Consider the following 114,469-nt stretch of genomic DNA (forward strand, 5'->3'; position numbering starts at 1 on the left):
GGACAATGTCTTTCGACAAAATTGGTGAGGTAGCTCCCATAAGTTTATTTTTGCGCGATTGCGGCGTTAAGTCAATTGCACGGCCGCCATTCAAACGCTTGCTTTTAGACGTCTTTTTTACAAAAAGGACACATGACGAAAGATAATACCCCTACTCAAACTGATTGGAAGGCCCGTCTTATTGAGGGGTATCAACAATTTCGCGCGGGAGACTATGTCGAGCAGAAAGCGCTTTACGAGGAATTGGGCAAGCATGGCCAGAGCCCCAAGGTCATGCTCATTGGGTGTGCGAAAGGCCGTCGATTCGGGACAATTAAAATTGCAAAGCGCTTATATTTCAATTATCAAGGCGCGTTTGTTAATGTTTGGCGATGAGGTTAAATTCAACGAAGTTCCAGTTTCTTAATCCTCAGATTTCTAAGGCTTAAGCCGCCGCAATGAGAGCGTAAGGGTCAATATTATTTGATCTAAGCGCGTCGTGGACTTCAAAATAACGCGTCGGCGTACCCACGTTCAGACGCTTGCGGGCAGCCTCCAAATCTTCTTCCATCAAAGCCATGATGTCTTGTGTGTAGATTTTGACTGCGGCTTTGCCAAGGGCTTCGCCCTGTTTGATAGCCGCAAAAACGGGCGCGCCTTTCGGGACGGATTTTTTGATTTCAAGTCCGGCCATGTAAGCAATGAAACGGGCGCCAATATTTTTATCCTGTGAATAGGTAAATCCTAGAACGCAGGCTTCGCCCAAAGCGTCGCGGCTATATCCGGTAAACACATGAAGTAAATCATGAGTGTCGCGCAGACGGTTTGCGAACCACATAAAGTCTTCGGACGCCTCAAATTTATTTGAGGATTCAAATTTAGCGTATTCATCCACCAAGCCCTGAGCCGTCAGCCCCTGACTTTGCATGAAATGAAGATAGGCGCGTCCCACTGTGTTTTCAGGGAGTTTTGCCAGGTCTTCATGATTGTCGAGTAGAGGGGGAAGGTAGCGCCTTTCTTGAAAACGAGCTTGTCCTTCGGGCGTTTCTAAAAACCTTTCAAACACTTTGAAAGGACGCGCCCCGTTCAACGCCTTGATAATGTGAAAAACCTGAGTTGTGTCTTCCTTATTCGCCATTAGATTTCGAAAATGCCGAAACGCCTTTATGGGTTTCATACGGTATTTAAATCGATTTTTGAGCGATAGGTTTTTCATATTAACAAATTTATCAATAAGAGACGCAAAATGCAAGCTTTCTTATTGCATAGTCCTTATTCCTATCCAGTTGGTTTAGCTTTATCATTAAGCCTGAGCGGAAGGGCGCTTCGAGACTTTGTTATGCCAGCTGTGTAAGGCTTTAAGGTTTTCAGCAGGAGATGCCTTCACCCAACGGGCAAAATCGACACAGACCAAGGCCGTTATATCCGCGAGAGTGAAATTATCACCCGCCACAAATGGCGTTTGCTGCAATCGGTTATCCAAATCCTCCCAGAAGGTTTCAATTCTCATACGCCCGCGCTCCGCCAATTCCTGAATTTGGGGGATGTTTTGTCTGCCAGTCATGGCGCGGTTTTTCATATGTGGAGACGTGTTTCGTAGGATTTCAGCAATGGCATGGAGCCCTTCAAACTCAACCCGTGCATTCCATTCCAACACATTGGCTCGGGAGAATGGATCCGTTCCCATCAATGGCGGCTCCGGATGGAGCTGATCAACATAATAGGCAATAGCGAGGTTTTCCGATAGCGATTTTCCGTCTTCCGTGACGAGGACGGGAACCGTGCGGCGAGGATTAATTGCCGCAAATTCGTCTTTCATCTGCTCGCCTTTGGCCAGATCAACTTGCAAGCATTCATATTTGATGCCTTTCTCTGCGAGAAAAATGCGCGTTCGGCGTGGACTTGGCGCAGTTGAACAATCATACAATGTCAGCATATCTTTTCCTTTGTCTTTAGGCTTTTATGGCAGTGACTCGTTCAATCCTCAAATCAATTTCTCCCCACGAGAAAGATTTGGGCGGGTTTTCAGTTCGGCGGTCTGTTCCTCAGGTCGGAACGAAGTCGATTGGCCCTTGGGTCTTTTTTGATCATTTTGGCCCGGCGGAGTTTTCTCCAGGTGACGGCATCAATGTACGCCCGCATCCCCATATTGGACTTGCGACAGTGTCATATTTGTTTGAGGGCGAAATTCATCACCGCGACAGTTTGGGGAGCGATACTCTGATACACCCCGGCGCAATTAACCTGATGGTGGCGGGCCGCGGCATTACGCATTCTGAACGCACTCGCAAAGAATTAAGAGAACAAGGCTATCGACTTCACGGACTTCAACTCTGGCATGCTTTGCCTGAACAGGACGAGGAAATAGAGCCCGCTTTTTACCATACGCCGGCGAAAGATATTCCAGAGGTTCAAATAGATAATGTTAAAATTCGCGTGATGATGGGCGAAGCGTATGGCGTGACCTCACCGGTAAAAACCTTTTCCCCAATACTATATGTGGAAGCGGAAATGCCCGCAGGTGCAGAATTAGAAATTCCGAAGGCGGACGAAATTGGCGTCTATGTTGTGAAAGGAGATGCCAAAATTAACGGAGAAGAAAGCCCATTATTTACAATGAGTGTCCTGAACCCCGGTGCGAATAAAATCACCGCTGAATCGGACGTCCGTTTAGCCATCATCGGCGGTTCTCCCCTGGGTAATCGCTATATCGATTGGAACTTTGTCTCCTCTCGAAGAGAACGCATCGAACAGGCGAAGCAAGATTGGAAGTCAGGACGGTATGATACCGTGCCTGGTGACAGCGAAGAATTCATCCCGCTTCCAGATGAAACCAACCCCCATAAACCGAGAGAGACAAATCTATGACGACCTATAAGCAAATGCTTTCAACCATTACCGAAGATGCGAAGCTCACAATGGAGCTTGTCGAGAAGGACATGCCTAAGCCAGAAAGTGATGAGATTGTTGTTCGTGTCGACGCGACGCCTATCAACCCATCTGACCACGGCGTGATGTTTGGCGCGGCGGATGTGACTGCATCTGAAACAAAAGACGGCAAATTGATCGCGCCAATTCCGGAACAAGCTATGGGCCGTATGAAAGGCCGTTTAGGACAGGCGCTTCCCGTTGGAAATGAAGGCGCCGGAGAGGTCGTGGCGGCCGGGGATAGTGATTATGCTCAATCCCTGATTGGCAAGACCGTCGCCGTGATGGGCGGCGGCATGTACACGCAATATCGCTGCGTAAAAGCGGCCATGGCTCTACCACTAAACCCTGGCAATACAGCCAAACAGGGCGCTTCGAGCTTTGTGAATCCGTTAACGGCGCTTAGCATGGTTGAGACCATGCGCATGGAAGGGCATTCGGCCCTCGTCCATACGGCCGCGGCGTCGAATTTAGGGCAAATGTTAAACCGTATCTGCAAGGCAGATGGCGTTGATGTGGTGAACATAGTGAGGCGGGACGAACAAGCGAAGTTATTAAAGGATATGGGCGCAAAATATGTCGTTAACAGTAGCACTGATAGCTTCATGACGGATTTGACTGATGCGGTGGACGAGACCGGCGCGACCCTGGCGTTTGATGCCACAGGAGGGGGAACTCTAGCGTCCGATATCTTGACGGCGATGGAAATGGCCGCCGCCCGCACGCCCGGCACTTATAGTATTTATGGCTCTACCCATCATAAACAGGTTTATCTTTATGGCAGTCTGGATATGAGCGTCACAACCTTGACTCGGGGCTATGGCATGGCTTGGGGTGTCGGCGGTTGGCTCTTACCAAATTTTCTCGCCAAGGCCGGAAAAGAGGCGGGGGCGCGTTTGCGAAAACGTGTGGCTGATGAGTTAACAACGACCTTTGCGAGCCATTATAATCATGAAATTTCTCTGGAAGAGGCCTTGAAGCCCGAAACCGCAAAAGCCTATAACGCGAAAAAGACTGGAGAAAAATATCTGATCCTTCCACAGAAATAGGTCGTATTTTTATAAAATCAGGACTGCAAGGTACATCTTTGATCGCCACTTTGCAGTCTTTTTTTTAAGTCTATATATTTCGAAAATCTTCTTACTCCATTGAAAAATATATATAATATCAAAGCCGCTTCCTCATAGAAACTGTTAAGGTTAAAATTTAGCAATGATAAGTGGGAACTAAATAGCTCTTCTAAACGTCTATCCTCTAGTTGGATTATTCAACGGGAGCTGAAGATGAAAGAATATGCAAATAATTCTGTAGGAAATGCTGCGAAAGTTAATCAATTCGCGGTTGCCGCAAATGATGTCGAGCCTGTTTTTAACAAAACGGCGAAGATCAATAAATCTTCTGATGGCGTAAAGAAGCGCGTCGCTGACCTAGAGTGGCAAATTCGATTCACACAAATTCACTTGAATCGTTGGCGCGCACTTGAAAATAGCGGTTGGACTTCTCTAGAGACCTTACAAAAGTCGGCTAAACAGGAACTTAATTCTTTGATGCTTCAATAAGTTCAACTCGCAAAGATTTGTGAGGGGTCCTTGAAACTTTTAAACTCCAGCGCATTTCCGCTGGGGTCCAAGAAAAACATAGTCGCTTGCTCGCCCGTTTTGCCTTTGAAACGAATATAAGGATCAATAACAAAGCGAGTTCTGGCCTCTACCAGTCTATCACGTAGATTATGCCACTCAGACCATTCCAAAACCGCGCCAAAATGCCTGACCGGCACATCTTTGCCGTCCACCTTATTTACAGGCTCCGATCCATCGAAAGCGTCTTGACGAACATGAAATGAGACCTGATGGCCGAAAAAATCAAAATCAATCCAGCTCTCAGCTTCACGCCCCTGCTTGCATCGTAAGACATCACGATAAAAGGCTCTCGTTGTCTCCTTGTCTTTGACGGGATACGCGAGGTGAAAAACGCTCGTCATACTAAATTCCCTTTGGGCCGTAAGCGTAATCACCGCCCTTTTCCAAAGCTCTTAGATAGGCAGGGCGCTTGTGAATTTTATCGACATAGTCATTACAGGCTTCATATTCGATAAGCCGTCCTCGAGCCTTTGCGGCTTCAAGAGGAAAAATCATTTGAATATCCGCTCCCGTCAGATGGTCCCCGGCAAAATATTCATTTCGGGTGAGGGCGTATTCACAATAATCCAGTATTCCTTTGATCTCGCCGACGATTAATGGCTGCAGAGGAGCGGCGGCTTCGCCCAAATAACTTGTGTAAAGCGCCAGCAGGAAAGGCAGCATAGCTGAACCTTCGGCAAAATGTAGAAAATGAACATAGTCTACATATTCCGGCGACTCTTTATCCGGGCGTAAAGACCCATCGCTATATTTATCCAATAGATAAACAATGATAGCGCCAGTTTCGGCTATAATCTGATCGCCATCTTCTATGACGGGGCTTTTGCCAAGTTGATGGACGGATTTGAGTTCCGCCGGAGCGCGGTTGGTCTCCGGATCACGTTCATAATGCTTGATTTGATACTCAACTTCCAACTCCTCCAGGAGCCAGAGAATACGCATGGAGCGGGAATGGTTGAGATGGTGTAAAACGATCATAACCCCTGTATGGGCAATGATATGGGGTTTAGGCAAGTACCTTTTTTAGGTCATCTGAGCCTCGAAACTGCAAAGACGTGACTTTGCCGTCTATGATCACATCAACATTGTTAATCTGATCAGGAACAAATTTCCTCATCATTTCAGCCCGAACCGATAATTCTCCGACGGGAAGATCGATCTTCCCTTGCTGATAAACTAGAACGCTACCTCGAACGAGTTCTGCACCGACAATGTTGAGCGGCACGGAAGAGCCGTTCTGATAAAGTGCGAAGGCTTTTTCAGTATAAAGCGCAAGCTGGGCTCTTTCCTTGAGGGCGGCGAGATTGGGAGAATCCAGAATTCCCTCCGCTGCGAGAGCAGTGCCCGTATCGTGGACGTGGAAATCATGAATGACGTCAATCTCTCCGGTTACGGAGTTAATCTCGATTTGTGTCGTTGTGGTTGTCAGTCGGTGCGCCCAAACTGGTGTGTAAGATGCGCAGATGACTATACCAGCCGCGCCCAGAAGGGCGCGTCTGCGGTTGAGTTTGATGTTCATAAGTGTGTTTTACTCTCCGCCCAACATTCTTTCGAGTGTTTTACGCAGAGTGGATTTTTTCTTTTCAGAGCGATCGGTTTCGGGCTCTTCGATGTCAGATCCCTGACGGTTTTCAGCAGAGGTCTTGTCTTCCGCTGCATCCGTAGGTTCAACCGTTTTCATCGGAACGTCTTTGGCGTCACCATCTTCGGACTTCATTTCGTCCGGATTGCCTTTTAACTCGACCAGCATATCAGCCATCATGGAGGAGGCTTTGTAGTCTGACTTATACATTTCGATACGGCTCTGAGTCAGTTTCTGAGGGAAGCTGTTATTTCCATAATCAGCGTCGGCAGTCATATGCTGTGCGTCCAGCTCTATGGAAAGAATTTTCCGGTCACGAACGATAAGCTTGGTAACGCTTTCTGTGTCCCGTCTCCAGATTTCAGCCGGTACCATGATTTCTTCTGTATCGCCGTTTTCATAGGTTAGAGTCAGAGGAAGGGGAGAGATCAAACCCCCAATATTTTCGAAATCAACAAAGTAGTAGTAATCATTGTCTTCAAGTGCCCGCTCATAAACCTCTTTTTCCCAATCTTTTAGATTTTTGAGGAAAGACTGGAAGGAATTGCGGTCTTTATTCGTTACAGTGAAACGATCATTTTCATTGTAGAAATCTTCGAGTTCCTGATAACGGCTGACGCGCGTTTCAATACCCTCTTGACGATTGCGTTTCTGCGTTATCGTTTCAGGTGTGTTCTGGTTATATTCGTCACGGTCTTTGTCCTTCTCGACGTCGGGATCTTGAGAAGAAATCTGATATTGGCGGACATCTGTCAGAGCAATATCAACATGATCGGTGCCAAAGAACCAGCCCCGCCAGAACCAATCCAGATCGACTGCCGAGGCATCTTCCATGGTGCGGAAAAAATCGGCAGGTGTCGGGCGTTTGAATTTCCAGCGGTTTGAATATTCACGGAAAGCGAAGTCAAAGAGCTCACGACCCATTACCGTTTCGCGTAAGACCATAAGGGCGGTGGCGGGTTTGGAATAGGCATTCGGACCGAATTGCAAAACCGAGTCTGACTGCGTCATGATCGGCACCTGATTGGAACTGGTCATATAGCGCGATATGTCGTCCATCGGATTATTGGAGCCATAACGGCTGATAGGGAAGTTTTCCTCCCATTCATATTCCGCCTGATATTCCAGGAATGTATTGATGCCTTCATCCATCCAGGTCCAGCGGCGCTCATCCGAGTTGACCGTCATTGGGAAGTAGATATGGCCGATCTCGTGAATAATGACGCCGATCAATCCGTATTTTATACGGCGTGAATAGGTGACTTCACCCGTTTTTTCATCTTCGCTGGGGCGATATCCGTTAAAGGTAATCATGGGATATTCCATGCCGCCGCGTTCCCAAGAGTTTACGGATTGCGCGACAGGGTAGGGATAGTTGAAGGCAAACTTGTTATAAACGTCCATTGTGTGGACAACTGATTGCGTCGAATATTTTGACCAGACCGGATCCGCTTCTTTGGGGAAAAAACTCATGGCCGTTACGGTCGGATTGTTCTCATCATCCTGTTCGAACAACATGGCATCCCAGATATATTTGCGGGAGCTCGACCAGGCAAAATCGCGAACGTTCTCGGCGCGGAACTTCCAGGTGCTGGTTCCGTCTGCCTTTGTCTTTTCGTTTTCCTCTGCCTCTTCTGGCGTCACGATATAACGCGTCTCTTCTGTCGAGAGATTGGAAAGACGGCGGCGCTGCTCACCCGTCAAAACCTCTCTCGGATTTTGCAAAACACCTGACGCGGATACGATATGATCGGAAGGAACCGTCAGGCTGACGTCGTAATCGCCGAATTCCAGGGTAAACTCCCCCCGGCCCAAAAATTGTTTATTCTGCCAGCCCGTATAGTCTGTATATGCGGCCAGCCGCGGAAACCATTGAGCCATTCCGAAAATATAATTATCTTCTTCTTCAAAATATTCATATCCGCCGCGGCCCCCAACGGCTTCTTCGTCGATAATGTTATGATCCCAATCAATGTTAATGACTGTTCGTTCTTCAGGGGCAAGGGGCTCCTCCAGATCAATTCTCATCATTGAGTCATTGATGGTATAATTCAGATCATTACCGTCTGCATCTGTAACAGCTTTAAATTCGAATCCGTATTCACGATCTTCATTGGCTTGGCTGTATCGCAGGCTGCCAAAGCTAACGCGATCCTGTTTGGAAGATCCGTCGCCACGTGCTGAGCCGGTGGCCGCAGCGGTCGCACTTTCTCGGGCAAGGCTGCCGTCTTTGAAACGGTTCTGGTCCAGAGCAACCCATATGTAGTTTAGAGGATCGGGAGAGTTATTGACGTAATCAATTGTCGATTCGGCACTGATCCGGCGTTCTTCTTCGTCCAAGACGACGTCAATTTTGTAATTTGCCTGTTGTTGCCAATAGGCCGGACCGGGCGCACCTGCGGCATTTCGGAAAATATTGGGCGTTGGAAGTTCTGTGCCAAGTTGACGAAACTTACAAACTTGATCACCCGGAGTACAAGCCGGACCGTCCGCGAGCGCTTCGGTTCCAAGAACAAGGGCTCCCATCGCCCCGCTGACAGAAATGAGGCTAAAGCGAATGGCATGACTGAGTTTTGGCATAGAATACGTCCATTATTGAAATGTTTTGGGAATGTTAGACTATAACTTTAGGGAAGTCCTACCAAATTCCCGTATATAGGGAAAAGTAGTTTCCGAATTAAAGTGAAAAAAGCCTCAATTTGCGCGGCTAATACCTGATTTTTTAATTCTGAGACTGTGAAATGCATCCGACATTGCAAGCAAGGGGTGTCTGCGGCGGAAGAGGTGACGCCCTAATATTTCGCCGCCAATAGGTAAGTTTTTGGGAAGATCGGATTCCAGCCTTTCAACGATTTTGGATATCACCGCGATGAGATTATGCTTTTCAAGAATAAGCCGCCGGGCCTCCAAAATAGCTGGAAGTCGTTTTTCATATTCATTTCCCGCAATCGCTTTCCGAATGATCTTTTCAGCTTGGTCGATATTAAAGATATCTATAGAGATGGCGGCTTCTTCTGGAAAATCTTTGGCATAATCCGGTGCGCCGTAATAAAAGGGTAAGCAGTTTGCCAGCCACGCATCGGCAAGCTTTTCCGTCCAATGACCCTCGGCGCGATGATTTTCAATCGTTAGGTGATAGCGATAGGTATCCATCGCCTCGTCTTTGCGGGCAATCGGATTTATGCCTCGTCCGAACACGTCAAAAAGATCGCCAAGTCGCTCCTTCATATCCATTGTAAATTTATAGCGCTGGGAATGCACTGTATGGGACATTTGCTTGTTACTGCAGACTGTCGAAAGGGTTTTGGTTTTTTCTAGTGGCGCGCGAGTGGTAAATGCATCAAAGGATATATAATGTCCTGGCTGCCCCCCTAAAGGCCGGCCATAAAACCAGCGTAAGGGCGGCGTTTCAGAAATTTGATTTGGGTGATGGATAACGGAAGTCGGCTTCGCGCTTAATATATGTCCATATTGCCCCAGATAATGCGGCCCCTCAACGCGAATTGATGCCGGTTCAGTTGTGATAAAAAGTGACTTTTGTTTGGGGCAGGCCAGGGGTTCAACCCGGTTGACCTGTCTTTCCCCAGGCAGCATGGGGAGGCCTTCATAAACGACAAGCCAGTCATATTGACGGTCGTCCATATCAAAGGTGAAAACGCAATCTCCCCAACGCTGTTCAGTGCCGGGGAGAATGGAGGTCCAAAGCTGCGGATCCTGTTCCGCATGGGTTTTGGCCATGAATTTTACTTTAATCGTCATAGGGGTGGCGTGACGAAACTTTGAACTTATAGATTACCGAGCTTAGTTCTCTCTCATTTCGTCACGCAGTCCGCGAAACTCGGTGCCTTCATACCAATTCGGCCAATCCTCTGAATTCGCCATATCCAAGCCTAATTCATAGAAAATTTCTGTGGCTTGCGTAATACCGGAAAGGTCCCAGCTATTATCATATTCATCGCCGGGTTTGTGGTAGCGGACGTCATTATACTCTTTGGCAAAGTCCTCGCCATAGGTCAGGCCTTTGGTCACGTGGTCATTCCCTGTATCAGCGTAAAGCATCGGCACGCCTTTTTTCGCGAGGCTGATATGGTCCGAACGATAATAAGATCCGGCTTCAGGTTTATCATCCGGCACAATATACATTTCGCGTGTGTCCAGTTCGGCTTTCAACAAATCTTCCAGTTCAGACGCGCCGTAACCTTTGACCATAATATCTTTGGTTGGGCCTGTCGGAAGCATGGCGTCGATATTAATGCCGGCGACGGTTTGTTTCAGAGGCACTAAAGGTTTTTCTGCGTAGTAAGCAGACCCTAAAAGACCGGATTCTTCTGCTGTGACAGCGACGAAAATAACAGATCTTTCAGGGGTGGGGCCTTGCGCCATCGCCTCACCAATTTCGAGAATGGCAGCTGTGCCGGTCGCATTGTCCACGGCGCCGTTATAGATTTTATCGTCGCCTTCAAGGTCTTCATTTTTGCCCAAATGATCCCAGTGCGCCATATATAGGACGTATTCGTCAGGGTGGGTTGAGCCTACTACACCTCCTGCCACATTACGTGACGTTGTCGTAACAGCTTGTTGTTTGATTTCAGCGTTCAAAGTCAAATCGCCCATAGCGACGGCTTGGAAATCCTTGGTGGAAGCCTGATTTTTCAAGGCCTGATAATCCAGTTCTGCTGCCTCGAACACTTTCTTGGCCGCGTCCAAATGAAGCCAGCCTTCCAAGGCCGTACGCGAAGCGCCTCTATCCGGACGGACAAGGTCATATTGTGCCCCCGTCCAGGAACCTGATACTACATCCCAGCCATAGCTGGCCGGGGCTGTCTCATGGATTATTAGCGCCGCCGCGGCGCCCTGACGGGCCGCTTCTTCAAATTTGTAAGTCCAGCGACCGTAATAGGTCATCGCATTTCCGTTGAAGAGCGCTTCATCTTTGGTCGCAAATCCAGGGTCATTGACCAACATCACAACGGTTTTGCCTTCGACATCTACTCCGGCGTAATCATCCCATCCATATTCAGGGGCAGTAACGCCGTAGCCAACAAAGACCAATTCGGAATCTTCGACAGAAACGGTTTCATCCAGTCGCTTTGTCCAAAAGACAGAGTTGGTTTTCAGATCCGAGTCCACAACAGGCTGCTCATCGCCCCTTGCGCCAATTGTCATAGAAGATTCATTTGCGATAACCGACGCTTCGGTCAATTCCACATTTTGAAAGTAAGTGCCGTTATCCCCCATAGGCGAGAGGCCAGCGCGCTCCATTTCATCTGCGATATATTGTGACGCTTTTTGTCCGCCAGGCGTACCGGGGGCGCGGCCTTCAAAGTCATCCGAAGCCAATGTTTCAATTCGACGGCCCATATCGGCTGCGGAGATGGAAGCTTTGGCCTCTTTGGGAGGCGGGGTTTCAGAGCTACACCCTGTGAAAATAACAGCCGAAATTGTGGCTGCCGCAATTGATTTGGATAACATAACTTTTCACTCCCGACGTGCCGCTATTCAAAAATAATTGAGTCAGCCGCTTGAAAAAATCCTAAAACTGTTCAACCACATCCTACGCGTCAATTAAAGATGATATTTATCCCTTTGAAAAGGAATGTTCAAATGCCCTTTACAAAAACTCGTTTCCGTAAACCAGCTTATGTTCTTACTCTCGCTACGCTTCTATCCGGCGCTGCGATGAATGTGGTCAGCTATGCGCAGGTGCAGGAAGCCCCTATTATGCAAAGCGGTGAGCAGACGACGTCTGATACAGTGCAAAGCCTGATAGATGCAGCGATGAAGGGGGAGCAGGGCTATGAGATTACACGCGAGCTGACGACTGAAGTCGGGGCGCGTCTGGCCGGATCAGAGGCCGAAGCGAGAGCCCGGGATTGGACGGTCGAGAAATTCAATGAAATTGGATTGCAGAATGTACGTATCGAGCCATTCACAGTCCCGGGATGGGAGCGCGGCGTAGAAACGGCAGAGATTGTCTCTCCCTATCCGCAACAATTATACATTACGGCCCTTGGCGGATCGGTGGCGACGCCAGAGGAAGGAATTTCAGCAGACGTCGCTTACTTTCCTACATTTGAAAATTTAGAAGCCGCCCCCGAAGGCGGATTGGACGGCAAGATTGTATTCATCTCTGGACGGATGGAGAAAGCCCCGGACGGAGCAGGCTATGGCCCGGCCAATCGCAAGCGCCGCTCGGGCGCAACCGAAGCCGGCAAGCGCGGCGCGGCTGCGGTTGTCATACGCTCTGTTGGCACAGACAGTCATCGCTTTCCCCATACAGGCCAGATGCGTTATTCGCCTGATGTAGAGCCTATTCCAATTGGCGCGCTCTCCGGCCCCGATGCGGATCAGCTTGAGCGGATGCTTAAAAACGGTGAGGAGGTAAATTTAAAGCTTACACTTACCCCCAAATCTGTTGGGGATCTCCCCTCCGGCAATGTCATCGGCGAAATTGTCGGGACGGAGCGTCCGGAAGAGATTGTTCTGATTGGCGGACATCTGGATAGCTGGGATCTGGGAACGGGCGCGATTGATGACGGCGCCGGCATCGGTATCTCTGCCGGGGCGGCCCAAGTTATACTGGAGGCCGGTCTCAAGCCGAAACGCACCATTCGAGTCGTGGCTTTCGGGGCTGAAGAAATTGGCCTCAAAGGCGGTTTTGCTTATGTGGAAGAGCATAGAGATGACCTTGCCAATCATGTCTTGGCCACGGAGTCAGATTTTGGCGCCGGGCCTGTCTATGAGGTTCACTCCGGCGTGACAGAAGGCGAAAATGTCTTGAGGGCAATGGCTGAAGCCATGGATATCCCTTTTGCAGAGGAAAAGACGACCAATGGCGGTCCTGATATTGGCCCTATGGCTAATGAAGGCGTTCCGACAATGCGGTTCCAGCAAGATGGCACGGACTATTTTGATTTGCACCACACGCCAGATGACACATTCGACAAGATTGATCCAAAAGAAATGGCTCAGAATGTAGCGGCTTTTGCGACCATGGCCTGGATGGCCTCCGAAGCAGAGACTGATTTCCGCGCGGATGAAACAGATAAAGAAAAAACAGATAAATAAGACCTATTGGAGCCCCTCATGGCCTTACCCCCAATTCTTGAAAACCTAGACTTTCCGGTTATCGCCGCGCCGATGTTTATTGTCAGTGGCCCGGAACTGGTCATAGCCCAATGCAAGGCCGGAATTGTCGGCTCTTTTCCGGCACTAAATGCGCGCCCTGCGGAGATGCTGGAAAAATGGATTGTCCAGATCAAATTAGAGTTGGAGAAATACCAAAAAGATAATCCCGACAAAAAGGTTGCGCCGTTTGCGGTCAATCAGATTTGCCACAAGTCGAATAATCGTCTTGAGCAGGATATGGAGATTTGCCGCAAACATGAAGTGCCAATTATTATCACAAGCCTGCAAGCTTCGAAAATGGTCTATGATGCTACGCACAGTTACGGCGGAATTATTCTTCATGACGTGGTCAATATCCGGCACTCCAAAAAAGCCCTGGAAATGGGAGCCGATGGATTAATCGCTGTGTGCGCAGGGGCTGGGGGACATGCAGGTCTTTTATCTCCTTTTGCACTTATTCCCGAAATTAGGCAATTCCATGATGGTCCGCTTTTATTGTCAGGATCCATTGCAACAGGTGGTTCGGTGGCAGGGGCCCAAGCCATAGGGGCAGATTTTGCCTATATAGGAACGCGGTTTATCGCTTCGGAAGAGGCCAATGCGGAGCAGGCTTACAAACAGGAAATTATCGATTCGGCCGGCGGGGATATAGTTTATTCCTCTCTTTTTACCGGTGTGCACGGAAACTACCTGAAAGGGTCAATAGAGAAGGCCGGCCTTGACCCGGACAATTTGCCATCGGCAGATAAAAAATCCATGAATTTTGGTTCCGGAGGAAATACGGACGCCAAAGCCTGGAAAGATATCTGGGGCGCGGGACAAGGAGTGGGGAGTGTTTCTTCTGCGCCGCCAGTCGCCGAGATCGTGGCCCAGATGAAAGAAGAATATGCGATAGCGAAAAAGCGTCTTTCTTACTGAGCTACTTCCTAATTAATTCCTGTAGCCGACTTCTAAAACTTTGAAATTCCTCTTGGGTTTTTAGAGGGGCACAATAAGCGTCGCAATTCCTTCATCCTTATTGCAACGGCTATGGCCATGCTCTAAGAGATATTTAATTGGATTCTGGAAACGGTTTGTAGCCAGGATATTTGGAGGAGCTTATGGGGAAGTGGCTATTAGGGATATTGTTTATAATTATCGGTTCGGCAGCCTATGCGTTAATCATGGGGCCAAAAATTTCCGAGAATATGAGAGATGATATCCGTACCGCCCTTCAAAGCCAAAACTATGACTGGGCCGGTGTTGATATGGACGGCCATATAGCAACCATAATTGGTGAGGCCCCCTCGAATGATATAGCTCGCGCCGCAGTCGAAACGGCTCAGCGTACTGTTTGTTCTGATTGTCAGGCGAACAAACCTTGGCACCGCGTTTTAAGTGATATTGATATTAGATCGGTTGAGCAGGCTCAAACTGTTGAAACGGAACAGACTTCGGCGCCGTTACAATCTCCGTACACATTTAGCATTACAAAGTCTGAGAACGGAAATGTAACTCTCGGCGGTTTTGTGAGTAATGCCCAAGAGCGCGAGAGTGTTCTGGCAAAAGCCAATGCTGCTTTTTCGGAGACTGTACAGAACAGCGGAATTGAAATTGCCAGCGGAGCTCCCGATGAAAATTGGGCAAGCCTTATTGAAGGCGGAATTGAAGAGTTGGCTCTTATGGAAAACGGACGATTTCAAATTGAAAATAATAATTTTCTAATTCATGGCCAGGCAAATTCGGCAGATATTCGCGAACGTGTAAATAGTTTCGCATCCGGCGTGCCCGCTATTTATAATGGCGCCTCCAATATCAATGTTCCCAATCTGGCTTCTGATACAGTGGGCCAAGTCGAGTCGCAGGCGATTTGCCAAACTCTTTTTGATGATTTGAATGAAGGGACCAAGATCGAATTTCCGTCCGGACAGTCTGAAATCACTGGAAATTCAAGTTTTGATCTGCTCGCGGAAATTGCCGCCGCCGCCAATCAGTGCCAAAGCTTTCGTATACAGATTGATGGCTATACGGATAATACTGGCGATGATGATAAGAATCAGCAATTATCAGAACGTCGGGCCAACCGCGTTCTTGCGTTTTTGACCCAACAGGGTGTTGACCGCAACCGTATGTCGGCAACAGGACATGGGTCGTCAGATCCGATTGGCGATAATGCCACAGCGGAAGGCCAAGAAATGAACCGCCGTACTACCTTTACGCTAACACAGGCTGAATAGACCCGCCTGATCCACTCATACAGGAGACATTTAAATGAACCTTACATACATAATCGGATATCTAATCGTGCCCATGGTTTTTGCGGCGCTGTTTGGGCTATTTCTCGGATGGCTCTTTTTTCGTGGAAAAAAACAGGAAGGCGACCTTTCAGTTGAAGGTGAAAAAGCTCTCCGGGCCGAAGCCGATAAATTGCGAACTGAAAACCAGGCTCTAAAAGGCCGGTTGTCAGCTCACGAAACAGAAGTCAGTGACCTGAAAGGAAAACTGGCAGCCAGAGAAACAGGTGCGGCGGCGTCTAGTTCGTTAGACAAAAGCGGTGATGATGATGAGAATTACGCACTAGAGTGGCGCAATCGCTATTTGGCCGCGCGGGTGAAGTACCTGGAAGGTCGTTTGTCTGAAGCACCTAAGTCTTCTGCAAAGAAAGCACCAGCTAAGAAAGCCAAAGCCAAGACAAGCGCGAGTAAAAAACCCGCAACCAAGAAAGCTGCAGCTAAAAAAACGACAGCTAAAAAAAGCACGGCGAAAAAGTCTACTTCAAAAGCGGTAGCCTCTACAGCCTCAAAAACCAAATCTGCGCCTGCTACGAAAGCCAAGCGCAAGCCTGGCCCTAAGCCTGGTACAAAGCGGGGCGAGCTGACTGCGTCCGGTAAGCCTCGTAAAAAGCCTGGGCCAAAGCCGGGGTCAACTCGCGCTAAGAAACCAAAGGTCAGCAAAGAGGAGGAGGCTTTTGAAAAATACTACACCAATGTGAAAAAGTATGACGCGAAAGCAAAGCGTAAAACTGTCGAAAATATTGTGAAATATTGTGGTGTTGCTTTGCAGTCACGCGATAGCTCACTTGTTGCGTGTTCGGATGAAGCAGAGTTGAAGCGCGTCGCAGATGGATTCGTTACCAAGAAATTGGAAAAGGATTCCGGGCAAATGGAGCTGGTCAAAGACGTCTGTCAGGAAATGAAAGGCGAGCGATTCAAATCACGCGTGACTTTCTATTACCTTGCGGCAAAGAAAGCCCGGAAAATAAGCCTGTTTAACTAAGGTCGAACAACGCCCGGATTTAAATCCGCGTTTATTTTACGCTAAAGGCCCGCTTTTTAAGCGGGTTTTTTTATTCCGTCTCTGCTTGATGAAACAGGCCTATATTGTGTTCATGAAAACACAGGCTGAAACTATACGGGTGCAAGACAAGGATCGATTTTCACATCAATTGTGGAATACGGATCGTTGGCCAAATTTCTCGCCCGCTGAATTATCATGTCGCCATTGCGGGGAAAGCTATCATTGGCCGGAATTTGTTGATCGCCTGCAATGTCTTCGCGATGAAATAAAGAAACCCCTCTACATATTATCTGGCCATCGTTGTGCGCTGCATAATGCTCGAGTCGGGGGCGCGCCGCTGTCTCAACACCTCAAACTCGCAGCCGATATAAGTCTCCGGGATATTAATCGGGTTCAATTGCGGGACGCGGCAAAGCGCATAGGGTTTTCCGGCTTTGGATATTATTCTACTTTTCTTCATCTTGATTTAGGACGGCCCCGCCATTGGGTAGGTTCTGAGAAAGCGAGGCAATTATGGCAAATGCACTAACCCTTGGACTGGACGCTGCAGCGGGAGGATTATTCGGAATAGTTGGGACAGCTTTGGGCCGACTAGCGGGTTATTTTGAACGTAAGCAACAAAATACTCAGGAACGTGCGCGGTGGGGGCATGAATATAAGCTTCATGAACTCAATATGGCTGCGAGGCACCAGGAAACGGAACTTGAATTGGCGCTGACGGCTCAGCAAGGATCCTGGGCGGGGTTGGAGGCTTCGATCAAGGCGGAGGCCGCATTGGGAAAAGCTAGTCAATGGGTGGTGAATATTTTGCGCCTTGTCAGACCCCTCATCACGCTCTCGCTCTGGTGCATTACAGTTATCATATTTCTCAAGACTGAGGATGATGCGATAATTGAAGCCGCCGTTTTTGCGGCGACGGCGGCGACTCTCTGGTGGTTCGGGGACCGAGCTCCGAAAACCTCTTCTCGCTTTTCCTAAGGAATAGAGAAATTACTCTGCGATGAGATAATTCTGCATGCCCATCGCCGAGAGAAAGATTAGAATTGAAATCATAACCGTCAGGTAAATTCCCGCAATAGAATAGGTGGCCCACACCGTTTTAATAGGGCCTCTTTTGAACATATGTTTCAAACTAAGAGGCAAGTAGAAAAAGAGATAGGTCGTGAAAATGAGAAATATCAGACCGCCAGCGAGAAATGGTAACCGGCCTAAGATCAATCCCATCAATAAGAGGAAAAAGATAACTGCATGGATATAGGCTGTGTGGACAAGGTGATCGTAGAGAAACGCATTCCCCCGGCCTCTGATGAAGAGGGCGCCGAGGAACATTATGAAGGGCATCATGACAAACATGATCCGAGGGATGTATTTTGAGAAGGTCTCGTTGAAATCGGAGGGATCGCGCATAAATTGAATAACGCCGTCTCGAAATGAGTTTCCAGTGAGATCAACTTCCTGATTGTTCAGTATTATGCGGTTTGGTCTATTTATCTCCGTAACCGTTACATCCTCTATGAATTCATCGTTTTCTCTTGATGTTTGTACAGTTTCTGAGTCGACATTTTCCCGGTTGGCGGTTGGTGTCGACTTTGCCGATTTCTCGGCGCCTATTCTTTCAAAAACCAATCCGCCATTGGAGAACTTCATACTATGGTCTTCATTGTCAAAGACCATCTGGATGTATTCAAAGTTTCTTTCTGAATTTCGTTTGTCAATTTGAGCCTTGGTTTCAAACATTGTCATAGCAAGAGTCATTTTCAAATCTTCAAGGGCTATGTCGTCAGCTGACTTTTCGATGGAGTCTTTGGGTCTGACATTCATATCCAGACTAACAATTTGGGTTTGCGTAATGGCCAGATAACCAAAGAGCAGCAAGCTCATTGCCAGATAGATTCTGACGGGGCTGCTCCACTTTGTGCGCTTGCCATTAGCATATTCTCGTGCAACCCGGCCGGGTCTGAAAAGAAGCGCAAACCAGGTCTGCCACATCCGGGAATCGAGAGAGAAAACAGAGGCGATCCCTTCTTTGGCCAAGGCAAAAATGGAGCGTCGATAGTCATCATTTTTTTGACCACAGTCCTTGCAATACAATCCTTTGATTGGCGAGCCACAAGAAAAACATGTCTCGCTTTGATTTTTGTTGGGAACTTTATCTCGGTCGAGCACACTAGTGGCTAGTAAGGCTTCAACTTCTATCGATTCTGATGAGGTGCTATTCACAGTTATTTCCCCGCTCTCCGTCTGCGCAGTATAAGGTGTTTTTCAAAAGCGTGAACCCGTAAACAGGGAAGAAACGTTACTGGGAAATCACTTGCTCGTCCTCATCTGTTCCGTAAGGTAAAATTATGTTCAAAAATCAGATTATTGCCATCACCGGAGCTAAAGGCGGCATCGGCCGTGCGATAGCTGAAATGTATATTGCCAATGGCGCAAAAGTCGCCATCAGCGATTATGTCGAGTGCTCTGAAACCGCAAAGGAGATTGGGGCAAAGGGTTATGTGTGCGACGTCAGTAACGAAGACTCGGTTAAAAAATTTATTGCGTCTGTAGAAGCCGACCTCGGTCCAATTGACACCTATGTTTCAAATGCGGGAGTGGGTTCCGGTAATGGACGCTATGTGGCTAAGGCCAGCAATGAGAGTTGGGAGCAGGCGTGGCAAATTAATGTCATGGGGTCAGTTTATGCGGCGCGGGCCCTTATGCCGTCTTGGGTCGAACGGGGCTCCGGACGCTTCATTGTGACAGCTTCTGCGGCAGGTCTTTTAAATCAGATTGGCAGCGCCTCTTATACGACCACAAAACACGCCGCAGTCGCGTTTGCGGAATCGGTCGCGATTGAACACGGCGCTGACGGCATTAAAGCAAATTGTATTTGCCCCCAATATGTTCGTTCGGACATGACCAAAGGCATGCCGATGGCAGAGAATAGCCAAGACGGATATCTTGAGCCGTCAGACGTCGCCAACGCTTTGAAAGCGGCTATCGAAAAAGACCAATTCTATGTTTTCCCGCATGAGGTCGTTCAGGAATATTTCGTAAACCGAGCCAGATTCCCCGATGCTTATCTGGAGGGTATGGGAAAGCTGAAACAAAAAGTCGGCGACGCTTTCGCTGCGGCAAAAACTAAATAGCACACTTCCACTTAACGGGAAAAATTATGACGAAGAGATTTGATTTATCCGGCAAAGTTGCTTTGATCGCGGGCGCGTCCCGCGGCATTGGAGAGGCTGTCGCGCACGGCTTGGCAGAGCACGGCGCAACAGTTATTTGTTCGAGCCGGAAACAAGCTGACTGCGAGAAAGTTGCGGAGGCTATTCGGGAGAAGGGCGGGCAAGCTGTCTCCGCGGAGCTTCATCTGGGGGAGCTCGATCATCACGACAAAGTCCTCGCCATGATTGAAAAAGACTATGGACGGCTTGATGTCCTGGTCAATAACGGCGCCACCAGCCCGCATTTTGGCCCCGCCCATGAAGCCAGTGAAGGCGCGTTTGATAAGACGATAGAAGTGAATACGCGGGGCCCGTATTTCCTGACAACCAAAGCTTATAAGCTGCTTAAGGCAGATGGCGGCGGTTCCGTGATCAATGTTGCCTCTATTGACGGGCTGCAACCGGCTGAGTTCCGTGTGATCTACGGGATGAGCAAAGCGGCCCTGATTGCCATGACCAAGGGCTTGGCGAAAGAATATTCTCAACACGGCGTTCGCGTAAACGCGCTTCTGCCTGGCTTTACCGATACGAAACTCGCCAGTGCCTTGAAAGACAATCCGGCCATGGATGTTTACGTCAAAATGAATTTGGCAATTAAACGCATGGCCCAGCCTGAAGAAATGGTGGGCGCGGTGCTTTATATGGCGTCGGATGAATCAAGTTACTACACAGGTCAATCCATGATCGTCGATGGGGGCGCCGTCATTTAATGGCTGAGATTAATCCAACAGTAGAGGTTCGCAAAGGCGAAGAGCTGGATATCGACGCGATAGATACGGTTTTGAAAAAAGCGCTGCCTGATTTGAAAGGGAAGCCTGAGGTTACACAATATCCTTCTGGCGCATCCAATCTGACCTATGCGCTGGATTATCCGGAGCGGCGAATGGTTTTACGGCGTCCGCCTTTCGGGGATAAACCTAAATCCGGCCATGACATGAGCCGCGAATATAAAGTGATGAGCGGTTTGAAAGGAGAAGTTCCTGTTCCTGACACGCTTTATTATACGGATGATCCCTCCATTATCGGAGCCGAATTTTATGTCATGGATCGATCCGAAGGCCCGCTGATCCACAATATGATTCCAAAAGAATGGGGCTGGTCGGAAAAAGAAACACGCCAGCTTTGCGAGAATTTTTTCCAGACCCTAGTCGACCTTCACAGCGTGGACTATGAGGCCGTCGGCCTTGGAGATTTCGGAAAACCTCAAGGCTATGTGAACCGACAAATTACCGGGTGGAATCGCCGATTTGAAGCCGCTTGGACGGACGACATTGAAAAGTTTGAAGATGTTCAGAGCTGGCTCGTGGATAACATGCCCGCAAAGGAACGCGGCGCGGCAATTATTCACGGTGATTACCGTATTGATAATTGCATTTTGAAAGCCAGTGACCCGACTCAGATTGAGGCGATATTGGATTGGGAAATTTCTGCGCTTGGCGATCCAATGATGGATTTGGGCAATACGCTTGCGTACTGGATTCATGCGGACGATCCGCCCTTTATGCAAATGATGGTGCGGCAGCCCTCCGGCGCGCCGGGTATGATGACGCGACAGGAAATTCTGGATTTTTATGCAGAAAAAACCGGAGCGGATGTTTCGGGCTTCCAATTCTATTACGTATACGGAATTTGGCGTTTGGCGGTTATCATCCAGCAAATTTATGCGAGATTTTATCGCGGGCAAAACGACAATCCAAGATTCAAAGACTACGGACAAATGACAAGTGCTCTCGGGCAACTTGCCAGACTGAAAATTAAAACAGGCGAATTGTAAGGGAAAGATTATGGCAGTCATGGATTTGGGCATGAGCGAGCGCGTAAAGCCGCTCGTCGAAAAAGTACGCGATATGGTTCAGAATGAAATTCTGGACGCTGATGCAGAGTATCATGCAGAGGTCGGAAAAGCCGGTGACCGTTTCAAATTCACAGATCGGCAAAATGAAATTCGTGAGGGTTTGAAAGCCAAAGCGAAAGAGCAGGGGCTATGGAATTTCTGGCTTACTGATTCAAAACGCGGGTATGGTCTCTCGACGGTTGAATATGCGTATCTAGCTGAGCAGATGGGCTGGTGCACATTGGCCCCGGAAGTGTTTAATTGCTCTGCCCCGGACACAGGGAATATGGAAGTCCTGGAGCGCTACGGTACGGATGAACATAAGGAAAAGTGGCTTAAGCCGCTTCTGGAAGGAGAAATCCGTTCCGCCTTTTTGATGACAGAGCCTGATGTGGCGTCCTCTGATGCGACCAACCTCGACTTCAAGGCCGAGAAAGATGGAGATGAGTGGGTCTTTAACGGCGAAAAATACTGGTCTTCCGGCGCCGGCGATCCGCGGTGCGAGGTCTATATTTTAATGGCCCGGACTGCGGCGCGCGATAGTGGTGTCCCGCGTCATGGCCAGCATTCCATGTTCGCGATTGAAGCTGACTTGCCTGGCGTAGAAATTCTTCGTCCCATGACGGTTTTTGGCCATGATGATGCCCCGCACGGTCACATGCATATTAAATTTACGAATGTACGCGTCCCAGCCAGCGCTCTTCTGATTGGAGAAGGCCGTGGGTTTGAGGTCAGCCAAGGCCGCCTCGGGCCGGGTCGTATCCATCACTGCATGCGTGCCGTGGGACAGGCAGAACGCGCCCTGAAACTGATGTGCGAGCGATCTTTGAGCCGAACGGCCTTTGGTCGTCCTCTGGCGAAACTTGGCGCGAATTATGATATTATTGCGGAGTGCCGGATTGCGATTGAACAGGCTAGGTTACTTTGTCTGAAAGCGGCTTGGATGATGGACCAGGGCGATTCCCGGGCGGCGGCGCCTTATATTTCCCAGATCAAAGTGGCCGCGCCAAACATGGCGCTCAAGGTGATAGATGAGGCTATGCAGATGTTTGGCGGAACTGGCGTCTCGCAAGATACGCCGCTTGCGGATATGTATGCCGGGATGCGAACGCTTCGTTTTGCTGACGGCCCTGATGCGGTTCACCGTATGCAGGTCGCGCGAAAAGAGCTAAAGCCTTATACAAACACAAAGGTCTAATAAAATGCCAAGTTTCGATATCGTTTCAGAAGCTGATATGTCGGAAGTCGATAACGCCATTCAGAATGTGATGCGCGAAATCGGCGTTCGCTATGATTTCAAAGGTTCGAAATCGACCGTGGAAAGTTCGGATGGGGCCATAAAAGTTTTTGCTGATGATGAGTTGAAGCTCAATCAAATGCACGAAATTTTACGCGGTAATCTACATAAGCGCGGGATAGAGCCTGGACAGCTTGACTACCAAAAAGTTGAGCCAGCCGCCGGGCAATCCGTGCGTCAGAATATTGTTGTGAAAGAGGGCATTGATAAAGAGATGGCGAAGAAAATCGTCAAAGATATCAAGAGCTCAAAAATGAAAGTTCAGGTCTCCATTCAAGGCGATACTTTGCGGGTGACTGGAAAGAAACGAGATGACCTTCAAGCCGCCATTCAGTTCGTGAAGGATATGGGGCTAGAACAACCCGTTCAGTTTAAAAACTTTAGAGACTGAACCGGATATTGAAGGGCGGGATTATTTATCTCGCCCGTCAAAAGCCATTTTGCCATTCACCATGGTGAAAAGAGGCTCGCTAGTCAGAATTTCCGGGCCAGGGGCCGTCATTAAATCGGTCTTAAAAGCGCTGAAGTCAGCTCGTTTGCCAACTTCAATCGTCCCGAGCTTGTTTTCTTCAAAAGCAGCGTAAGCCGGCCAGATTGTAAACATTTTCAAAGCTTCTTGGCGCGTCACCTTTTCCTCAGGATACCAATTTTCATTGCTGTAGCCTTCCGTGTCTTTACGTTGAGTCGCCGCATAAAATTCAATACGTGGATCCCCGACTTCAACAGGCGCGTCAGATCCGCCGACGATTATTGAGCCTGCGTCAATCAGACTTCGCCAAGCATACCCGCCTTCAAGACGTTTTTTGCCTAATCTGTCGACGGCAAAGTGAAGGTCGCCAATGGCATGGCTCGGCTGCATTGAGGGAATAATGTCATATTCAGCGAAGAGGGGAATATCTGAGACATCTACAATTTGGGCATGTTCAATGCGCCAACGTGGGTCTTCGACTTTCCAACTCGACTGAGGAACCGTTTCAAAGGCATCTTTATACCATTGAAGGACATAACGGTTGGCCCGATCGCCGATGGCATGGGTATTCACTTGAATGCCATTCCGTAAGGCGGTTTGCAAAAAGGCTTCAACTTGAACCTCCTTAAGCGTCATCAGGCCTTCATTGTCAGGATCATCAGAGTAGGGGGCGAGGAGGGCGGCTCCGCGTGAGCCCAATGCGCCATCGGCGTAGAGTTTGATGGCGCGGGTTGTGATAAGGTCGCTCTCAGCTGTTTCCGTATCCATAGTAGGCATGGCGCGGTTATTTTGCAGGTCAATAGAGTTATAGACCCGAATTTTTATATCCTCGCTATTGGCAAGCTCTTGCATCAAAGGAACATCATTCGGATCGACCGACATGGAATGGATATTGGCCCAGCCTCTGGAGGCATAAAGCTCAGAGCCTTTTTTATAAGCTTCCTGGCGGCGCTCATAAGTCAAAGTTGGCATCAACTCAGAGACTAGATTTTGAGCTTTGTCTATCAGCATGCCTGTGGGGACACCGTCAGAGTTTTTATTAATCGCGCCTCCAAAAGGAGCATCCGTATTCCTGTCAATTCCAGATTTTTCTAACGTAACAGAATTGACTATGGCCGCATGACCGTCTGCCCGGGTCAGAATGACCGGATTGTTCGGAGCCACTTCGTCCAAATCTTGCCGGGTTGGAAAGCGGCCTTCTGGCCAATGAGTCTCTATCCAGCCCCGTCCGTAAATGGTTTCACCGTCAGAGGTTTGTTCAACTTCTTTGGCGAGACGTGACTTCAAATCTTCTATGGAGGCGGTTCCTTCAAGATTGAGCGTCATCTCCCTGAGCCCTATACCGATGAGATGCGCGTGTCCGTCAGTCAGTCCTGGATATAGGGCGGCGCCGTCCAGATTTATCCGATCGGCGGTGTCGTCTTGGCACCAGTTATCTGATGCGGGGCCAGCGTAAGTGATTTCGCCGGATGAAACGGCAACCGCCTCGACGGTGGGCTGAGCGTCCAAGGCCGTATAAATCGGCCCTCCTGAAATGCACCAGCTCTGCTCAACCGCCTCGTCAGAAGCCGTTTGTAACAGATTGTCCTTTTCTTGACCGCAGGCCGCCAGGCTCAGGGCTATTCCGGATAAAAGGAGAGATTTATATAAAGTCATATCTTGCTCGGTCTTGAATTACCTTCACAAGATAAGGATTTTAAAGTACGAAACTAGCCCGTTTGCTTAATATTATTTTGCGCTTCGGAATTTCCGTTCAATTTTGGCATAATTGTCTCAAAAGCATGCACAAGTTCCGTGAGCTTTACGGGTTTCGCCAACGCTTCATCCATACCGATATTCCGGCAGAGCCTTTTCTGCTGATATTGAGGGTCCGCTGTGAGAGCGATGATAGGGATATCGGAGTAAGGTTTGCGGCTCCCCCTTATTGACAAGGTGGCTTCGATCCCGTCCATCACAGGCATATGAATATCCATTAGAACAACGTCGAAGGCTTGGCTTTCAAGCTGATCAATAGCCTCCTGACCATCGCTGGCGGTCACAATTGACCCAACGACATTGCTGAGTAGAGAACTGACGACCATGTGGTTGGTGGCATTGTCATCGACCACGAGAAGACGAAGGTTTGAATAAGGTGATACATCTTTTTTCTGGGAAACAGATGTCTCCAAAATATCGCTTACCAAGCTTTCCGAAGTCGCGGGTGAAGCTGTCTTTGCGGGCTTTTGCGAAATTTCATTCTGAGGTGCCGGCTTTTCAGGTGCCGATGTTACGATCTCTACAGGTGCCTGCGGCGGAGTTTCAGCTTTTGATTCCGGACTCCTCACAGGGTCAGTTTTCTGCAGTTCAGTTGACCCCGGAACAGGGCTACTCTCAGGAGCTAATTTTAAACTTTCCTCTTCAGCCTGAATAGCATTTTGAGGCGTCGAAATTTCTTCATCTGATACCTCCTGATACGGAATTGCGATGACAAAGACTGTGCCTTCGCCCTTGGCAGATTTCACCTTGATGGAGCCTCCCATCAATTCAGAAATCTGCTTGGTAATTGTCATTCCGAGACCTGTGCCGCCAAATCGACTGGAAATTGAGTCGTCGGCCTGGGTGTAAGGTTCAAAGATTTGTGACTGTTGTTCAGTCGTCATACCAATCCCGTTATCTTTGACGGCAAGGACAAGCCGGCTAGGGCCCCCTGACTTCGCAACGGTTGTCAGAACAACATGGACATTGCCGCCCTGTGTGAACTTAATCGCATTTGAAAGGAGGTTGTTTAAGCACTGCTCATAACGGAAACCATCCAGCATAATTTGCGGGGGTAGGGAGGGATCGAAACTATAGGTCAGTTTTGTCTGGTTCTTTTTGGCCTGCTCTTCCCAAAGTCTGCAGACCATCTCAACACAGGCTTTAGGGTCAGTTGGCGTCGCAGCGAGGGTGAGCTTACGTTCCTCCATCTTGCTGTGATCCAAGGTGCCATCCACAATACGAATGATTTTCTCGGCAGAGTTTTGAATAAGTTCCAGCTTGGGCTTTGTGACAGGATCAGGATGATGATGCAGGAGGGCATCGGAAATGCCGATGACAGCATTCATGGGGGTCCGGACGTCATGACTTAAGCGGGCCAATATATCATTTTTGACCTTTAAAGCCTTTCGCGCTTTTTCAAGAGAAAGACCCTGTTCTTTCTGTTCTTTTGCCTCTTGTGTAATATCGACGTAGTAGCAAAACATGCTCGTCACACGCCCTGTCTGGGAGAGTTGCGGAACGCCGTTTACTTTTAGGTGAATGGAATTTCCGTCTACGTCCAGAATGCGGACCTTTTCAGCCCAGGGCTGCCGGGATTTAATTGAGGTCTTCCAGGCCTCTTCGCAAAAGGCTTTATCTTCCGGGTGTAGAAGACAGATAAAACCTTCATTTTCTGCTTGGCGAATCCTCTCGGCTCCAAAAAGTCTTAAAAAGCTCTTAGAGGAGGTCTTCCAGCTATTTGTTTCGAAATTTAAAACCCAATATCCAGCATCACCGACATCCATAGCAATGTCGAGCGCGCGTTGTGTTTCGACTCTATCTGTCACATCTCTGATAGTCACAAGCATGCGGCCATCACGCCCATATCCCTGAGAAAAGGACAGATGCTTTCCCGCAGGAGTCGAAATTTGCCAATCGGCTTTTTTTTCACGCGACTGAATTCGGGCGTTCGTAATGAGGTCTTCTGTTAAAGCTCTCAAAGTCGTTTCTGACCCTTGGCCGAAATCTCCCCTGGCGACACAATACTGTATCAGGTCATCATAACAGGTGAGTTTTTCAAAGTCCGACTCGCTCAGGCCAAAGAGCTGAACAGTCAGTATGTTGGAATATTCAAGATTCAGGTCTTTGTCGAACACCATTAGGGCCTGTCCAGACAACTCACCAAGGCGCTCAAGCCAGAAATAATCTTCTGTTCTACGATTTGTTTCGCGTCGATCCAGCATGGTTTCTACCGTACCGTCATCCCGGTGGCCGGTTACAAATACCTCATCTCTTGCCGAATTAGTCGGAGTTTGTTCTGCACTCAAATGTGTGCGAATCATCTCAAAATTCCCATTTTCTTTCTACTTGCCTGACAATGCAGGCAAAAAGACAAAATGGAGTTAACAAATGTTATGCATCACACTTATGATGAACAGAGCTATAATCTTAGGGTATTATACCCAAATTCCAGTCAAATTCAGTGGATATTAAAGAAAAGACAATGGTGCGGCTGGAAGGAAATTCCTTAAACACCAGAGCCGAATTTAATCGTACTGCCGAACATTTTGAAAGCTATGATTTTGACGAGCTGGTTCGCGTCTTTGAAGATTGGGAGTCCATCCTTCAAGACTGTGATCTAGAATGGGAGTCATTTGAGCTATGATCCCGCCTGCATCTGCCAATATCTCCGCTAACTACAATCAAGCCTCACAACCGAAAGGGCCTGCCTCAAAGACTAAAGAAACACTACACCCCGTTTCGTTTCGCGTTACTTCTTCCGAGAAGGCTAAGCTTAAATTGCTAGCGGGTAAGGATAGTGTAAGCACTTATGTGCGCCATGCAGCCTTACAGGGCGACACAAACAAAAATTCTAGTCTTTCCATCAAGACGGATATGGCCGCTCGCATTCTGGGCGCTTTGGGCCAGTCCGGTATTGCCGCTAATCTCAATAAGATTGCTGATGCGGCTATGGACGGGGCTTTGCCTTTATCAGAGGATTTGGAAGAGGAATTGCGGGCAACCTGCGCACTCGTTCTAGCCATTCGCAAAGATTTGATTGAGGCGTTGGGCATTAAGGCGAAAGGCTAAGATGGCAATCATAGTCGGTAATCAACGCGGCGGGGCGCGCGATCTCGCTGTGCATCTCATGAAAGATGAGAATGAACATATCGAGTTGCATGAAGTGCGGGGATTCGTATCAGATACCGTGATGGGCGCATTGAATGAGGCTTATGCCACGTCATGCGCCACCCGTTGTAAGAAGTTCCTCTACAGCATGTCGGTTAATCCTCCGCTTGATAAACAGGTAAGCACTTCCGATTTTATTGAGATAATAGATGAGGCCGAGTCGCGGCTTGGCCTAACTGGCCAACCGCGTGTGATTGTTTTTCATGAGAAATACGGTCGCCGCCATGCGCATTGCGTGTTTAGCCGTATTGATACGCAAGAGCTTAAAGCTGTTCACATTCCCTTTGATCATCAAAAGCTGATGGAATTGTCGCGGGATATATTCATCGAACGCGGCTGGAAAATGCCCGAAGGGCTGGCCTATCGCGCTGGCGGTCAACCGCGCCGCTTTACGCTGGCTCAATGGCAACAGGCTAAGCGGGCCGGAAAAGACGCCAAAGCCATAAGTGCAAGCCTGCAAGATGCATGGGCTATTTCTGATTCTAAAACTTCGTTTGAGTATGCTTTGGATGAACGGGGGTATCGCCTCGCCCGTGGTGACCGGCGGGGCTTCGTTGTGATTGACCATGATCTTGAGGTCTATTCGCTCTCGCGCATGGCCAAGAAAAAGAAAAAAGAGCTTACTGCGCGACTGGGCAAGCCAGAAACCTTGCCCAGCGTGACGGAAACACAAAATCAAATCCGAAAAACCATGGGCGCGATGCTGGGCCGCCTGACGACTGGCGTGGATGCCCGCGCCGCTGAGGCGCAAGAGACCTTTGAAAACAAGCGCAAGACACTTGTGGAGGCGCAACGCCGCGAACGTGATGCCTTTTCTAAGCACCAAGAGACAAAGCGTATTGCGTCCAATAAAGACCGGCAAGCGCGGTTCCGGCGCGGTTTATCGGGCTTGTGGGATCATCTGCGCGGTGAGCATAGGCGGATTAAACGCAAGAATGAGCGTGAAGCCTATCAAGAGGCTAAGGCGCTTCAGAAGGCCAAAGATGAAATGGTTTGGCGACACCTTCGCGAGCGTAGGCGCATTGAGGTTTTCAAACTACGACATGCGGAGCGGGCGCAGTCCATACAAAGGCAACTCGAACAAGACAGGCAAAATTATTGCATTTCACACGGGCCGGAGCCGTAGAAATTTCTTTCCGCGCAAGACTTTCATTTTCTATATCTGCGAGAACAAATCACCTTGTTCGGAAAGAAATTTCTCACATATCATAAGCTGGGCATAATCATTATAGATATGATTATGTTTCAGGCTCATTGCCGTGTAGACACATGATGCAATCGGCTGATCTTCGGGGGATGGGTCTAAGCGCCTTGCTTTCAGTTCGCGCAATCGCTCAAGATATATCGCAAGATCGCGCCGCAGTTCTGCACGAATTTTACAGCGAATACTTCGTAAACGTTCGGAGCGTTGCGGCTCTGCCATGGCGGTAGCGGCAAGAATATCTTCAATCATAAAATCGGGATAATGTTCTACGTCCACGCTCGCCTTGATTTGCGATGGAAACAATGGCGGAGCACCCAAACGATAATACCATGGGTGGCTTGGCTGATATGTGTTTGGAATTGCTTCTGGAGATGTCATTATTAAAACCTCCAGAAGACATGGACGCTTTGACCGACTTCGATAGTCATCACATCATTGATGGCCAAGTCTCGCGCCATTTTCTCATAGTTGATATAATAGCGGAGATTTTCAGGAATCTGCGTGGTCTCTTCGGTGAGTTCCGCCGCGTAATCCTCTAGGCGGTCATACTCGCCTGCGTAATGTTCACTGATTGCGTTTTCTGCATCTTCAATGTTCCCAAAGAAAGCGACCAGTTTAGAGCCAATTTCACCATGCTTTTCGATAAAGGCCGCATTCTCGGCAACCGTGTCAAAGCTGGCATATTCAGACAGGCAAATATCGCCAAAGCCTACATAGTCATGAATAGCCCATTCTTCGGCATACTCAGCAGGTGATTTCAAAAGCATCTGGCTCACATCGCGCCAAATGCCTTCTTCTCCCTGCGTAGCGTCTATCCATGAACCGTGCAGAATGCCGTTATTGTAACTGGCCAGACAGGCCACATAGATTCTGATTTCATCTGACATAAAAACCTCCGTCAGGTTAAGGGTTCGCAATGAACCCTTGCCCCTTGGCGAAAGCGGGGGTGTGCAAACGGAGCAAAAAATTGACGGCGGGCGCAGGCGCTAGCGCCGAGCCTCGGGAGACCGATCCATTTTTTGTGAAGTGCGCTGAGGGGATGCCACCCCTAAGGCGTCAGGGATTGAAGCCGAATGGCCGAGACTACAGGCTCGGTTCACGAAAGCCCGCCCGGACGCCAATATTTTATCTTTGTGAAAGAGATCGATACCAACGTCTAACGGGAGAAGTTGAAGATACATCGTCGTACCGAAAACACTCAGACATATTATCTATAGAATTGATTATCCCGTTGAGGGCAGGTGCAGAAAAACTGCTACTACCGCCTGTCGCGTAATGACTGACCCAGTTGCCCACGATTGCGGGAACGTGTGAATTCTGAATATCCTGAACTTGCTGTGCGTCCAGAACCAGAGTGCCTGCTCTTTGGTGAAGAATAATCGCCTTCTCTATGGCGTCGAGGCAATTTTGAACCATCTTATTTGTGTCCTTAATTGCGAAATCAAGCGGCACTGGAATGTCCACCTTACGGATAATTTGTTGGAGCTTGTATTCAAGGTACTGTCTAACTAGGGGCTCAGCTTCACTTATCTGCCCAGCGGACAGTAGGGTGGTAACGCGTGCTTTAAGTCGATCCGCCCCCTGTGACTGGTGAAGAATATCGCCCATGGGCGGCGAGCCTTGCAATTTTGTGTGGTGCCAATCGGCAGTGCTTCCTAACCTGTCAAAATACTTTTCTAGCAAACCATCATGACTCAAAATAATAAACTGCAGGCCACTAGAATTTTGCGGTTGCTGTAGCTTCGTCCGGATAAGCTCCATCAAGAAATATTGGTGACCTGCGTCGAAGCTTGATGTCACATCGTCAAGAACAACGAAACGCGGAACACCGGAATGCTTCATAGCGGCCGCAAGAAATACTGAGACCGCAAGAGCATTTCGGTAACTTTCGGAAAGCAAAGCCCGTGCTGATAGGTTATGTTGGCCATGGAAGTCGCTGAGTTCGACATTGAGATCTTCTTTGTCGTCGGCGCGCTGAAGATCAGGAACTACGTCACCAACTTGCATGATGTCCTTATACATTGATTTGTATTCGGCATCGATGCCGCTAATTTTGGTCTTGGACAGCACCGCCTCCGCAGTCGCATATCCAGACGCGACCTTTGAAATGAATGTTTTCCAACGTTCACGAATATCTAATTGTGACTGTAATTTGGCTTCTTCCAATTGACCTGCTGTATATTCTGCGAGTGCGTCTTTATACTGTCGCCCATACTCCACTTGCTCAGTGAGCTGAACGAGAGACGACGGCAGCTCCGCTTCTAGCTGCGACTTACGTTCCTCCGCCTTACTAAGCGATTCATGTGCGAGCTGGCCAAGCGCTGAAGTTCGGGCAATTGCGGAGTTAACGCTGGTCTCGCTAATTTCGCCCGATTGAATCTTGGAATCTAGACTGGCAAGAATGTATTCTTTGGTATTGACGCCGAGCACTTTTGCACTTTCGTGTTCGGATAGGCACCGTCGCCAAAAGGAACCTTCCCAGAGCTCGGCAAGTTCTTTTGTCTTAGCCGCTGTCTCGGCATATTGGGCAAGTTGATCGTTGATATGAGTGCTTATGGAGCTTTGAAGATCACTGTCACAGAGCGGACACAGCGCTTCATTAGTCCATACATCACTTTCTACGACTTCTTGAGCCGCTGAATAGAGTTTTTCAAAGAGGTCTCCCCGGGTTGCTTCTAGTAACTCGTCCCGTTCACTGATAAGTTTTTTGATATTCTTCTGTTCTACACCAATCACAGCTGCATCATGCGTTTTCAGAGCTTCCAACGCAGCAATGTCGGTAATGACTTTCTCAAGGTCTTTGCGTTTTTCTCCACCTTCAGCCGTTTTTATCGCTGCCTTGATCTCATCGAAATCGATTTCTCCCAGATTCTTGCCGACGAAATGTTCCTTTAGGAGTTCAACATTTCCGAGAGCTTGGGAAACTTGAGCTGAAAATTGAACAAGTTTGTCCACATCATCGAGCGGTATTCCTGTGACCTTCTCAAAACTGGTGCGGAGTGCGGCCAAGGATTGCTGGACTGAAGTCTGTGCGGCTTTGATCTGAGTGGCCAGCACCTTGATATCAAGATCGGAATTTGTAGTGCGCGTATCAGAGACAGTCTGCAGCGCCTGACGGCAATCAGAGTATTCAGAAAGACCAAGAAGCGCAGAGAACGTACGACCGCGCTCCAAGGGAGATTCTTCAATGAAGCGCGAGAAGGTGCGGTAATCTAAAAGCGCGAATGCCTCATTTAGTGTAGCGAGAAAGCGTTCGGGATCGCTGTGTCCGCTAGGACTGGTAACAGTTCGGTTGCCAGAATCATCGCGTTCCACTTTGACGGTGACTGCCGCTCCGCCGTCATCTGGCTCTAGCTCTATTTCAATCATTGCTTTATTGCCGGAATGAAAGCGGTTGCAATAGTAATCTTGAGGGCGTTCATGGGCTTTCAGAACATTAAGCTTGGGGATCGTTCCGTGGATCGCGTAATATAGAGACTCAAATATTGAGCTTTTTCCGATTCCATTGACAGCAAAGACTGAGTTTACGGCTTCAGGCCTAAAGCTGATATCAAGCGGGTTACCTTGATTATTGACGCCGCGAAATCCCTCGATTTTCAATCTTTTGAGGAAGTAGCGCGGCATTACTCGTTTTCCCCGTCCGTATCTCGCGTCAGGAATTCATCCAAAGCGACAGCGATAGTCTCGTTAAACTCCGCTCTAGCCTTTGAGTCCCTCTCTCCTTCACGAACGACGGTGAGGAGCTTATCCCAATTCACTTGGAGAATTTCAGCCATTTCGGGGTCAATATCTTCAATACTCTGCAAGAAATTCGCAGAATTCTCGGAAGACCTTTTATTTCCATCGAAAGTAAAATCGCTCATCCCAAATCGCTTTCTATCACCTTGCCTTCGCTCACACTGTAAACATACTCGCCAATTGATTTGTCCTTGATCCGTTCAACAGCCTCATCAATTGCGCTTAGGGGAACGATAAACCACTCTTTGGGACGAACGGGTTTTCCAAATCGATCTTTAATTTCGATATCTAGCCGCGCCGCCTCAAAAAATGACTGGATCATATTCTCAAGCTTTGTGCGGTTTATATCGTAAAGCTGATAGGTAGCGACAATCTCGACATCTGCGAGCAAGTAAGTCGCATCATTGGCCGCGTTGGAGATACGAGTTTCGACCTTTCCGCCCGTAACCCCAATTTTATGAACAAGCTCACGGTTTTCGGCGATCAAAGGTAAGTCGGACTTGCTCCGTAGAACATAAATCGTCCCGCTCTCGGTTCCTTGCATTGCCTGTTCTTTGAATAAAGGGCCAGCTATTGGGTCGGTGATCCTTCGGCCGCGCTCGTCTTTGTACAAAGCGCGTTGGAGTGACCATTTCAGAAGGTTGCTTTCAGTTCCATTGTCGTAAACGACTCGTAACCGTGCGTCAGGTGTCCCATCAGGTGCTGTGCGTTCTTCACCGACTTTCGCAACAAAAGCGAGTTGACCACGCAAAATAAAAAATTGCCCGGCTCTAATTTCTATGTCCTTGCCAAACTCTCTGGCTTCTCTCGTGCCTTGTTTGAGTTCTGCTTTGGTTTTTAAAAACAATAGCTCAAAACGCTTAAAGTCTTCACATGCTCTGCGCTGAGCAACTTCATCTGGACTTGCTTTTTCACTTCTGGGTTTCACATGTTTCAGTGTTGAAATTTCATCATCCAAACCGCCAAGCTCATCTAGTAGCGCATCTTCATCAAGATCGTCAGGATCGTCGGCGCTCAATTGCAACAAGCCAAGCTTATCAAGATCGGCCAGCAACTCGTGAAAGCGCGGTTGCTTGCGCAGTGCATCCAAGTGCGCTGCATATATACGCTCAAATATATCGCGCCCTTCACCATGGCGAGGTGGGCGACCATGCTCTTCATGAAATTTAACAATATCTTCAAAGCCAGCAACGACACGCGCTTGCTCAGCGCTTATCTTCGGCGTAGCTTTGACCTCTATCGGGCCGCCAAGTTCGGCTTCTAATTCGTCGAGGTCGAGATCACTCATATTTGCCCTCCGCCTTAAAGCGTTTGAAGGCAAGCGCCCCTTCGGCCAGCTTCTGCTCCCACGGGTCTTGGGCCGTCAGCTCAGGCATACGATTGTGTTCTCGCTTGAACCGAACGGCTCTGCGCGCAAAATCAACGGCTTCTTCTGGCGTCAGCTTTATCCGCTTCGCGGAAATAGCCTCTTTGACGCGCATAAGCGTATTTTGATCCATCGCTTTTGACATGATGGAATAGGCAGTCTGAAACGGATTGATGCTGTCGATCAGGTCAATATCAAGCTCGCGCACGTCCATGGCATATTTACGAATGCCATCCACCAGCGCGGTATTTGCTTTAAGCTCGTCACCGCCATCATTTTCTGCGGCTGTCGCTTTGCCTTTCTGGATAAGGTTGATCGCAGCCACCGCTTGCATCCGTATGGCCTCCTGATCCACGTCGGACAATTCAGGGTAACGCGTGCGAACGATGTTCCCCATTGAGACTTGCGTCAGCTCTTCTGGAATAACCTCATCATCAAAAAGCCCACGCTCCAGCGTTCGGTTATCCTGCAGAAAGGATGTGACCAGCTCATTCAAGTCTTCTTCAACAATACGTTTGCCGTCATCGGATTTCGGTTCGACCAAGCCTTTAATCTCAACGTGCACCGCCCCGTCCTCGGAATAACCGACATTGCTTTTGCCTTCCTGATACCCGCCCTCATAGTCAAAGCCGGGCTGCGGACCTGCTTGGCGCGGGGTAAAATTAAAACGCGGGGCCAACACCTGTTCCATCAAGAGCGAGGCCGCGATAGCTTTGAGCGTATCATTGACTGCATCAACAACCGTATCCTCGGCGGCATCAGGTTCGGCAATGAGGTTCGTGAAACGTGCCTTAGTTTTGCCTTTTGCATCACGCGTAGCGCGTCCAATAATTTGAACAACTTCGGTCAGGCTGGCGCGATAGCCAATGGTAAGCGCGTGCTCACACCACACCCAATCAAAGCCTTCTTTGGCCATGCCAAGAGCTATGATAACATCAACCCAATCACGGTTCATTTTTTGTACGGGGTCTTTCAGAGAATTGACCACTTGCGAACGCAAGTTCGGATCGTCATCGACAAGATTTGCCACGCGCAGAACTTTACCGTCCGCCCGTTTAACGAGTTGGAAACCCGTTTCAGGATCGCGCCCCTGCCACTCGCCCAAATGCTCCATTATCATTTCCGCGCTGCGATATTTGTCATACCGCCCCGCCTCACGCGCATTGACGTTTGGAATGTGGATGATGGTTTTAAGGTCTTCAATGAAAGCTTGGGGAACGGCCTCAATATAATCGCCCGAATAAAAGCTATATCCGATGTCGAGGGTTTTCAGATAATCATAACCGTTGAGCTGCTCATAATAGGTATAGGTCACGGTCTCGAACCGCGCCTCATCTTCGGGTGCTAGTACGGGAACAGAATCGCCCCTGAAATAGCTGCCAGTCATGGCGACGACATGAACTTTGTCGCGATCTAAGAACGCGCCAAGCTGCCGTCCCAAGACATTGTCCTTATCGGCACTGACATGGTGAAATTCGTCAACGGCGATCAGGCAATTATCAAATGTCTCAATCCCGACCTCTTCAACCGCAAAACGGAACGTAGCATGGGTTGTTACCAAAACACTCGCATCACTTTCCAAAAACGCACCAACGGCTTTAACTGTTGATTTGGGCACATTCTCGGCGTCAGCGCCCGCCGCATTTGTCAGGTTCCATTGCGGCTCAACATTCCAGTCGGTAAAGAATCCAAACTTGGCAAGAGGCTCATTGGCAAAGCTCGACCCGATAGAGCGCTCAGGCACTACGATGATAACTTTACGAACGCCCTGATTATGCAGCTTGTCCAGAGCGATGAACATGAGCGCCCGAGACTTCCCAGAGGCAGGTGGAGACTTAATCAGCAAATATTGCTCACCGCGATATTTCCATGCCCGCGCCTGCATCGCCCGCATCCCCATGGAGTCTGATGATTTGGATTTTCCATTGGTTGCAAAGTTAGTGGTAATGGATTGTGGGGGGCTTATTTTATCTGGCTCGCTCATGCGCGGCTCTCTTTCTTTAGAGTTTGTATTTGGTCATTTACTTTCATCCTCGCTCTCCTGCGACGCTTGCAAGCGCTGCTTTCAACACTTGAAAACAAACTTTGGCGGTATGTTTGTCTGGCGCGAATCCAGACGCCATTTGTTGATAAGGATGAATGTAATTTCTGAAATCTCGAAGGCCGTGACTAAATTTTTTAACGTCTGGCTTGAGAAGACCAATTTCACAAGAAACATCTATGAGATTGGCGAGAGTCCAGTCTTGAAAATTTCTGACTGAACCGTCTCGTTTTTTCGGGCTTGCTGAAGCTTTATTAAAAGCCGCTGGCTGCCGTTGAGCGGCGCCTAACAAAACACCCTCAAGGACACTTCCGCAAAGGAATATAACAGAAAGGTTTGCTCCAGACTTTAATGTGGTCCTTGCCTCCTGTAAGCGTTCTTTTATTATTGGAACTACTGATGGCTCAACCGGCAGTTGCTCAATATTGGGAATAGAAAATTCACGATCAAGAAATTCATTTTCAGTGTTTGCTGCTATTGGCGGAGTAGCCTTTCCACTCAAACGAGCTATGATCTCTTTCGACCTACTGAGAGCAACTTTATCCAACACCTTTCCGTCTAGCTCACAGCTCGCTTGATATGAGGCGACCATTTCGCTGAGCACTTCTGCGACAAGTTTATCCGACTCTTGCTCCCAAAATGACCTAAGTTTCTTGGCCTTAGAAGTCCCGATGGTTTGGTATTTAGGACTGTGTATATCGACCTTGTGACGTCGAAAGAACTCGCCGAAGCTTGCATCGGTATAGTCGAGCACATAACCGCCGCCCATATCTAGCAGCTTCTCAAAATAACGCTTTTCAATGTCGGTGAGGCTACTCATTAAGCCGCCTTCCGTTTCGTCATCTTGGTATACAGATCAAACAGGGTTTCGAGGCGCTCGGTATCGGTTTTGAAGCGGCGGCCAATATAGATGCGCTCCAGCGTTTCATCATTACGTTCATGCGCGGCGCGAAGATCGTCCGGCATGTCTTCAGGTTTGTATAGCTCAGCAATGGTTTTGGGGAAATGCGCAGCGCGAGCGAGCATAATGTCTGCTGCACATTCCCTCAATGTAGCTTTATCTTGCGCACTTATCTTTGGGACAGGGAAAGTATGATAACTAATCGTGGGTGTGTATCTTACGCCTGATCCATGTCGACCGGATACTGACCTCACCCATACGATATGTAACCGCGATGCCAAAACCGCAAAAAGTTCAAGGTCAAAGTCATATAATACGTACGCCAGATTAGTGACCATTGTGCCTCTCGCTAATAGCAATGGCGTTACGTGGGTTCTTTCTTCAGGAGTTACAGAAGGTAATATAAGGGCTCGTTTATCTTCGTGGCAATACTGCGCAAATCTGTACGGTACGCTCGCATATCCATTAGTGGTTTTTGCCTTCGAAGCCTTCCGAAAGTTCTCAACTGCGTCAACTCTTGTTTTTATTGGAGGTATCCTCGACCACTCAGCTTCTTCTCCCACAGTCAGATGAAGTGCGTAGCGCAGCGTGCCGCCAACCAATTCCTTTGTTCCAATAAGGGGGGTAATAAATTTATCGGCCACGGGGTGCTTTCGGATGATTGCGTTTCGTTCTTCAGGGGAAAGAATTAAGTTGCCATCATCTCGCGCCATGTTTCCCATAATCATTTTGGAGAGTTCAGGCGAAACAGGGCGTTTGGCCGTTTGAACAACAATATCTTCTCCATCCGTTAGATATGGAGATATATTGCTTACGAATCTTTTCTGAAGTTCATCAAAAAGAATCTTAGGGGCGGAAGTCCTATTCCGGATTCCAAGTATCACTACATACACACCTGCATTATTCGCTGCATTATTCTTCCATTGGAATGGTGTATAAGCGAAGTAAATTTCTTGGTCATTCTTCCAAATTCGCGGCCATACAAACTGCACCTGCTCACCTTGGCAGACAGAGCTAGTCGAAACTAATGTGAATATAGCGCCCGTTTGGTTGCAATAATTCGAAGACTTTAGAAACCAGCCAGTTACATAGTCTGCATCTTTGAAATCTTTGTGACCCTTGAACGCTAGTTCCAGATCATGTTTTTCTATTTTATCTTGCTTCCTTGCTCCTTTATAAGGAGGATTCCCACAAATATACGTCTCCCCACCCAGATTATCCTCATCCAGATTGATTTCAGTTTGCTCCAACGGTGTGTCGAAAAGGTCATCGTCCGCATCTTTCACGACATCTACGGGAGCGGTTGGTGGGCAGACTTCTAACCAATCAAGGCGTAATGCATTGCCGATGACGATGTTATTGGCCTTATCCAGCGGCAGCATGTTCTTACAGGCTTGCACCTGATTGATGTAGAGCACGTCGCATTGGAACTCGGCAATCAAGAGCGCGATCTGCGCGATTTGCGCGGCAAAATCTTTGATCTCAATGCCGTAAAAGTTCTCAAGGCTGATAACAGTGTTACGGTTTTCATCGCCGCGACGATCAAGAATTTCCGCCTCAATCTTGCGCAACTCTTTATAGGCAATGACCAAAAAATTCCCCGATCCACAGGCCGGGTCAAAAATGCGGATATTCGCGATGCGTTTGCGCAGGTTGAGCAGCTTGCGCTTATTGTTGCTTGCATCTTCCAACTTCTCCCGCAAATCATCAATAAAGAGCGGGTTCAAAACTTTGAGGATATTCGGGACCGAGGTGTAGTGCATGCCGAGCGAGCCGCGCTCATCATCATCGGCGACCGCTTGGATCATTGAACCGAAAATATCAGGATTGATCTTCGACCAGTTCAATTCTCCCGCCGCGATCATATAAGACCGGGCAATGCGGGAGAATTTCGGCACGTCCTTATTGCCACCGAACAGACCACCATTAACGTAAGGAAACGCATTCGCCCATGGTCGGATAACCACTGGATCGCGTTTCTCAATCGGCGTGTCCATCGCGTCAAACAGGGCCGCGACCACTTCAGTCACATTGCCTGAGCGAGAGTCGCTCATCTGTTTGATAGTGGTCGTGAAAAGGTCATTGCCGAGGAAAATGTCCGTGTCTTCAGCGAAGAAACAAAAAATCAGCCGCGCCATAAACTGGTTCAGATCGTGGCGGCGTTCCGGTGTTGTCCAGTCGGGATTCTCTTTCAGTAGCTCCATATAGAGCTTATTCAGGCGAGCCGTCGCCTTGATATCCACGTCCTGATTTTTGATCTCAGCCGTGAAGTATATGCCCGCAAGCGGAAGGAAGAAGGTGAAGTTCTCACCCAGCTTGTCAAAGTCACAAGCCAAGTGATCGCCTGTGTTCAGGTTCTCGCTAGCCACGGTTTCACCATCCGTGGCAAAGATGAATTTGGCTTTGTTTTTTGTCGTTGCCTTGCTGGCTCGAAGCGCGTCCATCGCCCCGTCAACGCCGCCCGCATCGACCATGAGCATGTGGATGTTCAAGCGCTGTAGAACGCCATCGTCTATGTCGGTCTTGTTGGTTTTGCCCTTACGCAGGGACTTGATATTGGTTGGCTTGTTGCCAAAGCATTCGAGGAATTGAAACGGGAACTCAGCAGCGTCGAATGGCTCGCCTGCTAGTTTGGATAATTGTTCCTCGATCTCAATAGGGTTCATAGCAACTGACTAAATGATTCATTAAATTTTGCCACTCTATCGTGCCGTTTGTGACATCGAAAAACAACTTGTTTAGCGCAGGGGCGTGATGCCTGTGAATATCAAGACGAATAATGCCAAGGTCAGTAAGCTGAAGCAGAGCATCCGTAATGGGCTAAGTGAATAATGTCGTTCCTTCCAGTCAATCCGAAGTCGTTCTGGCCATAAAAAATAGTGACGCTTTGCTTCTTTAAGCTCCTGCCTTTTATCGTCCCTTAGTTGCTCCGGTGTAATAAAGTCTTTTTCTTTGAAAGTCGGCCTCCAAATCTTCACGCCTTCGAGATGGAGACCGATATTGCGAACCGAAAGCCGCATTAGAGCACCCACAATCAAGTAGATAGTGATTAAATTGAGGACTACCAAATAGCCAGTTTTGATAACTTCTATAAGCCATGCAACAAAGTCAGCTATGTTTTCCCCAAAGTTTTCCAGTACCCAACCCAGAAATCCTTCCCAGTTAACCAAGTCTATGTTCAGCAAGCGGGAAATAGAGAGCGTTAGAAGAAAGCAAGTAAATACAGCAACGAATAAATTGAGTATATAACGTACAACCCACCATGTTTTGGCGATCAGTATTTCTAATTTTGATCGAATGGGAAATCCTTCTCTAGCGCTCACAACACCCTCCAGCACAAGCAACTTGAAAGTGTATAAGTTACAACCCCAGTCGTGTAAAACCGCTGACGAGCGTTGCAGGAGATACGTCTAGCCGTGCGGCTACCTTGTAGGCGGGAGCTTGCCCCGAACTTATACGGTGATGCGCTCGCCGGATTTGCGCGTCACTCAGCGCATAAGGGCGCCCCAGCCGCACACCGCGCTTGCGGGCCGCGGCCAGTCCTTCCTTAGTGCGCCGCACGATGACCTTGCGCTCGAAATCCGCTAGCAAAGCCAGTATACCGAACACGACTTCGCCGAACTCGTTCGATGTGTCGATGCCCGCATTCAAGATAACGAGGTTGATCTCACGCTCCCGTAATAGCGTCGCCGTTTGTATAGCCTGCAGAACGCTCCTGAACGCCCGATCAAGGTCAAGAATAACCAGAGTGTCTCTAGCCCTTAGGTCAGCCAGCAGTTGATCAAAAACAGGTCGTGCCTTCACTGCCGAGGCCTTTTCCACCCGCACCACGTCACATTTCTCACGCAAAGCCTCAAGCTGGCGTGCTTCGTTCTGTGAGCGCTTTGAAACACGCGCATATCCGTATCGCTGTCCTGCGCTGTAACCGTTAGTGAATGCTCCTTCCACGGCTTTCCCCTTGTTTTTCAAGAAACGATGGATTTCTGAAAATCGTCATTTTTCGCTCCTCAAAAGCTCGAAAATCAAGGATTCCAGTGTGTTAGAGGTTTCCGTAATCTCCAGTGTTGCGTTATCATTAAACCATCGTTTTTTAACGGTTTTTTCGCAAGGCGGGATCTGCAAAAACTTGCAAATATCCACAATCCCGCGTATATTATGTGTGACTTTGGCGGGGTCGAATTGCCGCCACATAAATATTTGATAGCAAGAAACTCTAGCTCAAGCGCGGGCGATCAGCGCGCAAACCGTTTCAAACTCCCCCTTACAGGCAAATTCGTCGGTGCGGCGATGGCGGGCGCGTTGGTACTTTCACCAATGACGGCCACCGCTCAACAACCGACAGCTCAACCCGCCTCTTGGTCACAAACAACTGAATGCGCTCCACTTCGTCAAAATTCTGTTGGCCGCATTATGAATGCTGGGTCGAGCGCTTGGGATTACTCGGATCAAAACCCCGGTAAAATAGGTATCGCAGTATTCCCCGGACAAGATTTAGGCGACAACACACCAGAAGAAGTTGGAACATGGCTTGTAAGAACCCTCGCAACAGCTGGGGTTGAGGCAGAATGTTTTGTTCAGACAAGCTATGGTAAAAATGGAACGGGTATTGATTTCCTAGTGAATGGCTCTTCTTGGATGGATATAGAGCAACGTGATGTTCGTTTTAATTTAGAAGAGATACGTGACGCCGATCGTTTGCGATCAATGGTAGCTGAGGCAAAAACCGGAAAAGTGCTTTTAACGAGCGCTTCAATTTCAGGAAATGATCCAAGCCCTTAAAGGTTCATAGACCCACCACCGAATGAAAATCCGGTGTTTTCTACTTTTTGAACCTTGTCCCCATCGACAACTACATCTTTGTCAATTTTATCGGCATTGTTTTCTTGGCTATCGCTTTCAATCGTCAAACTGGCATATTTTGATGACTCCATCACCTGATCTGGCTCATAATCACCTTCAAGAGCAGCCTTAGCCTCTAATTCACGCTTAACAGCCACTTCCTCATGTCGACGCAACCAATCTTGTGCCCACGGATGGTCTTTTAAATCTTCCGGCTGGATACGCCCAGAGTCCAATCCGTCCTGTATAGCCGCCGCAATCGCAACGCGGCGCTGCTCTTGATCTTCGATTGACATGATACGCTTGTAATCGTCGTCTTCGATAAGACCGTCTTGGTTTAGATCGGAAAGCAGGTTTTCAGCAAAGTGCTCACCGTGTTTATCGGCTAGACCTTTCTCGTAGTCTCTAAGCGATTCAAGAGTTTCATGTAACGAAACGCTTTCTTTAGCACGCTTTTGTCGTTCCTGTTCAGTTTGTTGAATTGTGCGACGCGCGCCGGCATCATCAAGAATAATACCTTCATTGAGCGCTGTTCCGACCTGCATCCCTGCATTGTGTGCGATTTCAGCTTTCTGCTCGGCCTGCAGGCGCTCTTTAAGAGCCTCTTGGGGATCACGCGCGCCAAACACGGAAAAGGTATCAACGATTCCCGCATCAGAAGAGGGCGGAAAGTTATCCGCCGCTAGCTTCATAGTTTCTGCTGAAGGCCTTTCTAAAGCCATTTGCCCCACACCCTAATGTAATTCACACGTTTCGGGTCTATTGCCCGATTTCATAGTTATTATATTACATAATCGCTTAACGTTTCGTTAGGATTATCTAAAACTTAGCTAAAATGTGATCTATTTATTCGGTGTGGCCGGAAGACCTCGCAGGCCCTTCATAATCATGTCGTATTGGTCATCATCGAAATACTTCAAATGACCGTTCAGTAGCTTGCACAGACGCATGGGGGTTAAATCTGACGGTATGGGTGAGAGATAGTTGAGCAGAGCCTTATTGCCATAGCCTGTGCGTTTGATTTCGGCTTTGAGCGCATCAATTTTTTCCTGTGAGATGGGCTGTCTTGGCTCGTAAGATTGAAGCGCATTTATAACAAATTCCCAATGATCTTTACGAGCCGACTTCACCGCGCCGCTACGCCAATTGTGGATGTATGAGGATGTAAGCTTGTCAGGGCGTTTCTTTGCCTGATTGAGCAGATGAACGGCACCAATGCCCTTCCGGTCGAACATGGCATTCAGGCGGTCAATCATATCGACGGTGAGGGTTATGCGGCTCATGCTTTATTTGAGCATAGAAGCGCCATGCATGGTCAAGAACATCACAATGATAGCGACACCCTAGATGTGCATATCTCGTCTCCAGTGGCGAAACACTGGCGCGCATCCAATCGGGCGCAACGGTTGGCCATGATTGTTAAGAGCTTGGAGGCTATTGACTGCCGGTTGAGCGCGGCACGGCGTTCAGACATGGTTTGGGGCCGGAGGAGAGGTCATTCTCCATATCCGGCGAGTGGTTTGATAGGGGCGCGATAGCCCTTTCATCTTGCGGACAGCATTGATGGTGTTGGAGCGCGAAAGCTCTGACGAGTGAGTATGACGGCGATACGTCTGATTGGCACAAAAACAGGCCCGATAATCTGAGACTTCAGATCTGATCAGAGTCTAGGATTTGTGCCAAAGTGCCGAATGGGTTGCTACGGGAAACGCGCAGCGGGTTTCCCTAGCCGAGGGTGCGAAGCATTCGAGAGAAGCTGCGTAACTACGTTACGCACAGCTGGCACTGCTCCGCTGTGTTCATTTTGCACTGCTCCGCTGTGTTCATTTTGTACCTCTGAATAGATAATCAAACCCGAATTTTTTATCCAGAAGTTACTAACGGTTTTTCGTCAATCGGTGTGTATATAAATTCTCTAAGCAAATGTTCCGTTGCACTTCTTTCAAAATAGATGCTGCTATTAAGTTACGTAGCGTTTATATTCCTCCAGAAAGGCTTTAGCATATGCATTGTCATATACATCTCGGCATTTAATGATGTTGTCGAGCGCAGTTGCCATCTCTTCGCGGTTTGAATCTATAATTGCAGAATTGAAGAGATTCATGTTCGCAAATGTAAAGTAATCAGCACAGTGTTCAGAGAAATGCATTTCGTGATTAGATGCTACAAGATAGTACTCACGAAATTTGGAATAATCGGCGTTTTTTGCAAACGCATTAGCTAGAGCGTAGACAGCGAGTGGTTTAACACCAAGGATTATTTTGTGCGGAAGCATTTTCTCGGTGCTTTGAGCAAGTGATAAATATTCTTGAGCAGTCTCTAACTCGTCGTTCATTGCATAATGATGGACTAAGGCATACAAAGCGCAAAGTCTTTCAAACGCAGTATTTGCGATATCAAGATCGGCACTCCAAATGTTCTCAGCCCTAGTATAATACTTGGTTGCGGTAATCGGTAGGTTTTCAAAAGCGTGAATATATGCCAGTGAATAAAGCGTGCGGGCTTTTCTTCTCATGATCGCCGGGGCTATGTTTTTGGCCCCGATATTTTTGAAGTTTTCAGCGGCCAAACGAAAATATTTATCAGCTCGATGTCTTTCATTATCTAGCGCATATGCGCTAGAAAGAGCGAGCTGTGCAAGCAAAATTGAGTTTTTAACTTCATAAATACTAGTGTCAATATCTGAGATACTAGTTAGCTCATTATAGTAATCTTGCACTTCTACAGTTTCGTGATCATTAGCCGAAATCAGCAACATGGAATTTGTAGCATAAAAGTAGGAAGTGCCGTCTTTGATAGGACAAATTATTTGTTTGGCGGTTTCAAAAAAGGACTTTCCTTTTTCAGGTTTTGATTGAGAATTGTGTGCACTTGACGTTCCAAAATATGCATTTTTTAGAGCTAAAGTTTTTATTGACGGATCACTCACGGTATCAGTTGAAATCAGCTTTTCGATTTTGGAGCAAATTTTTTCACTGTACGAAGCAGGTATTATTGAGGTTCGTGTCGATGCGAGGCCAAGCCAAAGTAGGAATGCATTTTGATTGATAGGAGACACCAACAATAATTCTGAATACACTGGAATATCAGAGAATATCTTTGACGTGCGCTCCAAAAAATCATTGGTTTTAATAGGCTCTAAAGCCCAACAAAGAGACATAAAGCTATCACGAAATTCACCCCATTCTTCAGCTGAAGTTGAGCTATCCATTTTATACTGCAACCATCTAAGCGTTTGATATTCAGCAATAATATCAGGCTGCCTGTTGCGAAGCCTAATTTTGTTGATCTGGTGTGGTATTGATTCCGAAAACCCATTTAGCTTCATTACGATCAGATAGTCATCTCGCTGAAAATCTCGAAATTCGGTCTCTTGTTTTGCCAAGTCTAGGGCGTTGCTTTTGCCTATGATATTAATTAACGCTGTTAATTTATGGTGGTTGTCATTTCCACATCTTAAAGCATTCAACTCGAAATGTTCAGATGTGGACTCAAACATTAAATTAGATTCGAAATCTAGTGTTTTTCCTAGCAGCTCATACAGTCGTGATATGTTCTTCGTGTTCCCCGAAACTGCTTCATTAAGTACTGTTTCGGTGACTAAAATTGCGCCTAAAGGCGTTTGAAACTCGGTGTTGCCTTGACGTAAAATGTTGTTTTGCGATCTGCCAACCTCTAAGTTGGCTGATTGCCATTCTGAGAAATCAAAATCTATACCGTGTTTGGCTTTCGCCCATGATAAACAAATTTCAAAATATTCATCACTCTGCAATTCATTAAGTTCTAAAGCCTTTTCTTTCCAAGCCGTCTTAGATACGCCTGATTTGCTTTCTTTTAAGTGTTTTTCCCATGAAGGAGCTAAAGAAAGAGCGTGGCGTTGGTGACTCAAATTGAATGAAATTCGATCAACTATTAGAACTCTAATTTTTTCAGTAATGGTCGTATTGTGCCGTAAGTTGAAAAAAATGCCTGTAGGTTTCCTGCGGATAGAGATACCTCAGAAGCATCTATTACGATTAGAGTGGGCGTATCGATATTTGCTTTCGAGAATTTCTGAATACTTGCATCATCAAGAAACGGTAAAAATCCGGCCTCCCAGCCGTACTTCGAGCGCTCTTTCACAACTTTCAAAGCCAATCGACTTTTTCCGGCTCCCGCATCTCCCGATATTTGCCACCAGAGAAACGCGCGTTCATCATCAAGGAACTCGTTAAGTTCTTTGAATTCTGCCTTACGTCCTACGAAAGACGTATTTTCTTGAGAGAACTTCATCTCGACAGACGTCCAGATCTTATGCTCCTCGCGTTCAGGGATCTCTAGCCCAAGTTGGTTTTTAACTTCATCGATTATAGAACTTTGAAGCTCTCCATTGATTTGCTGTAGGGCGTATCTTTTTGCCTCCTGAGTGCTTTTGAAATCATGCGTAGGTGTTGGTGCTAAGAATTTCTTTTTTTTATGCGATGACTCGTATTTGAGGTGCCATTCTTTAGCTTTCTCTCGAGACCTATAATAATACCATCCTAACATGGGTGGGAGCCAAGACTTGACACCGCGCAAGGTCTTTTTGTCTGTTTTTCGATATCCCAAATTCTGGATGATATTTCCTATCGAAGGCAATTTATCGATTTCAGAGTAAATGACGGATAAATCTGGCGCTAAAGTCAGAAGAATATTGTAAATGGAAAGCTCTTCATATTCGTATTTATCCTGATCCAGCTTGGAGGCTCCCGGCTTAGTCGCAAGACGAACTAGGTTTTCTACAACTTCTTCAAGCGCACCTTTGTTCACAGCATGTAAGGCTGTGACAATCTCTCTGTAATATGACAAATTGCTCACTCGTTGGTTTTAGCAAGAAAACGATTTTTAGCAATTTATAGATTAACCATTATCGATCTAGTGCGAGCATTACAGAGTTTGGTGCTTTAAGCTCAGCTTCGGTTGGATCGTTATAATCGTCTGACCCACGTAAGGTGATGCTAGAATCGTATCCACTGTCACGCGCCATCCAACGGACTTCATTTGAAGTGAGCTGGCGAGCTGACGGATCAATTTTTTGCGTGACTTTTACCTGCCCTTTATCGTCATACCAAACCATACGTGGATTTTCAGGGTCGTAATATATCTCTACAGGGTGGGTAAATTCATTAGGGCTGAAGCTTCCATCAGGATCGGGCCATGCTTCGTATAGCTTAGAAAAATTATCGTAATCATAGACCGTAATCGCCGGTAAATCCAAAGGACGTGCAAAGTTTCCATCTTTATCTCGCCAGACTTCGATGGTTACTCCTGAATTGTTCTTTCCGAAAATATCTAAATCCTTCCGATAGATTACAGTTACGCTAAAGTCTCCTGTGTCACTCATTGCCCCTCATGATTTAAGTTCCAATAAAGTTATAGTATCACATTCTGCCTTTGACGCGCAATTTCTATAATTATTGCATAAAGGAGTGTGTTTTTCGCTAGTGCGGGGGGGCGTGCGGGGGGTGCGGGGGCTTGCGTGCGGGGAGTCCAGTTTTTCAGGTTTGTCCTGAAGAAAATTTCTCAGGAGGAAATCATGAGGCGCGACAACCCGCAATCCACCCGGAGTATAAAGGAACATTTCCAACTTCCGCCGACTATCACTCAACAACTCAAAATGCAGTTGGCGAATACTGATGACCGTGAGCCGATCATTGAAAAGGGCGTCAACACCGCGGTCACGGAATTCCGCAAAATCCATCCGCGTCCCGTTTCCAAAAGCGAAATCAAAGAAGCCAAAAATCTGGCCAAGCTCCAACGCAAGCGCCTCAATGAATTGATCGAGAAGCGTTCCCGAACGCACGATTACATACGGATTTATCAGACAGCGCCATTCAAATCCCGCTCGCCATTTGAGCGGTTCATGGGCAGCGTCTCTTTGATAACGCTTACAGGGGCGATGCTAACCATCCCGACTGTCGCGGCTGTTACAATCTCCGAGACAGACAAGTTCGCATTCATACGAGATTTCCCGGCGCTCGCATTCATGTTTGGACTAGCACCGTTCGCCGGTGTTTTAAGCGCGGTCTCCATACGGGACACATTCTCGTCTGACGGCGCTCGCAATGCGTTTGACCGTTTGCTTCTACTGGCGACCATCTTCTCTTTGTTTGTATGGGCCATACTAGCCGCACTTATGGCATACCCGATTGGTGGCGAGTTCTCACTGACTGACGGCTTTGATGCCGAGACAACAAGCGGCGGATTCTCATTTGGCGTATCTCCAGCGATCCTGCTGATCTGGACAGTGGTTCTTGATATATGCGCCGCGCCGAGCCTGCATACGATTGCCGAGAAGAAACTCTTTCCCAAACGCTATGTCGGCACCGAGCCTAACCCGGAAGCGGCCTATTTGGATAAAGTCGTCATTCCCAAGGCCCGTAAAGACCTCGACGCTGCAGAAGAAAAGCTGACCGCGCTTCGCAACGCACGCCGATCTCACAAATATGCCGAACAGGCCGCGATCCAGCGTGTGCTGACAGAGCTTGAAACAGTGCCTGCAGATATTCGCTTCGCCAAGTCCCGCGCCGTCGCGAGCCTGTTTGATGCGCCTGATTTCCCCTCAACCTCAGAAACTGGAGACTAACATGAAACATCTCATTCTTACGACGGCACTGGTTCTGCCATGCGCGGCTTATAGTGCCGAAGCGCAAACACCGGACACGACTTCCGCTGATATTTACTTGGCCTTGCCGTCACAGAATATCGGTCTCGACAAACAACTCATTCGCATAGCGATTACGGGTTTTGAGCAAGCCGGGCCGGGGCAAAGCCTGCGGGTCATGGATGTTTCCACTGGTGAGTCGGTCATATCATTTTCGGTCGAAGATAAGCGCCGCTTTGAGTCACAAAAGTTTAAGGCCAAAAAATATGCATCTGAGCTGACAAAATTGCAGACATTCGTTCGTGAAACGAACGCCTTTGATACCATCGATTACACGGCATTTGACTCAGATATCCCGACGACCTTGCGTGCTGTCGGAACTATTCGGGCTGGCTCCAATCGTCCAGCCAGACTGCTGATTTTAGGCGCTGGCCTACAAATGAATTCCGATCAACCGACCAGCTCAATGTATGTGGGCGGGCGGGCCATGGTGCCAAGCGATACACTCCTGACAGGTTCGCTTTTTACATCACCATACGGGCTTGAAGATAACCACGATTATCTTACCGGCGTCGATATTCATTTCTGTGCAGTGCTTCCTAAACCGCTCAACGCCTATGAGGTTCAAGAGGTAGGACGCATCTGGGGGCATTATATCAAGTTGCGTGGGGGAAATCTCTCGCTGTTCACCACAGATATTAATTTGTGCGTCGAGTCGTTCGCCAAAGGCGACTGCGCTCCTATGGAACTGCGCCCGCTGGACGGTAAGATCGAACCGGCGATGATCGCGGCGGATAAATCCGGCAAGCTAAAAACCATCACGGTTACTGAAGCCGAGGAGCACCGCGCCGAGATCGCCAAGCTGAAAGCGGAACGCGATGCGGCAAAAGCTGATGCGGAGGCGGCACGCAACGACTTCGATGCGGCTCTTGCTGAACTGCAAGAAGAGAAGGCAATTTTCAAAACACAGAATGACTTAGACGGCGTTGTCACGTTCGCACGGTTTACCTCAGTGCCACATCCAACACGTTCAGAGACAAGTGTCATGACTGGGGTACAGTATTACCGGGACTCCTACCCAGCTTATGATTCAGCATGGTGCTATTATAATCGTTCAAATCGTCAGCAGGCCAGTATCCGGGTCGATGTCGGTAAGAAAGATGCTGGAAAAGCTATCGAATGGTATGGCGTCTCGCGATCAGTCTTGTCCCAAATCGGTCTGCGTCAGTCTGATCATACTGCGGCTCAAACCGCCTGCCGTTTTCCCGAATAGTGGCTGTACAATCTAGACATAACAGGGCCGGGTATTCCGGCCCCATCATTCTGGCCACGCTTGGCACGGCGATCCTGCTTTCTGCACCGCCGGTCTATGAAGGCGGATATGATTTGGGTCAGGTTACGGCCTCTGTCTGCTATATGGCCAGCCTCCCGCGTCTGGGCGTGTTCGCCTTGCGCAAGCTGGCCAGCAAGATTGAGCTTGCTGAGGCTGGAATTGTTACCGGCCTTAAAGGCACGGCGCGGTGGGCCACCTCGCTCAAAGACTTTGGAGGCGAATATCTCAAAGCCTCATTATTCAAGACTGGCCATGGCAGCTATTGGGGAACGCTCAAGCGCGGGTTTCTGGGATTTGGGTGCCGCGCAATATTTCTCAAATCGGTCGCTGTCAGCCTAATCGTCGGAACAACGGGTAGCGGCAAAAATGTGCGTCATAGCGATATTCAACTGCTGGCCATTCCCGGCTCCAAAATTCATATCGATTTCAAAGAAGAAGACACAGTAAAATATTATAAAGTTTTGATTGCGCTTGGTTATGACGTCAAAATCCTGAATTTCGGCGGTCAGTTTGAAGACCGGATCGAGATTTCAGACAGCTACAATTACCTCGCTGTCATCACCGCGAATTTCATGCGCCCCGGCGGCATTCTTGATGTCGACCTTGATGCAAGACAGCATGCCAACATCATCGTACCAGAGCCGGATAAGGGCGGAGAAAACACTTTCTTTCGCAACGGCTCGCGTGACCTGATCGTTTTCGCCATCCATCTGACATGTATTACCGAAGGGCCAAACGCCAATTACGCAGATGTTGTCGCGCTCCTTCAAGACCGCGACCGATTGCTGTCTTATGCCGAATGGGCATGTGGACGCCTCAAACAAGAGGACGGATCACTAGCTAGGCTCCCAATTTATGACGGCGCATGGGCCGCCAATCATACACCCGATCAAATGGCGCGGTATGAAAGGCTTCTATCCAGATTAGGCGCGTCCGTTGTCGAACTGATGACTAAGCCGGATGCCAAATATTTTGAGAGTTTTTTGCAAGGCGTGTTGGGCGAGATGTCGAGCATGCATGAAGCGACAACCGCTTATGACAAGGAATGCAAGAGCACCTTCACATTCGGTGAACTGAAAGCCCCCGATAAGGACACAATAGCTATCATCATCCCCGACAATACGCGCCCTGAGGCTAATGAAAAGCGTATGGAGCTATTGTTTGAGAACGCTAAAATTGAGCTTGTGCGCCACCCTAACAAGTCCAAGCGCGTCACCTGTATTTTGCAGGAGGTCAATAACTTTAAATTCCCAAAGCTCATGAACTTCGTAAGCTGGTGTCGGGCCTACGGCATATCGCTCATGCTCTATACCCAGTCACTCCGCGCCTTCGCCGCGCAGTACTCGGATGACGGCTTATCATCGATACTTAGCGAATCTCAGATCAAATTATTTCTGCCATCTTTGAGAGAAAACTCCACTCAAGACATGATTGAGAAAATGCTCGGCCAGATGTCTTATATGCTCCTTAATCACAGCGGAAAGCGCAAAGGCGATAATGGCCTTGATGGTTATAGCTATTCTGAAGAGGCGAAGGCGCTTCTTCCTGCCGATAAAATCCGCCAACTGCGGAATCGCGGAATATTATTCTCAGGCAATTCACCACCGGCACTGGTGCGCTTGCCATCGATTGCGGCTATCTGGCCGCTACGTAGCTGGCAGGAAATATCTCCATTTTTCAACAAGCTTTACCGTGAGCGGATTTCCCTCTTTCTTATTCGTTATGCGCCGTGGATGCCCTCCGCTTTTTTCGCGACCCGCAAACGCCGCAAGCAACTTGCCGACTATCAGAAAAGGAAAGCCTCGTGAGCGCCCTAAAACTGCCCTTATGGTATATGGCTAAAGCCTTACGCTATACCGCGTTTTTATTAGAGAACTGGCTCTTGCTCTTATTCATGGTCTGCATGCTCTCGCCTGTAAGCCCGCATATCCGTCTGCCTAATAATATATTCCCGATATGCGCCTATCTCGGTTCCCACGGGATTATCTATCTCTCATCACATAACTGCCCCGTGCTGATGTTGATCGACACGAGAGAACATGAGGGGCTGTTATGGTAGGCCGTGCTCACACCGTTCATACAGCGACGCAGGGCGGCCTCGGCTCGGCGAGTAGTGCGGCCAACCGTTTGCACGGCTCGTGGCTTAGCCCCAAGGCTCAGGCCATTGTCGATAGGCTCAAAGTTCACCGCTCATTTGATGACGCCCGTGATCCGCTTATAGCTCGCCAGCTCCAGGATTTGGATAAGGCGCAAGCGCAAGACCAGTCGGGCGGGGATAGTGCAGGACATAATCAAACCCACAGTGACGGGCTAAAAGCCCAAGCCGAAGCGGCTCTGGCAAATAGACCCAAAGCTGAACCGACCCATACATCACAGACACACACGCAAAAACATCCGGCTCCCCGCCGCTATTACGGGCCAAGCCTGTGAGACCAGTTTCACCCCACCACTCAAATCAAGGAGTTCATCATGAGTGACACACAAACCAACACAATCAATAGCCCAATATGGAAGCGCAATATCGGCGCAGTCAATGTCGCCGTCTGGGAACAACAACCAACGAAGGGCAATCCGTTTTACACGGTTTCCTTCGGCAAAACCTATAAAGACCGCGAAACCGGCCAAGTCAGAGAGTCCCGCTCATTCACTCAAGCGGACATGAACCAACTTCCTGTGCTGATTAACGAGGCCAATCACAAGATTGGCCTGCTCATGGAAGCTCAGAGGCTACACGCACAGGATCAAACGCCCGCGCAAGATACCGGACTGCAAACCCAACGGGATCAGGTCATGCAAAGCGCCAAAGCCGCCAAGGCCAACGGCGTGACGCAGGAGCAAAACCAGACCCAGACGCAATCTCACACTCACGAGATGTAACGGATGTCTCTCTAATTGACAGTTGGGGTAAAATAGGACAATGTTCCTATTTTGTTCCTAACTAACATGGAGATATTTATAAGGAGATTACAATGTCAAATACTAAAGCAACCAATGCGAACACCCCCGTTTACACCATCCGCGACCACTCTGTGGTCGGAAGGCTGTGGAATAACAAAACCAAAGACGGGCGGGATCGCCTCTCAGCCACATTTGCCCGCACCTACATGGATGATGAAGGCAAGTTCCATGAAAGCGCCAGCTTTTATGATGCCGATATGCTTCGTCTGCAAAAGGTCATAGACCGCCTCTACTTCGCCAGAACCCGCTTGGAAGAAGAGGCAAAAGCCAAGCGTAAAAACGTTACGCAAGACCAACTCCGACAAGATTCAGGCGTTTCGTGATGGCAGATGATGAAATCACCAAACCAGCGCTATATTTCGATTTGGAGTATTTTGACGGCATCTTAAACCGGCCTGACCTTCCAGCAGACTTGCGCCGTGAAGCCCTAGAAGTTTTATGGCATCTGATTGCCATGTGCATTGATGTTGGGTGGGGAGTTCACCCTTTACCGGAAACAACGAGTTCTCACCAAGAACGCGGCAGTGGAAAACTCCCAATTTCTAAGGGACATGCGTCCTCACATCGCCAAAATGTGCTATCTTGTGATCATCAAATACTAATGGAATGCTTTGCCGAGACCTCTGGTCTTGGTGAACCGCAATCGGAAAGGACCGCAAGCTCATGAGTCTCGATAATAGCCCCAAGATAAAATCCCTAATTTACTGCCGCGTCTCGTCCAAATCACAGACCAAAGGCTCTGGATTGTCTTCACAGGAGCATCGGTGTCGTCAATATGCCGAGGCCAAGGATTACGAAGTCTGTGAAGTGTTTACGGATGATGTGACTGGTGGCGGTGATTTTATGAATCGTAAGGGCATGGTCGCGCTGCTAAAATATATGGACGATCACCCGCAATATAGGTTTGTCACCGTATTTGATGATCTGAAACGATATAGCCGCGATACAGAATTCCACTTACGGCTCAAACGGGAAATGGAAAAGCGTGGCGCAACTCGTGAATGCTTGAACTTTAACTTCGAAGATACGCCTGAAGGCGAATTCTTAGAGACTATCGTATCGGCGACAGGAACATTGGAACGCCATCAAAACGCTCGCCAAACTCGACAGAAAACCAAAGCGAGATTGGAGCAGGGCTATTGGGCGCTCTCGTCATGTCCAGTCGGCTATACTTTTCAAAAAGCTGAAGACAGTGGCAAAATTCTTGTCCCTGATCCAGTGACCGCGCCCATCGTTAAGGAAGGATTGGAGGGATTTGCCAGCGGACGTTTCGCCTCTCAAACTGAACTACGCCGTTTTTTTGAAAGCCAACCTGACTATCCTAAAAACAAGCGCGGGAAGATTTATAATGCGGCTGTTCCGCGACTTTTGCGAAAGGAATTATATGCAGGGCTTCTAAGCTGTGAGGCTTATGGCGTATCGCGCCGGAAGGCCAATCATGAGCCGCTCATTTCAATCGAAACGCACCAGCGCATTCTGGCAAGGCTTGATGGCGGGATATACGCTCCGATGCGTAATGATATTGACGCAGACTTTCCTTTGCGGGGCGGCGTGACATGCTCATCCTGCGGCAAGCCTTTAACGGCGGGCTGGTGCAAAGGTAAAATCAAGAAATATGCTTACTATTTCTGTGATAAGCGGACAGAAGACTGTAAGGGCGTTATCCCCCGCGATAAGCTTCATAGCGCCTATGAGGATGTCCTTGGCTCGCTCAAGCCCTCACAAGGATTCCTACGGGTCTTTAAAGCCATGTTCAAGATGCAGTGGGAATTCAAAACCGAGAAGTCTGCGGATTTGTCCAAGGGCTTTGCCGAGGATGCCAACAGACTCGAAAACCAAATCAATGATATTTTGACCAAGATTCTAAATCTAAGCAATCCGCGGGTCATCGCAGCCTTTGAAAATCAGATTGAAGATTTGGAACGCCAAAAGCTGTTAGCTGTTGAAAAAGCCCAAAATGCGGTCAGACCTAGAGTACCTTTTGAGGACATGCTTAAACACGCCTTTTCATTCCTCTCAAATCCGCAAAAACTGTGGAATTCCGGTAGGTTAGACCTTCAACGCATGACCTTACGCCTAGCCTTCGCAGGGCCATTGGTCTATGACCGTAAAACAGCCTCCTTAAACACCAAATTCTCTTTACCTTTCAGCGTGTTAGGTAAAAATTTTGGTGAGGAGTTAAAACTGGTGCCGCGAGAGAGAATTGAACTCTCGACCTCATCATTACCAATGATGCGCTCTACCACTGAGCTACCGCGGCTAATATAAGAAGCGCGGCCTATAACGCAGACGGACAGGGAAGAAAAGACCCTTTTAAAGGCCATAAAATTAAAATAACACTCTGGTTCATGGATTTATGAAATTCTCAGGCTGTGGCGTATCGACCCATTTTTTGACAAAATTTGGATAATCTGGGGCTTTTCATCACTTTTTGCCCAATTTAAAGCTGCAATCAGCTATTTATCCCTTCTGGTTGCAATAAACTGTTTCGGTTTTCGAAATAATTCTCTATAAACCTTATATCAATTTAAAAATGGTGACTCTCAGGCGGCTCTATCGTCTGACTAACCATGTGCTTTCTAGGCGCCCAATATTTCGGGCTGATGCGAAATTTAAGACAAACGAGGAGTTTGATACGTGAGAAGACAAGTTTTAAGTAGTGTTGCCATAGGGGCTTTGGTCGCCGCCGGTTCTTCGCAGGTTGCAGTTGCTCAACTGAAAGACGAGGTTATCGTAACGGCAACGAAACGATCAGAAAGCGCTCAGGATATTCCGGTAACGGTTTCAGCTCTTGATAATTCCACTCTTGAAGAATTGGGCGTCGATGTTTTCACGGATTATCTGGTGCAGCTTCCAGGCGTGACTTCCGGCGGGAACGGCCCGGGACAGAACACTATCTACATTCGCGGTCTCGCCTCGACAACTCCAGCCAACACCATTGCCGGCGTTGCGGGTCTGGCCCCTAATGTGGCTCTTTACCTAGATGAGCAGCCTGTTTCGCAGCCAGGCCGTAACCTGGATGTTTACGCGGCCGACCTGGAACGTGTTGAGGTTCTTTCCGGTCCTCAAGGCACGTTGTTCGGAGCGAGTTCACAGGCTGGTACCGTTCGCCTGATTACAAACAAGCCTAAACTGGGTGTTTTTGAAGCTATCTCCAATTTTGGTGTGTCCTTCACTGAAGGCGGCGAAATGAGCGAAAAAGTCGAGGCGATTATCAATGTACCTGTGACAGATAAATTTGCTCTTCGCGGCGTCTTTTATAATGACAATCAGGGCGGCTATATCGACAATGTTGCCGGCACGCGCACTTTATTGGGCGGGGGCGATACGGGAACACCTATAACAGGTCGTTTCAGACCAGAAGGGACAGTCCGCGCGAACGGAGTTCCAGTCGGCGCAGCCCGAGCCGGTTTTCAGGCAGGAGCAGATTTAAGCGGCGTCACATTTCTATCGGACACAAATGATGAGTTCGTCGAAGAAGACTTCAACGATACAAATTATACGGGTTTCCGGGCCAGTGCTCTTTATGAATTCAATCGCGATTGGAAAGCGACTGTTCAAGTGGGGCGTCAGGAATTGGAGACGGAAGGCACGTTTTTCACAGATCCAACCTTGGATGATTATGAAATTCAGCGTTTTACACCGGACGATCTTCAGGATGACTACACGAATGTCAGCTACACGGTAGAAGGTCGTTTGGGCGCACTGGAAGCGCTCTATACAGGTGCCTTTACAGATCGGGACACAAATCAGATTGCTGATTACACGGATTATTCCTTTGTTGCGCAATATTTGCCATATTACGTCTGTGATGGTTCAGTCAGCTATCCAGGGTCTGCAGCTCCGAGCGGAACGTGTCAGCCGCCAACAGCTCAAACTATTTCCGTGTCCAACACAGAGGTCTTTACCCAGGAGCTTCGTTTCAATACGCCAGCAGAAAAACGTCTTAGGGCGACAGCGGGTGGTTTTTATAGCGACCTGACTTTGGAAGAACGCAATGATTTCCAATATCTTGGATCTACGGCTCCGGGCGTGGCTTTTGGTGCGACGGCTGTCGATAACTTTGCTCAGCCTGCGCCTGCTTTTGCAACGGATCGCGGCGCCTTTCCGGACGCGACTGTTTTCCGGAATGACATTCGCCGAACAGATGAACAATACGGTATATTCGGTGAGGGTACCTTTGACGTCACGGACGCCTTCTCATTGACCGTTGGCGCGCGTTATTATGATATTGATGTTGATCTCGAGGGGAGTGCGAACGCGACCTTCTGTAATGGCAGCGGCGTCGACGAAAACGCCTTTGGTACCAATATCAGCGATCAGTATGATGGGGACGGATCCTATACATTTATCGGGAGTTGCGACGATTCCTTACGGCAGACCTTCACGGCTGGCCAGTCCGTTCAGGATATCATGGATGCCGGTTTGTCGTCTACTCAGGCTCAGCAAGTCTTCAACGCGCTTACGGCGCCCGACACGGCGTCTACGAGCGGCGTCATCCTAAAGGGTACGGCAAGTTATGAACCGAATTCTGACCTTTTGTTCTACGGGACATATTCTGAGGGCTTCCGTCCCGGGCTTCTGAACAGACCCGGCGGCGCGGTTCAAACTGGGCCAAACGGAAACGTAAACTTCACGGTTCCGTTTGAGGTCGACACCGATGAGGTGAAGAATTACGAACTTGGTTGGAAGACGACGCTGGCTGGAAATCAGCTCCGGTTTAACGGCAGCGCTTTCTATGTCGATATTAGCGATCTTCAGACAACGATTTTTGACCCGACCATCACCAACCTGTTCTTCTCTGATAACGCTGCGGATGCACGCATCTATGGCTTAGAGGCAGACTTCCAATACGCGCCAAATGCTATTCAGGGTCTGACCATCAACGGCGCTGTCTCCATTCTGGATACAGAAATCACGGATGTTATCACGCCGACAGATGATGTGATTGAAGGATCTGAGCTCGCTTTTGCGCCTAATTTCCAAGGGAATTTGACGGCACGCTATACGTGGGATCTTTCCACGGAATATGAAGCGCATGTTCAGGCAAATGCCGTATATTCGGCAGAACAGACAACAGACATTATCGAGATCAACCGGGATACTCTGGATAGCTACTTCCTGCTAGGAACGTCTGCCGGCGTGGCCAAAGATGGTTGGTCAGCAGAGCTGTTCGTCAACAATCTTACGAATGACGTGGCTGCAACATCCGGGTTCTTTAACTTCGATGTTCAACGTCGCGTCGTCGCGCGTCCTCGGACTTATGGCGCCCGTTTCTCGGTTCGATTTGAATAGACCGATTGTAAACGCTAAGCTTTTGAAGAGTGTTCTGCGTCGCAGGGCACTCTTCTTTTTAATGACGGGAAGAAAGTGTGTCTGACGCGACTGAGCCATTCACAGAACAATTAGAGACGGCCAAGGGTCTGATGCAGGGGGGAAGATTTTCTGCTGCTTTGGAGCCTTTAAATTCTGTGCTGAGTGAAGATAATGAGAATACAGAGGCGCTTTATATGTTGGCTGTCAGTCAACGCCATCTCGGTAAATTAAAAAAAGCCGAAGAGACACTTGAAAGATTGTTAAGTCTCTCGCCTGAATATGGTCGGGGGTATCAGGAAAAAGCGCATTTACACCGAGAGAAAAACGAGGTGAATCAGGCGTTGGAAGCTTATCAATATGCCTGTCAGCTCAATCCGGCTCTCATAGCCAGTTGGGAGTTTCAAGCCAAACTGCTCGAAGGGCTCGGACGCTCAGAGGAAGCGCGCGCTGCGCGTCAACAAAAAGAACATTTTCAGTCTTTGCCGAGACATTTATTGGCCGTTGTCAATTACATGCATGAGGGCAAACTCTTAAAGGCGGAAAAAATTTGCCGTCAATTCATGCAAAGCAATCCTCGTCATGTTGAGGGTATGCGTTTACTGGCTGAAATCGGAAAACGGTTCGGCGTCATGACAGACGCAGAATTTCTTCTGCAAAGCGCGGTGGAGTTCTCTCCGGATAATATTCAGGCTCGGCTGGATTATATCGATGTTCTCAGAAAGCAGCAGAAATTTGAGGCGGCGCATGAAAATGTTTACCACCTTTATCAGGCTCAGCCTGAAAACCCTCTTTTCCAGTCACACTATGCGCTCGATAGAATGCAAGCCGGAGAATATGAAACGGCTTTCGAGCTTTTTGACAAGGTGCTGAGGCAAAATCCGAACGATCCGGCCACGCTTACCTCGAAAGGGCATGCGTTAAAAACATTTGGGCGCCGGGAAGAGGCCATAGCCAGTTATCAGGCGGCCTATCGATCCAAACCTGATCATGGTGATGCCTATTACGCCCTTGCAAATCTCAAAACCTACGCCTTTTCTGAGGATGAAATTAAGTCGATGCGCCAGATTGAGAGCAAGCCGGGGCTATCTCATCAAAACCGAATCTTTTTATGCTTTGCTCTGGCCAAAGCACTGGAAGATCAGGAGAGATATGAGGATTCATTTGAATTCTATGAACGCGGAAATGCGCTGAAAACGCGGCAAACGCGATATAAATCTGAGATAATGACGAAAGAGCTAGAGGCTCAATCAGAATATTGCGACGCCAGTCTATTTGAGGCGTGTCAGACGAAAGGCGAGCAAGCTCCGGATCCAATCTTTATTGTAGGTCTTCCGAGAGCAGGATCGACCCTTTTAGAACAAATTCTGGCCTCTCACAGTCAAGTGGATGGAACGCAGGAACTCCCAAATATTTTAGCACTCGCGCATAAGCTACGGGGCAGGGGAACTTCTACGGAAGCCTCGCTATATCCTGAAAACTTACGGGAGATGAGCGCCGAGCAGTTAAAGGGTTTTGGCCGGAATTATATCGAAGACACCCGTTACCACCGGAAAGGCGCGCCTTTTTTCATTGATAAAATGCCGAACAATTTTCGACATATTGGTCTCATTTCTTTGATCCTGCCGAATGCGAAAATTATTGATGCAAGACGTCATCCCATGGCCTGCTGCTTTAGCGGATTTAAGCAACTTTTTGCTGAAGGTCAGGAGTTCACTTATGGTTTGGAAGAAATTGGGACTTATTATCGGGATTATGTCAGATTAATGCGCCATTGGGATGAGGTGCTTCCCGGTAAAGTCCTGCGAGTTCATTACGAAGACGTCGTTACGAACACGGAAAGCCAAGTTCGCAGATTGCTGGAATTCTGTAATTTGCCCTATGAAGAGGCTTGTCTCTCCTTTTATGAAACAGACAGATCTGTTCGAACTGCGAGTTCTGAACAGGTTCGGCAACCAATTTACACGTCCGGGCTGGAGCAATGGAAACATTTCGAGCCTTGGCTCTCGCCCCTGAAAACTTCACTAGGGTCAGCCCTCAAGGAGCATCGCTAAGTATGCACGATGATATACCACCAGACCTGAATACCGAGCCTGCCGGACTCATTTCCTATGATACGGAATATGAAACCGGACAAGACAATGTCCGGTTCTTGGGCATGGATTTGCATAACCCTGTCTTTTTCATTTCTGCTGCAACAATTTTATTGTTTATCATTGGAGCTTTGCTCTTCCCAATAAGGGCCGGAGACTTATTGATTGGGGCCAAAACCTGGACTCTCAATAATTTCGATTGGTTTTTCATGCTGACCACAAATGTGGCGATCCTATTTTGTCTTTTCATAGCGGTTTCACCTTTTGGAAAAATTCGTCTTGGCGGGGAGGCGGCTAAACCGGAATACGGCGTTCTCTCATGGCTTTCCATGTTGTTTGCGGCAGGTGTCGGTATTGGCTTGCTCTTCTACGGCGCTGCAGAGCCAATGGCTTATTATACAGACTGGTTTGGAACGCCCCTAAACGTTGAAGCCATGACACCCGAGGCCAAGAGATTGGCTTTTAGCAGTACGATTTTTCACTGGGCCTTGTCGCCCTGGGCCGTCTATGCGGTGGTCGGCATGTCTTTGGCCTTCTTTGCCTATAATAAAAATCTACCCTTAACTATTCGTTCCGCCTTTTATCCTATTTTTGGGGATAGAATTTGGGGTTGGCCCGGTCATATCATTGATTTGCTGGCGGTCCTGGCAACCTTGTTCGGCTTGGCAACCTCCCTTGGCTTGGGCGCTAAGCAGGCGGTCACGGGACTTCACTATCTCTTTGGAATAGAAAATTCTCTGAATACACAAATCATATTAATTGTCGGGATAACAGGACTGGCTATAATTTCTGTGGTCAGAGGGTTGGACGGCGGAGTAAAGCTTCTCAGTAATATTAACATTGTAATCGCGGTGTTGCTTTTCCTGTTTATTATCGCTGTTGGCCCAACTCTGGATATATTCAAAAATTTCGGGATCAATGGAATCAACTACATCAAAGACACGCCGCGGCTGAGTAATATTTTTGGCCGGGAGGATGAAACATTTTTCCATGGATGGACTATTTTTTATTGGGCCTGGTGGGTCTCCTGGTCGCCTTTTGTCGGCATGTTTATTGCGCGTGTGTCCAAAGGTCGAACCATACGTGAATTTTTGGCCGCCGTTATCGGCCTGCCCATGCTGGTCGCGATTGGCTGGTTCACCGCCTTCGGGACAACGGCTTTAAATCAGATAGATAATGATATTGGTGAGTTACCAGACGGGATAACAGATATCTCCCTCACGCTTTTTCAAATGCTTGATAGCTTGCCCTTTTCTGAAGTTTCGTCTTTCGTTGCGATCCTCCTATTGATTGTTTTTTTCGTGACGTCATCGGATTCAGGGTCTTTGGTTATTGATAATATTACAGCCGGAGGAAAACTTCATGTCCCCGTGTCCCAACGTGTCTTTTGGGCCTCTGTTGAAGGCCTTGTCGCGATAGTGCTTCTAGTTGGCGGCGGCGCTCAGGCATTGACCTCAATTCAGGCTGGCGCCATTACGGCAGGACTTCCTTTCGCCTTTGTGATTTTGGTCTGTTGTTATAGTCTCTACAAAGGCCTGTCCGAGGACAGCGCTTTAGCAAATGAGGCTTTTGAAACCCCTCCGCTGGAAAATAAAACATGACCTCTGTCAGACATACACATGCCATCCCGTTCTGAAGATGCGCTAATATCGCTCAGACAGATTCTTCTGGCTGTGGAGGTCGACTCTCGTTTTTTGGCGAAGCAATCAGCCTTAAACCCTTCGCAATTCATTTTGCTACAACTTCTTCATACTCGGAACAAAATGACACCGAGCGAGATAGCCCGAGATATGTCTCTGGCACATGCGACCGTTAGTACCTTAACGGATAAATTGAAACAGGCGGGCCTTATCAAAAGGGAAGTCAGCGTTACAGACAAACGCAGCCAGACTATTTCCTTGACGGATCTCGGTCGCCAAACCCTTTTGCAGGCCCCTGATATTTTACAGAGACGCTTTGAAACCGGATTTAAAAATATTTCAGAAGAACGTCAGCAACAAATGATTTCTGTTCTAGGGCAAATTTCCGTCCTTCTCGGTGCAGAAAATATAGATGCAGCGCCTTTGCTTGATGTCGGTCCGGCAACAGACCTTTCAGAATAAATCCTTCTAAAGACGTACATAGCGAGCAGGCGACTGTCTTGTCCCGGCAATGCCGAGCTTGTATGACCTTCTTATGAACGGTTCGAATCCTAAGAAATCATCCGATAATAAATTGAGCCGGGAAGAGCGTCTTGCCAAAAGTCTTCGAGACAACCTTCGGAGACGAAAACAAGCGGTCCGTAAGAAGTCCAGCTCGAACCCTGAAGATAAAACCGCATCAGGGCCTAAGACTTGACGGAAAGCTGCCGCAATCCTCTCACAAGATAGGATTATGCGTAATAATCTTCTTGCGCTGTAAAACAGCACTCAATAGGCACTTAATCCATGGATAAAATAGTCATAAATGGCGGCTTCCCGCTCAACGGTGAAATCTCGATAAGCGGAGCGAAAAACTCGGCGATCAAATTGATGGCCGTATCCTTGCTGACAGATCAGCCGGTAGAACTCACCAATATGCCAAGGCTCAGAGACACACGTTTTATGGGGCAGTTATTGGCGCATTTAGGCGTGAATGTGGAAGAAGGCCCCGGCGCGAGAATGTCACTTCACGCCAAAGAGCTCTCAGGAACTGAAGCGCCTTATGATCTGGTCCGGAAAATGCGCGCGACATTTAATGTACTGGGACCGCTCTTGGCCCGCGAAGGCAAAGCTCGAGTCTCGCTGCCTGGCGGCTGCGCCATTGGGGCCCGTCCTGTCGATTTGCATTTAAAAGCTCTTGAAAAGCTGGGCGCTGAAATTGAACTGGATCAAGGCTATGTTGTGGCGAAAGCCAAAGGCGGATTAAAAGGCGCGGATATTACATTTCCTTTTATTAGTGTGGGCGCGACAGAGCACGCCATGTTGGCGGCGGTTCTGGCGGATGGCATAACGACGCTGAATAATTCGGCGCGCGAGCCGGAAATTATTGACTTGGCGGTTTGCCTCAATGCAATGGGCGCAAAAATATTTGGAGCCGGGCGATCAGAAATCAAAATTGAGGGCGTCTCAAGCCTATCAGGCGTGTCACATAGCGTCGTGCCGGATCGCATAGAAGCCGGGACTTACGCCTTGGCTGCGGCGACAGCGGGCGGCTCTGTCAGACTTAAAAATATTCGATCTGATCATCTCGGGTCACTTTGGCCGTTGATTGCACAGGCCGGATGCAAGGTCAGCCTAGATGACACGTCAGTTCTTATTGAGCGCGGCGGCGGGCGGCCCAAGGCGGTTGATATGGAAACTCAGGCCTATCCGGGTTTTCCAACGGATCTCCAGGCGCAGTTTATGGGGCTCATGTGTTTGGCCGATGGCGTGTCGATTATCAGGGAGAATATTTTTGAAAACCGCTTTATGCATTGCCCGGAACTCTCCCGCATGGGCGCGGATATTACGGTTAAAGGGCGTGAGGCTATTGTTCGCGGCGTGAAAGAGCTTTACGGCGCGCCGGTTATGGCCACAGATCTCAGAGCCTCGGCGTCACTTATCAATTGCGCTTTGGCTGCAAAAGGTGAAACACATATTGGACGGGTGTATCACCTTGACCGAGGGTTTGAGCATATCGAAATAAAGCTGGGTCAATGCGGCGCCAGAGTAGAACGCATGCCGGATGATGAAAATCTATGAGGGAACCTGACCTATGAGTAACAAAGCCCAGCATCTGAACCTGAAAGCAGAAACGGCTGAGGATTTATCTATTATTTCCGGCGCCGTTCAAGATTCCATTTTGCGGGTTCAAGGCATCATGTATGACAAAAAGGCTAAAAGCCTGACCCTAGGTCTGCAAAGATTTCGCCGTGAGGCGGATAAACCCAGCCGTATTTTGTCGGGCCTTCGGTTTGACGGCGTATTAGGCGTGAAAAGTTCTGGTATTGATAAAACCAATCCGGAGGCATTTCTGGTTCTACTATCCATTGCTTTTGAACCGGAAGAAGACAGCGCTGGAGAACTGATTTTCGAATTTTCCGGAAATGGGAAGCTCAGAACCAAAGTGGAATGTTTGGAAGCTATGCTTCTGGACAGAGGCGATCCCTGGGCCGCAAAATCTATACCTGATCACGATACGGATAACTAGGCGGTAGTCTGTTTGAGTGAAGAAACCGATATCGACCCGGCGGATGAGCATTATATCTCAGAGCTGCATATTGACGACGAAAGTCTCCCTGTCAGTTCTGTCGAAATGCAGCATGAACGCCGCGTTGCGATTTTTGACCTCTTGGAAGAAAATGTGTTTCGACCTCTGGATAGCCCTCGTGGACCATATCTCGTGCGGTTATCCCTCGCAGATGGAAAGCGTCTCATGATAAATGTGTCGCGAACCAATGGCGGCGATAGAGGAGAGTATAAATTATCCCTCGTGCCTTTTCGGCGGGTTATCAAAGACTACTTCATGATTTGCGAAAGCTATCACAATGCCATCCGAACCTCTACATCGGCTCAGATTGAAGCCATTGATATGGGTCGGCGAGGATTACACAATGAGGGGTCACGAATGTTATCAGACGGCCTTCGCAATTCCATAGAAATAGATTTCAATACATCGCGTCGTTTGTTTACGTTGATTTGCGCTTTGCACAGGCGGACATAATTATGGCGCTTCCTAATTCCATTCTTTTTGTCTGCCAGATGAATATGGTGCGCTCTCCCATAGCGGAAGGATTGATGCGCAAACTCTATCCGAGCGTCGAGCGCGTTGAGTCCTGCGGATTGTCGCAAGGCGACAAAGAGCAAATGGTGGAGACCATCATGGCCGAAATCGGTATAGATGTGAGCGATCATGAGCCGACCGTTTTGCAGGATTATAAGCCTGAAAATATTGATGTTGTCGTTGCCTTCACCCCGCAGGCCTACCACTCTGCTCAAAGTTATTTCGAAGGCACAGACACTGAAATTTTAAACTGGCCTTTGCCTGACCCGGGCGCTGGGTCTTTGGACGTTAGGGCCATGATGGACAGCTATCGGGCCATGAGAGACCTTATCAAGAACCGAATCTTACGGCATTTTGGCCCTTCAGAGGTCAAGTAACCGCAATAAAACCTATGATATTTAGAAAAACCCCCTATATACGCAGGGTATAGCGCTCTAAATGAGCAAGAAATCTAAGAAAAGGACTTGATTTGGCTAAAGAAGAATTACTTGAGTTTGAGGGCGAAGTTATTGAACTTCTCCCCAACGCGACATTTCGCGTAAAACTCGTCAATGATCACGAGATCATTGCCCACACTGCGGGCCGGATGCGTAAAAACCGTATTCGCGTTTTGGCAGGTGATCGTGTGACAGTCGAAATGACGCCTTATGACCTGACCAAAGGTCGTATTACTTATCGCTTTAAATAAACCGATATGCGCTTCATTCTGGCAAGCGCGTCGCCAAGACGACTCTCTTTACTTAAGCAAATTTATATAACGCCGGATGATGTGATTCCGGCGGATATTAATGAAGACCCTATACCCGGCGAATTACCTGGACCACATGCCGAGCGATTGGCGAGCGAAAAGTGTCAGGCTATCGCTGACCGAGAGACGGAAGCTGTCATTCTTGCCGCTGACACGGTCGTGGGGGTAGGGCGGCGTATTCTGCCAAAAACTGAAACTGAAACCGAGGCTGCTAATTGTCTCGATCTCTTATCCGGTCGCGCACACCGCGTCTTTACAGGCATTGCTGTTTATTCTCCGGATAAAGGACTTCAATCGCGTGTCGTCGAGACACGGGTGAAGTTGAAACGACTATCCTCTCAAGAGAAAGTATTTTATCTGAACTCCGGTGAGTGGCACGGGAAAGCCGGTGGATATGGCATTCAGGGATATGCAGAAAGTTTCATTCAGTCCCTTTCCGGATCATACTCCAACGTGGTGGGTCTGCCGCTGACAGAGACGCGTCATTTATTGCAATTTCATGGAGTTGGAGCATGAAACATCGCGCTGTTTTTGAAAAATCGATAGGCGAGACACGAGCCGCTGTTTATGAAGGCCGCCGCCTTGTCGAACTTCACCTTGAGCGGGAAAGTCAAAAATCAGTCCCGCAGTCAGGTGATATTTACCTTGCCCGGATTACAAATTTAGAACCGTCTTTGAATGGCGCTTTTGTGAATTTAGGGAGCTCTCAAAGTGGATTTTTGAGTTTTACCAATAATCAGGCTATGCCGAAAGTGACAGAAGGCGAACTTTTGGAGGTTCTTGTCATTCGTCCTCCTTTAAGCGGCAAAGAGGCAACGCTGCGATACTTAAAGCCTGCCCAGTCCGGAAAGCCCGGTCCAACCAAGAAAGCCGATCTGAAAACGCGTCTCTCGGAACGTTTCGAAGGCATTACCTTCGATGAGGCCACTGTGTCTGTCATGGACGAGGCGACAGAGCGGCAAATCGCTCTCAAAGGCGGTGGCGCAGTAACATTTGATCAAACCCAAGCTTTGCTGGCGATAGATGTTGATAAGGGGCAGGGGAAAACGGCGTTGGATGTGGCTTTGGCCGCAGCTGAGCTCATAGCCAAACAGGTCCGGCTGCGAGGGTTGGGAGGTTTGGTCGTTATTGATTTCCCAAATCTTCGACAGACGCGCCAGCGGAACCAGCTTTTCAAAGCCGTAGAACGCGCATTCGACGGAGATCCTGCGATTGTAAAGGTTGCTCCTCTTTCCCGTTTCGGATGCGTCGAACTCACCCGTTCCCTGGATTATCCCTCCTTGGACTCTGTCCTAAACACACGTTTTGGAGAGCCTACCGCTGAAACCCAATCCCTTAGAGCGCTTCGCCAATTGGTCAAAGAGGCCTCCGAAAATAAGGGGGCACAATTCACTCTGGCTGTTTCCGGAGTGATAAATGATTGGTTGCAGTCAAAAATCATAGATTGGGAAAGGGCGTTAAAGGACCGGATCGGGCCGCGTTTTAAGATCGAGACGCATGAGGCCGAGGGGTTCACTTTGCAAGCAGATAGGTAAAACAATATGGCCGAAGAGAAATGTCCCATTTGCAAGAAGAAATTAGCCGCAGAAGGCGTGGCGCCATTTTGCTCTAAGCGCTGCGCTGACATTGATTTGGGTCGCTGGCTCAAAGGCAGTTACGCCATTCCTACGGATGAACCTGCTCCTGATCCGGTAAATGACGCCTGATTAGCGTTTATACTCTTCAAAAAGCCCCTTGTTATCAATGAAGTACGCGTCTAACTTTAAGCGTTTGCTTTCTCTCTCAATTGTATTTTTTCCTGTGTAGGAAAAGGCGCTCACCTCTATGCCGTCAGCTTGGTACTGATCTACCAGGGATGGCCACACCTGATTTGCCGGAACGCAGACATGGGTCAGTATTTTTCTGATTTTGCCTCTAAGGGGGCCGTCTACAAACCAGCCTGAACGTTCTCCAACGACGAGCGTTCTTTCAGGTCTCTCAATCCGGCCTTTATCGGCAAAGAAGACATGATGAATTGCGCGGGTAAATCGGCCCGGGCGTCGGCACCAATGACTTAGACATAATTTTTGGCCGGGCTCGATATCGCTCAAGGCATAGAGCACTTCTGGTAACCAGGACACCCAAACAATCCGATCGGACAGACCATATGATTTTGCTAGAGCGTAGAGAGCAAATTCGGCGCCAGCGTCCTTGATATCCACTAAGAGTTGGCAGTCTCTATTTGGATGATCGGAGATGGCTGAGAAAAGTTGGTTCGCCGTAGGCATATGAGTGAAAACACCGCCAGTGTTCAAATAATCGCGAGCCATGATTTCGCATAAGTAGCGGGACTTACCTTTTCCATCCCGTGCCGACTCATCGTGATAAATCATGGGGGTTCCGCATCGCGCCAATCGAATATCAAATTCGATTTGCGTTACGCCAAACCCCAACGCATTTTTTACGCCTTCAAGAGAGTTTTCAAAGTCGGAAAATCCTCTGAACCGATGGGAAATGAGCTTTGAAAAATCCATGATAGGATATCGATAGCACGTCTTTAAGGTGCGGCAAACAAATAGAGAGCTGAGGCCCAAAAAGGGTTAATCGATATCGAAACCGCCCCAGAGTTTCGCGAAAGCCTCGCAATGAATCACGACGCTCTTATACTCATCGAGAGAAACGCCCTGGGGCAGGGAATAGCTTTGCGCGCCTTGTTTTGATTTAAGAACGCCAATTTTCAGACTGTTCTTATCGACGCTTTTATCCTCCAGCTGCGCAAGAGGCAATTTGGAAAGATAAACTTTCAGGTCGGGTCCGCTCCGCGTTTCAAAGTCTTCACTAAAGACAATTTCGGTTCCGGTTTCTGTTTCAACAAGCGTGGCATTTCCAGAAATGGAATAGTGCCTTTTTACAAAACTATGATTCGAAGAAAGTGTGCTTTCATCAGAGAGGTTTTTTCCCTGTGCGAATGAAACGTCAGAATTCGCGCCCATTAGAACAAAGGCTAGGCAGAAGACTGAAACAAATAAGGATGTGAGATGGACTTTCATAATTCCCAATCTCATATTTACCGAATTTGCACCAGTCACATGGCTGTCATTTCGCAGTGTTTGATGGAGTACTGCTTATTTCTAAACCTAGAGGAATGAGAAATGGTGCCCGAACCTGAACTATGACTCTGGTTTCCTTTTGTATCTATCGGTTTAAAAAGTATAAATAAAACAATATCTTGAGAAAATTCTTGTGTCTTTTGGAATTTTGTTGTTCTCTTCTGCTTCCCTCTAGTGGTGGGAACAGTGGTGGGAACAAAATTGATGTGAGGCAGGGCAAAGAGTTATGAGTAGGGCAATCCGAAAGCTAAATAGAGCCAGTGTCAAGGCTATTAATATACCTGGTCGTTACGGTGATGGTGACGGTTTGTATCTCATTGTAAAGAAAAGTGGTCGAAAGTCTTGGCTCTATAGGTTCAGATTGAACGGTAGGCGAAGGGACATGGGCTTAGGTTCTGTTTCACTTTCCAACAATATCGATGTGGTCCGTAAAAAGGCTGATGAGGCCCGCGCACTTGTTCAGGCGGGTATAGACCCGCTAGAAAAGCGAGAGACTGAGATTGAGGCTCGGGTTGAGGAGATAGAAAGAAGGTACACATTTGCGGAGATTATTGATCTCTTTTTTAAGTCAAAGGATAGCACAGGTTACTTTCGGACTGAACAAACTCGCCGTAGATGGTACTTTTGTTTAACCACACATGCCAAGGGCCTACACAGCACCCAGCTAAGTAAAATTACGACAAAACAAGTCTATCGCGTACTTGAGCCTCTTTGGATGATTAAAACTGAAACCGCGAGTCGCACGCGTTTATATATAGAAGCCGTATTAGCATGGGCGATTGCCATGGAATACCGAGATGCTCCCAACCCAGCTGTTTGGCGGGGTAATCTTGATCAACTTTTAACACCTAAAGAGCGCGTGAAGCCGTCGAAGAACCATGCTGCCCTTCCATGGCAAGACATCCCAAAGCTTATGAAGCAATTGAGGAGCCTGAAGACGCCGGCTTCGTATCTCACTGAATTTATTATCCTTACAGCTGCACGATCAGGTGAGGCCAGGGGAGCGGTGTGGGATGAAATAGATTTGGAGGCGGGCGTTTGGGAGATACCTGCGGAGAGGATGAAGATGAAACGACCACATTTGGTGCCATTGGTCGGGGCATCGAGAAGACTTGTAGAGCGGGCGCAAGAATTTCCTCATGAAACGATCGTTTTTTCTAACCCCAGAAATCGCAGGGTATTTAGCTACAATGCCCCGATGGTAACGTTGCGAAAACTTGGCTATCATGACATTACAACACATGGATTCCGGTCTTCGTTCAAAACATGGGCGTTAGAGGCGACTAACTTTCCTACACAAGCAATTGAGTTTGCACTTGCTCATGAGACCAAAAACACTGTTGAGCGAGCCTATATTCGAGGGAATCGAATGTTTAGTAAACGTTGTGAAGTCATGAAATCATGGGACAAATTTGCGCATCTTAATCTAGAGGTAAGTAATCTCGACAGTTAGAGAGCTTGTTGACAGGGTTTGAATCCGCAAGCAGGATTCACGTCTATCCTAATCAGTTAAATAATTCAGTGACTTAATATTCGCGAAAAGCCAAAAAGAACCTCACAAAGCATCCAAAATGAATCTCAAAGATCTCTAAAATAGAAAGTTCGCGTGAGATCATCTTTATCTAATATAACAGTCGAAATCTGTTAAAGTCGCTCAACACTAGCCCGATATCAAATAACGAAAAAACCGCCGACCTTTTAACGCTTGAGCTTGTCGAATAAATCTATGAGTTCGGAGACTTTTTCGCGCTGTTGTTTTTCATTTCCCGGTTTTATAGCGATTTCGACGTAGGTGGCTGCGTGATCCTTAAGTATTTCAGACACGGCGCTAGTAATAGCCGCTTTGACGGCATGCATTTGATTAAGAATGTCGATGCAACAAGATTCGTTGTTAACCTTTGTCCCCGGACATTTTTTTAATCTTGCGAATCTTACCTTTGGGGCGTTTTACCTATTTATGGTTTTAAGTGACATTTGCTTTTAAAACCTCGATATTGACAAATACAGGCGGGGGGTATAATTTAACCTTAAGGAAAGTAAGGTTAGCTTATGCCCGCAGGACATATCAGAACAGGAGTAGTGGCAAGTTTTGCTATCCTGTTCGGGCTTGTGCAGGTGATTTGCGGGTGTTTATCCGTTGCTATTGGGACGAACGAAATAGCTAATAACCCTTCCGCCGCTCACCAACTGAGTGAACCGGATATTCACAACATGTCAGAGAATATGACAGCGGATCATGAACATACAGAGCATGATCATAAAGCCGATTGTTTGCATTGTGATAACATAGTCATCTTGGTGGCAAATGTTGATGCTAGTCCAACTTTTTATAAATCACCAAGCACTCAGCATTATGAATTGCTTCCCAGAGAGGTAATGTTTTCGCCCGTTCATCCTGTATTTTCCGACGAAACGGGACTGCGATGGCGAAGTTCGTCGAGACATTACTTCAGGCTTAGCCCAGTGATCCTTCATACCCGCTCTCTAACTTAGATACGCTGATAAGAGATTCGCCGTAGGCATCTGCCTGCGCGGATTTCTGGCTGCGTGCGTGCTGTTACGTTCTCTTTCGAACAGTTCTGCCGTCAGCCTTGGCAATGCCTAAGCAATATTGGCGCGTTTTTACATTCTCCCAATCATTGTTGTTCCGGTGCTGCCTTCTTTCTCAGCTACCCAGTAGGGCTATCTGAATTTCAAACCCGAATTCAAAACTCAGGACATATCATGTTTGACCGCCGTAAATTTTTAACAACAACCATAGGGGCCGGAGCCGCACTCGGAGCTTCTAGCCTGATGCCCGCATGGGCGAAACCTGCAAGTGCCGGAAATCTTGGTATCCCAGGATTGCAAGGGTCTGTATTTGATCTAAACATCGGAAAATTTCCTCATACGGTGGGGGGTAAGACCGGAACGGCGACAGGGATTAATGGAACTGTGCCGGGACCCCTTATCCGGTTTCGCGAAGGCGACGACATTACATTAAATGTAAAAAATACGCTTGACGAGGACACCTCCATCCACTGGCATGGGTTGCTGGTGCCGTTTCAGATGGACGGAGTTCCAGGGGTGACCTTCCCAGGAATCAAGCCAGGCACAACGTTTACTTACAAATACTCGGTGCCTCAAAGCGGAACCTACTGGTATCATTCCCATTCAGGTCTTCAGGAACAAGCAGGGCATTACGGACCTATAATTATTGATCCCAAAGGCGCCGACCCAGTACAATATGACCGTGAGTATGTATTGGTGCTTTCTGACTGGAGTTTTAAATCTCCCCACCAAATTTTCACCGAGTTGATGAAAAATCCGGAAGCACAAAAATTCCAGAACCGCACATTGCAAGACTTTGCGGATACTGCTGACGAGGTAGGATTAGTTGAGGCCTTTAAACGGCGCAGCATGTGGGGAGGTATGCGCATGTCATCCCGTGACATTTCCGATGTGACAGGCGCAACCTATACATTCCTCATCAACGGCCATTCTACCTTGGATAACTGGAACGCGGTGTTCGCTCCGGGCGAGCGCGTCCGGCTCCGAGTTATCAATGCGTCCGCCATGACGATCTTTAATTTCCGTATTCCCGGCCTTCCTATGAGTGTCGTCGCGGCAGACGGATTGAATGTGCGGCCAGTGGAAACTGACGAGTTTCAGATCGGCGTGGCAGAAACCTATGATGTGGTCGTCGCGCCGGAAGATGCGCGTGCCTATGCGCTGACAGCCGAGTCAATTGATCGGTCCGGGCAAGCGATTGCCACACTTGGCCCGAAACCCGGCATGCGAGCGAAAGCGCCCACTATGCGCGAAATCCCCGAGCTCACCATGAAAGATATGGGTATGGCCTCTATGATGATGGGCGGAATGATGGACGAACCGGACATGAAAGGCATGGACCACGGTAATATGAACCATGCCAAGATGGGTCATAATAAAATGGATCATGAAAGCAGGCAGTCCAGCGAAATGGAAATGGGCGGCATGACTGAAAGCGGTATGGCCATGAGCGGCATGGACCATGGTGACATGGATATGATGGCCAAGAATCACGACCATGCCAATGGGCCGGGCGTGACCTTTAACGCGCAGAACCCTATATCGCGTCTGCATGAACCTGGCACGGGTCTGGAAAACGTTCCCCACCGCGTATTGCGATATACAGACCTCAAAAGCCTGACTCCCAATAAAGATCTACGTGCTCCTGAACGTGAGATGGAAATCCATTTAACGTCAAATATGGAACGATATATGTTCTCTTTCGACGGGATACAGTTTGCCTATGTCAAAGACGCGATCAAGTTCTACGAGGGAGAGCGTTTACGCGTCACCCTTGTGAATGACACAATGATGAACCACCCTATTCACTTGCATGGCATGTTTTTCGAAGTCGTAGATCCTGACGTTGATGTCTATCAAGGTGGGCCGAATCATCAGGTTCAGAAGCATACAATTCTAGTCATGCCAGGCAGTAAGGTCTCTCTGGATATTTCTGCAGAGCATGTCGGTGACTGGGCTTTTCATTGCCACCTTTTATACCACATGCATGCGGGTATGATGCACGTGGTCTCTCTTCTACCAAAAGAAGCAGGACGACCGAAATCTGTGGCAGAGGCAGTTCAAGATGTTGAGCCTAAGCCGGATCACTCCCAAATGGACCACGCTAAAATGGGAGAAATGCAATGAACCGCTTTAGCCTAATAAGCCTTATTGTATCCCTTGCCATTTTGCCGAATGTTTCATCCGCTCAAGACGGTCCCGCTCCCGAAAGACCTTGGTCATTAGCCAATGAGTATTTTGATGCAGATGAAATGGACGAAGCCCGCAAGAAATTGCTGCATGAAGCGGGCGATCAGTCGACCTGGATGTATATTGGTGATCGCCTTGAAACCCAATTTGATAATGACAATAATGAAGTCCTGGTCTGGGATAGTAATCTTTGGTTCGGAAAGTCACTTCACAAGCTCTATTTCAAATCTGAAGGAGAATATTCTTGGGATGACGAAGAGGTGGAAGACGGAGAGGTTCAAGCGCTCTACTCCCGCGGCATCTCAACATTTTTCGATGTCCAAGCGGGCCTCCGATACGATTTCGAACCGAAGGGGCGCACGCATGCCGTTCTCGGACTGCAGGGTCTGTCGCCTTACATGTTTGAAGTCGACGCGGCTTTATTTCTTTCATCAGAAGGTGATTTGACAGCCCGAATAGAAGCCGAGCATGAACAAATGATAACCCAACGCCTTATCATACAGCCTCGCGTCGAGGCTTCATTTGCCGCGCAAGACAATGCGGCCTTCGGGGAAGGTGAAGGTTTTAGCAGTCTCGATCTAGGTCTGCGGCTTCGTTACGAAATTCTCGATAGAAAATTCGCACCCTATATCGGTGTCGAATGGCAATCAGCATTTGGGAATACAGAAAACTTTATCAAAGCCGATGGCGGAGATTCCAGTAAAGTTGTGGGTCTCATCGGTATTCGGACTTGGTTTTAAGAGGAGGTTATTATGAGTGGTTTTTTGGAGCCTAACATTCATCCGGTCTTGGTGCATTTTGCGTATGCGCTGAGTTTAAGTGCATTCGGAATTTATATTGTGGGCCGCCTGTTACCGGCTGGGCCTCGTAAAGAGAGTACGCAGCCTGCGGGCGATTGGATGCTCGCCCTCGGGGCCCTCGCAATCATAGGCACTATAGCGGCGGGATTTTACGCCTATTATACGGTTGCCCATGACGGACCGTCGCACGCGGCCATGACAACCCATAGAAACTGGGCCGTCCCGTCCGGGACCGCCATTCTTATTCTGGCTGTTTGGAGATATTTGAGCCGCGCAAAGCCGCCCGGCGGATTATTCCTAGGGTTGCTGGCGGCGGCGGTTTTGTCGCTCTCTGTCACTGCATGGTGGGGCGGGAACATCGTCTACAAATATGGGCTCGGCGTTCAAAGCCTGCCGACTGGAACCGGAGATGGACATGACCATGATCACGGAAGTGCCGGCGAAACAGGCAAGACGGAGCAATCCCATGATGCCGATATAGCAGAAGGGGGGGCGCATGATAATTCAGATGGCCATCACGACGCTGTTCAAGCCACCTCAGATGCAATGGCGGCCCCCAATGGGCACGACAACTCGGACGGGCATCACGACGGAGAAACGGTCTCTTCGGAGGAAACTGATATTCCGGCGAATGACGCTACCTCCGTCGTGGACCAATTCGGACAGGCTTTGAGGTCGGGGAATGTATCCGCTTTGAAAGCCTTACTATCGCCTAACGTGGTCATAGCCGAAGGCGGTAATGCCGAGCGGTCCTATGCGGAATATGCCAGCCACCATATGAAGTCTGACATGGCTTATACCTCTAATATTACCAACAACACTCTGAAACGTGACGTGATACAGGGGAAGGATATGGCGACCGTCATCACGCAATCCGAAATGGTTGGGAATTATAAAGGCGAGAGCGTTCATAACCGCATGATGGAAACTATGGTTTTGCGCCGCAAAGATGGGGTTTGGAAAATCGCGCATATTCACTGGTCCAGTTCGCCCTTATCGGGAAGTGAGAGATCGATGACCGATGCAGATAAAGTTCCTGATGATCACGATAATTCCGACGGCCATCACGACACACCATCCGGAGACTAAAGTGGTTGCTACAACACCCTATAATGTTCCTGCGGATCCGTTAATGGGAGCAAACCACCTTACCGCTGTTAGGTGGGTATTGGCAGGGCTCGTGGCGCTGGGTCATATTTTTCTACTGACTGAAGCTTATGAACCAGTGCGTATCCACCAATGGACAGGTGGCTATATGGCAGTAAACGGCTTTTTTGTTTTAAGCGGCCTTTTAATCGCAAAAAGTCTCGATTTACGTAGTGATCTCAAGGTTTATTTCGCATCGCGTATCTTGCGAATATACCCTGCGCTCATTGTCTTGTTACTGGCCTTTTTATTCATATTCGGGACAATGTTTTCAAAACCCGGTGGAGTTGAGGCTATTGGATCTGCGGATAACTGGCAGTATGTATTGCGGGTTTTACTCTTGGGTGACCCTGCATGGGCTCCCGGAGGGGTCTTCGCCGATAATCTCGAAGCAGATTTTAATGGACCGCTTTGGACAATTCGCTTTGAGATCGTGGCTTACATATTGGCGGCTATCGGATTTTCTATTGGTCTTTTGAAAAGTCGGGCTCTGACCTTGATTGCCTTTTTGATTGTTCAGAGCGCGTATCTGGGATTGCCGTTTGTGATAAATTTCGAAGCACTACCGAGCGGTATGTTGCCTCTTCTACGTTTATCCAGCGCCTTTTTAATGGGAATGTGCTTATGGCAATTTGCAGAAGCAAGGCGTCCGCACTGGATATTGGTTATTGTTCTGATAGGCACTTTCTTACTCTTCGGCGATAAGTTTGGCGGAGAGCTTTTGGCTAATCTAGCTTTGACAGGCCTCATTTTGCGCCTGGGTTTATCAGACAGAAAATATAAACCGTTGCTCAAACTCCCGGATTATTCCTACGGAATATATATCTGGCATTACCCGGCGATGCAGGCCGTATTATTTCTTCACCCTGACTTTGGGCCGGCCCCGCTTGCTCTATTTTCAATCCCACTGTTTCTCGCACTTTCAGCCGCGTCTTGGCATTTGATAGAGAAGCCGGCCCTCAAACTTAAACCGTCAAAACGTGCGGATAGTATTTCTGTATGACCAGCAGCTAATTTGGAACCAACCCCCAAAGAGCCTATTTAAAAAGGAGAGAAGCGAATGGAAAATTCAAAAACAATGTCAGCAAGCTATAGAAGGTTTGCGGCGATGATCGGGACGTCAACCGTCGTCATGTTTGGTTTGATGTATTTGAATAGTTATGAATTCAGCCACGTCAGATATTCAGAAACCCGCACTTACATGGCGCTCTATATGGGGGCAACCATGGCGATTATCATGCTCGGCTTTATGTTGGGGATGTACAAAAACAAGAAAGCCAATCTCGCAATTTTCTTGGGCAGCCTCGTTATTTTTGGCGGTTCCTTGCTACTCCTTCGGAGTCAAACGACGGTTCAAGACCGCTCTTGGATGAGCGCAATGATACCTCATCACTCTATTGCCATTTTAACTAGCGAAAGAGCAGAAATTGATGATGTGCGCGTTCGCGAGCTTGCTGACAGTATTATCAAAGCGCAGCGCAGAGAGATTAAAGAAATGGAATGGCTCATTGAGGATATCAAAAAGAATGGCAAGGCAGCAACAGAGGCGGAAGCCGAAACACGTCCCGTGCCAGACTATGAAGGTACACCTTAATTCGGTGGAATAGGAGACAAATATGAGTATTGCAGAAGAATTCGCCGTGAAAGACACGGCTCATGGTAAGAAAGCCGTGGTTTACCGGATGGTAATGGAGAAACATATTTGCCCCTTCGGTCTTAAGACAATCGATTTACTCAAACGCAAAGGCTATGAGGTCGAAGATCATTGGCTGGAAACGCGCGAAGAAACGGATGCCTTTAAAGAAAAGCATAACGTGAAAACAACCCCGCAGACCTTTATCGGGGGAGAGCGTATTGGCGGTTTTGATGACCTCCGAGACTATTTTGGTTTCGAGAAAAAAGATCCGGACAAGAAAACCTATACGCCTGTTTTAGTCGTGTTTGCCGTGTCGGCCCTCTTGGCCATGGCGGCAAGTTGGGCAACTCTCGGCAATATTCTGACCTTGCGTTCCTTGGAGTGGTTCATTGCATTTAGCATGGGCATGCTCGCCATGTTGAAACTGCGAGATCTGGAGTCCTTTGCCAATATGTTTTTGGGTTACGATATACTGGCCCAGCGAAGGGTTCGATACGCCTATGCGTATCCCTTCGGGGAGGCGTTCGCGGCCGTTTTAATGGTCGCAGGGGGTATCTTTGGCTTGATTGCGGCCCCAGTCGCCCTGTTTATCGGCACGATAGGCGCGGTCTCGGTCATAAAAGCCGTCTATATTGACAAGCGCGACCTGAAATGTGCCTGTGTTGGCGGCGGGGCCAATGTGCCGCTTGGGTTTATCTCCCTCTCCGAAAACCTCGCCATGATGGGTATGGGTGTTTGGATGATTGTGAAGGCTCTAATCTAAAGCTCGTATGACAGACTTCTTAGAGACTTGGAACGAAGCCACCCTGACAAGCTTGGGCTTGTTCTGGATGGCCTTCTGGGCTTTTGGTCTGGGCTATGTCATCTCGGCGATGATCCAGACTTTTGTTACCAAAGAACGCATGAAGCAGAGCATGGGCGAACCGGGCCCTAAAAGTGTCGGGCTCGGCACATTCTTCGGTTTTATTTCCAGTTCCTGCTCGTTCTCTGCTTTATCAACTACCCGATCTCTTTTTACAAAAGGGGCCGGCCTTATTCCATCTCTCGCCTTTCTGCTCGCTTCGACAAATCTGGTCGTTGAGCTTGGTATCGTTATTGCTGTCTTTCTGGGATGGCAGTTCGTGGTGGGAGAATATCTCGGCGGGATTATTTTAATCTTGTTCATGTGGTTTCTTGTGCGCCTCACCAAATCAACGAAATTAATTGAAAAGGCCCGCAAAACAGCGCAGGAGCAGGAAGAGGGAGACTCAGACGCCGACATTCCCGATTGGAAAAAACTAATTTCAAGCAAAACCGGATGGCAAAGGGTGGCCAATCGCTACGTCATGGAATGGAAAATGGTCTGGAAAGACGTGACCATCGGATTCACAGTGGCGGGTATCATCGCCGTCTTTGTACCGCAGTCCTTCTTTCAAACTTTATTCATCGGGTCGGGTAGCGAAGACCTCACATTTTGGCATATTCTGGCGCAGACTATAGTCGGTCCAATTGCCGCCTTTTTTACGTTTATTGGGTCTATGGGCAATATTCCGCTTGCAGCGGTGTTATTTGGAAATGGTGTAAGCTTTGCAGGCGTTATAGCCTTCATTTTTTCTGATCTCGTAGTTTTTCCGGTTCTTCGAATTCAAGCGAAGTATTATGGTTGGAAAATGGCGTTCTATATTTTGGGCGTATTTTTTGTTATCCTCGTCGCGACCGCTTTGCTTATGCATTACGGTTTTGCAGCGACAGGGTTCTTGCCAGACAGTAGCGCCGCAAAACAGGTGACGGAACGTGAGTTTTTCAAGATTGATTATACGCTATTCTTCAACGTTGCCTTCGTCTTCCTCAGCGCTATCTTCCTCATTTGGAAATGGAAAACAGCGGGGTTTTCATTTGGTGGTGATCATCGTCTCAGTGAGAAAATATTATTTGTCTTCGCAATTTTAGCCTTCTTTTGGCTAGGTGGAGGCATAATGGTTCCGATATTCTTGTGAGTTAACTGTCTTCCGCTAGGAAAACTTTACCTGTTTTTATGATCTGCCTAAGTATTCCCTTTGATTAGAAACAAGAGGCCTTCCTGCTTAAATTTTATAGTTAGAAAGCGGACTGGTTCTGCTGTGTTCAACGCCTTTTCAGCGTCGGTCCATAATGCGACGCTGTCGTTACAAGAGGAGGGAGGCCAGCGGGTGCGACAGATGATTCCTCCTTTGCTCAGTCGAGATCCGAGTAGGGGATAAATTGCAGAAAAAATTAGACATGGGGCGCTGCGTGGGCTTAGACCTATTGCCATGACAACCTCCGTTATCTTGGCAAGATTTGCGCCGTATATGTGTGGTCATGGAACGGGGTCAGAGGTCATGCGCCGTATTGCGGCGCCTATGGTCGGCGGCATGATCACAACAACGGTTCTGACACTCATCGTGATCCCAGCTCTGTATTTTATATGGGCTGCGCGGTCACCTTTAAGGAAGCAAAGGGGGAAAGTTGAAATTAAAAAAAAACCTAACCTAAAATTACTTAAACAAGGAGACTAAAATGAAAAACTTTAAACGGAAAACGACAGGAATGGCATTGGCTTTGGGCACGCTCGGCGCGGCCTCTCAATCCTTCGCGCAGACAATGCAAGATGACAACTCAATGATGATGGAAGGGGGCATGATGATGGGCCCTATGGGAATGATTATGATGCTTTTGATTTTATTGTTTTTAGCTCTTGGAATTGCAGCTTTCATTAAAATATTGTTTTTCAACAAAAGAAAATGAACTAAATACAGCCTCGAATCAAAGGTTATGCCTCTGTGGACAATTGATAAATTAGAAACCAAAAAGTCTGAGCATATACTAGTTGTGCGATTAACTCTGCAATCTAGTATTGACGCCCCGGACGCTTTAGGTGCTATATAAATCTGATGGCTATTCTAAATGTCATATATTCTTCTAAACTATGGCTGACACTTAGCTTGGCCGTAATTATGGGCATGGGAACCATCACGCCGGATATCCATCCTGAAGAAGCCGCTGAGGTTGTGTGTCAAGAGACAGGCGAATTCGTGGATGTTGATTCCAGTGAGAAACCTAATAGACCATCAAAAGCGCCTCACGATCATCATGCTCACAGCTGCGGAAGCTGTCATTTCCATGCGACGCCGATTCAAATGGCTGTTTTAGAAGCGGGTTTGCACGGTCAATTTAATTACGACTTTAGATCCTATAATTCCCCTTCAGATCAAGGCCCTCACGGTCTCTTCCGGCCACCTCGTGCCTAATCTTTAGTCAAAAGCCTGCTGCACGCATGGCTTCAAGTCTTTAGATTTAAACGAGGAAAACTTATCAATGAAAAATTTCAGGAAGGGCGCCTGTGGCGTCCTGATTGCGGCTGCCTTTTCGGGCGCAGCAATCGCGGCTCCGTGCGACGGACCGATTGATACGCGCCTGCTCGACGCGGATGCCCCTTTAACCCTTGCGGGAGCGTTTGAACAAATACGCGCCGCTTCTCCAGAAGTGCGCCGCGCTGCGCTTGAGACAAGAGCCCGTCAGGCGGAAGCGGATCAAGCGGGGAAAATGTTGAACCCCTCCATTGGATTGGAGGTGGAAAACTTCTCTGGATCAGGACCCTTGAACGGGTTTGATAAGGTCGAGACGACACTAAGTCTCGAGCAAACTTTTGAACTCGGCGGCAAGCGCGCCAAACGGGAACGTGCGGCCCGCGCAGAGGCCGCTCTATCCTCAGCAGAATGCAAGGCCATTCTCCGGGAAACACTTCTTCAAGCTTCGCTGCTGTTTTTCGAGCTCAAAGCGGCTCAGGAGCTCGCAGTCTACGCGCAGGAGTCTGCTGACTTGTCGGCACAACTGACAGAGACGGTTTCCAAACGAGTGGACGCTGGCGCGGCCGCGCCGCCAGAACTATCACGCGTCCAGGCCGAACAGGCTTCCGTAAAGGCGGCGGCCTTGAGGGCGCGCGCAAATGTAGAACAGACGAAATATGACCTTGCGGCGTTATGGGGAAGTGATGAACCTGTTTTCACGCCTCCGACAGATAAGGCTATTTACACTTTAAACACACTTGGTGCGGTTGGGGATCTCAACTCACATCCGGCTTTGGCAGTGGCCCGGGCGGATACGGACGCCAGAGCGTTGCAACAGGAAGCGGCTCGATCGGTCGGAATGCCAGACTTAACGGTGAGCGCTGGCCTGCGGAGATTTGAAGAAAGTGGCGATAATGCGCTGCTTCTGGGGTTCAGCGTTCCGCTTCCGATCTTTGACCGGAACAGAGATGCGGCACGGGCTGCCGGTTATAGAGCCGACTCCGCCCGCATAAATGTCGTGGCGACAAAAGCTCGACTGCGGTCGCAGCAACAGGCCGCTATGTCTCAATTACGTGCCTCACAAGCCCGTTTAGACCTTTTGGAAAAAGAAGCTCTGCCAGCGGCCCGCTCCGCTTATGAAGCGTCGCTGACCGGTTATTCGGCGGGTCGTTTCAATCTTACGACTACACTCGATGCGAGAAAAAGTCTGCTCAATGCGGGCGTTTCCGTCATCGACGCTCGCCGAACATTCAATGCTGACATAATGCGCCTGAACAGCCTGATTGGCGCCGCCCCCTTTGACGGAGACTTATAAATGAAACAGTCACTCACACTCACAACGGCTATCCTAACGTTTGCTTTCCTGCTCACGGGATGCGGAGGAGAGACCAATACGCCGGTCGAAACAAACTCTCAGATATCCGATGCTTCTCATGAAGCACGCGAAGCGGATAAAGATATAGAAAAGGTTTCCCACGAAGAGGCTGTAGATGGGAACAGTATTCGTAGCGATATCGTCAGACTCAGCTCAAGGGCCGCACAAGAGGCCGGAATCAAACTGTCTAAAGCAGAAAGAGGCGAGATTGGTCAATCATTGAGCTTACCTGCCGAAATTCGATTCGACGCCGATCGCGTAGCTAAACTATCTCCAAAAGTCAGTGGCATTATCTCACGGCTCTATGCCAGTGAGGGAGATCAAGTGAAAAAAGGCGAAACGCTCGCTTTGATCCGCAGTCGCGAACTGGCGGGTCTCATGGCAAGCTGGCAAAAAGCCGAAACCCAATTATCTCTGACAGAACAGGCATATGCGCGAGAAGAAAGTTTATTTGCAAAAAAGATTACATCTGAAGCCGATTTGCAAACGGCTCGCGCAAACCTTCAAGCTGCTAAAGCGGCAAGAGACGCAGCTGAAAACGAGCTTCACGCAGCCGGGGTTAGTCACAGCGCTCTCAAAAACATCGCGGGGGCAGCGGACGGCGACAATGCCAACGCCTATCTTACCGCTCCGATAGCCGGAACAATTGTTCGGCGAACAGTGACGCTAGGTGAGACTGTTTCCGCTGGAGATGCCGGGGCAGACCCTTTGTTTACAGTTGTAGATGATAGCGTCGTTTGGGCCGATATTGCGGTTTATAAGCAAGACATTTCTCGCATCCGCCTCGGAGCCCCTGTCGCATTTAAAACGGATGCAGGAGACACAATTGCGCAATCAACTGTGGCATTTGTCCTGCCAGTTATCGATGAAACATCGCGTACGGCAACGGCGCGCGTTATCGTCGAAAATCCTCAGGGCACGTTGCGGCCCGGCCAATTTGTTACAGCAGATTTAAGTGTAGGCGCCTCTGAAGCCGTCATCCGCATACCTGATGCGGCCGTGCAACTTGTGGAAGATAAGCCATCCGTTTTTCTTCCGATGGAAGGAGGTTACGCTCCGCGCGCCGTTATGACCGGGACAAAATCCGGCGGTTACATCGAAATACGCTCGGGATTGAGTGTCGGAGAGGCGTTTGTCTCCGAAGGCGCTTTCACCCTTAAAGCTCAACTTGAAAAAGACGCCTTCGGCGATGGCCATGGCCACTAGGACAGATCACTATGTTTAATTTTATGCACAGAATTGCCGGGGGGCGCTTATTGGCGGCCATTGCGGCACTCGCCATGACCCTTGGTGGAATTTGGGCGTTTCGCGCGCTCCCCGTCGATGCGTTTCCAGATGTGACGCCTTCTCTGGTTCAGGTTTTTACAGAAACTGAAGGGCTCGCTCCCGAAGAGGTCGAACGCTATGTTACCTATCCAATTGAGACCGCGATGTCAGGTCTGCCCAAACTCAAAAACATGCGATCCGTTTCAAATTTTGGGCTTTCGGTCGTAAATATTTATTTCGAAGATGGGACGGATGTCTATTTTGCGCGTCAGGTCGTGGGAGAACGCCTCGCCGAAGCCAGCGGAAATATCCCCGACGGTTTCGGGAATCCGAAAATGGGCCCTATTTCAACCGGACTTGGAATTATTCTTTACTTCCGATTAGAAGATGAAACCGGATCGCGCAGCCTTGTTGAAATGCGCGAAATTCAGGACTGGATAATAAAGTATCAGCTTCAAACCGTTCCGGGAGTCACGGAGGTTTTGTCTCTGGGCGGATACGAAAAGCAGTATCAGGTGCGTCTCGACCCGGATGCTTTATTGTCATACAATATTCAAATCGGTGATGTCATGACCGCGCTGGAACGCGGAAATAAAACCGAAGGGGCCCAATTCCTGGAGCTCGGTGCAGAGCAATATACAGTAAGAGGCGTTGGCTTGGCGCGCTCCGTTGAAGATTTGGCGGAAATCGTAGTCAAAACTGCGGATGGCCGTCCGGTTCGCGTTCGTGACCTCGGAGAAGTCGTTGTCGGAGGGGGCGTGCGTCAAGGTCTTGCTACAGCAAATGGCGAAGGCGAGGTCGTCGCTGGCCTGACGCTGAAACTCTTCGGCACGAATACTTCTGATGTCATTAAACGGGTCCAAACCCGCTTTGATGAAATCAATACCAGTCTGCCGGAAGGGGTCACGGCTGTACCTTATTATGACCAAGGCACACTCGTGAACAAAGCCTCTGCAACTGTTACAACCGCCTTATGGCAAGGGGCTGTTTTAGTTGCTCTCGTTGTTTTCGTCTTTCTTGGCGGTTGGCGGCCCAGTGTCGTCGTCGTCCTATCCATACCCTTTTCTGTCGGATTTGCGTTTATCGCGATGAATATGCTCGGCATCGGGGCGAACCTCATGTCATTAGGGGGCGTTGCAATCGCAATCGGGATGATGGTGGACGGTGCGATTGTCATTTCCGAAAATGTGGATCGCGGCTTACGCGAAAGCAAGGCGACCGAGAATCAACGCGATGTCGTTGCGCGGTCAACAGCAGAAGTTATCGCGCCACTTATTGCCGCCGTCGCGGTTGTGATTGTCGTGTTCTTACCGCTTTTTTCTCTTCAGGGCGTTGAAGGGAAAACCTTCAGGCCACTTGCAGCTTCGGCCGCCTTGGCGATGACCGGTTCACTCTTCTATGCGGCCTTGATCGCTCCGTCCCTTGCGAATGCGCTGATGCGCAAGGATAAAAAAAGAGGGGAAGCTAACCCCGGTTGGGTTGCTCGTTATGTCAGCCAAGCCGCCTCTTTTTTCGTGCGCCGGAGATTTGCGGCAATTGGACTCGCAGTTCTTCTTCTTTTCATTGGCGGACTTGCCGGCTCACGATTAGGATCCGAATTTACGCCCGCTCTTGAAGAAGGCGATATTTTGTTGCGCGTGACGATGGCTCCGTCAATTTCTTTGACGGAAGCTTCCAAAACAACAACCCGTATTGAGAAAAGGCTTCTCGAAGCTTTCCCCGAGGTGAAATCAATCGTGACCCGAGTTGGTCGTGGTGAAGTCGGGGCGCATGCGGATCCGACCAATAGTGCCGAAGCGTTTGTTGAACTTAACCCGAAATCAGAGTGGCGAGACGGTATGTCGGCAGAAGATTTAAGGACGGCGATTTCTGAAAACCTCGAAACATTTCCGGGAATTGTTGTAAATATCGGGCAGCCCATTGCTATGTCAGTTGACGAATTGCTGACGGGAACACGAGCTGAACTCGCCGTAAAAATCTTTGGCCCGGACTCCGATGTGCTCCTCGAAAAATCTCAAGAGTTGCAAGCCCTTTTACAACAGGTCGAAGGCGCTGCAGAAGTGCAGGCCGATCAAATCACGGGGGCGCCGCAGCTCGTAGTGACGATGGATCGCGCCGCCTTGGGGCGATACGGTTTAGACGTCGAGGATGCATTAGACGCTTTGCGCGCTTCAGTGGGCGGGGCTGAAGCCGGCTCTTTATTTGAAGGTGTAAGGCAATTTCCGATAGTTGTGCGTTTTCACGCCGAAAACCGTGACACGCCGGAAGCAATTAGCCGCGTCGTTCTTGAATCGCCTTCCGGCGCCCGAGTTCCGCTTGCGACTGTTGCAAATATTGAAACTGTGATTGGTCCGCGCCAGATTACGCGCGAGGACGGAGAAAGATTTATCACGGTGCAGTCAAATGTACGGGGTCGCGATATCGGCTCTTTCGTGACCGAAGCCCAAGGGGTGACGGAATCTAATCTTGATTTGCCGCCTGGTTACCGAGTGGTTTGGGGTGGCCAGTTTGAGCTTCAGCAACAAGCCAACGCCCGGTTTAAAGTGGTGATTCCGATTACTCTAGGTATTGTCTTTCTTATTTTGTTGATGACCTTCGGGCGAGTAAAGTCGGCTATTTTGATCCTGCTCAACATCCCGCTTGCCCTGACAGGCGGCGCTCTGGCGCTTTGGATAACGGGACTGCCAGTCTCCGTTCCGGCGACCGTCGGCTTCATCGCTTTATTTGGTATTGCCCTTGGAAATGGGATGGTACTGGTGAGCTTCATGGACGATTTCGCTCGTGAAGGACGGGATAAGGACCAATTGGCTATCGAAGCTGCCGGACTCAGAGCCCGCCCGGTTTTGATGACCGCCCTTACGACGGCGCTCGGTTTGGCGCCGCTTCTATTTGCAACCGGTGTAGGCGCTGAAGTTCAGCGGCCCCTAGCCACGGTCGTCACAGGCGGCCTCGTGTCGTCCACCCTGTTGACCTTGCTTGTTATGCCGGCCTTGCACCGCTGGTTTGCACCGAGGCCGGGAGGTCATCATTCACTAGTTGAGGCGAGTCATGAGCGTGACCCGAAAACGGCCTGAATAGAAGCGTCACACAGGCGGGAACGGCCCGCCTGTGTTCCAATGCTACGGAGATGAAAATGATAGAAAAAACACACAAAGAGAAAGATCATGGTTCTGATGGGAACGATCATAATCATGGTGATATCGTTACCAGGATTCTAGGGTCTCGCGCGGAAGTGATTTTTGCCGTCTTGGCGGGCGTTTGTCTTTTGATTGGATGGCTTGGTCCAAAACTAAATTTGCTGTCGACGTCGATAGGATTTGTATTTTTGGTCGCAGCCTATGTCTTTGGGGGGTATTTTGCGCTGCGGGAGGCAGTAGAAAAATTATTGGAGGGCAAATTCCAGATCGATTTTCTGATGTTGGTCGCAGCTGCCGGAGCCGCTTTTCTCGGGGAATGGGCCGAAGGGGCGTTCCTTCTATTTCTTTTTGCGATTGGCCATGCGTTAGAGCATTTTGCTATGACCCGAGCGCGAAATGCGATTTCAGCGCTCTCCGATTTGACTCCGGATGACGCGCTCGTTCGGCGTGGTGAAAAAACCGAAACAATCTCCATTCAAGACCTTGTCATTGGCGATATCGTTGTGGTGCGCTCTAATGAACGTCTGCCAGCTGATGGGTTTGTCGTCTCTGGCGCTAGTGCCGTGAACCAAGCGCCAATAACGGGTGAAAGCGCGCCCGTCGATAAGAGACCCGTGGAAGACACGGAAGCCGCCGCGGCAAAACCAGACGATTTGAAATCTGAGACGCGCGTCTTTGCGGGTTCGATCAATGGTTCAGGCAGTCTGGATATTCAGGTTACAAAACTCGCGAGTGAAACGACGCTTGCCCGTGTCGTAACTCTAGTGAGTGAAGCGGAGACCAGACAGTCCCCCACACAGAGTTTCACAAAAAAGTTTGAACGCATATTTGTCCCTTGCGTCATTTTACTGGCGGTTCTGTCGTCTTTGGCGTTTATTGTTTTAGATGAAACTGCCTCGGAGAGTTTCTACCGGGCAATGGCCGTGCTCGTCGCTGCTAGCCCTTGCGCTCTCGCTATCGCAACCCCGAGCGCAATCTTGTCCGGAGTGGCCCGCGCAGCACGCGGCGGCGTATTGATCAAAGGCGGCGCTCCGTTAGAATCTCTTGGCCGTCTGGACGCCATCGCCTTTGATAAAACCGGAACCTTAACAGAAGGCGAACCCCGTCTTGTTGAAATTGTTCCTTATAAAGACGTAGATGAAGATACCCTGCTAACGGTCAGCGCCGCCGTTGAGGCCCTGAGTGATCACCCCTTGGCAGAGGCAGTCGTGCGTGATGGGAAAGCTCGCCTCGGAACCACTCCAGACGGTGCTTCCGATTTCGCAAGTATAACAGGACGAGGCGTATCAGCCCTGTATAAAGGACAACAGGTTCATATTGGTAAAATGGAATTGTTTGCTGAAGTGGAAGGTAATTCTGTGCCAGAGGACTTGGCGGACACCGTGGACAGAATGTCTTCGGATGGGCGCACAACCATGATAGTCCGTTGCGGCGAGCGCTATCTCGGAGTGATCGGCTTGATGGACACGCCTCGTGAGGCCGCCAAGAACGTAATTGTCCACCTTCGTGATATTGGCGTCACTCGTATGATGATGATTTCGGGTGATAATCAAAATGTGGCGGATGCTGTCGCTAGAGAGGTCGGTCTGGATCAAGCCTTCGGAGACCTCATGCCCGAGGATAAAGTAACAAAAATAAAGTCCTTAAAAGTAAAGGGCGGTGTTGCAATGGTTGGTGACGGAGTAAACGATGCCCCCGCTATGGCCAATGCGACCGTTGGAATCGCCATGGGCGCAGCTGGATCGGATGTCGCGCTTGAAACGGCTGATATCGCCCTTATGGCGGACGACCTTGAAACACTACCATTCGCGGTTGGTTTAAGCCGTAAAACGAGCCGCATTATCCGACAAAATCTCTGGGCGAGCCTCGGTATTGTTGCATTCTTGATACCCGCGACGTTGTTTGGCCTCGGAATTGGTCCGGCTGTCCTGATCCACGAGGGCTCCACTTTGCTTGTCGTTTTTAATGCGTTACGCTTGCTGGGATATAGCGAAAACCGGCCTCAAAAAATTACCTCAAACTAAACATTTGGAGGGATTTCATGAGTATTTTGAGGCCAGAACAAACCCGTGATTTATACAATAGGATTGCATGCAGTTATGATAAGCTCTGGCTGCCTTATAAATTATTGGGAATGGACCGAAAGCGAAAAGAGCTTGTTGCTAGCTTGAACCTGCGGGCAGGCGAAACAGTTGTAGATTTGTGTTGCGGCACAGGATTCAATTTCATTCATCTTGCGAAAGCAGTCGGGCCTGCTGGAAAAATTATCGGAGTGGATGTATCCGAACAAGTGCTCGCTCGGGCCAGAAATCAATTAAAACCCGATATTTTAACGTCTGTGGATCTTGTCGCGGAGAGTGTAGAAAACTTTAAAATACCCACCGGGGTCAGCGCAGTCATATCCACCTTTGGCCTTGAGATGGTCCCGGAATATGACGCTGTTATTGAAAATATTACTGACGCCTTGCCCTCAGCGGGGCGCTTTGGACTACTCGGTTTGAAATACCCTGAAATTTGGCCGGCGTGGCTCATAGACATCGGGGTTAGAATGAATAAACCCTTTGGCGTCAGCCGAGACTATAAAAACTTAAAGCCTTGGGTCGCAGCGGAGCGGCATCTAGAGACTCTTGAATTTAAAACCTTATTATTTGGTTCTGCTTATACGTGCTTGATGCAAAAGCAGATATGAATCCCTAATATTAAATTAGAAACTTCTTACCCGAATTAACTATTAAAGGAGGCATATATGTCTGCATTTCTTACTGTTTTTCTGACCGTGTTTTTAGCGGAAGTTGGAGATAAAACCCAGTTAGCCACCGTATTGTTTTCTTCTGACGGAACATCTAATAGATGGGTGGTTTTTTCTGCGGCGTCGATTGCACTTATGGCATCATCGGCGATAGCAGTGCTATTGGGGGCAGCAGCAGAAAAATATTTAGCGGTTTTACCTCTAAACCTACTGGCCGGAATAGGTTTCGTCCTCATTGGACTATTTATGATCATAGGGTATTTTCAAGTCTCATAAAAATTATGCTGAATTATCTAGTTTATGTATAGGGTCAATCCTAACTTCAATAGTCACATGTGACAGCCCGTGAATCTGACTTAGCTTTTCTTTGTAAAAGTAATGAGGCCAAGGCTTCTCTGTGTTTGATGATAATATCAGTCCTTGGTGCCCGGACCCTAACTCCTAAAGGTGTAAATTTGTTATCTGATAATCAGTCTCGACAATAGCCTTCCAAACTATGTTTTTAAAATGGTCGGTCTTATTCCAATAGTTAAGACGCGTTGCAGCGGTGTCGCGGATTAATTCCGATGTCCAGTGTGCAATCTCAATAGGCCTAAATATTGTCGCAAAGGTAAACGCGATCATGAGTTCCTTTACAAGGAACTCAATAAGTGAGTAGCGGCGGGGGCGTGGGATCATTTGAGATAGGTTCGGGGGGGACTTGAATTAAGTCGTCTGCGCCTTGAGTGCTTTTAAATCCTCAATCCTTTCAGGATTAATCAAATCGGTAATGTCGCCGACAACCCATGATTTCCTATTTACTTAGAGCCAAAGGCAAACTATAGGCGCCTATGCGTCTAGTTTGGACATCAATATTTTGCGTCATCTTCATGGTGTCGGGAACGTTGGTCTCAACGGCGCATACACTTGCCCATAGCGAGACTATAGCGGAGCAAGAGATCGTTAATAATCATGACCATCTTGTCGAATCTTCTCATATAATGAATGACAAGGGTGGTGAATCACAGTCTCACTCTGAGGACTCTCATGATACCAATGAGCACGGAGCGGAGCTTCACTTCACTTTCCTTGATATAGCTTTGCCAGAAATGGCTGTGACTGTCCCGAGAAGGAATCTGAAGGTTTCATATCTAGCGATTCATTTTCCATCCCCAAAGCTACCACCTGATCCTTTCCCCGACCGCGCCTGATTTTGAGCTTTATCGGCTGATTTAAAGATCAGCCGACCAATTGTTCTTGGTCAGGAGGTATTAGGATCCATGTCGTTTAAATTTATTGGTCTCGCTATGGCGATGACCTTGTCTGTTGCGCAAGCTCAGGCCGAAACTCAAAATAATCTTGCACCGTGTAGTGGTGCGGACAATCAAATCGAAGTTATTAATCTGGCGCGCGCAACACGTTTGGCCTTGGAAGCTGACCGGCGCCCTGAGCTTGCCAAAGCGGAAATAAGAGCGGCCCGAGCAGAACGGGCGATCGCGGCTTTGCGTCCAGCAGATACTGTCTCGCTTGACGTTGAGGATTTTCCGGGAACGGGCCTTGCTAGTAATATTGACAATTTGCAAATTACAGGCCGATTTTCTCGTGTCTGGGAGCGCGGCGGTAAACAAGACGCACGAATAGCGTTGGCTGAAAGCGGGGTTGGCGTCGCTGAGGCTATTTTCAGGGCAGCAAATTTTGAAATCCGAAGCGAAATCGAAACCCTCTATGCCGAGGCCGCATTGGCGCAGAGGCGTGTTGAGCTTGCATGCGACGAAGTTGAAATTTCTATCGAACTGGAAAGGTCAATAAAAAAACGTGTCGATGCAGCCCGTGACCCGCTTCTAGCAGGTGCCAGAGCGAAGTCCCAGCGCCTTCAAGCAGAAGCTGAAGTCAGACATTTTGACGCCCGAGCCCAGGCCGTCCGAGAGGCATTAGGAGCCTATTGGCAAAGAAATAGAGACTTCCAAATCAATCCTAAATACTTGACGACGCGACCGCCTTCCCAAAGTGTATTTTATACCGAGGTTTACTCCCCGGTTTTTGATCGTCTCGATGCCGAGCGCCGGCAGACAGTTGCGCAAATAGATTTGGAACGCACCAAAGCTGTTCCTGATGTGACTTGGAATGTCGGTGTTCGAAAATTTGGCTATCAAGAAGATCTGGCAATTATTGGCGGTGTATCCATTCCACTAGGCACAAAAAAACGGAGCCGTGCATCTGTCGCTAAAGTCTATGCCGAACAACGCCGCATCAAAGTCGCACGTCAAACGCATCAACAGGGATTACTACGCAAAGCGGCAGGATATAGTCGAGAAGCCCAAAACGCTGCAGAAGAAATATCGCAAATCGACAACCGTCTCATACCCGCGGCAATGGAAGCTGTAGAATTGGCGCAAGAAGGATATGACCGTGGGGCTTTTTCCTATTTAGACATCGTAGATGCCCAGCGGTCAATTGCCGCTTTGCGCGAAGAGCGTCTGACTCACCTTAGAACCTATATTCTCAACACAACCGCTTTAGAGCGTCTTAGCCCCTCAATGGGCTCGGAGACTTTGCCGGAGGAAACACAATAATGACTATAATTTTTCGACAATTTCCTTTCCTTGTTAGCACGGCATTTGCGCTCAGTCTTCTCGCGGCGTGTAGCGGAAACGAAAACAAAAATTCTGAAAATGTAGCTCAAATCGAGCAGAGTGAAGATGCGGTAGAAGATTATCCACGAGGCGCTAATAACGGCCGTCTATTAGAAGACGGATCTTTTTCCCTTGAGATGACTATCTTCGAAACAGGAGTCCCTCCGCAATATCGTATTTATCCTTATAAGGACGGGGTGCCTATCAACCCTGCTTCTGTTGATCTGATCGTACGCCTCCATCGATTGGGTGATCGTGTGGACACATTTAATTTTAAACCGCGTGCAGATTTTCTTGTGGGAGATGGCGTTGTTCTAGAGCCACATTCTTTCGAAGTCGAAGTGGAAGCGCGTTATAATGGTAAGCCATATACTTGGCGATATGAATCTTTCGAAGGTCGAACCGTTATACCTGATGACATTGCGTCCGAAGCTGGACTTGAAGTTGAGCCCGCGAGTTCGGCTGTAATCGAGGAAGTGCTATCTCTCTCAGGAGAAGTTACTCTCGCCCCCTCGGCGACTTCTTCTGTTCGGGCAACCTATCCGGGGCCGGTGAAATCCATTAATGCCAATGTTGGCGATACGGTGACACGGGGACAGTCACTTGCACGAATAGAATCTTCAAGCAGTTTGCAGGAATATACTGTCACTGCTCCGAAGTCGGGCACTATTCTGGAACGAAATACAAATTCTGGGGACGTCGCGGGAAACGACGCTTTATTCGTCATTGCAGACTTTAATCAACTGGAAGCTCGCCTGCACGTCTTTCCAAAAGATTCTGGACGTGTGCAAGTTGGTCAGAAGGTGGAGCTCGGCATCGCCGGAGGGGGGAAGACAGTAGAGGCTCCCATTTCGCGGTTTTTACCTATGGCCGGAGCCACGTCCCAAACTCGTATAGCGGTCGTCAAAATTCCTGCGGACTCAGGACTGCAACCCGGAATGCGACTCATGGCAAATGTAGTAATTGCCGAAAATGAAGTGCCTTTGGCGGTGAGAACAACCGGACTCCAGAGCTTCAGAGACTTCACTGTCGTTTATGCAAAAGTGGATGAAACCTACGAAGTCAGAATGCTGGATCTTGGGTTGAGAGGAGATGATTATATCGAAGTTTTAGGAGGTCTTCGTCCGGGAGAAATCTACGTAACTGATAATTCTTTTCTGATCAAAGCCGACATCGACAAGTCCGGCGCCAGCCACGACCATTAGGAGGCACAAATGTTAGAAAAAATTATTGAGTTTTCCATCCGACAACGCTGGCTTGTAATGGCTATTGTTGTTGGGCTCACAATCTTGGGCATCTATAATTTTAACCGATTGCCCATTGACGCTGTGCCCGATATCACAAACGTGCAGGTTCAGATAAATACTGAAGCGCCGGGCTTTTCGCCTCTTGAGATTGAGCAGCGCATTACCTTTCCAGTGGAAACAGCGATTTCTGGACTGCCGGGTTTGGACTACACCCGCTCCGTCTCGCGTTATGGCTTGAGCCAAGTCACAGTTGTTTTTGATGATGGCACGGATATTTATCGGTCTCGTCAGCTAGTGACCGAGCGCATTCAGTCCGTACAGGCTGAATTGCCTCCGGGCGTCACACCCGAGCCGGGGCCGATTTCGACGGGTCTTGGCGAAATCTATATGTACATTATTGCCGCAGAGCCAGGTGCCTTAAAGGATGACGGCACAGAGTGGACGGCAATGGATTTGCGGACTCTGAATGACTGGGTTGTCCTACCGCAACTTCGAACCGTGGACGGCGTGACCGAGGTTAATACAATTGGCGGGTTCAAAAAAGAAATTCACATCCTTACAGACCCGGCCACTATGGCGGGTTTTGGGGTGTCCTTTGATGACATTATTTTGGCTGTTGAGCGGAATAATGCCAATACAGGGGCAGGTTATATTGAACGGAACGGGGAGCAGAACCTGATCCGTGTGCCGGGGCAGGCAACAAGTCTTGATGATTTACGGGCCATACCTGTCAAAGATACGGGCGTCGTCACATTGCAGCTAGGAGATTTGGCAGAGATTCGCGAAGGCGGTGAATTACGCACCGGTGCGGCCACACAAAACGGCGAAGAGGTCGTCCTCGGAACAGCGTTCATGCTAATTGGTGAAAACAGCCGGACAGTATCCGTCGCCGTAGATAAAAAAGTTGATATCATACGTCCCGGCTTGCCGGACGGCGTCACGATCACACCTGTTTATAACCGGACCGACCTTGTGGATGCTACCATCAAAACTGTCGAAAAAAACCTTTTGGAAGGAGCGCTATTAGTCATCTTCGTTCTGTTTCTTTTATTAGGAAATATTCGCGCAGCCATACTTACAGCGGCAGTTATCCCTCTTGCCATGTTAATGACAATCACCGGCATGGTCGAAAATAAAGTTTCGGGAAATTTGATGAGTCTCGGCGCTTTAGACTTTGGTTTGATTGTAGACGGTGCGGTTATCATTGTTGAAAACTGTCTGCGTCGATTTGCAAAAGAACAGAAACGCCTCGGACGACTCATGACGCCGGATGAACGCTTTTCACTTGCGGCGTCGGCTTCTAGTGAAGTGATAAAACCTTCTATCTTCGGCATTATCATTATTACGGTCGTCTATTTGCCGATCTTTGCCTTAACAGGAATCGAAGGAAAAATGTTCCACCCTATGGCCTTTACAGTGGTCATTGCTCTGACATCAGCGATGCTTCTATCCTTGACATTTGTGCCAGCGGCGGTGGCTCTACTTATACGCGGAAAAGTCACCGAAAAAGAAAGCTTTGTCATGCGGGGAGCCTCGGCGCTTTACCGTCCTGCATTGAAGTTTGCGCTATGGGCACGTATTCCCGTAGTTATCGCAGCCTTCGCTCTGGTTATCTTTTCGGGTTGGGGAGCGACAAAACTGGGATCCGAATTTATACCGGATCTTGATGAAGGAGATATAGCCCTTCACGCCTTGCGCATTCCTGGTACAAGTCTGACTCAGGCAATCGATATGCAGGAAATGCTTGAGCGAAAGATAACGACACTTCCCGAAGTGGAACGCGTCTTCGCAAAAATCGGCACGCCGGAGATTGCGACTGACCCCGTTCCGCCAAGCGTGGCAGACACTTTTGTTATTCTTAAAGATCGTCAGGACTGGCCCAACCCCCGAAAGCCAAAGACTCAGCTTGTTGCAGAACTTCAAGAAACAGTTGAGTCAATTCCTGGGAGTAAATACGAGATAACGCAACCTATCGAAATGCGGTTCAATGAACTGATTTCGGGAGTCCGAGCAGATGTGGCGATAAAAATCTATGGCGATGAACTCGACACATTAACAGACCTAGCCGACACCGTGGAGGGAATCGTAACTAATGTTCCTGGAGCGGCAGACGTTCAATATGAACAGGTGACAGGGCTCCCAATTTTATCAATTCATCCGGACCGTGATGCTTTGGCGCGCTTTGGCCTTGATCTAAGTGATGTTCAAAAAGTTGCGGGAATTACGCTTGGCGGTGAGACGGCGGGCCGCTACTTTGAAGGGGATAGACGGTTTGATATTGTTGTACGGTTCCCTGAAAATTTACGTACAAATGTATCTGCCATTGAACGATTGCCAATCCCTTTACCCGAGAGCCGGCGTGCGGAAACAGGTTTGATGTTTGTCCCTCTTTCCGAAGTCGCGAGAGTTGAAATCGCTCCGGGGCCCAATCAAATCAGTCGAGAAAATGGGAAACGAAAATTAACAGTAACATCTAATGTGCGGGATCGGGATCTGGGATCGTTTATTACAGACTTGCAGTCGCGAATTAGCGCAGAAGTTGATCTGCCATCTGGATATTGGGTCGAGTATGGCGGTACATGGGAACAACTTGTCTCTGCTAGTCAAAGACTAACTATTGTGGTCCCAATCGCGCTCTTAACCATTTTCGGCCTTCTACTCTTATTATTCGGGTCTTTTCGCGACGCGGGAATTGTTTTTACGGGTGTGCCTTTGGCCTTAACGGGCGGCGTGGCGGCGCTCGCCTTACGGGGTCTTCCCTTGTCGATATCAGCAGGCGTGGGCTTTATTGCCCTGTCGGGGATCGCCGTTTTGAACGGTGTTGTTATGCTGAGTTTTATTAAACAGCGGCGAGACGAGGGTGAGCGGCTCAATGAAGCAATTTTGGATGGAGCGACGCAGCGCTTGAGGCCTGTCTTGATGACGGCGCTGGTGGCTAGTCTTGGTTTTGTTCCTATGGCGTTGAATATAGGATTGGGAAGTGAGGTTCAGCGTCCTCTCGCGACAGTTGTTATAGGCGGAATTATATCTGCGACTTTGCTGACTTTGTTAGTTTTACCAGCTCTATACCGCATTGTGTATGGGCTTGGCCGTGAGGGATCTTCTAACCGTGACCCAAAACTCTCTGCGTTGTCAGAATGATAAAAATACTCGCCAATCGAACTTACCGGCATCTTTTTATTGCTCAAATCGTTTCGCTTGTCGGGACTGGACTTGCAACGATAGCTCTTGGTTTATTAGCGTTTGATCTTGAGGGGGCTGATGCGGGCGCCGTACTCGGTACGGCATTGGCCATAAAAATGGTTACCTATATAGGCATTGCCCCGGTTGTGGGAGCGTTTTCAGACCGACTACCCCGCAAAGGTCTCCTCGTTACTATGGACATCGTGCGGGCGGGAGTTGTTCTGTGCCTTCCATTTGTAGAACAAATTTGGCAGATTTATGCCCTGATATTTGTTCTACAATCTGCATCAGCGGCATTTACACCTACATTTCAGGCCACCATACCTGAAATTCTTCCACAAGAGGAAGAGTACACGAAAGCCCTTTCACTGTCGCGTCTCGCGTATGACATGGAGAATCTGACTAGCCCTCTAATAGCTGCGATGCTTTTGACCGTTGTCAGCTTCCACGCTTTATTCAGCGCGACAGCCATCGGGTTTTTGATCTCAGCTTTCATGGTGTTTTCGGTTGTGCTGCCGCGACAAAACTTTCAGTCGTCAGGACAACGAAGAATTTTGACCCGTCTGACCAGCGGCGTCCAAAACTACCTTGGAACGCCGCGTTTGCGCGGCATGTTGGCCGTGACGTTATCGGCTGCAGCCGCGGGCGCAATAGTTGTCGTTAATACTGTGGTCATTGTTCAAGACGGACTGGGGCTGGATCAGCAAGCTTACGCTGTAACGATAGGGGCTTTCGGCGCCGGCTCCATGTCTGTCGCGCTTCTCCTGCCTAAACTTTTATCAAAGCTAAACGACCGTTTGGTAATGATATCGGGCGCCGCAATTTTAACTGTAATGCTATCGGGTTTAACCCTAGTGACCTATTTCTTACCGGGAGGTCTTAGCTGGCCTATTATATTGCTCTCTTGGGCCATTTTAGGGGCGGCTTATTCCCTCACTGTCACGCCGGGAGGACGGCTACTGCGTCGGTCTTCAACCCCGAAGACTCGTCCTAGTATTTTTGCCGCTCAATTTACCCTTAGTCATGTCTGTTGGCTCATTGCTTATCCAGTAGCGGGTTGGGTCGGAAGCCGTTTGGGACAATCATCAGCGCTTTTCGCCTCCGCAGGCTTAGCCCTCATGGGTTTTGCAATGGCTTTCCGAGTCTGGCCTGCAAACGAGAATATTAGAATCAAACATACACACTCCAACTTGCCTTTGAACCATCCGCACCTTCGTCAAGGACACGTAACGGGAGAGCCCGTGCATGAGTTTGTCTTGGATGATTATAATCAAACTTGGCCAAGATCATAAGGCGTTCAACAAATGAAACGTGTGAGACTGAAATAAATATTCTCAAACGGATTAAATATCCGAACCCCCAAAGGCAAACTTGCCGTCTTGAAAGGACCTGCAAATGACATCTGAATTTCAACCATTAACAAAGAGGCATAGATACGGCTCTTTGCTTCTTTTCATCTTAGGGTTTTTTCTGCTCTCGTCTGTGTTCGCAGCAGATGCCTTTGCCCACGCTGTAGCGGAAGGAGACAAGGGGTATATCCAAGAGATTACGGGCGTAAATTTGATCTCTTTTCTGTATCTCGGGGCAAAACATATGGTGACCGGCTATGATCACATTCTGTTTTTGCTTGGGATCATCTTTTTTCTCTACAAAATGAAGCATATCGGCATTTATGTCAGCCTCTTTGCCATCGGTCATTCAACGACCATGTTAGCGGGTGTCTATTTTAATTTTGGCATTAACAGCTATCTCATTGATGCGATTATTGGTTTGTCTATTGTTTATAAGGCACTCGATAATATGGGGGCCTATCAACGGTGGTTTGGATTCCAGCCGAATACGAAGCTAGCAACACTCATCTTCGGATTTTTCCATGGTTTTGGCCTTTCGTCAAAAATTCTAGACTATCAAATATCAGAAGATGGCTTGCTACCAAACCTTTTGGCTTTCAACGTTGGTGTCGAAATTGGACAGTTACTTGCCCTCGGAGGGATCCTTATTCTTATGGGGTATTGGCGCAGAACACCGAGCTTTTTGAAACACGCTTACACGGCGAATGTCGTTATAATGACCGCCGGCTTTTTGCTAATCGGCTACCAACTCACCGGCTATGCCGTAACCTAGGAGAATACCAATCATGTATAATGAAGATATGCCTCGACGCGCTGACTTGCCGTCAACTAAAAAACTAATGCAGTCTACTTTTATCGCTGTGGCATCTGCTACGGCAATTTTAGTCACAATAGTGCTACCAGCAGAGTATGCTTATGACCCAACAGGTGTGGGCAACGTTTTAGGTTTGACCCAGATGGGAGAAATCAAACAACAATTGGCGCTTGAAGCCGAAGCGGACCAAGTCGCAACGGTTGAGGTTCAGTCAAAAACCCAATCCTCCAATTTAATTATAAGAGACTCAACAGCTGATACTGAGCTTTCTACGGTGAGAAAAACCGTCCAAGAAGGAAACAAAACGGCTTCGTCAGAGTCCAGAGCATGGCGGGACGAAATGAGTTTGACAATGGCCCCGGGGGAGGCGGCAGAAGTGAAGCTTGTAATGCAGAAGGGCGAAACGGCGTTTTATAGCTGGAGTGTTGACCAAGGACATTTAAATTCCGACCTTCACACAGATGATGTTGATGGAGAAGCTTATAGCTATGATCAAGGTAGAGCTCTGCCTGAAAAGTCAGGTAAGTTTACAGCAGTTTCTGATGGAGCTCATGGTTGGTATTGGCGAAACCGGAGTAGTGAAGTCGTTACTGTGACGATTGGAACTCGCGGGGCGTATAGTGAAATGAAGCAAATGATGTAATGGCATTACCTGTTTTACTGCTTTATCTATTGTTTAATAGAAAAAAGGTCGCCAGTGGGCGACCTAACATCTTTGAAATAAAAAGTGTTTTATATTTATGGTTCAGGACTTTTGTCTTTCTCTAAAGATTCTTTTTTCATAGGCTTATCTTTAGAGGACACTTCATTCTTCTCCGAGGATTTTTCGTCATTTGTCTTATTCATTTCTACTGACTCTTGTTCAGTCGTTTGGCTATCATCAGGCTTATTCACCTCATCAGTTAGCAGGCTTTCTTGTTCCGCCGCAGAAGGGTCGTAAGCCTCATATTGATTGAAACCCGTTTCCGGCGGATGCGCAAACGCAGTTGTCGCGGTAAAGGTCATCACCGATGCTGAGGCGACAACTATTGCTTTAAAGAATGTTACAGGTTTCATATAAATTTCCTTACAGTTTTGAGATCCTTGGATAACATTGTTTACGGCAACAATAAATTAGAGAAGTCCGTTTATGTCTGTATTGTCATGAGTTTTTTAATTCACACGTGACTGAATTTTGAAGTTCCGACGGCACCATAAATATGCTATAATGGGGCTCTTCCGATAAATTATTTCGCAAGCTCAATTTCGACCGTGATGTGTGACAGGCCGCGAATATGGCTTAGCTTATCTTTGTAAAAAGAGGGCGGTTGAGGATTTTTGGCCTTGAGAGATAAAATTAGACCTTGGTGCCCGGGCCCTAATTCCCAGAGGTGTAAATCCGTAATCTGATTATCAGCCTCGTCGATAGCCTTCCGAACTCTAGTTTCAAAATGGTCGGTCTCATCCCGATAGTTAAGAAGCGTGGCAGCAGTGTCGCGTATCAATCCCCACGACCAGCGTGCAATCACAAGAGCGCCGACAATACCCATTAAAGGATCCAGCCATATCCAGCCATAAACACTCCCGGCAGTTAAGGCGACAATGGCCAATACAGAGGTGAGGGCGTCGGCGAGCACATGAAGATAAGCGGCGCGTAGGTTTTGGTCTTGTCCGTGATGGGCGTGGTCATGATGATCGTGTTCGTGAACATGTTCCCTTTTTATGTGATGACTGTGCCCATGTCCATGATGATGGGAGTGATCCTCTTTCAAGAGCCAAGCGCTCACCAGGTTTATGATGAGTCCAATGACGGCCACGAAAATCGCTTGGGGAAAGCTTATCTGCACAGGGTTGGCGAGGCGGACAAGGCTTTCCCATCCGATCAAAAAAGCGATCAAGGCCAATACGACGGCGCTGGCGAATCCCGCAAGGTCTCCGAGTTTTCCGGTGCCAAAACTGAAACGAGGGTTTTTGGCGTGACGTTTTGCCAGATAATACGCCATTGCCGTAATCATCAATGCGGCGGCATGCGTGCACATATGCCACCCATCTGCGACAAGCGCCATAGACCCGAATATTGTGCCTGCTACGATTTCGACGACCATCATTGAGGCCGTTAATGCAATAACAAACCAAGTGCGTTTGGCATTCCTGTCATGATTATCGCCGAGGTAAACGTGATCATGGGTTCCATCATCACGGAGCCCATCAGAAGGAGAAGCGGGGATCTGGACGGTCATTTAAGATAGGTCCTGATGACTCGAATTAAATCTTCTGCGCCTTTCGCCCGATCTGCATCCTCATCCGTTTCAGGATTAGCGACGTGAGTCCGAATATGATCTTCGATCATTTCAACGGTCAGACCATTTACCGCGCCGCGAACGGAGGCCACTAAATTTAAGATATCGGCGCAGGGGCTTTCTGAAACTATTCCGCGTTCGACGGCTTCAATTTGACCTTTGATACGTCGCACACGTGCGAGCAAGACCGATTGGTTTTTGGATGTATGTGACATAATATAGGGGGCTACCCTATAAAGGCAGGGCCTTCAATAGATATTTAAGGGCGAATAACATTGTACCCGGTTTACGGGCATTCTATTCTTAGGAGGCACGCCTGCCAAATCAGCGTGTAGAGTTCACCAGCTCCCTGTGTAGTGAGACGGCCCTGATTGGGCACGTCCTGTATTTGCGTGTCTCCGATTTCGGCCGGAGGGCGTAGGAATGTCCAAGGCTTGCCCAAACACAACGCACGGGTAGGCTCGCTTCCCCGTTCTGGTGATCTCTGGCTTTTTCGGAGATTTGATATGGTGGACCTAGATGATAACAGCCCGACTGAAATAGATTTAGAAATGGCTCAACGTGCTCGCCTGTTGGAGCTGTTTAGCGTTATTGAAACTTATGATGATCGTGCCTCTGTCATTACGTTTTGCGAGAACATTGTACGGGCGCAACGCGAAAGCTGAATGGTCGGCTAAACCAAAGCTGCGATCAAATAGGCGCTGACAATGCGCTCCACCCGTCAGGTTGAATTAGATGAAGAGATGGGGCAAACTATAAATGCTCATGCTGTCTAGGTGTTTGCGGTTTTGCTTTATGGGTTTTGGGGTTGAATGACTTGGGCGTCTCCCTTCGCTAACGCTTCGCGCTGGGCTGGCGTGAACCAAGCCCGCCTTGCGGTCTTGGCCGTTCGGCCTTCATCCCTGACGCATCCCGCTGCCGCGGGATCATTTCAGGCGTCCGCCAGTCAGCAGACAATTCCACATCTCGACAACGCTTACCCCCGTCATTTTCGCGAAGGCGAAAGTGACGGGCGCCGATCACGGGTAGCTCATCCCGACTATTCGCCGGGGCTGACTCTGCCCGCGCTCTAAGCGGCGACGGGCTGCGGGCCTGCGCAATCACTGACCTCCGGCCAGGGGCCGCTTGGCGCCTGATACGCTCGCGCTTCCCACGCGCTGACGCTTCAGGGGTCGCTCGCTAGTGTCTAAAATTCCGCCATGGCATATTTTTGAACCTAATCACAAAACTATGTGTCGAAAATTTCATGAAAAGAACACTTACATATAATATGCATACATATTATGTGAGTGACATGATTATGAAACAAGATGACCTTTTAGGAACACTCATCCACGATGTTGCGCATCTTTTGCGCCTCGACATTGATCGGCGATTGGTTGAACACAATCTGACCCGCGTGAAGTGGTTGGCGCTTGGAATATTGCAAAAGCGCGGAGCGCTGACACAGTCTGAACTTTCAGAAAGAATGGAATTAGGTGCGCCCTCCGTTGGACGTCTCGTGGATCGTCTCGAAGAAAGGGGCTTCGTGATGCGCGAGCAGGACCCTGACGATCGGCGATCTTATCGGCTTGTCCTAACGGATACAGCAATGGCTTTGTTAAAGGAGCTGGAGGGTACGTCCACGTCATTACGCGAAGATACACTTCACTCCTTAAACGACACAGAGGTATCTTCTCTGAACTCGGGCCTTCTCAAATTGAAAAAAAATCTTCGATCCCGCGTCACGGTGATTATCGCCGTAACAAGCCTCACAGCCTTCAAAACAACAAACTATTCCGAGGCATTTTCCACGATGGCAAGTGCCATCTAATGACAGGAGAACATCATGTCACTCAAATCTATTATTGCCACAGATAAGAAACCTCTCATCCATTGCATGCCGTCTGATTTCATTGACGAAGCGATGTCAATGATGATTGACGCGGGGCGCAACGCCGTTGCCGTGATGGAACGGGGAAATCAACTGCGCGGTATTTTGACAGATCACGATATTATCCGAGCCGTGCATGACGCACAAAGCAAAAAACAGGATATTGCGAAATTGCAGATCCAAGACTGGATGACATCCAAAGTCATTACGTGCTCTGTAGATACGAAATTAACTGAATCCTTAAGCCTGATGGGCAAGCATAAAATTCGTCATCTGGTTGTGACTGAAGCAGACCGCGCCATTGCGATTGTGAGCATTCGTGATGTGTTGTCCCAAATCCATCATAATGATGAACTCGAAGTGAACGTCTTGCGCGACATGGCTCTTGCCTCGCGTGGGATCATAGCGGCTTAGGCCTTATCCCTGCTTGGAGATAAAGATGACCTTCCAGCCCTTAATACCGGATAGAGCCACCAGCCTACCCATTTGCGCGCCGGGCGATTTTTTAGATGAAGCTTTGGAAATTCTGATTCAAGGTAAGAATAGTGCGGTTTTAGTGATTGAAAACAGCAATGAAATTGTTGGGATCCTCACAGACGAGGACATTATTCGCGCGGTTCAATCAAGATGTGAAGTTGGCGACTCAATCAACCGTGAACATGTGTTTGAATGGATGTCCACCAATCCCCTAACTACGGATATTGGAACCAATCTTGAACAGGCTTTGTCATTGATGACACGTCATCAAATCCACCATTTGGTGATCACCAAAGACGGCAAACCTCTCTCAATCATCGGGGTAAGTGATGTTTTGACAGCACTTCACGCTAAAGAAGAAAGATATGCTCAACACTTGCGCGGAATAATCGTGTCTTCTGTTAAAGACCTATCGGTCTCTCTCTCTCCTTATAAGGATAAGTGAAATGAAAATCTATTTTGGCGCCATTTTTGGTGCGCTCTTCCTCATGTTATTTGCGGGCATATTGACGGAAAGCTTAGTTTGGTTAGTTTTTGACTTTTTCCATGCTTCAAAGAAGGTGATAATGGGCGCTGAATTGGTCATGCTTTTACCACTCCTCGTCGCTTTTGGGTTTATGTTTCGGCATACTTTAGAAGTTGAACGAGAGCTCGCTGAGCAAGGTTATTAGGACAATTTTTTGTCTTTAATCTATAGTTAGTATCCCAATCATATCCGAGTCGGGACAAAGCCAAACAGCCTTAATTCAAACTGTCGGCCCTTATCGGGCCGGCTCTTTTACTATGTTCCCTCCTCGGGGGACGGCGGGAAGCGGTCGGCCAATCTGGCGACGGGCAGTCCCGCCGCAAGGCCTTTGGCCAAAGTCGTCTAGGTCTCTTTACATATCTGGTTCGAAAGTTGCCGCTGATTTTTTAATCCACTTTACGCCAGAGGGGATAAGATCTTTCATTCGTCGCCGCGTTTTTTCCGGAGTAAAAACACCGCCGCCAACCATAGTCCACCCCGGTTGGTAGAAATGCTCTTCGGCGGGCTCAATGATGGCGATATCGAGATTTGAGATGCGTTTAAGAAGGCTGGCTGCGGTAGCGATTCCTGCAGAGCCGCCGCCGACGATAACGATTTGATGGGTCTGACTTGCGTTGCGAGTCTGGGGCATTTGTTTTTCCTCGGTTATATTGGTTTGAGCGCTGTATTTATCTGCTTGTGAGGGTGTTCCATCGTGATGATGGCGCTGATTTGGTGTGGTCGCGGCCAAAGTCACAAGAATAGAAGGGCAGGTGAGGGCGCTCTCTTTACGCTCTCACCTGAAACGAACATGACCGACCAATTATTGACATCTCAGGACGTCCAAAAACTCACAGGCATTAAAAGTAGAGCTACTTTGTGGAAGAAATCTCGAAACATGAATGATCGGTTTCCAATGCCTTACAAAGATGGTCCAAAATTTACTCGCTGGAAATTGTCAGAAATTCAACAATGGATTGATCAGCTGGAACCTGTTGAAGTCTAATATAGAAAAACGTGAAGATATTGAATGATTTTACGAAATTGATTCGTTTGTCTCTGGAGGGAACTAAGGTGGGAACAAAATAGATTGAGTTTAATTTATATATACAAAACAATAGCTTAATAGAGGGAAATGGTGCCCGAACCTGGATTTGAACCAGGGACACACGGATTTTCAATCCGTTGCTCTACCAACTGAGCTATTCGGGCCCGGACCCCGCATTATGGGGGCTGAAGCGAAGCGCCTTATAGGGAAAGGCTTTTTACGTGTCCATGCCCAAAGACGGCAAAAAACAGGAAAAATATAGCGCCTGGTTTCTGATGAGTTTTTCGTCGGAATTATGCGCTTTTCCTTTGATTTTGAGAATAGTTCGCATTATTAGAGGGCATGACACTTGACCAGCTCAAACGAAAAACACCTGCAAAGATCACAGGATTTTCCTGTGATAACAAAGCGTTGGAAACCCGTCTTCGGGAAATAGGTTTTGCTGAGGGTGATAATATCGAAGCTTTACATTTTGGGCTTTTTAATCGCAATCCCATTTCCGTGCGCCTGAATGGCGCCATAATAGCTCTTCGCCGCGCTGATGCGTCAGCGATTACATTAGAACTGATTGAGCGTTCAGCAAATCCCATAGATATAAATATGGCTCGCGATTCCCGCGTCGCATAATCCATGGATATTACGACTAGGCCTGAAAGCGGAGTGGTTACGCCCATTTTCGCAGAAAAAACCTTGCGGCTGGCTTTGCTGGGGGCACCGAATTGCGGGAAGACGTCTCTTTTTAATGCGCTGACCGGCGGTAGAGCGAAAATCGCTAACTATCCCGGCGTAACGGTTGAGTACCGAATCGGTCATTTCGAGCTGCCCAGTGGGCAGGAGGTCGAGCTTCTTGACCTTCCGGGTGTCTACGGAGATTGCGGCCATTCTATGGATGAACGCGTGGCGCTTGATGCGGTCAGGGGCAATCTCGAAGGCCAGCGCGCCCCCGATGCCTTATTGGTTGTCATGGACGCCTCCAATATTTCGACTCACTTACACAATATTCTGCAAGCCAAACAACATGGTCTTCCGATTGTCCTTGTTTTGAACATGATGGACATGGCTGCCCGGGACGGTATGACGATTGATATCGCAGGGCTGGAAGACTCCCTCGGCGTAACGGTCATTTCATGTGTGGCTGTACGGGCTTCCGGACGAAGCCAACTTATTGAGTTTCTGAATAGCTGGGCGCCAGAGGTTTTCTCTGGCAAGGCCCGTATTGCAGCGCCGCCAACAGATGACTTGAAGATACTTCAAGCTCAAGCCAGATCTATTACCGCGACAACGGTTAAGCGCGTCAAAAAAGTTGAAACCTTTACACAACGCATTGATCAATTCGTCATGAACCCGATTTTGGGGTTATTAATTTTATTTGGCATCTTATTTTTGATGTTCCAGGCCGTCTATTCCTGGTCGGCTCCGATGATTGAAGGGATTGAGGCTGGTTTCGGATGGCTGCAGGGCTTGGTCGACGCCATTCTTCCCGAAGGCTGGGTGAGATCTCTGATTAGTAGCGGCATTATTGCCGGTGTTGGGAGCGTCATCGTGTTCCTTCCCCAGATCGTCATATTATTTGCCTTTATCCTCCTTTTGGAAGCGTCGGGCTATATGGCGCGTGCCGCCTTTCTCGTGGATACTCTCATGGCAAAAGTGGGGCTGAACGGACGCGCGTTTATACCTCTGCTCTCCAGTTTTGCCTGTGCTATTCCCGGGATTATGGCGGCTCGGACAGTCGAGCAGGAAAGAGATCGTCTGACGACCATCATGATCGCGCCGCTCATGACCTGCTCGGCCCGTTGGCCTGTTTACTTTCTGATTATCGGGGCCTTCATTCCGGCCGAAAAAGTAGGTGTCTTTAACCTTCAGGGTTTGGTGGCATTTGGTCTCGTGATTTCGGGAATCCTTTTTGCTGTCATCATGGCGTTTATCTTCAAAAAAACGCTTATGCGCGGCGAATCCTCCAACCTTTTGATTGAGTTACCGAGCTATAAAATGCCGGTCTTCAAGGATTACCTCCAAGGATTATGGGACCGGGCGGCTATTTTTATGTCCCGTGCGGGTCGCATCATTCTTCCCGCCTCTATTCTTATCTGGTTTTTGGCGAGTTACCCGGCGAATGCGACGAATATTCGAGAAACCTTTGCCGGAAAAATCGGAAGTGTTCTGGAGCCGCTTTTGGCCCCAATCGGGTTCAATCTTGAAATTTCTATCAGTTTGATTCCAGCCATGGCGGCGAGGGAAGTGGCTGTCGGCTCTCTGGCCACCATCTATTCTCTTGGGGAACAGGATGTAGACGGCCTTGGAACAATGCTTCAATCCGCTTGGTCCCTGCCGACCGCATTGGCCTTTTTGGTCTGGTTTGTATTTGCTCCACAATGCCTCTCGACCTTTGCGATTATCAAGAAAGAAACCAATAGCTGGAAATGGCCTCTCTTTGCTTTTGGTTATCTTTTTGTCCTGGCTTATATCGCCGCTGGCGTAACTTATCATTCAGCGGTTGCATTCGGACTTTAATCCATAGAAGGCAGTATTTGACAGCGCTGTCATATCATTTTACTTCAGCACCTCGTCTGGAACGCCCTGTTAATTTATGACAAGGTGCGGCACAAATAATATGTGACTCGCGCTCCAGCTGAGACTTTTTACAGGAAATACCATGACTGAGCTTTCAAAATCCCAGCAAGAACACCGGGATATGTCCAATGCGATTGCAGCGCTTTCTATGGATGCTGTGCAAAAAGCTAATTCGGGCCATCCGGGCATGCCTATGGGGATGGCAGATGCCGCAACGGTTCTGTTTTCAAAGTTTTTGAAATTTGATCCGTCCGACCCAAATTGGACCGATCGGGATCGTTTCATTCTATCTGCGGGCCATGGGTCTATGTTGATCTATAGCCTGCTGCATCTCACAGGCTATGATGCGGTTACGATGGAGCAGATAAAGAATTTCCGTCAATTAGGCTCGATTACAGCAGGGCATCCGGAATATGGTCACGTGCCGGGCGTGGAGACAACGACAGGGCCGCTCGGGCAGGGAATTTCCAACGCGGTTGGATTTGCTTTGGCCGAACGTCATCTTAACGCGCGCTATGGCGACGAGCTTGTCGATCACCGAACTTATGTAATCGCAGGTGACGGATGCCTCATGGAAGGGATTAGCCAGGAAACTATTTCTTTGGCGGGGCATTTGAAATTAAACCGCCTTACAGTGCTTTGGGACGATAACAACATTACCATTGACGGCCCGGTTTCCCTTTCGGATTCAACAAATCAGAAAAAACGATTTGAGGCGTCAGGCTGGAAAGTTATTGAAATTGACGGCCATGATCAAAATCAGGTTGAAAGCGCTCTCAGTGAGGCACAGAAATCTGACAAACCTACCATGATTGCGTGCAAAACAGCAATTGGGAAAGGCGCTCCAAACAAAGAGGGGACGAATAAAGCTCACGGCGCGCCATTGGGAGATGACGAGATTGCGGCAACAAGAGACGCCAGAGGGTGGTCACATCCTCCTTTTGAAATACCGGAATCTGTCTATGACCTCTGGAAGCGGCCCGGCCAAGAAGGTCAAAAAGCCCACGAAGAATGGAAAGGCCGATTGGAAAATTCCAGCCATGCGGCTGAATTCAAGCGGACCATGTCCGGCGAGCTTAATGAAGGATGGCTGGATAAATTTCAGGCTTATAAAGACACGGTCGCCTCGGATAAGCCGAATATGGCGACCCGCGTCTCTTCCAATAAAGCGCTGATCCCGTTAACAGAGGCCCTATCCGATATGATTTCCGGGTCTGCGGATTTGGAAGGCTCAAATAAAACCAAAACGCCTGCAACGTCACAGGAAATTCAGGCGGGTGACTATGCAGGCCGATATATCAATTACGGGGTTCGTGAACATGGTATGGCCGCCTGTATGAACGGCTTGGCCCTTCATGGCGGCATCCTGCCCTATTCCGGCCTTTTCATGGTCTTTATGGATTATTGTCGTCCTTCCGTTCGGCTTGCCGCTCTCATGCAAATTCAGACGATATATGTGGCAACTCACGACTCTATTGGTGTGGGCGAGGATGGACCAACGCATCAACCTGTTGAACATCTGGCGTCTCTGCGCGCCATTCCTAACACGTTTACGTATCGCCCTGCAGACGCTCTGGAAGCCGCAGAGTGCTGGGAACTTGCCGTCCGGCGCAAGAATGGCCCGTCTATTTTGGCTCTGACACGTCAAAACGTTCCGGCTGTGAGAGATGACGCGACCAAGAATATGTGTGAGCGCGGCGGATATGTTCTCAAGCCCGGGAAAGGCAAAGATGACATCGTTTTGATCGCGTCCGGTTCCGAAGTTCACTTAGCCGTCGAAGCTCATGAAGAGCTTGAGAAACAAGGTATTTCAGCCCGTGTGGTGTCCATGCCTTGTCTGGATGTCTTTGAAGAGCAGGAAGACAGTTACTTCCGCTCAGTGCTGGGTAACGACCTGCCGAAAATTGTCATTGAGGCCGGAATACGCCAAGGCTGGGACGCCCTCATTGGTCGGGATGGAGGCTTTATCGGAATGGACAGTTTTGGAGCTTCGGCTCCAGGAGCCGAGCTTTTCCCGCATTTTGGGATTACGACCGAGGCGATTGTCAAAATGGCGCTCGAAAAAGTTAAAGGTTAGATCATGTATGAATTGCCCGGGGATGTATTTGTATGCGGACAACTGCTCCCTGCGCAATTAGAGGCCTTGAAAGATCAAGGCATACAAAGTTTCATAAATAACCGTCCTGACCAAGAAGCGCCGCTCCAGCCTTTATCCGAAGATATGGAAGGAGCGGCGCAGGATTTATCCGTCGATTACCACTATATCCCTATGCTGGGCGGGCTGACATCTGATCTGATTGAAGCCAGCTCGAAGGCTTATGAAAATACGCCCCGTCCTATCGTTGCTTTTTGCGCAAGCGGGATGCGTTCAGCCGCATTGTGGGCCTTTGCACATGTAAAAACTCTAGGATCTGACGCTGTTATCAAAGCTTTAGAGGACACGCCCTATAATCTGTCTCAAATTTATCCGCTCTTGAAGGACTTCGAGAAAAAGGCAAAAGACTCAGACTAGGAAATGAGGGCATTCCATGACGCTTCAGGACTTTGACTTGTGAAAATCGGAGGGGCAGTTCGAAACCACTTTGACTGGCTGCAAGGTTACTCGCCAATAATATTTGGGAATGATCTGGTCGCTGCAGTCATCGTGTCTATTTTACTGGTTCCCCAATCCCTCGCCTATGCACTCCTGGCAGGCTTGCCGCCTCAACTTGGTATTTATGTTTCGATTTTTCCGTTGATAGCTTACGCGCTTTTAGGATCATCGCGACAGCTTAATGTTGGGCCGACGGCCGTGATTTCATTGATGACAGCGGCAAGTATTGCCGTGCTGCCCGAAGGCACACGATTAATCAGTGCGGCGGCCCTGGCGGCTATGGTGGGAATATTTCTGTTAGGAGCGGGATTTTTAAGGGGAGGGTTCTTGATGAACTTCGTCGCTCGTCCAGTCGTTTCGGCTTATATTACGGGCGCCGCATTGCTCATTATTATTTCTCAGCTTAAACATTTACTTGGGATTACAGCCTCGGGCACGACGGCTCTGGAACTGATAGACTCCATCTGGTCTGGTCTGGGCGAGACAAAAGCTGTGGCTATCATAATTGGCCTCTCTGCCTGTCTTGTGCTTTTACTTATAAAACAAAACCTGGGGCTGGGGCTCGTTAAACTGGGCGTAAAAAGTAGGCGAGCCAAGCTCATGGCACGTATGGCTCCTATTGTGGTCATTGCCGCCTATATATTTATCAGTCTAATTCTTGGTCTGCATGAGCGTTTCGGTCTGGCCGTTGTAGGGCCTGTTCCGGCAGGACTGCCTCCGTTTAAAGTTCCGGCAGTTTCGGTGGATATGCTCAAAATGCTCATCATGCCAGCTGCTGTGATTGCTGTTGTGTCATTTGTGGATAGCGGGTCAACAGGTCAGGAATTTGCTGCTCGGAACAGAACCAAGCTTGATATGAACCGCGAACTTTTGGGTCTCGGAGGCGCAAACTTTGTTGCCGGTATGACAGGGGGATATCCAATCAACGGGAGCATGTCGCGAACTGCGGTCAATGCCTCTGCCGGCGGAAAAACGCCGTTAGTCAACGTTATTGTCGCCGTGTTTATGGGCTTTACTGCCCTGTTTTTAACGCCTGTTCTGAAAGCTTTGCCCTTGGCTGTCTTGGCTGCGCTCATCATTATTGCCTGTCTTTCGCTTTTGGATTTCAAAAGCCTTTGGCGCACTTGGGTCTATAGCCGTGCCGATGGCATTACGGCTTTGGCGACATTTTTATCCGTTCTGATATTTGGCGTGCAATGGGGCGTTTTGGCCGGCGTGATATTGGCCATGGCGCTTCATATTCGCCAGACCCTTCATCCTCATATCGCAGAAGTCGGGCGGTTTCCGGGAACGGAACATTACCGGGATGCTTCGCGGTTTGTTGTAGAGACCAATGAAGAAGTCAAAACCCTTCGCATTGATGAAAGTCTGTATTATGCAAATGCCCGTTCGCTTGAGGAGCGGGTCTCAGATCTGATTTCGGAAAGCCCTGAGATGCGTGATTTGGTTCTAATGTGTACGGCGGTAAGCCGGATAGACGCGAGCGCGCTTTCCAGTTTGTTCGAGGTCAATAAACGCCTGAAACGGATTGGTGTGAAGCTTCATTTCTCGGACATGCAAAGCCGCGTCAAAGAACGTTTATTCAGGTCAAACTTTCTCGATCACCTAACCGGGCAAATCTTTCTCTCACAGCACGATGCCATGGAAGCCCTACGTCCCGAGCCGGACTGGTCGCAGCTTTCGGATCACGTTGATATTCACTGACGCCGGACGAGGCGAGGCCCTATCTTCATTTTCACATTTACCGAACGCAATTAATCCGTTAGCGTGTAACAGAATAGACAGAGCGGCGCTCGGTTTTCGCCAGAAGCGACCCTGTCAAAAGAGAGAGCAGACCATGCCGGACCCAGATACGTCCGGATCCGCCTCCTCATCGGCAAATGGCCATGAGCGACGGAGACGGTCAGGGCGACGCCGCAAACGAAGCGGAGAGAAGCCCTCAACATATGCAGCCTTGGACTTGGGCACAAATAATTGCCGTCTTTTGATAGCAAAAGAACTGAGTCATGGGTTTCAGATAATCGACAGTTATTCCAAGGTTGTCCGTTTGGGCCATGGGCTAGCGGGTACGGGGCAGCTTTCTCAACAAAGTATGGACGCCGCCGTCGAAGCCCTCTCTGTATGCGCTCGTAAAATGAAGTCGAAAAGTGTTAAGCGCTGGCGCTGCGTTGCGACAGAAGCTTGTCGACGAGCTGAGAATGGAGAGCATTTTCTCTCCCGCGTAAAAGAAGAAACCGGCATCGCTTTGGAGATCATTTCCGCGCGTGTTGAAGCGCGTCTGGCAGTGATGGGCTGTCTCAATCTGGTGGATCCTACCAAAGATGTCGCTTTAGTCGTTGATATAGGCGGCGGTTCCACGGAACTGAGCTGGGTAGATATCCGAAAACTTCGCGATCCAAATCACGAAATGAAAACCCATAGACCGCCGATCAGCGCATGGGCGTCACTTCCAATTGGCGTTGTTACACTTTCTGAGCGTATTCCTGAAACGGACGATCGAGAAAATTGGTATGAAGGCATGAAGCAAATAGTTAGGGAAACTATTGCTGAAAAAGGGTGTGACACGCGTTTTACCCGTACGTTTGAAGACGGGAAGGGGCATATAATCGGAACGTCTGGAACGATTACGTCTCTTGCGGGGATTCACTTGAAGCTCCCATATTATCGCCGGGATAAAGTTGACGGACTTTGGTTCCGTTCGCGCGATGCCGTGCGTGTCGCGCGCAACATGGCAAGCCGCAGTCCCGAGGACCGGGCGAAAGAACCTTGTATTGGGCGTGACCGCGCGAAATTACTGGTGGCCGGCTGCGCTATCACAGACGTCGTTTGCGAGATGTGGCCGAGCAAGATGATACGTGTTGCCGATAGAGGACTACGCGAGGGCATGCTAATGGGATTGATGAACCGCAAGCAAACCATTCGGACTTTGCCGCAACAAGACGACGTGGCTCCCACAGATGAAGCAGAGGCCACAGAATGAGCAAGCCCCCTAAAGACAGTCGTCCGCGCCGCATGAGCGGAGGGAAGCCAACTGCGCCCAAACGAAGCCGCCGGACTCCCAAAGCTGAAAAAGACAATGCGACCCGCATGATGCACAAAAAAGTCAAAACGGCGCGAGGCCGAAAAATTTCGTCCAAGCTCTGGATCGAGAGACAGATCAACGACCCGTTTGTCAGGGAAGCGCAAATTAAAGGCTACAGGTCCCGCGCGGCTTTCAAACTAGAGGAATTGGACGACAAATTTAATCTCCTCAAGCATGACAGTTTAGTTGTGGATTTGGGCTGCGCTCCTGGCGGATGGGTGCAAATTGCCCTGAAACGCGGCGCGAAACGCGTTGTCGGGATTGATATACTCCCCGTGGATATGGTCGCGGGGGCCGACCTGATTGAATACGACTTCATGGCAGACGACGCGCCGGACAAGATAAAATCCTATCTGGAGGCGTCGCCGGATGTCGTTTTATCGGATCTCGCGGCCAATACCACAGGACACAAGCAAACAGATCATCTAAAAACGGTCGCACTTGTCGAAGCGGCGGCAGATTTTGCCATGCGGACATTACGTCCTGGCGGTCACTTTGCCTCCAAGGTTTTTCAAGGCGGAGCAGAATCTAGTTTATTAAAAGAGCTGAAATCAAGATTTCAGACCGTGAAACATTTCAAGCCGGAATCTTCCAGAAAAGGCAGTCCTGAAATTTATTTGGTCGCTCTTAACTTGCAAAACCCCAAAACGGATTGATTTATTAACAGTCCCTTACGGTTTTCTCTTTGCGGCATGGAAAGATTTCTGATAACGCCCGCCTGCAAAAGAGATAGGAGACTCCCATGGAGATTCGAGAAGGGCTTACCTTCGATGATGTCCTTTTGCAGCCCCAGGCTTCTGACATCTTACCGGCGGATGCGAACCTAAAAACGCGTCTGACGAAAGCCATTACAATCAATGTTCCATTGGTAAGCGCCGCTATGGATACTGTCACCGAAGCCCCTCTGGCCATTGCCATGGCACAAACCGGCGGCATTGGCGTCATTCACCGTAACTTGTCAATTGAAGAACAGGCCGAGGAAGTTCGTAAGGTTAAACGGTATGAGTCCGGCATGGTGGTCAATCCGATTACTATTGGTCCGGACGCGACTTTAGCCGATCTGCGCGCTTTGGTAACTCATCACAAAATTTCCGGCATTCCGGTTGTGGAAGCCGGCGGAAAGCTTGTCGGGATTGTGACAAACCGGGACGTTCGATTTGCGGATGACCCTTCAGTTTCCGTGAAAGACTTAATGACCACGGAGCTCGTGACTGTCAAAGAAGGCGCGTCAGAGTCCGAGGCAAGGGCGCTTTTACACAAACACAGAATTGAGCGGCTTCTGGTCGTTGATGACGCCTATAACTGTGTGGGTCTGATTACCGTCAAGGATATGGACAAAGCCGAGAACTTTCCAAACGCTTGCAAAGATGAAAAAGGCCGTCTGAGAGTTGCCGCTGCCTCAACCGTAGGGCAGGCAGGTTATGACAGGGCCGTTGCCCTGATCGAAGCAGGGGCAGACGCCGTGGTCATTGATACGGCCCAC

General features: G+C 48.7%; 109 protein-coding genes, 2 tRNA genes and 3 pseudogenes (2 of these 114 only partly in view). 78 read left to right on the top strand and 36 right to left on the bottom strand.

All coding sequences use genetic code 11. The features are described 5' to 3' along the window. A protein-coding gene (locus ACN0IC_RS03500; RefSeq protein WP_416877378.1) for a fatty acid desaturase family protein crosses the window boundary here: on the bottom strand, nucleotides 1-40 show its start. 860 nt of this gene lie to the left of the window's left edge; the window shows 40 of its 900 coding nt (coding positions 1-40); the start codon lies at nucleotides 38-40; its stop codon lies off the left edge, out of view. Nucleotides 41-132: 92 nt separating this feature from the next. Here ACN0IC_RS03500 and ACN0IC_RS03505 point away from each other — a divergent pair, with 92 nt between their 5' ends. Then, nucleotides 133-375: a hypothetical protein gene (locus ACN0IC_RS03505; protein WP_416877379.1), complete on the top strand. Its 243-nt coding sequence runs from the start codon at nucleotides 133-135 to the stop codon at nucleotides 373-375. Between the two features lie 49 nt (nucleotides 376-424). On the opposite strand, the gene ACN0IC_RS03510 is transcribed toward ACN0IC_RS03505, so the two are convergent. Next, a complete protein-coding gene (locus ACN0IC_RS03510) occupies nucleotides 425-1,117 on the bottom strand; it encodes a Coq4 family protein (protein ID WP_416877380.1) in 693 nt (230 codons plus the stop codon). A 165-nt stretch (nucleotides 1,118-1,282) separates the two neighbouring features. Beyond that, entirely contained in the window at nucleotides 1,283-1,915 is a 633-nt protein-coding gene (locus ACN0IC_RS03515; RefSeq protein WP_416877381.1) for a glutathione S-transferase family protein, read from the bottom strand. Between the two features lie 26 nt (nucleotides 1,916-1,941). Between ACN0IC_RS03515 and ACN0IC_RS03520 the strand changes: the two genes are divergently transcribed. From ACN0IC_RS03520 to ACN0IC_RS03530, 3 genes are all read left to right on the top strand, one after another. Beyond that, nucleotides 1,942-2,847, top strand: coding sequence for a pirin family protein (locus ACN0IC_RS03520; RefSeq protein ID WP_416877382.1), 906 nt, complete (start codon nucleotides 1,942-1,944; stop codon nucleotides 2,845-2,847). Then, nucleotides 2,844-3,956: a zinc-binding dehydrogenase gene (locus tag ACN0IC_RS03525; protein ID WP_416877383.1), complete on the top strand. Its 1,113-nt coding sequence runs from the start codon at nucleotides 2,844-2,846 to the stop codon at nucleotides 3,954-3,956. The genes ACN0IC_RS03520 and ACN0IC_RS03525 overlap by 4 nt, the downstream gene beginning before the upstream one ends. A gap of 234 nt (nucleotides 3,957-4,190) precedes the next feature. After that, nucleotides 4,191-4,466 carry a hypothetical protein gene (locus tag ACN0IC_RS03530; protein WP_416877384.1) on the top strand — a complete coding sequence of 92 codons (276 nt, stop codon included), beginning with the start codon at nucleotides 4,191-4,193 and terminating at the stop codon, nucleotides 4,464-4,466. Between the two features lie 2 nt (nucleotides 4,467-4,468). Here ACN0IC_RS03530 and ACN0IC_RS03535 read toward each other — a convergent pair whose 3' ends face one another. The 6 genes from ACN0IC_RS03535 to ACN0IC_RS03560 all read right to left on the bottom strand — a co-directional run bounded on the left by ACN0IC_RS03535 (nucleotide 4,469) and on the right by ACN0IC_RS03560 (nucleotide 11,601). Beyond that, the gene (locus tag ACN0IC_RS03535; protein WP_416877385.1) at nucleotides 4,469-4,888 is read right to left on the bottom strand and encodes a VOC family protein; all 420 of its coding nucleotides are present in this window, start codon (nucleotides 4,886-4,888) and stop codon (nucleotides 4,469-4,471) included. Nucleotide 4,889: 1 nt separating this feature from the next. After that, nucleotides 4,890-5,525, bottom strand: coding sequence for a glutathione S-transferase family protein (locus ACN0IC_RS03540; protein WP_416877623.1), 636 nt, complete (start codon nucleotides 5,523-5,525; stop codon nucleotides 4,890-4,892). 28 nt (nucleotides 5,526-5,553) lie between these two features. Further along, nucleotides 5,554-6,066 carry a DUF6702 family protein gene (locus ACN0IC_RS03545; protein ID WP_416877386.1) on the bottom strand — a complete coding sequence of 171 codons (513 nt, stop codon included), beginning with the start codon at nucleotides 6,064-6,066 and terminating at the stop codon, nucleotides 5,554-5,556. A gap of 9 nt (nucleotides 6,067-6,075) precedes the next feature. Further along, nucleotides 6,076-8,709, bottom strand: a complete 2,634-nt coding sequence (locus ACN0IC_RS03550; protein WP_416877387.1) for a M1 family metallopeptidase — start codon at nucleotides 8,707-8,709, stop codon at nucleotides 6,076-6,078. Between the two features lie 114 nt (nucleotides 8,710-8,823). Continuing rightward, on the bottom strand, nucleotides 8,824-9,888 hold the full coding sequence (locus ACN0IC_RS03555; RefSeq protein WP_416877388.1) for a glycosyltransferase family 10 domain-containing protein: 1,065 nt from the start codon (nucleotides 9,886-9,888) through the stop codon (nucleotides 8,824-8,826). Nucleotides 9,889-9,930: 42 nt separating this feature from the next. Continuing rightward, the gene (locus ACN0IC_RS03560) at nucleotides 9,931-11,601 is read right to left on the bottom strand and encodes a M28 family metallopeptidase (RefSeq protein ID WP_416877389.1); all 1,671 of its coding nucleotides are present in this window, start codon (nucleotides 11,599-11,601) and stop codon (nucleotides 9,931-9,933) included. A 132-nt stretch (nucleotides 11,602-11,733) separates the two neighbouring features. On the opposite strand from ACN0IC_RS03560, the gene ACN0IC_RS03565 reads away from it, so the two are divergent. The 6 genes from ACN0IC_RS03565 to ACN0IC_RS03590 all read left to right on the top strand — a co-directional run bounded on the left by ACN0IC_RS03565 (nucleotide 11,734) and on the right by ACN0IC_RS03590 (nucleotide 17,511). Continuing rightward, on the top strand, nucleotides 11,734-13,197 hold the full coding sequence (locus ACN0IC_RS03565) for a M20/M25/M40 family metallo-hydrolase (RefSeq protein WP_416877390.1): 1,464 nt from the start codon (nucleotides 11,734-11,736) through the stop codon (nucleotides 13,195-13,197). 18 nt (nucleotides 13,198-13,215) lie between these two features. Beyond that, nucleotides 13,216-14,175 (top strand): NAD(P)H-dependent flavin oxidoreductase, encoded by a 960-nt coding sequence (locus ACN0IC_RS03570; protein WP_416877391.1) that lies wholly within the window; start codon nucleotides 13,216-13,218, stop codon nucleotides 14,173-14,175. Nucleotides 14,176-14,357: 182 nt separating this feature from the next. Then, nucleotides 14,358-15,473, top strand: coding sequence for an OmpA family protein (locus ACN0IC_RS03575; RefSeq protein ID WP_416877392.1), 1,116 nt, complete (start codon nucleotides 14,358-14,360; stop codon nucleotides 15,471-15,473). 34 nt (nucleotides 15,474-15,507) lie between these two features. Further along, the gene (locus ACN0IC_RS03580; RefSeq protein WP_416877393.1) at nucleotides 15,508-16,512 is read left to right on the top strand and encodes a DUF2853 family protein; all 1,005 of its coding nucleotides are present in this window, start codon (nucleotides 15,508-15,510) and stop codon (nucleotides 16,510-16,512) included. A gap of 112 nt (nucleotides 16,513-16,624) precedes the next feature. Next, nucleotides 16,625-17,062, top strand: a complete 438-nt coding sequence (locus ACN0IC_RS03585) for a YcbK family protein (RefSeq protein WP_416877624.1) — start codon at nucleotides 16,625-16,627, stop codon at nucleotides 17,060-17,062. Beyond that, nucleotides 17,047-17,511, top strand: a complete 465-nt coding sequence (locus tag ACN0IC_RS03590) for a hypothetical protein (RefSeq protein WP_416877394.1) — start codon at nucleotides 17,047-17,049, stop codon at nucleotides 17,509-17,511. The genes ACN0IC_RS03585 and ACN0IC_RS03590 overlap by 16 nt, the downstream gene beginning before the upstream one ends. A gap of 12 nt (nucleotides 17,512-17,523) precedes the next feature. On the opposite strand, the gene ACN0IC_RS03595 is transcribed toward ACN0IC_RS03590, so the two are convergent. Beyond that, nucleotides 17,524-18,522, bottom strand: coding sequence for a DUF3667 domain-containing protein (locus ACN0IC_RS03595; protein ID WP_416877625.1), 999 nt, complete (start codon nucleotides 18,520-18,522; stop codon nucleotides 17,524-17,526). A gap of 356 nt (nucleotides 18,523-18,878) precedes the next feature. Here ACN0IC_RS03595 and ACN0IC_RS03600 point away from each other — a divergent pair, with 356 nt between their 5' ends. Genes ACN0IC_RS03600 through ACN0IC_RS03620 form a run of 5 tightly spaced genes read left to right on the top strand, consistent with a single transcriptional unit; the run spans nucleotide 18,879 to nucleotide 23,264 of the window. Further along, on the top strand, nucleotides 18,879-19,664 hold the full coding sequence (locus ACN0IC_RS03600) for an SDR family NAD(P)-dependent oxidoreductase (protein ID WP_416877395.1): 786 nt from the start codon (nucleotides 18,879-18,881) through the stop codon (nucleotides 19,662-19,664). Nucleotides 19,665-19,690: 26 nt separating this feature from the next. Beyond that, a complete protein-coding gene (locus ACN0IC_RS03605; RefSeq protein ID WP_416877396.1) occupies nucleotides 19,691-20,452 on the top strand; it encodes a glucose 1-dehydrogenase in 762 nt (253 codons plus the stop codon). After that, nucleotides 20,452-21,516 carry a phosphotransferase family protein gene (locus tag ACN0IC_RS03610; RefSeq protein ID WP_416877397.1) on the top strand — a complete coding sequence of 355 codons (1,065 nt, stop codon included), beginning with the start codon at nucleotides 20,452-20,454 and terminating at the stop codon, nucleotides 21,514-21,516. Before ACN0IC_RS03605 ends, ACN0IC_RS03610 begins: the two co-directional genes overlap by 1 nt. A 10-nt stretch (nucleotides 21,517-21,526) precedes the next feature. Next, entirely contained in the window at nucleotides 21,527-22,774 is a 1,248-nt protein-coding gene (locus tag ACN0IC_RS03615) for an acyl-CoA dehydrogenase family protein (RefSeq protein ID WP_416877398.1), read from the top strand. A 4-nt stretch (nucleotides 22,775-22,778) separates the two neighbouring features. Then, nucleotides 22,779-23,264, top strand: coding sequence for a YajQ family cyclic di-GMP-binding protein (locus ACN0IC_RS03620; RefSeq protein WP_416877399.1), 486 nt, complete (start codon nucleotides 22,779-22,781; stop codon nucleotides 23,262-23,264). A 21-nt stretch (nucleotides 23,265-23,285) separates the two neighbouring features. On the opposite strand, the gene ACN0IC_RS03625 is transcribed toward ACN0IC_RS03620, so the two are convergent. Continuing rightward, complete coding sequence (locus ACN0IC_RS03625; RefSeq protein WP_416877400.1) at nucleotides 23,286-24,998, bottom strand: amidohydrolase; 1,713 nt, start codon at nucleotides 24,996-24,998, stop codon at nucleotides 23,286-23,288. A 53-nt stretch (nucleotides 24,999-25,051) separates the two neighbouring features. Next, complete coding sequence (locus ACN0IC_RS03630; protein ID WP_416877401.1) at nucleotides 25,052-27,400, bottom strand: ATP-binding protein; 2,349 nt, start codon at nucleotides 27,398-27,400, stop codon at nucleotides 25,052-25,054. A 161-nt stretch (nucleotides 27,401-27,561) separates the two neighbouring features. Between ACN0IC_RS03630 and ACN0IC_RS03635 the strand changes: the two genes are divergently transcribed. The 3 genes from ACN0IC_RS03635 to ACN0IC_RS03645 are packed head-to-tail and all read left to right on the top strand — an operon-like array spanning nucleotide 27,562 to nucleotide 29,373. After that, on the top strand, nucleotides 27,562-27,723 hold the full coding sequence (locus ACN0IC_RS03635) for a hypothetical protein (RefSeq protein WP_416877402.1): 162 nt from the start codon (nucleotides 27,562-27,564) through the stop codon (nucleotides 27,721-27,723). Then, complete coding sequence (locus tag ACN0IC_RS03640) at nucleotides 27,720-28,148, top strand: hypothetical protein (RefSeq protein ID WP_416877403.1); 429 nt, start codon at nucleotides 27,720-27,722, stop codon at nucleotides 28,146-28,148. The genes ACN0IC_RS03635 and ACN0IC_RS03640 overlap by 4 nt, the downstream gene beginning before the upstream one ends. Before the next feature lies 1 nt (nucleotide 28,149). Then, a complete protein-coding gene (locus ACN0IC_RS03645) occupies nucleotides 28,150-29,373 on the top strand; it encodes a relaxase/mobilization nuclease domain-containing protein (RefSeq protein ID WP_416877404.1) in 1,224 nt (407 codons plus the stop codon). 30 nt (nucleotides 29,374-29,403) lie between these two features. On the opposite strand, the gene ACN0IC_RS03650 is transcribed toward ACN0IC_RS03645, so the two are convergent. The 10 genes from ACN0IC_RS03650 to ACN0IC_RS03695 form a co-directional block, all read right to left on the bottom strand. Next, nucleotides 29,404-29,829 (bottom strand): hypothetical protein, encoded by a 426-nt coding sequence (locus ACN0IC_RS03650; RefSeq protein ID WP_416877405.1) that lies wholly within the window; start codon nucleotides 29,827-29,829, stop codon nucleotides 29,404-29,406. A gap of 2 nt (nucleotides 29,830-29,831) precedes the next feature. Continuing rightward, complete coding sequence (locus ACN0IC_RS03655; RefSeq protein WP_416877406.1) at nucleotides 29,832-30,338, bottom strand: antirestriction protein ArdA; 507 nt, start codon at nucleotides 30,336-30,338, stop codon at nucleotides 29,832-29,834. A 238-nt stretch (nucleotides 30,339-30,576) separates the two neighbouring features. After that, on the bottom strand, nucleotides 30,577-33,075 hold the full coding sequence (locus ACN0IC_RS03660) for an AAA family ATPase (protein WP_416877407.1): 2,499 nt from the start codon (nucleotides 33,073-33,075) through the stop codon (nucleotides 30,577-30,579). Then, nucleotides 33,075-33,314: a hypothetical protein gene (locus ACN0IC_RS03665; RefSeq protein WP_416877408.1), complete on the bottom strand. Its 240-nt coding sequence runs from the start codon at nucleotides 33,312-33,314 to the stop codon at nucleotides 33,075-33,077. The genes ACN0IC_RS03660 and ACN0IC_RS03665 overlap by 1 nt, the downstream gene beginning before the upstream one ends. Then, the gene (locus ACN0IC_RS03670) at nucleotides 33,311-34,477 is read right to left on the bottom strand and encodes a GIY-YIG nuclease family protein (protein ID WP_416877409.1); all 1,167 of its coding nucleotides are present in this window, start codon (nucleotides 34,475-34,477) and stop codon (nucleotides 33,311-33,313) included. The genes ACN0IC_RS03665 and ACN0IC_RS03670 overlap by 4 nt, the downstream gene beginning before the upstream one ends. After that, nucleotides 34,470-36,539 (bottom strand): DEAD/DEAH box helicase, encoded by a 2,070-nt coding sequence (locus tag ACN0IC_RS03675; RefSeq protein WP_416877410.1) that lies wholly within the window; start codon nucleotides 36,537-36,539, stop codon nucleotides 34,470-34,472. Before ACN0IC_RS03675 ends, ACN0IC_RS03670 begins: the two co-directional genes overlap by 8 nt. A gap of 43 nt (nucleotides 36,540-36,582) precedes the next feature. Then, complete coding sequence (locus ACN0IC_RS03680) at nucleotides 36,583-37,416, bottom strand: hypothetical protein (protein ID WP_416877411.1); 834 nt, start codon at nucleotides 37,414-37,416, stop codon at nucleotides 36,583-36,585. Next, entirely contained in the window at nucleotides 37,416-40,163 is a 2,748-nt protein-coding gene (locus ACN0IC_RS03685; protein WP_416877412.1) for a class I SAM-dependent DNA methyltransferase, read from the bottom strand. Before ACN0IC_RS03685 ends, ACN0IC_RS03680 begins: the two co-directional genes overlap by 1 nt. Before the next feature lie 72 nt (nucleotides 40,164-40,235). Beyond that, the gene (locus ACN0IC_RS03690; protein ID WP_416877413.1) at nucleotides 40,236-40,820 is read right to left on the bottom strand and encodes a hypothetical protein; all 585 of its coding nucleotides are present in this window, start codon (nucleotides 40,818-40,820) and stop codon (nucleotides 40,236-40,238) included. A gap of 37 nt (nucleotides 40,821-40,857) precedes the next feature. Beyond that, nucleotides 40,858-41,445, bottom strand: a complete 588-nt coding sequence (locus tag ACN0IC_RS03695) for a recombinase family protein (RefSeq protein ID WP_416877414.1) — start codon at nucleotides 41,443-41,445, stop codon at nucleotides 40,858-40,860. A gap of 207 nt (nucleotides 41,446-41,652) precedes the next feature. On the opposite strand from ACN0IC_RS03695, the gene ACN0IC_RS03700 reads away from it, so the two are divergent. Then, nucleotides 41,653-42,276 carry a hypothetical protein gene (locus tag ACN0IC_RS03700; RefSeq protein WP_416877415.1) on the top strand — a complete coding sequence of 208 codons (624 nt, stop codon included), beginning with the start codon at nucleotides 41,653-41,655 and terminating at the stop codon, nucleotides 42,274-42,276. Here the strand turns inward: ACN0IC_RS03700 and ACN0IC_RS03705 are convergent. The 5 genes from ACN0IC_RS03705 to ACN0IC_RS03725 all read right to left on the bottom strand — a co-directional run bounded on the left by ACN0IC_RS03705 (nucleotide 42,273) and on the right by ACN0IC_RS03725 (nucleotide 47,698). Continuing rightward, nucleotides 42,273-43,058, bottom strand: coding sequence for a hypothetical protein (locus ACN0IC_RS03705; RefSeq protein WP_416877416.1), 786 nt, complete (start codon nucleotides 43,056-43,058; stop codon nucleotides 42,273-42,275). The genes ACN0IC_RS03700 and ACN0IC_RS03705 overlap by 4 nt on opposite strands. A 120-nt stretch (nucleotides 43,059-43,178) precedes the next feature. Then, nucleotides 43,179-43,619 (bottom strand): hypothetical protein, encoded by a 441-nt coding sequence (locus ACN0IC_RS03710; RefSeq protein ID WP_416877417.1) that lies wholly within the window; start codon nucleotides 43,617-43,619, stop codon nucleotides 43,179-43,181. Between the two features lie 677 nt (nucleotides 43,620-44,296). After that, nucleotides 44,297-46,225, bottom strand: coding sequence for a hypothetical protein (locus ACN0IC_RS03715; RefSeq protein WP_416877418.1), 1,929 nt, complete (start codon nucleotides 46,223-46,225; stop codon nucleotides 44,297-44,299). A gap of 23 nt (nucleotides 46,226-46,248) precedes the next feature. Beyond that, nucleotides 46,249-47,172, bottom strand: coding sequence for a hypothetical protein (locus ACN0IC_RS03720; RefSeq protein ID WP_416877419.1), 924 nt, complete (start codon nucleotides 47,170-47,172; stop codon nucleotides 46,249-46,251). A gap of 49 nt (nucleotides 47,173-47,221) precedes the next feature. Further along, complete coding sequence (locus ACN0IC_RS03725) at nucleotides 47,222-47,698, bottom strand: hypothetical protein (protein ID WP_416877420.1); 477 nt, start codon at nucleotides 47,696-47,698, stop codon at nucleotides 47,222-47,224. 192 nt (nucleotides 47,699-47,890) lie between these two features. Between ACN0IC_RS03725 and ACN0IC_RS03730 the strand changes: the two genes are divergently transcribed. From ACN0IC_RS03730 to ACN0IC_RS03770, 9 genes and pseudogenes are all read left to right on the top strand, one after another. After that, on the top strand, nucleotides 47,891-48,940 hold the full coding sequence (locus ACN0IC_RS03730) for a hypothetical protein (protein WP_416877421.1): 1,050 nt from the start codon (nucleotides 47,891-47,893) through the stop codon (nucleotides 48,938-48,940). 1 nt (nucleotide 48,941) lies between these two features. After that, on the top strand, nucleotides 48,942-50,231 hold the full coding sequence (locus ACN0IC_RS03735) for a hypothetical protein (RefSeq protein WP_416877422.1): 1,290 nt from the start codon (nucleotides 48,942-48,944) through the stop codon (nucleotides 50,229-50,231). Further along, nucleotides 50,231-52,099, top strand: a complete 1,869-nt coding sequence (locus tag ACN0IC_RS03740) for a type IV secretory system conjugative DNA transfer family protein (protein ID WP_416877423.1) — start codon at nucleotides 50,231-50,233, stop codon at nucleotides 52,097-52,099. The genes ACN0IC_RS03735 and ACN0IC_RS03740 overlap by 1 nt, the downstream gene beginning before the upstream one ends. Beyond that, nucleotides 52,096-52,350, top strand: coding sequence for a hypothetical protein (locus ACN0IC_RS03745; RefSeq protein ID WP_416877424.1), 255 nt, complete (start codon nucleotides 52,096-52,098; stop codon nucleotides 52,348-52,350). Before ACN0IC_RS03740 ends, ACN0IC_RS03745 begins: the two co-directional genes overlap by 4 nt. Then, nucleotides 52,344-52,721 (top strand): hypothetical protein, encoded by a 378-nt coding sequence (locus ACN0IC_RS03750; RefSeq protein ID WP_416877425.1) that lies wholly within the window; start codon nucleotides 52,344-52,346, stop codon nucleotides 52,719-52,721. Before ACN0IC_RS03745 ends, ACN0IC_RS03750 begins: the two co-directional genes overlap by 7 nt. Before the next feature lie 39 nt (nucleotides 52,722-52,760). Next, nucleotides 52,761-53,168: a hypothetical protein gene (locus ACN0IC_RS03755; protein ID WP_416877426.1), complete on the top strand. Its 408-nt coding sequence runs from the start codon at nucleotides 52,761-52,763 to the stop codon at nucleotides 53,166-53,168. A 92-nt stretch (nucleotides 53,169-53,260) separates the two neighbouring features. Beyond that, nucleotides 53,261-53,572 (top strand): hypothetical protein, encoded by a 312-nt coding sequence (locus ACN0IC_RS03760; protein WP_416877427.1) that lies wholly within the window; start codon nucleotides 53,261-53,263, stop codon nucleotides 53,570-53,572. Continuing rightward, the gene (locus ACN0IC_RS03765; protein ID WP_416877428.1) at nucleotides 53,572-53,916 is read left to right on the top strand and encodes a hypothetical protein; all 345 of its coding nucleotides are present in this window, start codon (nucleotides 53,572-53,574) and stop codon (nucleotides 53,914-53,916) included. The genes ACN0IC_RS03760 and ACN0IC_RS03765 overlap by 1 nt, the downstream gene beginning before the upstream one ends. Continuing rightward, nucleotides 53,913-54,377: pseudogene (locus ACN0IC_RS03770) on the top strand (recombinase family protein); the annotation flags it as partial. The gene ACN0IC_RS03765 and the pseudogene ACN0IC_RS03770, both read left to right, overlap by 4 nt. A 1,057-nt stretch (nucleotides 54,378-55,434) precedes the next feature. Here the strand turns inward: ACN0IC_RS03770 and ACN0IC_RS03775 are convergent. Next, a tRNA-Thr gene (locus ACN0IC_RS03775) sits at nucleotides 55,435-55,509 on the bottom strand. Between the two features lie 377 nt (nucleotides 55,510-55,886). Here ACN0IC_RS03775 and ACN0IC_RS03780 point away from each other — a divergent pair. From ACN0IC_RS03780 to ACN0IC_RS03835, 12 genes are all read left to right on the top strand, one after another. Next, nucleotides 55,887-58,544 (top strand): TonB-dependent receptor, encoded by a 2,658-nt coding sequence (locus tag ACN0IC_RS03780; RefSeq protein ID WP_416877429.1) that lies wholly within the window; start codon nucleotides 55,887-55,889, stop codon nucleotides 58,542-58,544. A 77-nt stretch (nucleotides 58,545-58,621) separates the two neighbouring features. Beyond that, entirely contained in the window at nucleotides 58,622-60,616 is a 1,995-nt protein-coding gene (locus ACN0IC_RS03785; protein WP_416877430.1) for a tetratricopeptide repeat-containing sulfotransferase family protein, read from the top strand. A gap of 2 nt (nucleotides 60,617-60,618) precedes the next feature. Next, entirely contained in the window at nucleotides 60,619-62,256 is a 1,638-nt protein-coding gene (locus tag ACN0IC_RS03790; RefSeq protein WP_416877431.1) for a BCCT family transporter, read from the top strand. Between the two features lie 18 nt (nucleotides 62,257-62,274). After that, a complete protein-coding gene (locus ACN0IC_RS03795; RefSeq protein ID WP_416877432.1) occupies nucleotides 62,275-62,757 on the top strand; it encodes a MarR family winged helix-turn-helix transcriptional regulator in 483 nt (160 codons plus the stop codon). Between the two features lie 324 nt (nucleotides 62,758-63,081). Then, complete coding sequence (gene murA, locus ACN0IC_RS03800; protein WP_416877433.1) at nucleotides 63,082-64,356, top strand: UDP-N-acetylglucosamine 1-carboxyvinyltransferase; 1,275 nt, start codon at nucleotides 63,082-63,084, stop codon at nucleotides 64,354-64,356. A gap of 13 nt (nucleotides 64,357-64,369) precedes the next feature. Next, nucleotides 64,370-64,804, top strand: coding sequence for a DUF2948 family protein (locus ACN0IC_RS03805; protein ID WP_416877434.1), 435 nt, complete (start codon nucleotides 64,370-64,372; stop codon nucleotides 64,802-64,804). A 54-nt stretch (nucleotides 64,805-64,858) separates the two neighbouring features. Then, entirely contained in the window at nucleotides 64,859-65,317 is a 459-nt protein-coding gene (locus ACN0IC_RS03810) for a UPF0262 family protein (protein ID WP_416877626.1), read from the top strand. A 2-nt stretch (nucleotides 65,318-65,319) separates the two neighbouring features. Then, nucleotides 65,320-65,754, top strand: a complete 435-nt coding sequence (locus tag ACN0IC_RS03815) for a low molecular weight phosphatase family protein (protein ID WP_416877435.1) — start codon at nucleotides 65,320-65,322, stop codon at nucleotides 65,752-65,754. A gap of 92 nt (nucleotides 65,755-65,846) precedes the next feature. Then, complete coding sequence (gene infA / locus ACN0IC_RS03820; RefSeq protein WP_416877436.1) at nucleotides 65,847-66,065, top strand: translation initiation factor IF-1; 219 nt, start codon at nucleotides 65,847-65,849, stop codon at nucleotides 66,063-66,065. Nucleotides 66,066-66,071: 6 nt separating this feature from the next. Continuing rightward, on the top strand, nucleotides 66,072-66,641 hold the full coding sequence (locus ACN0IC_RS03825; RefSeq protein WP_416877437.1) for a Maf family protein: 570 nt from the start codon (nucleotides 66,072-66,074) through the stop codon (nucleotides 66,639-66,641). Next, nucleotides 66,638-67,660 (top strand): ribonuclease E/G, encoded by a 1,023-nt coding sequence (locus tag ACN0IC_RS03830; RefSeq protein WP_416877438.1) that lies wholly within the window; start codon nucleotides 66,638-66,640, stop codon nucleotides 67,658-67,660. Before ACN0IC_RS03825 ends, ACN0IC_RS03830 begins: the two co-directional genes overlap by 4 nt. A 6-nt stretch (nucleotides 67,661-67,666) precedes the next feature. Further along, nucleotides 67,667-67,831: a DNA gyrase inhibitor YacG gene (locus ACN0IC_RS03835; RefSeq protein WP_416877439.1), complete on the top strand. Its 165-nt coding sequence runs from the start codon at nucleotides 67,667-67,669 to the stop codon at nucleotides 67,829-67,831. Here ACN0IC_RS03835 and ACN0IC_RS03840 read toward each other — a convergent pair whose 3' ends face one another. Further along, a complete protein-coding gene (locus tag ACN0IC_RS03840) occupies nucleotides 67,832-68,638 on the bottom strand; it encodes a glycerophosphodiester phosphodiesterase (protein ID WP_416877440.1) in 807 nt (268 codons plus the stop codon). A 66-nt stretch (nucleotides 68,639-68,704) separates the two neighbouring features. After that, entirely contained in the window at nucleotides 68,705-69,154 is a 450-nt protein-coding gene (locus tag ACN0IC_RS03845; protein WP_416877441.1) for a DM13 domain-containing protein, read from the bottom strand. Between the two features lie 286 nt (nucleotides 69,155-69,440). On the opposite strand from ACN0IC_RS03845, the gene ACN0IC_RS03850 reads away from it, so the two are divergent. After that, on the top strand, nucleotides 69,441-70,667 hold the full coding sequence (locus tag ACN0IC_RS03850; RefSeq protein WP_416877442.1) for a tyrosine-type recombinase/integrase: 1,227 nt from the start codon (nucleotides 69,441-69,443) through the stop codon (nucleotides 70,665-70,667). A 245-nt stretch (nucleotides 70,668-70,912) separates the two neighbouring features. Here the strand turns inward: ACN0IC_RS03850 and ACN0IC_RS03855 are convergent. Then, nucleotides 70,913-71,098 (bottom strand): annotated as a pseudogene (locus tag ACN0IC_RS03855) (metal-sensitive transcriptional regulator); the annotation flags it as partial. A gap of 840 nt (nucleotides 71,099-71,938) precedes the next feature. On the opposite strand from ACN0IC_RS03855, the gene ACN0IC_RS03860 reads away from it, so the two are divergent. From ACN0IC_RS03860 to ACN0IC_RS03965, 22 genes are all read left to right on the top strand, one after another. Beyond that, nucleotides 71,939-73,891 (top strand): copper resistance system multicopper oxidase, encoded by a 1,953-nt coding sequence (locus ACN0IC_RS03860; protein WP_416877443.1) that lies wholly within the window; start codon nucleotides 71,939-71,941, stop codon nucleotides 73,889-73,891. Continuing rightward, nucleotides 73,888-74,694 (top strand): copper resistance protein B, encoded by an 807-nt coding sequence (locus tag ACN0IC_RS03865; RefSeq protein ID WP_416877444.1) that lies wholly within the window; start codon nucleotides 73,888-73,890, stop codon nucleotides 74,692-74,694. Before ACN0IC_RS03860 ends, ACN0IC_RS03865 begins: the two co-directional genes overlap by 4 nt. Nucleotides 74,695-74,706: 12 nt before the next feature. Beyond that, nucleotides 74,707-75,843 (top strand): DUF2231 domain-containing protein, encoded by a 1,137-nt coding sequence (locus tag ACN0IC_RS03870; protein WP_416877445.1) that lies wholly within the window; start codon nucleotides 74,707-74,709, stop codon nucleotides 75,841-75,843. Nucleotide 75,844: 1 nt separating this feature from the next. Then, nucleotides 75,845-76,903 (top strand): acyltransferase family protein, encoded by a 1,059-nt coding sequence (locus ACN0IC_RS03875; protein ID WP_416877446.1) that lies wholly within the window; start codon nucleotides 75,845-75,847, stop codon nucleotides 76,901-76,903. Nucleotides 76,904-76,960: 57 nt separating this feature from the next. Beyond that, complete coding sequence (locus ACN0IC_RS03880; RefSeq protein WP_416877447.1) at nucleotides 76,961-77,494, top strand: DUF305 domain-containing protein; 534 nt, start codon at nucleotides 76,961-76,963, stop codon at nucleotides 77,492-77,494. Nucleotides 77,495-77,516: 22 nt separating this feature from the next. Then, nucleotides 77,517-78,299, top strand: a complete 783-nt coding sequence (locus ACN0IC_RS03885) for a MauE/DoxX family redox-associated membrane protein (protein ID WP_416877448.1) — start codon at nucleotides 77,517-77,519, stop codon at nucleotides 78,297-78,299. A 7-nt stretch (nucleotides 78,300-78,306) separates the two neighbouring features. Further along, entirely contained in the window at nucleotides 78,307-79,512 is a 1,206-nt protein-coding gene (locus ACN0IC_RS03890) for a permease (RefSeq protein WP_416877449.1), read from the top strand. 255 nt (nucleotides 79,513-79,767) lie between these two features. Beyond that, complete coding sequence (locus ACN0IC_RS03895; RefSeq protein WP_416877627.1) at nucleotides 79,768-80,052, top strand: efflux RND transporter permease subunit; 285 nt, start codon at nucleotides 79,768-79,770, stop codon at nucleotides 80,050-80,052. A 1-nt stretch (nucleotide 80,053) separates the two neighbouring features. Beyond that, on the top strand, nucleotides 80,054-80,281 hold the full coding sequence (locus ACN0IC_RS03900) for a hypothetical protein (protein ID WP_416877450.1): 228 nt from the start codon (nucleotides 80,054-80,056) through the stop codon (nucleotides 80,279-80,281). Between the two features lie 146 nt (nucleotides 80,282-80,427). Then, nucleotides 80,428-80,784, top strand: a complete 357-nt coding sequence (locus tag ACN0IC_RS03905; RefSeq protein WP_416877451.1) for a hypothetical protein — start codon at nucleotides 80,428-80,430, stop codon at nucleotides 80,782-80,784. Nucleotides 80,785-80,851: 67 nt separating this feature from the next. Continuing rightward, nucleotides 80,852-82,138 (top strand): TolC family protein, encoded by a 1,287-nt coding sequence (locus ACN0IC_RS03910; protein WP_416877452.1) that lies wholly within the window; start codon nucleotides 80,852-80,854, stop codon nucleotides 82,136-82,138. Beyond that, entirely contained in the window at nucleotides 82,139-83,404 is a 1,266-nt protein-coding gene (locus tag ACN0IC_RS03915) for an efflux RND transporter periplasmic adaptor subunit (RefSeq protein ID WP_416877453.1), read from the top strand. 11 nt (nucleotides 83,405-83,415) lie between these two features. Beyond that, a complete protein-coding gene (locus tag ACN0IC_RS03920) occupies nucleotides 83,416-86,538 on the top strand; it encodes an efflux RND transporter permease subunit (protein ID WP_416877454.1) in 3,123 nt (1,040 codons plus the stop codon). A gap of 59 nt (nucleotides 86,539-86,597) precedes the next feature. Then, the gene (locus ACN0IC_RS03925) at nucleotides 86,598-88,625 is read left to right on the top strand and encodes a heavy metal translocating P-type ATPase (RefSeq protein ID WP_416877455.1); all 2,028 of its coding nucleotides are present in this window, start codon (nucleotides 86,598-86,600) and stop codon (nucleotides 88,623-88,625) included. Nucleotides 88,626-88,642: 17 nt separating this feature from the next. After that, nucleotides 88,643-89,290 carry a class I SAM-dependent methyltransferase gene (locus ACN0IC_RS03930; RefSeq protein ID WP_416877456.1) on the top strand — a complete coding sequence of 216 codons (648 nt, stop codon included), beginning with the start codon at nucleotides 88,643-88,645 and terminating at the stop codon, nucleotides 89,288-89,290. 57 nt (nucleotides 89,291-89,347) lie between these two features. Continuing rightward, a complete protein-coding gene (locus ACN0IC_RS03935; RefSeq protein WP_416877457.1) occupies nucleotides 89,348-89,626 on the top strand; it encodes a TMEM165/GDT1 family protein in 279 nt (92 codons plus the stop codon). 983 nt (nucleotides 89,627-90,609) lie between these two features. Continuing rightward, a complete protein-coding gene (locus tag ACN0IC_RS03940) occupies nucleotides 90,610-91,902 on the top strand; it encodes a TolC family protein (RefSeq protein ID WP_416877458.1) in 1,293 nt (430 codons plus the stop codon). Further along, the gene (locus ACN0IC_RS03945; RefSeq protein WP_416877459.1) at nucleotides 91,902-93,167 is read left to right on the top strand and encodes an efflux RND transporter periplasmic adaptor subunit; all 1,266 of its coding nucleotides are present in this window, start codon (nucleotides 91,902-91,904) and stop codon (nucleotides 93,165-93,167) included. Before ACN0IC_RS03940 ends, ACN0IC_RS03945 begins: the two co-directional genes overlap by 1 nt. Nucleotides 93,168-93,176: 9 nt before the next feature. Beyond that, the gene (locus ACN0IC_RS03950; protein ID WP_416877460.1) at nucleotides 93,177-96,350 is read left to right on the top strand and encodes an efflux RND transporter permease subunit; all 3,174 of its coding nucleotides are present in this window, start codon (nucleotides 93,177-93,179) and stop codon (nucleotides 96,348-96,350) included. Next, entirely contained in the window at nucleotides 96,347-97,684 is a 1,338-nt protein-coding gene (locus tag ACN0IC_RS03955) for an MFS transporter (RefSeq protein ID WP_416877461.1), read from the top strand. Before ACN0IC_RS03950 ends, ACN0IC_RS03955 begins: the two co-directional genes overlap by 4 nt. 103 nt (nucleotides 97,685-97,787) lie before the next feature. After that, nucleotides 97,788-98,516 (top strand): HupE/UreJ family protein, encoded by a 729-nt coding sequence (locus tag ACN0IC_RS03960; protein WP_416877462.1) that lies wholly within the window; start codon nucleotides 97,788-97,790, stop codon nucleotides 98,514-98,516. A gap of 13 nt (nucleotides 98,517-98,529) precedes the next feature. Further along, nucleotides 98,530-99,201 carry a transmembrane anchor protein gene (locus ACN0IC_RS03965; RefSeq protein ID WP_416877463.1) on the top strand — a complete coding sequence of 224 codons (672 nt, stop codon included), beginning with the start codon at nucleotides 98,530-98,532 and terminating at the stop codon, nucleotides 99,199-99,201. 95 nt (nucleotides 99,202-99,296) lie between these two features. On the opposite strand, the gene ACN0IC_RS03970 is transcribed toward ACN0IC_RS03965, so the two are convergent. The 3 genes from ACN0IC_RS03970 to ACN0IC_RS03980 form a co-directional block, all read right to left on the bottom strand. After that, nucleotides 99,297-99,614 (bottom strand): hypothetical protein, encoded by a 318-nt coding sequence (locus ACN0IC_RS03970; RefSeq protein WP_416877464.1) that lies wholly within the window; start codon nucleotides 99,612-99,614, stop codon nucleotides 99,297-99,299. A gap of 170 nt (nucleotides 99,615-99,784) precedes the next feature. Continuing rightward, entirely contained in the window at nucleotides 99,785-100,777 is a 993-nt protein-coding gene (dmeF, locus tag ACN0IC_RS03975) for a CDF family Co(II)/Ni(II) efflux transporter DmeF (protein WP_416877465.1), read from the bottom strand. Beyond that, nucleotides 100,774-101,052 (bottom strand): metal/formaldehyde-sensitive transcriptional repressor, encoded by a 279-nt coding sequence (locus ACN0IC_RS03980; protein ID WP_416877466.1) that lies wholly within the window; start codon nucleotides 101,050-101,052, stop codon nucleotides 100,774-100,776. Before ACN0IC_RS03980 ends, dmeF begins: the two co-directional genes overlap by 4 nt. Nucleotides 101,053-101,343: 291 nt before the next feature. On the opposite strand from ACN0IC_RS03980, the gene ACN0IC_RS03985 reads away from it, so the two are divergent. The 6 genes from ACN0IC_RS03985 to ACN0IC_RS04010 all read left to right on the top strand — a co-directional run bounded on the left by ACN0IC_RS03985 (nucleotide 101,344) and on the right by ACN0IC_RS04010 (nucleotide 103,858). Continuing rightward, a complete protein-coding gene (locus ACN0IC_RS03985) occupies nucleotides 101,344-101,502 on the top strand; it encodes a hypothetical protein (protein ID WP_416877467.1) in 159 nt (52 codons plus the stop codon). Between the two features lie 147 nt (nucleotides 101,503-101,649). Beyond that, the gene (locus ACN0IC_RS03990; protein ID WP_416877468.1) at nucleotides 101,650-101,910 is read left to right on the top strand and encodes a hypothetical protein; all 261 of its coding nucleotides are present in this window, start codon (nucleotides 101,650-101,652) and stop codon (nucleotides 101,908-101,910) included. Nucleotides 101,911-102,137: 227 nt separating this feature from the next. Beyond that, nucleotides 102,138-102,650 (top strand): MarR family winged helix-turn-helix transcriptional regulator, encoded by a 513-nt coding sequence (locus tag ACN0IC_RS03995; protein WP_416877469.1) that lies wholly within the window; start codon nucleotides 102,138-102,140, stop codon nucleotides 102,648-102,650. A 15-nt stretch (nucleotides 102,651-102,665) separates the two neighbouring features. Next, the gene (locus tag ACN0IC_RS04000) at nucleotides 102,666-103,124 is read left to right on the top strand and encodes a cyclic nucleotide-binding/CBS domain-containing protein (RefSeq protein ID WP_416877470.1); all 459 of its coding nucleotides are present in this window, start codon (nucleotides 102,666-102,668) and stop codon (nucleotides 103,122-103,124) included. 25 nt (nucleotides 103,125-103,149) lie between these two features. After that, nucleotides 103,150-103,632: a cyclic nucleotide-binding/CBS domain-containing protein gene (locus ACN0IC_RS04005; RefSeq protein WP_416877471.1), complete on the top strand. Its 483-nt coding sequence runs from the start codon at nucleotides 103,150-103,152 to the stop codon at nucleotides 103,630-103,632. A 1-nt stretch (nucleotide 103,633) separates the two neighbouring features. Further along, on the top strand, nucleotides 103,634-103,858 hold the full coding sequence (locus tag ACN0IC_RS04010; RefSeq protein ID WP_416877472.1) for a hypothetical protein: 225 nt from the start codon (nucleotides 103,634-103,636) through the stop codon (nucleotides 103,856-103,858). Between the two features lie 213 nt (nucleotides 103,859-104,071). Here the strand turns inward: ACN0IC_RS04010 and ACN0IC_RS04015 are convergent. Next, a pseudogene (locus ACN0IC_RS04015) lies at nucleotides 104,072-104,344 on the bottom strand (FAD/NAD(P)-binding protein); the annotation flags it as partial. Between the two features lie 66 nt (nucleotides 104,345-104,410). On the opposite strand from ACN0IC_RS04015, the gene ACN0IC_RS04020 reads away from it, so the two are divergent. Further along, entirely contained in the window at nucleotides 104,411-104,698 is a 288-nt protein-coding gene (locus ACN0IC_RS04020; protein ID WP_416877628.1) for a helix-turn-helix transcriptional regulator, read from the top strand. Nucleotides 104,699-104,828: 130 nt separating this feature from the next. Here ACN0IC_RS04020 and ACN0IC_RS04025 read toward each other — a convergent pair. Beyond that, nucleotides 104,829-104,904: transfer RNA gene (locus ACN0IC_RS04025), tRNA-Phe, on the bottom strand. 178 nt (nucleotides 104,905-105,082) lie between these two features. Here ACN0IC_RS04025 and ACN0IC_RS04030 point away from each other — a divergent pair. The 8 genes from ACN0IC_RS04030 to guaB all read left to right on the top strand — a co-directional run. Then, nucleotides 105,083-105,367, top strand: a complete 285-nt coding sequence (locus tag ACN0IC_RS04030) for a FeoA family protein (RefSeq protein ID WP_416877473.1) — start codon at nucleotides 105,083-105,085, stop codon at nucleotides 105,365-105,367. Between the two features lie 3 nt (nucleotides 105,368-105,370). Beyond that, nucleotides 105,371-107,251 (top strand): ferrous iron transporter B, encoded by a 1,881-nt coding sequence (feoB, locus tag ACN0IC_RS04035; protein ID WP_416877474.1) that lies wholly within the window; start codon nucleotides 105,371-105,373, stop codon nucleotides 107,249-107,251. Between the two features lie 142 nt (nucleotides 107,252-107,393). Next, nucleotides 107,394-109,388 carry a transketolase gene (tkt, locus tag ACN0IC_RS04040; protein ID WP_416877475.1) on the top strand — a complete coding sequence of 665 codons (1,995 nt, stop codon included), beginning with the start codon at nucleotides 107,394-107,396 and terminating at the stop codon, nucleotides 109,386-109,388. Between the two features lie 3 nt (nucleotides 109,389-109,391). Beyond that, nucleotides 109,392-109,823 (top strand): beta-lactamase hydrolase domain-containing protein, encoded by a 432-nt coding sequence (locus ACN0IC_RS04045; RefSeq protein ID WP_416877476.1) that lies wholly within the window; start codon nucleotides 109,392-109,394, stop codon nucleotides 109,821-109,823. A gap of 39 nt (nucleotides 109,824-109,862) precedes the next feature. After that, nucleotides 109,863-111,608 carry a SulP family inorganic anion transporter gene (locus ACN0IC_RS04050; RefSeq protein WP_416877477.1) on the top strand — a complete coding sequence of 582 codons (1,746 nt, stop codon included), beginning with the start codon at nucleotides 109,863-109,865 and terminating at the stop codon, nucleotides 111,606-111,608. A gap of 133 nt (nucleotides 111,609-111,741) precedes the next feature. Next, a complete protein-coding gene (locus ACN0IC_RS04055) occupies nucleotides 111,742-112,884 on the top strand; it encodes a Ppx/GppA phosphatase family protein (RefSeq protein WP_416877478.1) in 1,143 nt (380 codons plus the stop codon). Beyond that, nucleotides 112,881-113,642 (top strand): RlmE family RNA methyltransferase, encoded by a 762-nt coding sequence (locus ACN0IC_RS04060; protein WP_416877479.1) that lies wholly within the window; start codon nucleotides 112,881-112,883, stop codon nucleotides 113,640-113,642. The genes ACN0IC_RS04055 and ACN0IC_RS04060 overlap by 4 nt, the downstream gene beginning before the upstream one ends. An 86-nt stretch (nucleotides 113,643-113,728) precedes the next feature. Next, nucleotides 113,729-114,469 carry the 5' portion of an IMP dehydrogenase gene (gene guaB / locus ACN0IC_RS04065; protein ID WP_416877480.1) on the top strand. 717 nt of this gene lie beyond the right edge of the window, so only the first 741 of its 1,458 coding nucleotides appear in the window; the start codon lies at nucleotides 113,729-113,731; its stop codon lies beyond the right edge, outside the window.

Origin of the sequence: Litorimonas sp. (assembly GCA_029936425.1) — a bacterium.
Lineage (GTDB): Bacteria > Pseudomonadota > Alphaproteobacteria > Caulobacterales > Maricaulaceae > Litorimonas.

What these genes read in the sequence shown, in the direction of transcription:
- ACN0IC_RS04030 (WP_416877473.1), top strand. Translation starts at nt 105,083, where the DNA reads ATGACACTTGACCAGCTCAAACGAAAAACACCTGCAAAGATCACAGGA.
- ACN0IC_RS03570 (WP_416877391.1), top strand. Translation starts at nt 13,216, where the DNA reads ATGGCCTTACCCCCAATTCTTGAAAACCTAGACTTTCCGGTTATCGCC.
- ACN0IC_RS03530 (WP_416877384.1), top strand. Translation starts at nt 4,191, where the DNA reads ATGAAAGAATATGCAAATAATTCTGTAGGAAATGCTGCGAAAGTTAAT.
- ACN0IC_RS03590 (WP_416877394.1), top strand. Translation starts at nt 17,047, where the DNA reads ATGGCAAATGCACTAACCCTTGGACTGGACGCTGCAGCGGGAGGATTA.
- ACN0IC_RS03790 (WP_416877431.1), top strand. Translation starts at nt 60,619, where the DNA reads ATGCACGATGATATACCACCAGACCTGAATACCGAGCCTGCCGGACTC.
- ACN0IC_RS04010 (WP_416877472.1), top strand. Translation starts at nt 103,634, where the DNA reads ATGAAAATCTATTTTGGCGCCATTTTTGGTGCGCTCTTCCTCATGTTA.
- ACN0IC_RS03575 (WP_416877392.1), top strand. Translation starts at nt 14,358, where the DNA reads ATGGGGAAGTGGCTATTAGGGATATTGTTTATAATTATCGGTTCGGCA.
- ACN0IC_RS03670 (WP_416877409.1), bottom strand. Translation starts at nt 34,477, where the DNA reads ATGAGTGATCTCGACCTCGACGAATTAGAAGCCGAACTTGGCGGCCCG.
- ACN0IC_RS03935 (WP_416877457.1), top strand. Translation starts at nt 89,348, where the DNA reads ATGTCTGCATTTCTTACTGTTTTTCTGACCGTGTTTTTAGCGGAAGTT.
- ACN0IC_RS03915 (WP_416877453.1), top strand. Translation starts at nt 82,139, where the DNA reads ATGAAACAGTCACTCACACTCACAACGGCTATCCTAACGTTTGCTTTC.
- ACN0IC_RS03905 (WP_416877451.1), top strand. Translation starts at nt 80,428, where the DNA reads ATGGCTATTCTAAATGTCATATATTCTTCTAAACTATGGCTGACACTT.
- ACN0IC_RS03925 (WP_416877455.1), top strand. Translation starts at nt 86,598, where the DNA reads ATGATAGAAAAAACACACAAAGAGAAAGATCATGGTTCTGATGGGAAC.
- ACN0IC_RS03535 (WP_416877385.1), bottom strand. Translation starts at nt 4,888, where the DNA reads ATGACGAGCGTTTTTCACCTCGCGTATCCCGTCAAAGACAAGGAGACA.
- ACN0IC_RS03960 (WP_416877462.1), top strand. Translation starts at nt 97,788, where the DNA reads ATGACATCTGAATTTCAACCATTAACAAAGAGGCATAGATACGGCTCT.
- ACN0IC_RS03890 (WP_416877449.1), top strand. Translation starts at nt 78,307, where the DNA reads ATGACAGACTTCTTAGAGACTTGGAACGAAGCCACCCTGACAAGCTTG.
- ACN0IC_RS03985 (WP_416877467.1), top strand. Translation starts at nt 101,344, where the DNA reads ATGGTGGACCTAGATGATAACAGCCCGACTGAAATAGATTTAGAAATG.
- ACN0IC_RS03995 (WP_416877469.1), top strand. Translation starts at nt 102,138, where the DNA reads ATGAAACAAGATGACCTTTTAGGAACACTCATCCACGATGTTGCGCAT.
- ACN0IC_RS03795 (WP_416877432.1), top strand. Translation starts at nt 62,275, where the DNA reads ATGCCATCCCGTTCTGAAGATGCGCTAATATCGCTCAGACAGATTCTT.
- ACN0IC_RS03620 (WP_416877399.1), top strand. Translation starts at nt 22,779, where the DNA reads ATGCCAAGTTTCGATATCGTTTCAGAAGCTGATATGTCGGAAGTCGAT.
- ACN0IC_RS03940 (WP_416877458.1), top strand. Translation starts at nt 90,610, where the DNA reads ATGTCGTTTAAATTTATTGGTCTCGCTATGGCGATGACCTTGTCTGTT.
- ACN0IC_RS03630 (WP_416877401.1), bottom strand. Translation starts at nt 27,400, where the DNA reads ATGATTCGCACACATTTGAGTGCAGAACAAACTCCGACTAATTCGGCA.
- ACN0IC_RS03710 (WP_416877417.1), bottom strand. Translation starts at nt 43,619, where the DNA reads ATGAGCCGCATAACCCTCACCGTCGATATGATTGACCGCCTGAATGCC.
- ACN0IC_RS04045 (WP_416877476.1), top strand. Translation starts at nt 109,392, where the DNA reads ATGTATGAATTGCCCGGGGATGTATTTGTATGCGGACAACTGCTCCCT.
- ACN0IC_RS03965 (WP_416877463.1), top strand. Translation starts at nt 98,530, where the DNA reads ATGTATAATGAAGATATGCCTCGACGCGCTGACTTGCCGTCAACTAAA.
- ACN0IC_RS03545 (WP_416877386.1), bottom strand. Translation starts at nt 6,066, where the DNA reads ATGAACATCAAACTCAACCGCAGACGCGCCCTTCTGGGCGCGGCTGGT.
- ACN0IC_RS03930 (WP_416877456.1), top strand. Translation starts at nt 88,643, where the DNA reads ATGAGTATTTTGAGGCCAGAACAAACCCGTGATTTATACAATAGGATT.
- ACN0IC_RS03665 (WP_416877408.1), bottom strand. Translation starts at nt 33,314, where the DNA reads ATGAGCGATTTTACTTTCGATGGAAATAAAAGGTCTTCCGAGAATTCT.
- ACN0IC_RS03555 (WP_416877388.1), bottom strand. Translation starts at nt 9,888, where the DNA reads ATGACGATTAAAGTAAAATTCATGGCCAAAACCCATGCGGAACAGGAT.
- ACN0IC_RS03865 (WP_416877444.1), top strand. Translation starts at nt 73,888, where the DNA reads ATGAACCGCTTTAGCCTAATAAGCCTTATTGTATCCCTTGCCATTTTG.
- ACN0IC_RS03635 (WP_416877402.1), top strand. Translation starts at nt 27,562, where the DNA reads ATGGTGCGGCTGGAAGGAAATTCCTTAAACACCAGAGCCGAATTTAAT.
- ACN0IC_RS03900 (WP_416877450.1), top strand. Translation starts at nt 80,054, where the DNA reads ATGAAAAACTTTAAACGGAAAACGACAGGAATGGCATTGGCTTTGGGC.
- ACN0IC_RS03580 (WP_416877393.1), top strand. Translation starts at nt 15,508, where the DNA reads ATGAACCTTACATACATAATCGGATATCTAATCGTGCCCATGGTTTTT.
- ACN0IC_RS03725 (WP_416877420.1), bottom strand. Translation starts at nt 47,698, where the DNA reads ATGAGTGACACAGGAGACTTTAGCGTAACTGTAATCTATCGGAAGGAT.
- ACN0IC_RS03655 (WP_416877406.1), bottom strand. Translation starts at nt 30,338, where the DNA reads ATGTCAGATGAAATCAGAATCTATGTGGCCTGTCTGGCCAGTTACAAT.
- ACN0IC_RS03515 (WP_416877381.1), bottom strand. Translation starts at nt 1,915, where the DNA reads ATGCTGACATTGTATGATTGTTCAACTGCGCCAAGTCCACGCCGAACG.
- ACN0IC_RS03910 (WP_416877452.1), top strand. Translation starts at nt 80,852, where the DNA reads ATGAAAAATTTCAGGAAGGGCGCCTGTGGCGTCCTGATTGCGGCTGCC.
- feoB (WP_416877474.1), top strand. Translation starts at nt 105,371, where the DNA reads ATGGATATTACGACTAGGCCTGAAAGCGGAGTGGTTACGCCCATTTTC.
- ACN0IC_RS03950 (WP_416877460.1), top strand. Translation starts at nt 93,177, where the DNA reads ATGTTAGAAAAAATTATTGAGTTTTCCATCCGACAACGCTGGCTTGTA.
- ACN0IC_RS03990 (WP_416877468.1), top strand. Translation starts at nt 101,650, where the DNA reads ATGACTTGGGCGTCTCCCTTCGCTAACGCTTCGCGCTGGGCTGGCGTG.
- ACN0IC_RS03675 (WP_416877410.1), bottom strand. Translation starts at nt 36,539, where the DNA reads ATGAGCGAGCCAGATAAAATAAGCCCCCCACAATCCATTACCACTAAC.
- ACN0IC_RS03705 (WP_416877416.1), bottom strand. Translation starts at nt 43,058, where the DNA reads ATGGCTTTAGAAAGGCCTTCAGCAGAAACTATGAAGCTAGCGGCGGAT.
- ACN0IC_RS03640 (WP_416877403.1), top strand. Translation starts at nt 27,720, where the DNA reads ATGATCCCGCCTGCATCTGCCAATATCTCCGCTAACTACAATCAAGCC.
- ACN0IC_RS03835 (WP_416877439.1), top strand. Translation starts at nt 67,667, where the DNA reads ATGGCCGAAGAGAAATGTCCCATTTGCAAGAAGAAATTAGCCGCAGAA.
- ACN0IC_RS03825 (WP_416877437.1), top strand. Translation starts at nt 66,072, where the DNA reads ATGCGCTTCATTCTGGCAAGCGCGTCGCCAAGACGACTCTCTTTACTT.
- ACN0IC_RS03595 (WP_416877625.1), bottom strand. Translation starts at nt 18,522, where the DNA reads ATGTGGCAGACCTGGTTTGCGCTTCTTTTCAGACCCGGCCGGGTTGCA.
- ACN0IC_RS03845 (WP_416877441.1), bottom strand. Translation starts at nt 69,154, where the DNA reads ATGAAAGTCCATCTCACATCCTTATTTGTTTCAGTCTTCTGCCTAGCC.
- ACN0IC_RS03605 (WP_416877396.1), top strand. Translation starts at nt 19,691, where the DNA reads ATGACGAAGAGATTTGATTTATCCGGCAAAGTTGCTTTGATCGCGGGC.
- ACN0IC_RS03805 (WP_416877434.1), top strand. Translation starts at nt 64,370, where the DNA reads ATGAGTAACAAAGCCCAGCATCTGAACCTGAAAGCAGAAACGGCTGAG.
- ACN0IC_RS03765 (WP_416877428.1), top strand. Translation starts at nt 53,572, where the DNA reads ATGGCAGATGATGAAATCACCAAACCAGCGCTATATTTCGATTTGGAG.
- ACN0IC_RS03650 (WP_416877405.1), bottom strand. Translation starts at nt 29,829, where the DNA reads ATGACATCTCCAGAAGCAATTCCAAACACATATCAGCCAAGCCACCCA.
- ACN0IC_RS03760 (WP_416877427.1), top strand. Translation starts at nt 53,261, where the DNA reads ATGTCAAATACTAAAGCAACCAATGCGAACACCCCCGTTTACACCATC.
- tkt (WP_416877475.1), top strand. Translation starts at nt 107,394, where the DNA reads ATGACTGAGCTTTCAAAATCCCAGCAAGAACACCGGGATATGTCCAAT.
- ACN0IC_RS04060 (WP_416877479.1), top strand. Translation starts at nt 112,881, where the DNA reads ATGAGCAAGCCCCCTAAAGACAGTCGTCCGCGCCGCATGAGCGGAGGG.
- ACN0IC_RS03615 (WP_416877398.1), top strand. Translation starts at nt 21,527, where the DNA reads ATGGCAGTCATGGATTTGGGCATGAGCGAGCGCGTAAAGCCGCTCGTC.
- ACN0IC_RS04005 (WP_416877471.1), top strand. Translation starts at nt 103,150, where the DNA reads ATGACCTTCCAGCCCTTAATACCGGATAGAGCCACCAGCCTACCCATT.
- ACN0IC_RS03540 (WP_416877623.1), bottom strand. Translation starts at nt 5,525, where the DNA reads ATGATCGTTTTACACCATCTCAACCATTCCCGCTCCATGCGTATTCTC.
- ACN0IC_RS03730 (WP_416877421.1), top strand. Translation starts at nt 47,891, where the DNA reads ATGAGGCGCGACAACCCGCAATCCACCCGGAGTATAAAGGAACATTTC.
- ACN0IC_RS03685 (WP_416877412.1), bottom strand. Translation starts at nt 40,163, where the DNA reads ATGAACCCTATTGAGATCGAGGAACAATTATCCAAACTAGCAGGCGAG.
- ACN0IC_RS03520 (WP_416877382.1), top strand. Translation starts at nt 1,942, where the DNA reads ATGGCAGTGACTCGTTCAATCCTCAAATCAATTTCTCCCCACGAGAAA.
- ACN0IC_RS03830 (WP_416877438.1), top strand. Translation starts at nt 66,638, where the DNA reads ATGAAACATCGCGCTGTTTTTGAAAAATCGATAGGCGAGACACGAGCC.
- ACN0IC_RS03700 (WP_416877415.1), top strand. Translation starts at nt 41,653, where the DNA reads ATGTGTGACTTTGGCGGGGTCGAATTGCCGCCACATAAATATTTGATA.
- ACN0IC_RS03625 (WP_416877400.1), bottom strand. Translation starts at nt 24,998, where the DNA reads ATGACTTTATATAAATCTCTCCTTTTATCCGGAATAGCCCTGAGCCTG.
- ACN0IC_RS03955 (WP_416877461.1), top strand. Translation starts at nt 96,347, where the DNA reads ATGATAAAAATACTCGCCAATCGAACTTACCGGCATCTTTTTATTGCT.
- ACN0IC_RS03550 (WP_416877387.1), bottom strand. Translation starts at nt 8,709, where the DNA reads ATGCCAAAACTCAGTCATGCCATTCGCTTTAGCCTCATTTCTGTCAGC.
- ACN0IC_RS03560 (WP_416877389.1), bottom strand. Translation starts at nt 11,601, where the DNA reads ATGTTATCCAAATCAATTGCGGCAGCCACAATTTCGGCTGTTATTTTC.
- ACN0IC_RS03660 (WP_416877407.1), bottom strand. Translation starts at nt 33,075, where the DNA reads ATGCCGCGCTACTTCCTCAAAAGATTGAAAATCGAGGGATTTCGCGGC.
- ACN0IC_RS03505 (WP_416877379.1), top strand. Translation starts at nt 133, where the DNA reads ATGACGAAAGATAATACCCCTACTCAAACTGATTGGAAGGCCCGTCTT.
- ACN0IC_RS03920 (WP_416877454.1), top strand. Translation starts at nt 83,416, where the DNA reads ATGTTTAATTTTATGCACAGAATTGCCGGGGGGCGCTTATTGGCGGCC.
- ACN0IC_RS03815 (WP_416877435.1), top strand. Translation starts at nt 65,320, where the DNA reads ATGGCGCTTCCTAATTCCATTCTTTTTGTCTGCCAGATGAATATGGTG.
- dmeF (WP_416877465.1), bottom strand. Translation starts at nt 100,777, where the DNA reads ATGACCGTCCAGATCCCCGCTTCTCCTTCTGATGGGCTCCGTGATGAT.
- ACN0IC_RS03585 (WP_416877624.1), top strand. Translation starts at nt 16,625, where the DNA reads ATGAAAACACAGGCTGAAACTATACGGGTGCAAGACAAGGATCGATTT.
- ACN0IC_RS03970 (WP_416877464.1), bottom strand. Translation starts at nt 99,614, where the DNA reads ATGAAACCTGTAACATTCTTTAAAGCAATAGTTGTCGCCTCAGCATCG.
- ACN0IC_RS03885 (WP_416877448.1), top strand. Translation starts at nt 77,517, where the DNA reads ATGAGTATTGCAGAAGAATTCGCCGTGAAAGACACGGCTCATGGTAAG.
- ACN0IC_RS04000 (WP_416877470.1), top strand. Translation starts at nt 102,666, where the DNA reads ATGTCACTCAAATCTATTATTGCCACAGATAAGAAACCTCTCATCCAT.
- ACN0IC_RS03945 (WP_416877459.1), top strand. Translation starts at nt 91,902, where the DNA reads ATGACTATAATTTTTCGACAATTTCCTTTCCTTGTTAGCACGGCATTT.
- murA (WP_416877433.1), top strand. Translation starts at nt 63,082, where the DNA reads ATGGATAAAATAGTCATAAATGGCGGCTTCCCGCTCAACGGTGAAATC.
- ACN0IC_RS03755 (WP_416877426.1), top strand. Translation starts at nt 52,761, where the DNA reads ATGAGTGACACACAAACCAACACAATCAATAGCCCAATATGGAAGCGC.
- ACN0IC_RS04055 (WP_416877478.1), top strand. Translation starts at nt 111,742, where the DNA reads ATGCCGGACCCAGATACGTCCGGATCCGCCTCCTCATCGGCAAATGGC.
- ACN0IC_RS03750 (WP_416877425.1), top strand. Translation starts at nt 52,344, where the DNA reads ATGGTAGGCCGTGCTCACACCGTTCATACAGCGACGCAGGGCGGCCTC.
- ACN0IC_RS03610 (WP_416877397.1), top strand. Translation starts at nt 20,452, where the DNA reads ATGGCTGAGATTAATCCAACAGTAGAGGTTCGCAAAGGCGAAGAGCTG.
- ACN0IC_RS03735 (WP_416877422.1), top strand. Translation starts at nt 48,942, where the DNA reads ATGAAACATCTCATTCTTACGACGGCACTGGTTCTGCCATGCGCGGCT.
- ACN0IC_RS03850 (WP_416877442.1), top strand. Translation starts at nt 69,441, where the DNA reads ATGAGTAGGGCAATCCGAAAGCTAAATAGAGCCAGTGTCAAGGCTATT.
- ACN0IC_RS03880 (WP_416877447.1), top strand. Translation starts at nt 76,961, where the DNA reads ATGGAAAATTCAAAAACAATGTCAGCAAGCTATAGAAGGTTTGCGGCG.
- ACN0IC_RS03870 (WP_416877445.1), top strand. Translation starts at nt 74,707, where the DNA reads ATGAGTGGTTTTTTGGAGCCTAACATTCATCCGGTCTTGGTGCATTTT.
- ACN0IC_RS03840 (WP_416877440.1), bottom strand. Translation starts at nt 68,638, where the DNA reads ATGGATTTTTCAAAGCTCATTTCCCATCGGTTCAGAGGATTTTCCGAC.
- ACN0IC_RS03680 (WP_416877411.1), bottom strand. Translation starts at nt 37,416, where the DNA reads ATGAGTAGCCTCACCGACATTGAAAAGCGTTATTTTGAGAAGCTGCTA.
- ACN0IC_RS03980 (WP_416877466.1), bottom strand. Translation starts at nt 101,052, where the DNA reads ATGTCACATACATCCAAAAACCAATCGGTCTTGCTCGCACGTGTGCGA.
- ACN0IC_RS03860 (WP_416877443.1), top strand. Translation starts at nt 71,939, where the DNA reads ATGTTTGACCGCCGTAAATTTTTAACAACAACCATAGGGGCCGGAGCC.
- ACN0IC_RS03645 (WP_416877404.1), top strand. Translation starts at nt 28,150, where the DNA reads ATGGCAATCATAGTCGGTAATCAACGCGGCGGGGCGCGCGATCTCGCT.
- ACN0IC_RS03525 (WP_416877383.1), top strand. Translation starts at nt 2,844, where the DNA reads ATGACGACCTATAAGCAAATGCTTTCAACCATTACCGAAGATGCGAAG.
- ACN0IC_RS03565 (WP_416877390.1), top strand. Translation starts at nt 11,734, where the DNA reads ATGCCCTTTACAAAAACTCGTTTCCGTAAACCAGCTTATGTTCTTACT.
- ACN0IC_RS03510 (WP_416877380.1), bottom strand. Translation starts at nt 1,117, where the DNA reads ATGGCGAATAAGGAAGACACAACTCAGGTTTTTCACATTATCAAGGCG.
- ACN0IC_RS04020 (WP_416877628.1), top strand. Translation starts at nt 104,411, where the DNA reads ATGATGGCGCTGATTTGGTGTGGTCGCGGCCAAAGTCACAAGAATAGA.
- ACN0IC_RS03600 (WP_416877395.1), top strand. Translation starts at nt 18,879, where the DNA reads ATGTTCAAAAATCAGATTATTGCCATCACCGGAGCTAAAGGCGGCATC.